This is a genomic window from Spongiibacter taiwanensis (genome assembly GCF_023702635.1).
Lineage (GTDB): Bacteria > Pseudomonadota > Gammaproteobacteria > Pseudomonadales > Spongiibacteraceae > Spongiibacter > Spongiibacter taiwanensis.
In genome coordinates this window covers 2,986,912-3,102,254 of sequence record NZ_CP098455.1, presented here as the reverse complement: position 1 = coordinate 3,102,254, position 115,343 = coordinate 2,986,912, and the positions used below count along the sequence as shown (strand labels likewise).

Sequence of the window (115,343 nt, the reverse complement as noted above, 5' to 3'; positions counted from 1 at the left end):
AGCCATAAACCGGCGGCGCATTGAGTATTTGGTTACGACCAAGGTCCGCCACAAACACCGCTTCGTTGTAGACCACATCGGTGATGTTTTCGCCGAAGGCGGTAATCTGCAGGTCCCAGGGGTAGTAGAAGTAGCTCACCCGGGCGTTGACCAAGGTGTAAGACTCACGGGCATAGAGGTCAGAGTTTTGGGGCAGAAAGAAAAAGCCGTCGTTATAGTAAGCATCGGCACCAACCTCAACACCGTGATCGGCGCCCAAATCGATCGTCTGGTTCACACCGATGGTGTAGGTCAGTTCCGGCGTTCGCACTATGCGATTGCCGGAGAAATCTCTGGGCGGCAACAGGTTGGTGGACCCGTCACCAAAGGCCAGCCCGGTGTCGTCATCGAAGCCACGGCCATCAGGATAGTCTGTGTACTCGGTGTCGAGGTAGGTCACGGCACCGGTGACTACCAGGCCCGGATTCCACTTCGGCATTGGCACCGCCAGAAAGTCCATCTCCCAGCCGGATATTTCCGCCTCACCCGCATTGTCGTAGCTCACGATACCACCCGAGGTCACCGCCACAATCCCGGTCAGCAAGTCCTCCTGCTTGGTGTGGAAAACCGCGGTATTCAGGGTCAGTCCGCCATCAAACAGGGTGGTCTTTAAACCCAGTTCCGCAGAGGTCACCGTTTCCTCTTGCACGGGTGACGGTGTTTCGGTCAGGTTTACCGTGTTATAGGTGGGGCTCTTGTAGGCCCGGGCGATGGAGGTGTAGATCTGGGTATCACCGCCGCCAGGGAACCAGCTCAGGGCGATACGCGGCGACCATTGATAGGCCGTCAGATCCGGCACATCGTCTTCCCGCAGAATAAACTCGCTGCCGTCAGCCGCTTCAATTCCCATCCGGGATTTTCTCAGTACCCGGGTCTCCTCCTGGTAGCGTAAGCCCAGGGTCAAATCCAGGTTTGTCGCAAGGGCATAGGTGCCCTGAAAGTAAGTTGAGAAGGATTGGCTATCGAGCAGGCCGCCAGTGAGGATACGAATGTTGGCGGGATTCGCCGGTAGGCCGATGACCTCACCCACGTCGGCCAACAAGTCGCCAATGGGAATCAGCGCATCATCGCCCGACAGCAGCCCGGCTGCGACATCCAATCCCAGTGGATCAAAGCCACCGAAACCCTCGATGTAATACAAACCTGCCACCCACTCCAGCTTGTCGCTCCATGGAGTGCCGTCGTTAGACAAAATTTGCAGCTCCGCAGTCTGCTGTTCCGCTACCTGACTGACAGAGAAGAAATTCACCAATGGCAATGCCGATGCATCAAAGTCGGCCTGGATAAACGGCGCAGTCAGGGTTTGATCAGACACAATCAGCTTGTAGTCGACCCAATCGGTATTCCAGGTCAGCGTCGCAGAATACAGCTCGTGTTCGTTTTGCGCCCCAGACAAGGCGTCGTTTTGAATCGTCCGGTCGGCCTTGGGATCTGCTGGTGTTAAGGCGACACCGCCAACACGAGGTGCGGGTAAGGTATTTTCGAAAGCGATGGCCGCGTTGTTGCTGGTCTCCGCATTTGACGCAGACAGCATAATGGCAAGTCGGTCGGTAATGTCCCAGCGCAGTTTCGCCCGCCAGCCCTTGGAGTAAATATCAATGACTGGGCCAGCGGTGTTTTTGATGTAGTTGTCCCGCTGGGTATCGTAGGCCGCCACCGACATGGCAACTCCGTCGACGATTGGCACATTGATATAGGCGGTGACATTCTGCTCGTCGTATTCGGCCAGCTCAACTTTTATATCACCGGTGAATTCATCTGAGGGGTTGGGGGTAATAATGTTGACTGCACCACCAGTTGCATTGCGGCCAAATAGCGTCCCCTGGGGGCCTTTCAACACCTCGACCCGCTCCACTCTACCCAGCGTATCCTGGCTGCCTTGAGAACCAATCAGCGCAACCCCATCAATATAAAAGGGCACCGAGGAATCGGCACCGGGAAGGAAGGCATCGGTACCAACACCGCGCAGGTACGCCAGGCTGTAGCCCGCTGAATTGGTAATGGTGAGCCCGGGAGTAATCCGCTCCAGATCCTGAATATCGTCAATGCCAAAGGCATCCAGTTTCGCCGGACTAAAGGCACTGATCGAGATGGGGACTTCCTGGAGGTTTTCCTCTCGCTTCTGGGCCGTTACCACCACCTCTTCAAGCATTCGGTTGGCGCGCTTTTCATTCTGGGGCGCCGCGCCGCCTTCCTGCGCCACACCCACTTGGCTGACCAAGATAAGGGATAACCCCGCCATCACACATTTCGAATTGTGAGCCACGATACCACACTCCAAGATTGTTATTATTGTGCCCCGCCCGAAGGCGGGAGCCCTGATCCAGATTTATATTTGAGATTCCGGCAGTTGAATAACTACCTCACCCATGGCCTCGCTGACCACTAATTGACAACTCAAGCGGCTGCGCGGCTGAGGGTTCAGCACGCATTCCAGCATTTCGCGTTCAATGCCATCTGCCTCGGGAAAAATGCCCGGGTCGACATAGCAATGACAGGTAGCGCAACTGCAGCCACCACCGCAATCCGCCAGAATGCCATCCACTCCGGCTGCCAACGCGGTTTCCATTACGCTATTGCCTGCCGTGGCCTCTACCCGCGTCTGCTCACCAGAAGCATTTTCAAAAATCAATACTGTCATTATGTTTCCACCACCTTTGCTGCAAGGCCACACCGTTCAATTTATTTTCCAGAATTCGCTTACCACGACAGCGGCAATGCGTGAATCCCGATGTTCTGGCCGGTCATTGTTACCACTTTCTCAGCGGCCTTGATTTCAAACTCCGGAATGCGGCGGAGCCACTCTTCCAGCAATGCGTTCAACTCGGTACGCGCCAGATTCATGCCCACGCACTTGTGAGGCCCTTCACCAAAGCTCGGTACTTTTTTCGGGCAACGGCCAAAATCAACCTTCATTGGGTCTTCCCAGGCTCGTTCGTCGAGCGCATGCATACACATTTCAACGATGATTTTCTCACCTGCCCGCAGGGTCACACCGTCCAGCTCGACGTCTTTGAGCACTTTGCGCGCCGTTGACACAATAGAGAAACGCCGCAGCATTTCGTCGACCGCCACAGGAATCTTGCTGGGATCGGCAACCAGTTCACGGCGGTGCTCGGGGTTCTCGGCCAAAAACTTCATCATAAAGCCCATGGTGTGGGACACCGAGTCCAGACCACCCAGCAACAAGATGGTTACCGAGGCGGTGACTTCCATATGACTTACCGGACGGTCGCCCACGGTGATCCGGTGAAAGCGGCTAATCAGGTCTTCGCCGGGCTCCTGTTCACGGCGAGTGACCCATTCGTCGCAGTAGGCAAACACACCCATTGCCGCTTCGCCCCGGGCCTGGGGATTGTCGCCGTGGGTCACCGCATCCACCAGCGGAATCAGGCGCTCCCGGTCTTCAAAGGGCAGGCCAAGTAATTTCATCACCACCACGATGGGAACATGCAGCGCCACATCGGCCATAAATTCGCACTCCCCCTGGGCAATAACCGTATCAATACAGCGGTTAATCGCGTCACGGGCGAGATCACCCAGCTCGGGCACTTTGCTTGGCGACAGCGCAATATTGTAGGGATGGCGAAAGGCGCGGTGCTCCGGCGGATCCGTCATCAAGGGCGGAAAATCCGGCGTGCCTGGCGGCATATCGGGTACCAGCACCGCCTGACGGGAAGTAAAAGTCTCGGTATCGGTGAGAATACGATGCACCAGTTCGGCACTGTTAGCCACCCAGTAGCCACCGTAGTGGGGGGTATAAAACATGTCCGGGGATGCGTCCTTAATGCTTTTCCATGCGGCGAAGGGGTCTACCTCACCGCCGGGAATATTGTATATATCCACGTCCCGTACGCGATCCTGAGGGACATGTGCTGGAATGCTCTGCTCCATAAAAATACCAATCTATTGTTGCGTTTATTTTTCTAGTTAATAGCGCTTGGCAAAGGTTTTCGAGCGGAAGCCGCTCAATTATTTAACCGTTGGCCGACAGCACTCTACACAAATAGCGGGTTCATCACACTCAATTCCCGATCGAGAACAAAATCGCCATAGGCTTCATAGCTTATGCATTGATTAAAAATCACATGGCGCGAACCAACATTGAAATCCAGCCAGTAGCGCTGACACAGATTCGACTCGCTGAAGGCGGACGACCCGGCTAAGTCCATCAACATGGAGGAGGCATCGCTCAACAGCTTGATCGCCAGCGCCACTTCGGCGCGAATATGATGACTTTCTTCAACGGTGAAATAGCGTGCTTCAAGCGCAGCGTCGTCCACCATTTTGTTGGTTGAATCCATAATACAACGCGCTGAGCGTATCTTGGTTGCCGCTTCACCGATGGATGCCCGATACGCGCCAGAATCCTGCCGTTGTGGATAATTGGTGTACAGAACCGGCTTTTCCTTGCCCGCCACCACCGCATCCAGCTGACCCTCTACGGCGCCAACCAATACACCCAGGGCCTTGGCTCGCAGCAGCGGGAAGGCAACCCAGTAATCGCTGGACTCCATGGTAAAGGTATGGGGTTCGCCACTGGAAACACCCGCCATCTTGGTGGTGTGGTCTGTGCGAACAAACACATTTTCAGCTACCAGGGTATCGGAGCCCGAGCCGCGCATACCCACCACATCCCAGGTATCGAGCCGCCGGACTTCGTCGATTCCTACCAGACACATAATCGGCTGCTCACCCAACATGCCTTGCAGCAGCGCGTATTTGGCGTGGTGGCAGTTGGAGCCATAGGCCCAGCGACCATTAAGCAAGTAGCCGCCCTCAACCTCCGACAAAGTCCCCGCGCCATTCTGGGGACTGGTCATCATCGGAATGCCTTTACTGAACACGGCCTTTTGCAGCGAGTCCTTCATTTGCGAAGCCATCCACGCCACAGAATTGGTGATGGACACACTCCATGCCGTTGACGGACAGCCCCGCGCCACCTCTGCCGATACCCGCGCCAAACCCACCGACGAAAGATTGCCGCCGCCCCAGCGCTTTGGCACCGATAGTCCGTGCAATTTGGCCTCGGTGACTGCCGCAACGACCTCGGCCACCATTTCACCGATTTTATGGTGGGTCTGGGTGTGTTTACGCAACAAGGGACGCATCGCCTTGGCCGCCGCCATCGCGGCTGCTTCGGCGTCCTGATCAAAACTCAGAGGTAAGTCTTGTTGCAAATTTGGGGAAGCAACCGCCATAGGTGTAACTCCGTTATCGAGGCGCGCACAGCGGCGCGCATTCTTATTTCTTTCGGCTCACTTGCCAGCTACCAAAGTACGAAATCGCTCTGCACTTAGAAACCAGCAACACGCTATAAGCCCTATTGGTTTTTTTTGATCGGACCTTTTTACTTGGACTCATCTACCTGGGGGTTCGACTTTTCCAGCAGGCATTGGGGGTCACAGCCGCCATAGCCGGTCACCCAGGGCATTTCACGCGGGGTCATGTCGTAATCCAGCACCCAGGTCGCCGGGTTGAGATCCACGGGATCAGCAGCGAAAGACAAGTGGGTGTGCAAAATTTTCCACTGGCCATCAATTTTTTCGACCACATCGGTCTGACGCATGACCCAGTAAATGGGCGTGTTGTTCGGTCCGGGAATCTTGTAGATCTGATTCATGTACACAAAGCCCGTGGTGCCTTTGGCGTAGACATGCATGTTTTTCAAATACAGGTCACCGACAAATTTTGGACCAATGAAGTTAAACCAATTGCGCACGTCTTCGCCGTGGTACTGGCCCGGCGCAAGAATGTCGATAAAGCTGATATCCTCGCTGTCGGCGTAGTAGCGCAGCGGGTTATCCGGGTCTTTAATGAATTCTTCGTTGTAGTTCTTCTCAACAGCCTTCTCCATGGCGACAATCTCCGCCATGACTTTAGGGTCGGTGCCAAACAGCGCTTTGGGCGCTTCCCACTTGCGCTCGGTCATCACATCTCCCGCCGATACACAGGCTGAGGTCAACGCGCAGCTCAGAGCCAGACAGACGGCGGGAATCAAGGATTGCAATTTCTTCATAAGAACCTCTGTTATTGTCGTTAGGCAGTAATTTTTAAGGCGATATGTGACCGGCGACCCGCGCCAGCACCCCGGCACAATCGTTAGGCATCGCGGTGCCGCTCCAGGCAATGTGGTGATCTGGGCGAACCAATATGAAGTCGTAGCCGAGGCGGCGCAGTGAGGGTTCATCACCCAGGGCCAGCAGATCCACCGGAATGCCCTGCTCTTCGGCGGCGGCTAACAGCGCACTGCCATCGGCGGTGCCAAGGGTAATCAGGGTGAACTCCCGACCAAGACGGTCATACAAGGCGCTACCATCGCCCAGATAGAAATGGGGCAGACGACAACCGGGATACGCCGAGGGCTGAACCCTAAGACGATCAAAGACCGGCGCCAGGGTGTCGGGCTGATCATAGGAAATCACCGGCGAGTCGATATAGCGGTAACCGTGCTCAATGCCGTAGCTCTCGTTTTCAGCATTGCCGATACGCTGGATTTCAGCGCTGATAGCATCTCGCACAGACTGGTTGTCAGCAGCTTCCAAGTCGAATTGCTCACGCTGCTGCTGAATAAACCCTTCAATGGCAAAGCGCTCGCCCATATTGCTGGCGGCAGCATCGCGGTTTTGCAGCGCAATTTTGCGCCGTTCCTCGACGCTCTCAAGCAGGGCTTCACCGCCCCAGCCGTTGATCACCGCAGATAGCTTCCAACCCAGGTCGGCGGCATCCCACACTCCGGTATTCATGCCGTAACCGCCAGTGGGGATAAACTGATGGGCGGCGTCCCCGGCCAAGAACACGCGCCCTTCCCGGTAGCGATCGGCAACCACCTGATGGGGCGTCCAGTGATTGGCCACCAGAATTTCGAAGTCGAAATCCTGTCCGGCAAAGCGGCGCAGCAGGTCGGCTTCATCGACGTTGTCCAGGTCGCTGCCCGGCGGCAGCACCGCGTGTAAGGTCCAGATATCCCGGCCGTTCTGGCTGATCAGGGTGCCCACCCCCGTCTGCAGGTGATAGGCAGCACCAAATTTTGCCAGCACATCCAATGCCTCGGAGCGGAAATGGACCATGTAGATCGGCACAATGCCAAAGTCCCCTTCCAGGCCAATACCCGCGATCTTGCGCACCCGACTGCCACCACCGTCGCAGCCCGCCAGATACTGGCTGCGCAGTGTCCGGCGCTCGCCGCTGTTCTGATTCACAATATCCGAGCTGACCCCGTCGGCATCCTGGCTGAAGCTGTCAAAGGCCCAGCCAAACATCACATCGATCAAGGGCTCGGCATCAATGGCCGCTTTCAGCACCGGCTCCAGCATCACCTGGGACACCCGCATTGGCGGTTCCAGGGTCATGGTGCCGTCGTTCAGCTCCCGACTGCGGGTGCGAAACTCTGCTGGCGGGCCGTAGTTGAAGCGATGCAACAGATAGCCAGTCGCACTGGTGGCGTAGGTAATATCGAGATCCTGATCCTCCGGCACTCCTGCCGCCCGGGCCGCATCGACAATGCCGAGACGGCGAAACAACTCCATGCTGCGGCCATTGGTCAAATCCATTTTGGGATGACGGGTGGTGGTGCTATTGCGCTCAACAAGGGTGCTTGCCACACCATGGCGGGCAAGTTCCAGCGCCAGGGTCATGCCGACCGGGCCACCACCAGCGATCAAAACGGGACCGATTTTTTCTGAGTTCGTCATGCTGTCTTTCACTTATTTTTTTAATGAAGGGAGTGTTCCACCTCACTCAGCCGCCCACAAGCCAGCTGAGCCTATGGCGGCTATTGCTATTTTTTAGGCGACGATCAACGCCAGGCCCGGCTCTTCCAGGCACTGGCGCAAAAACCCCAGAAAGCGCGCCGCATCGGCGCCGTTAATCACCCGATGGTCAAAGCCCAGGGTCACCGGCATGATCAGCCGATTGCTCACCGCCCCGTCATCCATCACACAGCGGCTGCGGCTCGATGCCACACCCAAAATGGCCACTTCTGGCCAGTTGACTACTGGAAACAAGCCCGACACACCCAAGCCGCCGAGATTGGAGATGGTGAAACCATTACCTTCTAATTCCGCTGCGGTGAGCTTTCCAGCCACTGCCCGCTCGCTGATTTGTTTCAACTCAATGGCAATGCTCAGAGCCGATTTTTTCTCGGCATCGCGAATCCCTGGCACCACCAAACCCCGAGGTGTATCCACCGCCACCCCGATATTGACGTACTTGCGCTGTAAGACCTGCTGGGCCTGCGCATCCAACACACTGTTGAAGTCGGGGAAGCGGGTCAGGGCCAGCGCTACAATCTTGCACAACAGCGCGGTAACGGTCAGCGGCGGATTATCTTTGCTTTCGTTCTTAAAGCGCTTGCGCAGAGCTTCCAGCTCGGTGATATCAATCTCTTCCTGAACCCAGGCATGGGGAATCTGTTGCCAGGCAATGGTCATATTGCGCGCCGTTGCCTTGCCAATACCGCTCAGGGAGCGTGACGCTACTTCACCAAAACGCGAGATATCCGGCAGCGCTGGCGCGGCGGAGACCCCCTGCGCCTCGGGCTGGCGCAAACGCTGGCGGGTATGCCGGATGACATCCTCTTTGGTGATTCGCCCCCGGGCGCCGGTGCCCGTGATATCGCCAAGGTCCACACCCAGCGTGCGCGCCAACTGGCGAGCGGCGGGGCCGGCGGGATAGACATTCAGTTCACCAGCGGGCTCACTCTCTTGCATACCGGCAACAGCGGCTTGCTCAGCCGCTGGAGCTGTACTCTCCATGGCTGGCGGATTCGCCGAGGCAGGTGTCTGTGGGGCCGGAGCCTCTTCGTCATTCTCGATACGCTCCGCAAACTCAGCCGTGTCGGCGGCGGGAGTCTCCTCATTCGCGGCATCCCCCTCACTGCGCAAATAGCCCACTACATCGCCGCCGCAAACCTGCTGGCCAAGGCTGACCGATAGACTGTCGATCACACCGCTGCTGGGCGCCGGAATCTCCACCACCACCTTGTCGGTTTCGACTTCCATAAAGATGTCGCCAGCGCTGAGGGCTTCCCCTACGGCTGCCAGACGGACAATCTCTCCAGTAATACGGTCGCTGTCGCCCAGCGCCGGCAAAATAATCTCGGTTGCATTACTCATCACCAGGCCCTCACCGCGATACCGGATTGAATTTATCTGTGTCGATATCCAGCGCCGTTCGCTGAGCCTCAAGGGTGACCAGATCGATATCACCCTGGCGATACAGGGCGCTGAGGGCGGCAAAGCTGATGTCTGCGCTGGCCACTTCAAAGTAACGGCGCAGCTCAGGCCGCGCTTCGCTCACGCCATAGCCATCGGTGCCCAGGGTGGTGTAGGGGCCGGGAATCCACTTGGCGATCATATTGGGCAGGGACTTCATATAATCAGTCGCGCTGACGAACACCCCTTCCTCGTTCGCGAGCAGCTGCTCCAGCCAGGAGCGCCGCAGCTCTGCCTCCGGGTGCAGTCGGTTCCAGCGGTCGCAATCCTCTGCCTCCCGGCTCAACTCGATAAAGCTGGTCACGCTGTAGATCGCCACGGCATAGCCCAAGCCCTCCAGGTGCTCTGCCGCCGCCAGGGCCTGCTGCATAATCGCGCCACTGCTCAGCAGGTTAATCCGGGCGCCGTCGCCACTGCCACGGCGGTAGCAATAGGCGCCGCGCAGAATGCCCTCTTCGATATTTTCAGCATCGGGCATGGCCGGCATCGGATAATTCTCGTTATACACCGTCAGGTAGTAGAGCAGGTTCTGACCCTGACGATACATGCGGTCAATGCCGTCACGAATAATCACTGCCAACTCAAAACCAAAGGCAGGATCGTAGGCCTTCATGTTGGGTACGGTGGCTGCCAACAAGGGCGAGTGGCCATCCTGATGTTGCAGGCCCTCACCGTTGAGGGTGGTGCGACCGGCGGTGCCGCCGAGCAGAAAGCCCCGGCACATCATGTCGCCGCAGGCCCAGATCATGTCGCCAACCCGCTGAAAGCCAAACATGGAGTAGAAAATATAAAAGGGAATCATCGGCACACCGTGCACGGCGTAGGCGGTACCGGCGGCCATAAACGAGGCGATGGCACCGGTCTCGCAGATCCCTTCCTGCAGAATCTGGCCATCTTTTGCCTCCCGATAGACCATCAGGCTGTCGCTATCTACCGGGGTGTAATTTTGCCCTTGGGGCGAATAGATACCGGCCTGGCCGAACAGGCCGTCCATGCCAAAGGTACGGGCCTCATCCGGCACAATGGGCACAATGAACTTACCCAGGGATTTGCTCTTGAGCAGCCGCGACAGAATGCGCACCACCACCATGGTGGTAGACACCTCACGCCCCTTGCTACCCGCATCAAACTCGGCAAACTCCTCTCGGCTCGGCGCCTCGATGGCAGGGCAATCCACTACCCGGGCAGGCAGATGGCCACCCAACTCCTGCCGTCGGCGCATCAGGTACTCCCGCTCGGGGCTGTCCTCTGGCGGCAGATAAAACGCCGCCTTCCTAGCGTCCTCTTCAGGAAGCGGGATACCGTAATTTCGAGCGCACTCCAGTCGTTCGCTCTCGTCGAGGTTCTTCTTCTGGTGCGCGGTATTGCGGCCCTGGGCCGCCTTGCCCATGCCGTCACCTTTCACGGTTTTGACCAGAATCACCGTGGGTTTGCCTGAGGATTTACCCGCGCGGTCAAAGGCGGCATAGACTTTCTTCGGGTCTTGACCACCTCGCTTGATATCGCGAATCTCGTCGTCAGTCAGGGTATTCATCATTGCCTTGAGCTCGGGGTTGTTCTCTACCCAATGCTCGCGCTGAACATTGCCGGGCAAAATGGAAAAGTACTGGTAATCACCGTCTACGCACTCTTCCATTCGGCGGCGCAATACGCCCTTGCGGTCACTGGCCAGTAAGCCGTCCCAGCCGCTCCCCCAGATCACTTTGATTACCTGCCAATCGGCACCGCGGAAGCTGCGCTCCAGTTCCTGAATGATCTTGCCATTGCCGCGAACGGGGCCGTCGAGGCGCTGCAGATTACAGTTGACCACCAGCACTAAGTTATCCAGATTTTCTCGGGCGGCGATATTGATGGTGCCCATCACCTCGGGCTCATCGGCCTCACCATCGCCAATAAAACACCAGATTTTGCCGCCGTTAGCCGGCTTCAGGCCCCGGGCCTCAAGGTACTTGGCAAAGCGCGCCTGATAGATGGCCGACGGAGTGGACAAGCCCATTGAGGCATTGGGCATCTGCCAGAATTCCGGCATCGAACGCGGATGGGGATACGAGCACAAGCCGCCCCCGGGCTGCAGCTCCCGGCGAAAATTGGCCAGCTGTTGTTCGCTCAGGCGCCCCTCCAGAAAGGCCCGGGCATAAACACCGGGCGCCGCATGGGGCTGGACCAGCACCAGATCGCCGCCGTATTCCTCTGAGCGACAGCGAAAGAAATGATTAAAGCCCACCTCCAGCATGGTCGCTGCCGAGGTATAGGTGGCGATATGCCCGCCCACTCCGGACTGCTGATCCTGAGCCTGCAACACCATCGCCATGGCATTCCAGCGAATGATATTTTCAATTCGCTTCTCCAGTTCGATGTCCCCGGGATACATGGGCTGCCGAGCCAGGGGAATAGAGTTGATGTAGGGTGTATTTAGGGTCGCCTCGTTGAGGGGAACCCCGAGGGACAAGACGTGATTCTGCACACTGCGCAGCACCTCCCGAACCCCCTCTTCGCCGTAGGCGTCGAGAATATAGTGAATGGATTCAAGCCAGTCCTGCCTGACGTCCTGAAGGGTTTCTGCAATATCGAGTGCGGCTTGGTTCATCGTGATCAGCTGCCAAGTAAATTATTATTGGAGCGATATCTTGCACAACTGCTGTTCACTGCACGACAAATCTGACCGATAGCCGTTATAGAAACTCTTGCCAATCAACCCATTCTTGAACCTCAGCAGCCCCCCAGCCTCAGCCGGTCGCCAGTTCAAAAAAAGGCATGGCGCCGATCACAATATTTTATTGCTCCCGCTCAGCCCGCTGGCAATACTCCTCGAATACCAATAATGAATCGCGGCCGCCGCCAGGGTGCGCTGCCCTGTCTGGAGCAATGATATGGCTGACAGCACTGCCGATACGCGAGCGGCCTGTGAGGCGCTAATCTTTAATTTCGCCTACCACATTGATCACCACGAATTCGACTTGGCCATCGATCAATTCGCGAATGACGCCGTGTTTGAGCGCCCCGATGGCGCGCTCTCTGGCCACGGAGAAATGCGATCCTTCTGGTCGGGGCGTTCCCCCAATCATGTCACCCGCCACCTATGCCATCGACCCCATTTTCTGGAGACCTCTACCGGCACGGCCCGCGCCGTTACCCAGGTAACCCTTTACCAAGCCGAAAAAGCGGAGGGCGCGCCCATCGCCCAGGTGGCTGGCCCAATGGGGATTGTTGAATTTCATGACACCTTCGTACGGGGCGCCAGCGGCTGGAAAATTGCCCACCGCAAAGCAGTCCCGGTTCTGATTTACACCAAATAACACCCGACATTTGACGAGGCTTTTATGAGCACACCTGCCCAATACATTCGGCCTGCCTACATGGCCCACCTGGTCATCCAAACCCGTCGCTACCAGGAGATGATCAACTGGTACGCCACGGTATTCCAAACCGAGCCCGTCTTTGAAAGCGACAAGTTGACCTTTGTCACCTACGACGATGAACACCACCGCTTTGCCTTTTTGAACCTGCCTCCGCAATGCCCGGAAGACAAGAACCCAATGGCACCCGGCATTGCCCACACTGCCTATTCATATGCCTCAATGAACGACCTGGTACAAACCTACGCCCGACTAAAAGGTGAGGGTATTCTGCCGCGCTGGTGTATCAACCACGGCATTACCACCTCCTTTTACTACGCCGATCCCGACGGTAATGAACTGGAGTTTCAATACGACAACTTTCGCACTCCCGAGGCATGCAAGGCGTATTTCTCTTCCGAAGCCTACTTCAGTAACCCCATTGGCAAACCCTTCGAACCCAACGTGCTGCTGTCCTGCTTTGAAGAAGGCATGAGCGAAGCCGACATGCTCGCCGCCGCAGAAGAAGCGGCTGACCCCAACGCCCTGCCCGTTGTGTAACCCCTCATAAATAAGGCTGAACGTTATGTATGATATCGAGCGATTAAAAAAGCAGGCCCATTTCAAAGAGGGCAAATTCTGGGGCTCGCCGCTGAACTTCCTGCCCGAGAACAATCAGGGCATGGCAGGGCGCAAGGTCAACATTCACGACGTGACACTGCGCGACGGGGAACAAACCTCCAATCTCGCCTTTAGCCTGTCTGACCGGCTGCGCATCGCCGAAGCCCTCAATGAGCTGGGGGTTGCCCGCATCGAAGCGGGCATGCCGATCATCTCCGAAGAGGTTCGCCAGGGCATCCGCAAAATGGTGGATATGCAGCTGGACTCGGAAGTTGTCGGCTTTTGCCGTACTCACCGCCTCGATGTGGATCTGGCCGAGCAGTGCGGTGTTAAGACCGTCATCGTCGAGCACATCGTTAACCCTTACATGATTCAGCAAGCCTATGGTCTGGAGAAACAACAGGTCATCGACAACTGCATCGACGTGATCAGCTACGCCCAGGAAAAGGGCCTGAAGACTTCCTTCATGGGCTGGGACATGACCCGCTGTGACGACCCGGATTTTCTCGAGGACGTTTACAAGCAGATTTTCGAAAGCTGCGAGCCCGCCTCAATCATCCTGGTAGACACCCTCGGTTGCGCCCTGCCCCGGTCGGCTGGCTACCTGGTAAAGCAGTTCAAGGAGTGGCTCCCCACAGCGTCCATTGAATATCACAACCACAATGAATTTGGCCTGGCCATTGGCGGGGTGGTGGAAGCCGTCGCCGCCGGCGCCGACACCGTCCATACCTCAATCAATGGGCTCGGTGAGCGCACCGGCAACGCCGCCACCGAAGAGGTCGCCATGATGCTGGAGGTACTGGCGGGTGTAGACACCGGCCTCAACCTCAATAAATTGATGGAAACCTCGATCCTGCTGGCTAACCTGACCAATCAGACGATCCCCCGCAACAAGCCCATTGTCGGTCGCGGACTGTTCGATATGGAGTCCGGTATTGGTGTGGACATTATGCGCAAGTTCAATGCCATTGGCTTTACCGTACCCGAAGTCACGGCGCCCTATGCCGCGAAAATGGTCGGTCAGTCTGAGGGCACCCCGGTACTCGGTAAAAACAGTGGCCGCTCAACCATCTGCTATTTCCTTGAAAAACTCGGCTTGAGCGCCAATGATGACCAGATCGCCGAGCTCACCGAACGGGTCAAGGAAGAGGGCCGTATCCAGCGCCGCCTGCTATCTGAATCCCAGTTCCGCGGGCTTTGCGAGAAAATCCTCTAAACCGGCGAATGCGCAAGCAGGCACCGCCAACCGACAACAGTGAGAGCGCCCCATGTTCGACAAAGCCACAGAATTGAACGCCGACATTCACGAGCTCATTGCCAAGCGGTGGAGCGGTGTTGCCTTTGATCGAGAGCGGCAGGTCGATCCAGCCGCCCTCGAACGGCTTGTTGAAGCCGCCCGCTGGGCGCCCTCTTGTTTTAATGAACAGCCCGCCAGGCTACTGGTGGGCAACCGGCACACGCACCCGGCCTGCTGGCAGGGCATTTTTGACAGTCTGGTGGAGAAAAATCAGCAATGGTGCGAAGCCGTGCCGGTGCTCATGGCGGTGATCGGCAAGCGGGTCTTTACCCATAACAACGCAGCAAACCCCTGGTTTGAGTACGATTGCGGCGCCGCTGCCCTCAGTGCCTGCTTGCAAGCCCGGCACGACGGTCTGATGACCCATCAGATGGCCGGTTTCAACCCGGAGCAACTGCGCCAGACCTTTGCCATTCCCGAGGACTACAAAGCCGTCGCCATTATGGCCATCGGCTACCAGCTTGCCGAAGCAGAAATCCCCGAATCATTGGCCAGCCGCGAGCTTGCCCCGCGCCAACGCAAGCCCAGCCGGGAGCTGGCCAGCTTCGGCTCGACCGAAGGTTTGTGGTGACTCAAAACAAGCGGGCTGATCGCGGTTAAACGCGAAGCGCGCCCGCCCTTATAAGACCTTCTCAAACACCAGTTGCTGTAATTGCTGCTCGGCGTAGTGCATTCCGAAACGCCCCTCAGCCAGTTCCCCATAGAATTGCCGCAAACCCGGCTCGGCTTCGGGAAAAGCCATATCGGCCCAGGGTGCCTCTTGCGCGGTGAACCACCCCGCCGCCTGGGCCTCGCTGCCCGGCGCAATGGTCGCTTGCTCCGCCTCGGCCCGAAAAATCACGTGCACCTCATCAATGGCTTCGATACTACCCACCAGCCAGGGCTGCAGTGAGCCAGGCGCAATCCTTACACCGGTTTCCTCAAAGGTTTCTCTCACAGCGGCTTGTTTCATCGTCTCTCCCAGCTCCATAAAACCACCGGGAATTTCCCAGAAGCCCGCCCGGGGCGCCATGGCCCGCCGCATCCACAACAGGCGATCGCCATCGCTGACCAACACCGCAACCTGGACTTTGGGGTTGCAGTAATGAATGTACCCGCACTGGCTGCACAGCTCTCGCGGGACAACATCCCCTAACGGGGTCGCCAGGGTCATTGATGCGCCGCAGACATAACAAAAGCCGGTCATCGTTGAGTCTCGCCATCTTATTGTTTTCAGTATTGCGATAAAACGCGCCGCTGTCGCGACGGACGCGCTTTGGAACCTATATTGAAATATGACCGGGAAGCCGCCTGAAAACCAGAAAGTTTGCCAATAGCCTGTATCACAGCGGCCAATATGCCGACTGACCCTGGCGCTTATTTATCTATAACAGCTATAGCCTGAACAACGTGTCTGACGGGCCGCCGGTCATTACACTTGTCGCAAATAAAAAATGATGAGAGCGACACCACGATGGAAGCTGATACCCGCACCATTCGCGATATTCTTGGCCAGTTCGCCACTGGGGTCTGCGTTATTACCACCCGAACAGCCGACGGCAGCGGCCTTGGCATGACAGCAAACTCCTTTTCGTCGGTGTCCCTCGATCCTGCACTGGTGCTGTGGAGCATCCAGAATAACTCCGAGTGCTTCACTCACTTCACCGAGTGCGAGCATTACGCTATCAATTTTCTGAGCTGCGAGCAGAGCGAACTCTCCAGCCTCTACGCCCAAAAAGGCGACCACCTTCTCAGGCCGGACCATGTCGTTCAAAGCGCTGCCGGAACGCCCTTGATTCGCGACGCCCTGGCCAGCATTGAATGCCGCCTCTGGCAACCGTATCCCGGCGGCGATCACACCATTCTGGTTGGCGAGATCAAGGGGATTTACCCCGGTGCGCAGGAAGAGCCGCTGATTTTCTCCCGCGGTAAGTATCGCTCGCTGGCAACCGCATAGCGGTCAGCAATTATCGGGATTTGCCACTACTGCCGATGAACTCGTCGCATTCGACGAGGTATCTTCTGCGGCCCAGAGAGAAGATGCCAATCACCATAATCTGGCTACCCTCTATAAGAACAAGCTAGGGAAGGCACCATGAATTCTGGACCCAATCGCCGACGCCACATACCACAGCCGCAGTTCAGGACGGCATGTGTCGCATTCAGCTTTTACGCTTTTCTCCTTGCATCGCCCGGAGCCCTTTCCCAGACCAAGGCGACGCCTGAGCCCGCAGAAAAAGCTCGCGGTAACCGCATGGTAGAAGAGGTGGTGGTGACCGCCAGAAAGCGCGAAGAAAATGCTCAGGACGTACCCATTGCAATCGCTGCTTTTTCGGCTGAAAAGCTGGATGCCGCAGGTGTGGAATCGGCCCAGGGTCTGACCAAAATCACACCGGGACTGGTGTTCGCCAATACCTTTGGCTACTACATTGCCTTCCTGCGCGGCATCGGCTCCGAGGCCTTTTTACCCTCGGCAGATCCCAGCGTGCCAATCTATGTTGACGACATCAATCAACTCGCCGCGCAAGGCTCCATCGACTCGCTGGTGGCCATTGAGCGGGTGGAGGTCTTGAAAGGTCCACAGGGCACGCTGTTCGGTCGTAATGCCCTCGGCGGCGCAATTCGCATTATTACCCCCGAGCCCGACGAATCCGGCTTTTTTGGCGAGCTGAAGCTGGACCGGGGACAATTCAATCTAGTCGACGCCGAGGCAATCTCCACCAGTCTGTTCCTCAACCTGCCCATTGTGGAAGGTCTGGCGGCGACCGTCTCTGGCACCTACCGCAATCAAGAGCCGATCTACACCAATGACCTGGGCGGAGAGGTCTATGATGAGGAACTGACCGCCGGGCGCATAAAACTCAAGTGGTGGGCGAACGAGGATCTCGCCATCAGCTTCGCGGCGGCGAAAGAGTCGGGGCAATCTTCCGGGGGACTCACCTCGGAAGGAGCCAACCCCTACCTGCTCTGCGCTGTATGCAGCCCTGATCCAGAATTCGACTATCACGTGGCCCACAACACCGATTCCGGCTTCGAATCCGAGCGAACCCTCGTTTCCGCCAGAATGGACTGGACCCTGCCGGCCTTCAATTTCATTGCCCTGGCATCAGACCAGGAGTTGATCGTGCCCTACGGCATCGGTGATCTCGATTACACCAGCAGCCCCCTTTTCGTTGCCGAGGTACAGCGCCAGTTCGTAGAGCAAAAAACCCTGGAGATGCGGATAGAATCGAACGCGGACTCCCCCTGGGCCGATCATCTGGTCTGGGTGGCTGGCATGTATTATCTGGAGTCTGCGGGTGGTTATGACCCACTTTACCTGCGATTTGGCAGCAACCTCCTGGAGAATGGCCTGCCCTTGCCGATCACCTTGCCAACACCGCTAAACGAGTTGCTGGATCAGGATCTGGCGCTGTCCTCCAATGGCGTGCTGGAAACGGAGTCTCTGTCCGCCTTCGCCGAGGGCACAGTGATGCTTCCCTGGTCACTGGATTTTAGCCTCGGCCTGCGTTACGACACCGAAAGCCGCAATGTAGCAGGGTCACGCTTGAGCGCCGTATTGCCAGATGAAGGTGGGCTGCTCCCCATTATCAATTTCGAGGTGCCCGAGGCAACCACCGAGCGGGTCAGCCCCCGGGTTTCTCTCAAATGGAATTTTGATCAGGGGCAAATCTACACCTCTTATGCGGTTGGCTATTTGAGCCCGACCTACAATACGGTCAATTTCTTGGTTGCCCCGACCTTTGTTGACCAGGAAGAGGACCGGGCCTACGAACTGGGATTCAAAGGCAGTTGGCTTGACGATACCCTCAGTCTGGAAGGCGCCCTCTTCTACACCGAACGCAAAGACATCATCACCGCCATTACCTCACTGGCCTCGGGCGGTGCCGTCAATTTTTATAACGGCGGCGACGGCAAGATCAAAGGGGCCGAAATCAGCGCCCAGATTCAGCCCTTACCAGAGCTGAACCCCGGGCTGGCCTTGATCGCCGGGGCGACCTACCTGGACGCAAAATACGAAAACTACGCCGACGGCAGAGGCTTTGACGAAAGCACCGGTCTACCCTTTGGCCCCGATGCCATCAGCCTGCCCGCCCGGGATTTTTCCGGCAACGACATCGTCAACACTCCCGACTGGACAGCCTCGGCCACCGTCGTTCAGTACCTTCCCCTGCCCGATAATTGGGGCGCATTGGAATTGGCTGCCGATGTCTACTACAACGCCGGGTCCTTCTTCAGTGCCCAGAATACCTCGCTGGTAGAACAACCCTCCTTTCAGCTCATTGGCGCTCGGCTCGCCTATTTCTACGACCCATACGGTTTGCAAATCACGCTATACGGTGAAAACCTCACCGACGAGCGTTTTTATGCCAGTGCGGTCAATCTCGATTTCGGGCCCGGCCGAACGCTGGCGCCGCCGCGCAAATATGGGGTTAGAGCGAAGTGGAGCTTCTGATGCCCACCAGTGGCAGCAGAGAAAATAATGGCCACGGCAGTCCCGCTGAATCTCAATTTACAGCGTGGCGCAGCAATGAGAGATACAGGTCTCATTTCTACCCCTGCAAGCAAAAAATGGCCCCCTCATCGTCGAATCCGACGATGAGGGGGCGTACACTCAACGACAGAATAACGAAAACCCATAGCGGCAGTATCACATCTAAAAATAATCAAACGGCACCGCATAACGCGGGCAACGCCGGCTATTTCGGAGCGCACCATGATCTCAATGAAAAAATGTAGTATGGCCTTGGCATTCGGGCTTGGCGTGGCCGCCACCCCAATGAGCGAGGCACAAATTCCGGGCCTCGATGGCTTGCTCGGCGCCTCTGGCGGGCTTTCTCTTGGCCTTGATGCACTGAGTCTCGGCGCACTGCCCCTCGATACACTTGCCCTGGATGGACTGGCCTTGGATGCCCTCGACCTGGGTGGTTTAGGGCTCACCAGCTTCGGCAGCTTACCCAACCTTACCGGCAGCATCCCCGGTCTGGAGAGCGGCATTCCCGGCCTGGACGCACTGCCCGTCAGTGATCTGGTCGCCCTGGGTGGCCCTTTCATTGAAATTTTGTTGGGCACGCTACCCGCGGGAGATGGACTGGCAGCATTGAATCCCGTCGTGTCCATTGTGCCAAATTTGGCAGTATCCTTTGTGCAGTTTGATCTCCCCGACCTGTCAGCGGGTGGCTTTGCTTCGAGCTTTTCTGACGGCGGTTTTTCCGGTGGTGACGTTAACCCCACTGAGATTCTGTTAGCGCCGGTCGGGCCTATCCTCGGGCTGGGGGTTGACGCCATTCCGGTCGGCGACCTGTTGGCGCTCGGCGATGCCGGCCGCCCGCTGATCGATGGTTTACTCGGTGGTGCCTTGCTGTTTGACGCGCAAGTGGGGCAAATCCTCGGCTTATAAGCAACTTTCTGCCAATGCTGAAAATAAAAAAACCGACTTCTTAAGTCGGTTTTTTTTGGCCCGGCAACAGGATTGCCAACTTAGTCGGCATACATCAGGTAAGAGGGCATTGTCACCGTGTTATCGGCGAAAGCTGAAAACAGGTTGAAGCCAAAAAAGTAGATAAACGTGCACAAGAAGGCGAAGCCACAGGCGGCAAAAAAGCGCAGCGGCAGCTGCAGACCGCCCGCAAAGCGATCCACTCCTCGCTCGATCCAGGTCAGGCCCTGTGCGTCCCGGTAGTGCATCAGGGCGCTGTACATACAGGCATACACCCCAACAAGAAACGACTCATAGAGGGGAAACTGATAGATCTCCCCCTTCCAAAGGGTTAACGCGCCCACAGTCTCTGGCCAGGCGTATGCCCCCAGGCGAATGATGATGGATTCGGCAATCAGGTCAAACAAGAATACGATGGGAAAGGACAGCAGCATCGCAATCAGAAAACCACAGTTCGACAGGCGTCGAATCGCCCCCATTGCCGCCAACTGAATACTGGCCAGCGCCACCCCAAAGTAGATATACATCGGCGGCCCCCAGAACCAGGCCTCGGCATAGTTTGTTGGACCCACGTGTCCGGGAAAGAAACCGCCCCAGGTACCGAAATTAATCGCGTGTTTATTCCAAGCCATGTAGTAGCCAAAATAGTTAATGCTAGTATCGAGCACATAGCTAACTAGGGCGCCCAACAATAACAGGCCCTCCATGGTCATCTTCTGACCGCCCAACACCGGGCGCAGGCAGTACCAGTAAAGCGCCGCCAGCGCGACCAGGGTGCTGACGACTTCCACCGCGCGAATTTTCAAAAGAGCGGCATCAGAAATCGCGTCCTCCGGGCCAATTGGCACCGCAGCAAAGGCGGTGTCGGAAAGAAACCATTGCCCGAATACATAGGCAGAAAACGCGAAGCAAATCGCGCCCGCAGCGGCCCACCAAACAATGGGCGCCACGCCGGCCTGGGAAGACGCCGCGACCGGCGCGCTGTAGTGAGGTGTGGAAGTCTTCACGCTACTCTCCTCTATGATCTTGATAAAAGGCCTTTTAGGTCTTATTAGAAGGACACTTTGGCACGCAGGCCATACAAGCGGACGTTGTCATTCGCCATGACTGCGGAACCAAAATCGGTGACGAAGGCATTGTCGACGTAGAGCTTGTCTTCAATATTGTTCACGAAGGCAGTCAGCTCGAAATCCCACGGCTGGTAGAAGTAAGACATCCTCGCATTCGCCAGGTAAAGCTCCTCCCGTTTAGACAATTCTGACTCCTGGGCCAAGAAAAAGAAGCCACTGCTGTAAGACATATCGGCTCCGACCTCTACAGCATGATCAATATTGAAATCAATGCGCTGGCTCACCCCAAGGTTGTACTCAAATTTGGGCACTCGCGGGATACGATTTCCGCTCAAATCACGGGGCGGCAGATTGGCGCCACCATTACCAAACCCAAGGCCGGTGTCATCGTCATACCCACGGCCATTCTTAAAATCGGTAAAGAAGGCGTCAAGATAGGAGAACGCGCCCGTAACCACCAGGCCAGGATTGCTTTCTTGCAATGGCACCCAGAGAAAATCACCGTCAACACCGGTGATTCTTGCACCACCTGCGTTGGTAAAGTTAGCCACCCCGCCGGAGGGAATAGATACATTACTGACCAGTGGGTCTTTTTGTTCGGTATAAAAAATCGCACCATTGAGTGACAAGGCGTTATCAAACAACTTGGTTTTAATACCGAGTTCGGTGGTATCAACCCGTTCAGCTTCGAGAGCGACCATCGTTCCAAACAAATCACCCAGCAAGTTAACCGTATTGTAGGTCGGGTTTTTCCACCCCCTCGCCCAAGAGGTATAAATCTGGGTGTCATCATCAAAAGGTCGCCACTGCAGCGCAAAGCGAAGTGACACTTGTTCTGGTGTGAGCTGCTCCTGAGCGCCCTGGGGTAATGGCAGCTCCACCTCAGTACCATCGTCCAACAGATAACTGGTGCGAGAGCCTTCTAGTTCACGAACTTCATTTTGATAACGAACACCAGTGGTCAAATCCAGCGTATCGGTCAAGTGAAAGGTCGGCTGCGCGTAAACAGAAAATGATTCGCTATACATCAAGCCGTAGTTCGCCAGCTGCACGCCAGTTTCACCCAATATCGGTGGCAGATTGAGCGTCGCCAATATTTCATTTAGGGGATTGGTCACTGCCCCGCCGATTGAAGGCAAAAGTTCGTTCAAAATATTCGGCGCCACATTAAAAACAATCGGCCGAAACCCGCCCAGCGATTTAAGGTAGAAAAAACCAGCAGCCCAATCCACATACTGTGCATACGGCGAATTTTCGTTGGAGACAAACTGCAGCTCAGCGGTATCCTGCTCAATGTAATTGTCGCTACCAAATTCGCCTTGACGCCCCCCATGGGCATCCGCTATCGCCACACCGGTGCCGTCAAAAGGTCCATCTACCCGATGCGCGGTTACCTTCTGGCGCGAGGTAATCAATTTGCTGGTAAAGTACTCAGCGTCCCATTCCAGTGTACCGCCAAACATATAGTTCTCGTTCTCGCACCCGGCATCGCCATCCAGCGTCACCGTGCGATCAAATCGTTCATCCTTGTCGACCGCCGCATCCCCGCCAATAATGACTGCGGGCTTGAGATTTTGGAACGCCAATGCACAATTACTGGTTATAAACTGCTTAGAAGCATGTACCGTTAAGAACAGGGTATCAGTCAGATCAAAACGCACTTTTATGCGCTGACCTTTGGACTCCAGATAGGGCGGCAAACGACCGGTGCTGTTATTACTTAGGAATTGATCTCGACGACTGTGAAATGCCGACGCATTGAAGGCGATGCCGTCTGTTATCGGTACATTGATAAAGCCCGTACCGCCGTACATATCGTGGTTTCCACCTTCAAGCTTTAGGTCACCATAAAACTCTTGGTCTGGATCTGGCGTAACAATACTGATTGCCCCCCCGGTGGCATTACGGCCAAACAGCGTTCCCTGGGGCCCCTTTAGAACCTCAACTCGCTCCACACGGCCAAGTGCATCTGAAGTACCCTGGCCCGCTAGCAGAGGCACACTATCAAGGTAGAATGGCACGCTGGAATCGACCCCAGGCAAAAAGGCATCGGATCCAACGCCACGCAGGAAGGTGATATTAAAGCCAGCTGCATTGGTCACCGTGAATCCTGGAGTGGCAAGCTGAATGTCCTGTACCGTCTGAATACCCAGTGCTTCCATTTTTTCCCGGCTAAAGGCCTGAATAGCGATTGGCACATCTTGTAAGCGCTCCTCGCGCTTTTGAGCCGTCACTACGACCTCTTCCAAAAGACGATTTTTCTTCGGCGCTGCGCTGCCGCTTTGATTGGCCGAATTCAGCGGCACAGCCTTTTCAGCTTGCGCCAATACAGCGGCAGACCATCCCGCCGAGATAGCCGAAAGAAGCACCGCTACTGTTACTTCGCGTTTCATAATTTTCACCCCAAAAACATCGTACGTGCGTATTTTTTATCTTGCTGTCCAAATAAAACTCAGGGTCAGGAGCTGGCTATCTGGGGAGACTGACTCCGCCACATGGCTGAAGATGCTCCCTTTCACCTGCTTTACTCAAAGCTCCACTTAACCCGAGCACCATAAATCGCCGGCGAGTTGAGTACCTGGTTACGACCAAAGTCGTCAACAAACACCACCTCATTGTAAGTTTCATCCGCCACGTTCTCGCCAAACAAGGTCAACTGCAGCCGCCATGGCTCATAGAAGTAGCTCACCCGAGCATTGACCAAGCTGTAGGACTCACGTGCGTAAAGATCCGAATTCTGCGGCAGAAAGAAAAAGCCGTCGTTGTAATAAATGTCGGCGCCCACTTCGATTGCGGAGCCGCCGCCAATGTAAATGTTCTGGTTAAAGCCAAAGGTATAGGTGAGATCTGGCGTGCGAACAATCTTGTTGCCGCTGAAGTCCCGTGCCGGCAGTGGGAAGGTACCCCCGTTACCAAAGGCCAGGCCGGTATCCTCATCATAGCCACGACCCTCTTTGTATTCGGTGTACTCGGAATCGAGATAGGTAGCACCACCAAATAACACCAGCCCTGGGTTCCAATCCGGCATCGGTGCCCAGGTAAAATCGAATTCAGCCCCGCGAATTTCCGAGTTGCCGGCGTTGTCGTAGTTCACCACGCCACCGGAGGCCAGTGCCACAAAGCCGGTTAGCAAATTTTCCTGCTCAATCAGAAAGATGGCACCGTTGAGAGTAAGCCCGCCGTTAAACCACTGACTTTTAAAGCCCAGCTCGTAGGAATCCACTTGCTCCTCGTCGACCTTTTCCGGCGCATCTAACAGATTAACCGTGTTGTATGTCGGACTTTTAAAGGCTCGGGCCCAGGACGCGTAAATCTGGTTGTCACCACCTCCGGGGCGCCATTGCAAAGCAACTTTCGGCGATAACTGTTCGGCTTCAAGCTCTGGCGGATTGTCCTCTCGGATGAGGATATTATTGCCATTCTCGCCCTGTACTTCTGCCTTGGCATTTTCCAGATTACGGGTCTCTTCCTGATAGCGCAGCCCGACGGTCAGATCAACTTCCGGCGAGACGAAATAGGTCGCCTGGGCGTAGGCCGAATAGGCCTCGCTGGCCAGCACGCCGTAAGCCAATACCCGGGCACCGTCTGACAGGTCCTGAACACCCACCAGGTTAGTGATCGTATCGAGCAGGCCGCCGAGTTCGGCACCCAGCGGAATCGGCAGGGTCGTGAAGGCACCCGGCAAGACGTCGAAGGCAATGGGATCAAAACCACCCGAGGATTCAATGTAGTAAAGCCCGGCAACCCACTCCATGTGCTCGGCAAAAGGGGACTCGGCGTTGGATAAGATTTGCAGCTCGGCGGTTTCCTGCAGGGACTCTTGCACAATCGACTCAATATTGACGATGGGAAGGGCGCTCTTATCAAAGTCGGCACGCACAAAGGGTGCTGCCACCGTCTGGTCGGACAGAATCAGTTTCAAGTCGGCCAGACCGGTGACCCAATTCAGAGTAGCCGAGTAAAGTTCGCTTTCAAACTCGGAACCTGCCATGGAGTCCAGGCTCACCTTGCGGTCTGCCTTGGGGTCCTGGGGCAACACCGCCGAAAAGGCCGGCGACACCCGGGTATTTTCAAAGGACAGGCCGCCGTTGTTGGCGCCCTCCTGTTTCGAGCCCGCCAGGGTCAGCGTCAGGGTATCGCTGATGTCCCAGCGCAGCTTGGCCCGTCCGCCCCTGGAATACACATCAATCACCGGGCCGGCGTCATTGCTGTAGTAGTTGTCGCGGCGGGTATCAAAGTAGCTCAGGGTGGCCGCAAAGGTCTCGCCCAGCGGAACGTTAAAATAGACTTGGGCGTTCTTCTCGCCGTAATCCGCTTTCTCCAGCTTCACATCGACCAAGAATTCCTGATTGGGCTCAGGGGTGACGATATTAATGGCGCCGCCGGTAGCGTTGCGGCCAAACAGAGTACCTTGGGGTCCCTTCAGCACCTCCACCCGCTCTACTCGACCCAGGGTATCTGTCGTCCCCTGGGCCGCCAGCATGGCAACACCATCCAGATAAAACGGAACACTGGGGTCAGCACCGGGCAGGAAGGCATCGGTACCCACACCGCGCAAGTAAGCGATATTGAAGCCGGCAGCATTCGTAATAGTCAGTCCCGGCGTGATCTTTTCCAGCTGCTGAGCGCTTTCAATGCCCACCGCATCCAGCTTTTCAGCACTGAAGGCCTGAATCGCGATGGGCACTTCTTGGGCCTTTTCCTCCCGTTTCTGGGCCGTCACCACCACCTCTTCAAGCATCCGGTTGGCCCGGCGCTCACCCTCATCCGGTTGCTGGGCAACACCGGCCATTGGCACACTGCTAACAACTAGGCAGAGGTAGATTTTGTTGAGATTGGGCATTCCGCAAAGGCTCCTAGACTGACTTATTATATTGGGTAGCAGCCCTCCATCCCGAAAACCATCACAGCCATACCGGGCAGGACAAACGCTTTTTTTAGAAGTTACCCATTCTTGTCGACGGATGAATTTGGCTGCTCGTCGGTTCCGACGATTTTTCCCGCCACCCCTTAGCGCACCATAACTCTCGCGAAAATGAGGAGACCCGCCATTGACTTTGGCGCGGCATGCTAGCTACACTTTCGCCACTATAACGAACGCTATATAACCTATAACAGCGATCCCGCCCTCGCCCCGGGCGGGAACGACAGGCCAAATAGCGCAAAAAGCCATTGGGGTAGCTCCACGAGGACACGCAATGCAAGCCGATCAAACAGCCTCTCCGGCGATGAAAGATATTGATGTGATTGTCGCTGGCGCCGGCCACAACGGCCTGGTAGCCGCCTGCTACCTGGCCCGGGCGGGCCTGAAAACCCTGGTGGTTGAGGCCCACGAAACCGCCGGCGGCATGACCGCCACCAATCCTATGGCGCCGGAAGCCCCGGACCATATGATCAATGAAGCCTCCATCCACGCCTCTCTGTTCCGTCTGTCACCGATTGCCAAGGAGCTGGAGCTGGAGACCAAATACGGGCTGCGCCAGCGCCGCATCGACCCCTGCCACGTCCAGCTCAATTCCGAGGGTGACGAGTCCATCGGCATGTGGAACAACCCTCTGCAAACCGCAGAAGAGATTAAATACTTCTCCAAGAAAGACGCCCAGGCCTGGCTGGACCTGTCCAACACCATCGACCGGGCCATGCGCATTGGCTTGCCGCTGATGAACACCAACTGCTACCGCCCGGCTCCCTCGGCGGTGCTGCGCACCATGGGCGGCGCCATCCGCCACGCCCGGCATATTCCCGCCATCGTTCGCCTGATGACCAAGGGTCACGCGGAAGTGCTGGAAGAGATGTTTGAGTCCGACATTGTCCGGGCCTGCCTGCTTACCGGGCTGCCGTTCATGGAGTTTCGCTCAGACCTGAGCGCGTTCTGCATGATTTATCTGTCGGCCCTGCAGAGCACCGGCATCACCATGTTTGAGGGTGGCACCGGCGCCTTTCCCAAGGCCTTGATCCGCTGCCTGGAAGATGCCGGCGGCAGCGTGCGCACCAGCGCCAAAGTTGAGCAGATTATCGTTAAGGACGGCCGCGCCGCCGGAGTGCGTCTGATCGGTGGTGAGGAAATTTTCGCCAAGCACGGCGTGGTCACCGGCTTCAGCCCGAAAATGGTGCTCAACCATCTGCTACCCGAAGGCACGCTGGACGCGCCGATGGCCAACAAAGCCAAGCACATCCCCACCAGCAATCGGGGTATTGCCGACTACAAATTGAACATCGCCCTGAAGGGCCGCATCGAGCCGCGCCGTCACTCCGAGTGGCGCAAAAAGCGGGGCTGGGATGCCGACCTGCGCCTGCCGACCCTGCAGTGGGCCACCTACAAGCAGGGTATTCAGGCCTATCAGGACTGTGTGCGCGGCGAAATTCCGGAAATCATCGCCGGTCTCGGCCAGGTCACCACCGCCTTTGATCCCAAGATGGCCCCCGAGGGTCACGACACCTACTGGTTCTGGTCCGGCCTGGTGCCCTTCAACCCCCGCATCGGCTGGGAAAAGGCCCGGGAGCAGATCACCAATATGGTAGTGGCCGATTCCAACAAGTATTACGAGGGTATTGAAGAGCTGGAGATCGCCCGTCGCCCGCTGGCGCCGCCGGATATTGAAAAGCGCTTCCACGCTATTGATGGCAGCGTCTACCACGTTGACCCCTATGTCACCCGTTTTGGTCCCGGCCGTCCGGCCTATGGACTGGGCGGCTACAAGACCCCTGTGAAGGGGCTCTTCCTGAGCGGCTCGGGCACCCACCCCAGCGCCGGGATCTGCGGTATGCCGGGACGTAACGCCGCACTCACAGCAGTTAAAAATTTCCGATAACACCCAAATCGCCTAGCGAACAGCAATAAAGAGGAAAGTAACCATGTCATTTGTCGATAAAATGATGCAAACCGTGCCGGGAGAGATTCTCCCCGTGCCCGAGGACTACATGGCCAACGAACTGGTGGGCAACCTGTTCACCATCTGGGCCGGCGGCTTCGGTATCGCCGTGATTCCCTGGGCCCTGTACTGCTATTTCAAGAAGCAGAACGATATCCCGCTGCTGCTCATCATCGGCGGCTTCATCTGCTCCCTGCTTGAGCCCATGCTCGATCACCTCGGTCATCTGTGGTGGCCCACCAACCTGCCCGGACCGTCCTTTGTCGGTTATGACCTGAACATTCCCTACCTGATTCCGCCCTGCTATGTCTTCTTTATCGCCATGACTGGCTACTGGGCCTATACCCGGATGAAGGCCGGCCTGGACGTAAAAGGTCTGTTCATTACCTGGCTGCTGATCTCCATGACCGATGTCATTATGGAAATCCCCGGCACCGCCACCCAGGCTTACATCTACTACGGCGACGCCTCCTTCAAAATCTTTGGCTTCCCGCTGGCCTGGGGCTGGCTCAATGGCACCTCGATGCTGATGGTGGGTGTACTGGTCTACCTGATTGAGCCCTACCTGAAAGGCTGGAACCGGCTGTTCCTCATACCCTCGGTCATCGTGGCCATGGGCGCCTCCTACGGCATGACCGCCTGGCCCTACTTTATGTCCCTCAACTGGGATATGCCCTGGATCGCGACCCGCCTGCTGACCCTGCTGTCGCTGGTAATGTGCCTGATGGTGGTCCGCTTTGCGGCCGCGCTGGTTGCCTCTGCCCCGGCCAATGATCCGGTTGGCGCCCTGCGCAGCAAGTTGGCTCACGCCTAATAGGCGAGGCCTGAAGCGCCAATCATAATGAAACCCCGCCGACTGCGGCGGGGCTTTCATTATCCGGTTTTCAATTCTGACATCGGCCGCCTGCGAAGGTAGCCGATGTGATCACACAAGCGTCAGATATGAACAGCGCCAACGAAATTCCATTAGAACCCGTTACCAAGAAAACACGCCATCTTCCCGGCGATGAACTGGTGTGGATGTTTATCCTCGGTGACATGTGCTGCTTCTCGCTGTTCTTCGGCTTCTTTGCCTACTACCGAGTGAATGATGCCGCGGTATTTCAGCAAGCCCAGGCATTGCTGGATGTGCAGGCAGGCACCGCCAATACCATCCTGCTGTTGTGCAGCTCGTGGATGGTGGCACTGGCCCTGCGCGCCGCCAAGCGCGGTCTGCTCCGTCAGGGCTCCTGGCTGATGCTGCTGGCCACCCTCCTTGGCAGCGGCTTTCTGTGGCTGAAGGGAATGGAATACGTCGACAAAACCGAGCTCGGCATTACCTTCCTGACCAACGATTTCTGGATTTTCTATTATCTGGTCACCGGCATGCACTACTTCCATGTGCTGCTCGGTGTGCCGCTGTTGTTGTACTTTTTTTTCAGCCTGCGCCGGGCCAAAAAGCTGAACGAGCAGGACATCAGCAATCTCGAGTGCGGCGGCATTTACTGGCATATGGTCGACCTGCTGTGGCTGGTAATCTTTCCCCTCATCTACCTATTGCCCTGAGGAACCATGCGCGAACTTATTTTCTGCAAAGAGTCCGTGGTGTGGCTGGCGTTGATGCTGATCACACTGGCTTCCTGGGTACTGGGTACCCACCACGGGCTGGTGGCCGACAGTGCCTTTTTTGAAATGAGCACCATTATGCTGCTGGCCTTTTACAAAGCACGCCTGGTGATTATCCACTTTATGGAAGTGGCAGGTGCGCCAACCACCCTGCGACTGTCCTGTGAATGCTGGGTGTTGGGCAGCTGCGCCATAATTATCGTTTCAGGCAGCGGCTACTTTGCAACTTGAAGCAAACAGAAGCATTACATAACAAGATGAAAAAATATTGCATTGGTCTCTTCGCCGCGCTGACAGCGCCGCTCTGCCACGCCGCCAATGGAATTTATCTGACGGGCTATGGAGCCACTTCGACGGGTCTGGGCGGCGCAGATATCTCCCACGTGGCCGGGGGGAATGCGCTCATCGCCAACCCTGCCGGTCTCGGCAACATCAGCCGGCATCGCCAGGACTACACGCTGTCGGCCTTTTCAATTGATCGCATTACCCACAAAGACGAGTTCAATAAATCAACCCGACTTGCCAATGAAAATGGCGTTATTCTCGGTTGGGGCGGCGGCTGGCGCGTCGACAATGCGCTTGTTATTGGCGCGGCAGTCAATGTTGCCGGCGGGCTTGGGTTTGTCTACAACGGTTTGAATACGCCCTTTGGCAACCGGGATAACCTTGCCTCCCTGTTCTCCCTGTTTAAATTCTCCCTCGGCGGCAGTTGGAATGTCAGCGAACGCCTGCGGGTAGGCCTGGCGGTGGCAACCAACTACGCCAGCGCAGAGCAGGATTTCTACGCCAACACCTCGGTAGCAAATCAAGATCAAGCCTTTTTTGGTATCAAGGTGCGCAATCTCGATGGCTGGGGCGGCGATATTAAACTGGGGCTGCAATACCAGATCAACGACGATCTGCTTTTCGGCATCAATTACACCTCCGAGTCTCACATTGATCTCAATGGCGGCCATTTACAGGTCAACTATGAGGCCATCAACCTTGGCCGGGTAACCTACAACGACGCCAAAATGGGCGGACTGGAACTGCCGCAGGAGCTTGGTGCCGGCCTGGCCTGGACAGCGCGCCCCGACCTGCGCCTGCACCTGGAGGCCAACTGGTTTGACTGGCATCGCGCCACCGGGGGGCTGACCCTCACGGCAAGCAATCCCGACGGCCCTGTGCCAGCGGGCGCCGAGAACCTTCGCCAGCGCTCCACCCTGACCATGCGTAGCGAGGTGGTTTACAGCGTAGGAATAGGAAAGTCTCTGCCGGGGAACAAGGTGATCCGGGCCGGCTATTCCTATCACGATCTGGTGCTGGAGCGTAACAGCCTGTCACCCAGCTTTGCCCTGGTTCCCCAGCACGATCTGTCGATCGGTTTCGGCACGCCACTGCGACAAGGTCTTCGGTTTGATATCGCTTTTGCCTATCAACCCCGCACCAGCGAAAGTTATAACAACCCGGGCCTGCCCTTTGGGCGCTCTACCGCGGTAAACGAGTCCTTTTCCATTCACATCACCCTCAGCCAACACTGAGACAAGGGTGCATACAGGAGCACATCGCCATGCCTCTTCTCACAACGAGCGCACTCGACCTGACCCATACCCTGCCGCCTGAGGGTACGGTGATGCCAGCCACTGCCCAACTGGTCACCACCGTGGTATACGGCTTGGCGGGGCTGGTCTTTGTTGCCTACGCCATCGTACTGGCAAAACGGGAACGCAGCGCCCTGCCCTTGCTCCTCCTGTTCGGCTCAATGACTACCCTGTATCTCGAACCCATCGTCGATGTCCTGGGTAACGCCATGCACCCGGTGGAAGGCCAGTACAACGTGCTTACAACTAACGGCCACCCTGTACCGCTGGCGGTACTGGTAGGCTATATCTGGTATTTCGCCGCCCTGCCCCTGATGTGCTATTCGATGATGAAGCAGCGCACCCTGAATCAGGCCTTTGTCTGGAAGAGTTTTGCCGCAGTGGTGCTTTCGGCAGCGCTGGTGGAGCAGATTCCCCTGCATTTCGGCGTGTGGATTTATTACGGCGAGCAGCCCTTCAAAATCGGCTATATTCCCGCCTGGTGGTGCTTCGCGAACACGGCTGCAGTGCTGGTGCCCTTCCTGCTAATCTACGGGTTAATGCCAAAACTGACCGGCCTGCGATCCCTGCTGGTACCGGCGATCATGCCCTGCGGGGCGTTTATGGGCCATGCCGCATCGGGTTGGCCGATGTACAACGCCTTGGGCATCGACACTGTCAACGCCCCCGACGGCTTGCTGCCACTGGCCAGTGTGGCCAGCATCGCGTTTTCGATCATGATCGTGTGGGTTGTCATGGAAATGCAGGGCATTCCCCGGCGCAAGGAGACTGACGTCTAGGCCGGCTAAGACTTTGTGGCTTTCTCTTTCGCTGAGGGGAGAGAACACTTTAGTTGCCGCGCCAGCAGGGTTAACTCCTCACCGGTGTACACCGCAATTTTCTGCATCGACGGCAGACGATCCCGGCAGGCGGTAAAACCGATATTTACTTCATCAACATAGCTGGCCAGGGTGATATTCAGTGCCTGTCCATGAAACAGCACCGAAGGTCCATAGATATGCTCGACTTTGGCGCCATTGAAATAGAGCCATTTGTCGGGCCCCTGAATATTGGAGATCACCAGATTCGCCGCGGGACGAAAGTGGCCGCCCAAATTTAACACCGCTTCGGTGATATAAGGCGCCAACACAATGGCCGTATAGGCTTGCAGCGCGTCCCTGCCCATATGGCTTTGCAACACCTTAGAGGACGCAGTTGACCGTTCCACTGCGCGCAGACGCTCGACCGGGTCAGCAATGTCCGTTCCCAACGGCGCGTAGGCAAAACTCAGGGCGTTACCCAAGCCATCGTCGTCGGCGGGACGGATGTTGACCGGTATTTGGCCCACCAACGACAGCCTCGGCAGCAGGGCAAACTCCAGTAGATAGCGACGCAGTGCACCGCCGATCACGGCCAGAAAAACATCGTTGACTTTGGCATCCCCTGCTTTGGCCACCGCCTTCAGATCCGCCAGCGCAAAACGCTGGGTCGCATAGCGGCGGTGCAGCGAAATTCGGGCGTTCAATACCGATTTTGGCCCCTGATACGGCGCGTACAGATCGTGCTTGCGCTTGAGATAGGCTTGCAGCGATAACGTCCGCAGCGCAGTCGACACCTGATTGACCTGACGCGCCCCCGAGCCCAGCAACTCGGTTAACTTAGGTCGCGGTTTGTCACGCGGATTCGGTTTGACCGATTCGGTTCTCGCCCCGCGCGGGCCGACACTCCAGGGCGGCGCCATATTGCGTGCAGCGGGGTCGGTGGTAAAGCACCGCGCCATCAGTTTCGCCGCACCCATGCCATCGATCTGGGCGTGGTGCAATTTGAGATAAATGGCAAAGCGATTACCGGCGAGCCCCTCAATCAGATAACACTGCCACAGGGGTCGGCTGCGGTCGAGGGGCTGGGAATGCAGGCGGGACACCAAAATCCCCAGCTCCTGCTCACCGCCGGGTGCGGGTAATGCGCTGTGACGAAAGTGGTACTCCATATCCAGCTCGCTGTCGGCGAGCACCTGCCAACGCGGCACCAGACTATCGGCGAGGCAGTAATTAAATGGCGGGGCAAACTGACGATGGCGCCGCCAATGGGTCGACAGCGTCTGTACAAAGTCCGGCTCGCCCTCGGGGCAACGCATAAACAGCAGCGGACCAAAATGGGCGGGTGCGGCCTTTTTTTCCACATAGAGCCAGGCCGCATCCATAGCGGGTATGGGCACTGTTGTCATCAAATCTTCCCCGTTTCCAACGCGCTTTGGGGCGCGATTCTGTTTGACATTATCTTCGCGGCGTCTGAAACCGATCGGCTCGTCGCAAAGGACGAATTCAACCGGTTTACCCGATCGATTTCACCAGCAATACCAAACAAATTCAGTTAAAATCAGTCGCGTGTCGAAATAAAAACAGGACTGTCGATTTGCGCGCCAGAAAACCCGCTGCTGGCCAAAATGCCCGCCAAACCATTCTCGATGTTGCCACCCAGCTATTCGCCAACCAGGGCTTTGATGCGGTCACCATGCGACAGATTTCCCAGTCCAGTGGCTTTTCCATGCCCTCTATCTATCACCACTTCGGCAACAAAGAAGACCTGTTCAAGGCTGTCGAACTGGAGATGTACAGCGCCCACGCCCAAAAGCTCCTCGACCAAATCCAGGCCGACGCCACTCCCGAGCATCGGCTGATCAAATTTATTAACGCCATGTTTGAGCGCTTGGACAACAACCCCGACTACCGTAAATTGCTGCAGCGCAATCTGGTCGACGGCTGGGAGGAAAACCAGATTTTTCTGGTAGAAACGTCTCTGCAAGTGGTCGTGGATGAGCTGCGCCAACTGTTAAATCTTTACCATCCGGGCAAGGGTGACGGTATTACCCCATTGGCCATCTTCGCGATGATCCTGGGTTTCGTCACCATGACGCCCGTCATCGGTCACATCAAGGGTGATCTGACCATCGGCAACTCCAGCGACCGGAGGCCATTTATCGATGCGGTGATGGATTTTATTCGCTCAAGCACCCACTGAATGCCGGAATGAGATGCGCCATTGACCCCCGCTGGTGATTCTGAAAAACTCTGGCAAACGATAACAACCCCGAGGCAAATTCAATTGCATTCGGCCGAATCATAAACGCCTTTCAGCGGAAGCCAAGCCCTTGTCCAGTCCCACCCGAATCGCCAAAGCCAAAGTGGTGAGACCGCGTAAAGCCGCGAATACACTGTGTCGACAGACCATCACCAGCCGCGAAAGCGAACTGGATAGCGCACGCCTGGTCATTGTCGAGGCGCCCGCCGGTTTCGGCAAAACCACGGCAATGATGCAACTGGCCGAGGCTGATCAGCGGATGGGCAACGCCGTAGTGTGGATCACCCTCGACCCTGACGACAACGACGTGTCGCGTTTTTTACGGGTATTCAGTTTGGCATTGAGCCAGGCCCAGATACACACCGCACCGCCTACCGAGGAGGGTTCACGCAACGCCGATCTGGCTGACTGGATCATTGGCGCCATTGAATCCTCCGAGCACTGCACCAGCGTTTACTTTGACAATTTCGAGGCCCTGCGCAACCCGGTGGTCATCGACCTGATCATGAGTGGCACTCATTCGCTGCCGCCAGGATCGCGGGCGGTCATTGGCACCCGTCGCCAGGCCGATCTCAATCTGGCACGCCTGAGAGCCCGCGGCGAACTCATCGAGTTTGGCGCCAACGACCTCCGCTTCAGCCTGACCGAAACCCAGGATTATCTCCTCGGGCAGCGAAAGCTGACATTGAACGAAATCCAGATCCAGCGACTGCACGACTCCACCGATGGCTGGGCGGCAGCACTGTGGTTAGCCTCTGTTGCTCTGCAAAATAATGCCGACCCCGATGCCACCATCAGTCAGTTTTCTGGCTCGAATGCGGCAGTCGCGTCCTACCTGGCCGAAGATGTGCTAGCCAAGCTCCCGGAGCGGCTGCGGCAATTCCTGCTGGATATCAGCATCCTCAATGAGATATACCCCGAGCTGTGTGAGGCCGTCACCCAATGCGAAGATGGCCCGGCCTTGCTGCAAGAACTCTACCGTCACAACCTGTTTGTTCAGGTCGTTGACGAGCATTCCCAACAATACAGCTTTCACGCCCTGTTTCAGGATTTCCTCGCCAAACAACTCGAGGACCAGGACCCAGATCACCGCAGGCGGCTGCACGCCAGAGCCGCCGACGCCTATGTCAGCCAAGGGCGGGCGGTACCGGCGATTGGTCACCGCATTAAGGCAGGGCAAAGCGCGGCCGCCATCGACTTGTTGCTTGAGAATCTGCGCACCCTGTTAAACGACGGCCGATTGCGACTGCTGCTGCGGTTTATTGATGAGCTACCTCAGGAGGAAGTACTGCAGCGACAAAGTCTGCAATTGATTCGGGTGTGGTGTGTAGCCTTTACCCGCAGCCCACGCGAAGCGCTCACCCTGATCGACAGCCTGGACCCGGATAAGGGTTCCGCGGAGGAGCAAGCCAATCTTCTGGTGCTACGCCCCATGCTGCTGGGCATGGTCGATGAGATTGACACGGCCCACGAGCTGGGGCTCAAGGCCTTTGAGCAACTCAAGGAGGGACATTATTTCGCCAACGCGATGCTGGCCCAGGCACTGACCCAGACCAGTATTATTACCGGCGACCACGACGCCGCTCGACGCTTCGTGGATAACGCCCGAGGCCGGTTTTCCCAGGGCGCAGGCACCTTTGGCGCGGTGCTGGCAGAGTCTGCCGAAGGCCTGATGGACTTGATGAAGGGCCACCTGCAGTTGGCCACCGGTCGCCTGCGCCATGCGATGGCGGCCTTTGCTGCCTCCCGCAAACAAGATCGCCGGGGCATCACCCTGGCCGCCATATATCTTGCCGAGGCCCTCTATGAGGCCGGCGAGCTCGACGAAGCAGCAAAATTGCTGGTGACCTACACGCCCCTGGTGAGAGACATCGGCCCGGCTGATGCATTAATCAGCGCCCACACCGTGCACGCCCGCATTATGTGGGGGGCAGATCAGAATACGGCGCTGGATTTGCTGCGCGAGCTTGAAGACCGGGGCCACGCTCTCCAGTTACCGAGAGTGGTGGCATCAGCCCGTTTGCAGCGGGCCAAGTTTCGCCTGGATAGCGGCGATATCGACGCCGCCGAAGAAGACATTCGCAGCGCCGAAAATTCCTATCAGTGGCCCGACATGAACCACCGCTGGTATGTCGGCAACGACACCCTGACACCCGAAATAAGCCGCCTTCGTTTGGCCCTGCGCAGCGGCCGCGGCAGCCAGGTAATCCCTCAGTTACGCGATGCGCTTAAAGAGGCCGAGCGCACCCAGCACGTGCGCCGCGCCCTCAAGCTACGGCTGCTACTGGCCGAAGCATTGCAGGATGATAAGCAGCGCAATCTGGCGCGCCGAACCTTGGGCCGGGCGTTGCAAGTTGTCGATCAAGAAGGTTTTGTCTCCACCCTGCGTGAAGAGGGGCCCAAGCTACAGGGGCTGATCCGCGAACTGCAACCGGAGCACGCCCAAGCTGCGACTCAGTCCACTCCCGCGCCAGCCCAGCCCCCCGGCAAGGCCGGGTTTGCAATTGCAGGAGAAATCCCCACCGCCAATATGCCCAACGACCCCCTCACCCCGAAGGAGCTGCAGGTACTGAGCCTGCTTGCCGAGGGCCTGTCAAATATTGCGATTTCCGAGCGATTGTTTGTTTCCGAGTCCACCGTGCGCACCCACTTGCGCAGCATCAACCTGAAGTTGGAGGCCGGTAATCGCACCGAAGCCGTGGTGATTGCCCGACGACTGGGGCTGATTATTTGATGCCCTGGGCAGTTGAATTCCACACCCGAAGAAATTAATCCCCTAACCCAAGCGCCTCAGACTGCCCCCATCTCCTGGGTGACAGCGGCCTCGGTGACAGCGGCCTGATCCTGGTAAAGCACCGGGCCCCACCACTGCATCATTGCCCCAGCCAGTTGACTCGACCCCAAACCGGCACAGTGAACCGCAGCACGGAGGCTGCTGACATCATAGCGGGCTCTCACGCTGGCCGGCAGCGCCAGTAAGCCGCGGAAGGTCCCTTCGTCAAACACACCGTGGCTCACCCGATAACGATTGATGGTGGCAAGGATGGTTTCTGGCGCATCTTGCGTCATCATCACCACCGTGCCGCCGAGAGCAGAGACCCCCTGACACCACTTCACCGTCTCATAGCGGTGATGGGGGAGCAGCGACAGGTAAACCGTCTCATCACTGAGATCAGCGGCCGACGCTGGCAGGCTAAATGGCGGCAAGGTTGAACCAAGGGGCAAAGGCCGTTGATCACCCCTGAGAGCTCTTGGCCCGTCACCCGCTGCCATCTGGCAAGCCATGGCCATCCCTTCCAGTGCATTGCCCAGCGGCGCGGTGTCGAAGGCAAGGATTTCGTCTTCCAGCAACGGCAGGCCAGCAACCAGGTCGAGGGAATAGACCCTGGGGGAATTCGCCATGCTGCGCAGTGCGGTGATCACCTCAGCCGGCGTCTGCCCATCAACAACCACCGCATTGGCGGCGCAATCACTGAGCAGGGTACGAAGGCGATCAACCGCCAGATTGGGATCGATAAAGGTATAGCGCAGCCCCGCGTAGTGGGCACCCCACTGCAACCAGAGACATTCCAGGCGGGTACGGCATAAATACACTACCTGCTGGCCAGCCTTTAGGCCCCGCCATTGAAACAGCCGCCCCAGCCGATTGGCGAAGGCATCCAACTGTCGGTAGGTTAGTTGATGACGGCTATCCGCCATAATCACAGCGGGCTTGTCAGCTTTCTCAGGCAGCAGCGCACCGGGATATAGAACCCCCACCTTGAGTTTTTTTTGCGCAAGGTTCATGCCGCCCTCCGTCTGCTGCGCATGACGGAAATGTGCCCTGCGCCTAAGCCACGCCAACACCACCGGCGGCCAATGACATAGGCCTGCATGAACTTAAAGCACACATTTCACGGCGGTTTAGCTGATAGTCGAATTATTGAAAGACCACGCAAAAAGGGAATCGTCGGAAGCGACGATAACATCGAAATAGGGGTTTTCTAGACTTTAACTCAACAATCCCACGCTGGACATTTTCAATGATTGACAACTATCGCCCCCACTGGATGGACGACGAACTCGACGCCGTGCGGGACATGGCCAAACGCTTCGTTGCCGAAGAAATCATGCCTCGCCAGGAACGCTGGTTTGAGCAGGGCTACACCGACCGGGAGGTCTGGCTGCAAGCCGGGGAACTGGGCATGCTCGCCCCAGACATCAAGGCCGAATACGGCGGTGTCGGCGGTCACTTTGGCCACGAGGCCATTATCGGCCACGAACTCTGTGTCGCCGGCGACAGCAGCTGGCGCACCTGCAAGCAGATCCACGTGATCGCCGCCCACTACATTGAGCGCTACGGCACCGAAGCCCAAAAGCACCGTTGGTTGCCCGGCATCTGCAGTGGTGAACTGATCGCCGGCATGGGCATGACCGAGCCCAGCGGCGGTACCGACCTGCAAAACATGCGCACCAAAGCCATTCGCGATGGCGACAACTACGTGATCAATGGCGCCAAGACCTTTATCACCAACGGCTCTACCGCCGACATACTGATTTTGGCCGCCAAAACCGACCCCAGCCAAAGAGCCAAAGGGGTCTCGCTGTTTATCTTTGAAACCAAAACCCCAGGCTTTGCGGTCAGCAAGCGCCTCAAAAAAATCGGCCTCCACGGCTCGGATACCGCCGAGCTGTTCTTTGACGACTGCGTTGTCCCTGCCGACCGTTTGCTGGGCGAGGTAGAGGGCCAAGGCTTTTATCAGATGATGAAAGACCTGACCTATGAGCGCGTGCTGTCCGGTGTCAATTGCGCCGCCGTTATGGAACATGCACTTAAAGTCACCAGCGACTACGCCAAGGACCGCAGCATGTTCGGCGGCAAACTGATCGACCTGCAAAACACCCGACTGGAACTGGCCGAAGTCAAAACCCACGCCACCATCGCCCGGGTGTTTGTCGATTTCACCATCGAGCAGATGATCAGCGGCAATATCACCAGCGACCTGGCGTCGATGAGCAAGTGGTGGATGAGCGACACCCATGCCGATGTGATTAACCGCTGCTTACAGCTCTTTGGCGGCCACGGTTATATTCTTGAATACCCGATCGCCCGCATGTATGTAGATGCACGAATTGAGGCAATTTACGCTGGCGCCAACGAAGTACTTAAGGACCTGATCGGGCGCAACATTTAAGCTGCTCTGGAAGCGAATAATCCGCCATCGTGAACAAACTTCGCTTCCAACCGTGGGCGCCGTCCTTGACGAAGTCAAAGCACCACGCCTCCAAATTCAAAGGGGCTGCTCAATCTAAATTAGTCGCTTGCGACGAAAGTGTTCTGTCGCAAGCGGTTTAGCATCGTCACTTCAACTTCACCTAACATTCAAATCCAGCTATGGTTAATACCTCAAAAAGAGTCATGTTCATCACTGGAGCCGGCAGCGGCCTGGGATTGCTTAGCACCAAAAAGGCGCTGGCAGAAGGGTGGCGCGTTGCCGCCGTCGATATTAACCTCGAAGGGCTGGGCCAACTTGGCGATTCCCCGGATTTACTGGCACTGCCCTGTGACATAACCGATGAAGAAGCCGTCACTGCGGCGGTCTCACGCTGCGAAGCAGAACTTGGCCCCATTTTTCGGCTGGTCAATGCCGCTGCCATCATGCCACTGGCCGAAATTCTGGATCAGGGGCCCCACCTCATCAATAAAATTATGGCCATCAATTATGGTGGCCTGGTCAACGTCAGTCAGGCAGCCTTGCCACTGATGCTAGAGCGTGGCCAAGGTGAGTTCGTCAGCTACGCCTCCATGGCCGGACACTGGCCTATTATTTATATGGGCGCCTACAATGCCTCCAAACACGCGGTAGCGGCCTACACCGAAGTGCTCTTCCATGAAACCCGTAACAGTGGGGTGCGAATAGTCTGTGTCTGTCCGCCGATAGTGGCAACGCCATTACTGGATCAGGCCCGCAGCTGCTGGCCGAAACTCTTTGACGTATTTCCGCCACTAAAACCCGAAGTTGTCCTCAAAGCCATTGAACGTAAGCTCAAAGGCAAAGGGTTATGGGTTTTTCCTGGTCCACTGACCCCAATGACCTACCGCCTGAGGCGCTGGTTCCCCCAAACCCTCTGGGGCGCCGTTCATATCTTGGAAAAGCGCTAGCGGTCCATGAGGGAAGTTCAGTGATCATAGCGCAGGCAAGTTCACCCTCCACAAACCGGCTGGTTACATAACGTCCTCGCCGCAAAATACTACGACCCTTTAGGCGCCTTGCCGTCGGCAAGCCAGGTCATTATGAGCTGCTGATATACTTCAGCAAAACAATGACCAGACCAGGTTCTCCCCGAGTAGGAACAGATGGTGACACAATGGAAGTCCGAACGCTGGAAGCAATGCGTTAACGGGCCAAGATGGCGCAGAAAATCTTACGGGAGTGGGGGCGTGGCCAGACATCATCAGGGTCCGGCACGCCTTTTCGGCTCCAGTAGAAAGCAAAACTTGGTAGCCCAAAGCGCCGACTTTAAGCCAACCAGCGTTGACCTGGCGGCGGCTCAGGCAGGTCGAATTACCGCCCCAGGCTGTAGCTCAAAGATGCTAAAATTAATACTAACGAAATCTCGAAGCCAGCTTCCAGATTTCGCTATTGTTGAGCCGCTTTTCGATATTCATCCACCAACAATCGCTTCAACAGTTTGCCATTGGGCTCTCGCGGCAAGGCTTCACGGAAGTCTATGCGACGGGGGCATTTAATCGACGACAACTGGGCCCGACAAAAACGGCTGAGCTCATCAGCCAGCTCGTCGGAAGGTTCAATCCCCTGCTCCAACTGAACCACGGCACAGACCGCTTCGCCCAGATCCTCGTTGGGAATGCCAATCACAGCCACATCAAAGACCTTGGGATGGGTGACCAACAGGTTTTCCGTTTCCTGGGGATACACATTGACCCCCCCAGAAATAATCATATTGCTCTTGCGGTCGGTCAAATACAGAAAGCCCTCGGCGTCCAGGTGACCAACATCACCCACTGTTGCCCAACCCTTGGAATTGTGAGCTTCCGCCGTTTTGCCAGGGTCGTTGTGGTAGGTAAATGGAACGCCATCGGAGAAGTAGACCAAACCGTCCTGCCCCGCCGGCAGTTCGTTGCCTTCTTCATCCAGAATATGGGGCACCCCCAACAAGGGTCGCCCTACCGTACCCGGGTGTGACAGCCAGGCCTGGCTGTCAGTAAAGGTCATGCCAATGGCCTCGGTACAGGAGTAGTATTCAAAAATTATCGGTCCCCACCAATCGATCATCGCCTGCTTAGTGGCGATCGGACAGGGCGCCGCAGCATGCACTGCCACCTTTTGTGACGAGGTATCGTACTTGGCCTTGACCTCGTCCGGCAGCGCCAGCAGGCGGTGAAACATGGTCGGCACCCACTGACTGTGGGTCACTTTATACTTCTCAATGTAGGCCAGCACCGCCTCCGCATCAAAGCGCTCGGTCATAACCACCGTGCCGCCGAGCACGGTAATTGCCAATGACCACTTCAGCGGCGCAGCATGGTAATAAGGCGCGGGCGACAGGTATACCGAGTTCTCATTTGCCGCAAAGCCTCTCTGCAGCAGACCCGCAATGGGCGATGTCGAACCCAGCGGCAAACCGGTCAGGACAGGCTTAACACCCTTGGGTTTGCCGGTTGTGCCAGAAGAATACAGCATATCGCTACCCTCCAGCGTCCCCTCAACCGGAGTTGGGTCAAAACCCTTGATCGCTTCACCTAACAGCGGCAATCCAGCCACCGGATCGAGACAGAAAATCTGCGGCGGGTTTTCCATATTGTTCAGGCTTTCCAACACCACGGGCGCCGTTTTTGCCGTTACCACGACAATCTTGGCGTCGCAGTCGCCAACAATATAGGCCGCTTCACCACCAGTCAGCCGGGTGCTGATAAAGGTGTAATAGAGGCCGGCGTAGTGCGCGCCCCACTGTATGGGCATGCACTCGAGCCGGTTCTCAGTGATATAAGCCACGTGCTCACCAGCCTCCAATCCAGCATGCAGATAAAAACGGCACAACTGATTGGCTTGGGCATCAAGCTCGCCATAGCTGAGGCTGGCGCCCGTTTCCGCGATGATTACCGCAGGCTTGTCGGCAAATTCCGGCAGCCAGGCCGTGGGATAAAGTTTGCGTTGTTGTTCCACAGTCACCTCTCAAAAGATAATAGCTTGGCAAAAACAGTCGCTTGGCTAGGTAACCTAGCTCAGCTTTATAGCAAAGTTTAGCCATATTATTGGCGTGATAATTATTCATTAAGGCTCTGGCTGCCGACCTTGAGCGTGCCGCTCACGGATTGCCACTTTCAATATTTTTCCCGCTGGCGACAGCGGCAGCGCAGCAACTACGCTAACAGAGCGAGGAACCTTATAGGCGCTCATCTGGCCTCGGCAAAAATCCTCAAAATCCGCCTGACTGAAGCTTACACCCGGCTGCAATACCAGCTCAGCGTGAACCCGTTCTCCCCAGTGTTCATCGGCCAGCCCTACGACGGCACACTGGGCGACACCAGGATAACGACTGATCACGCTTTCCACTTCGGAGGAATACACATTCTCTCCACCAGAGATGATCATGTCCTTCAGGCGATCCACTACATACAGAAAACCATCATTATCCTGATAGCCCAGATCCTCGGTGCACATCCAACCACCCCGAATTACCTCGCGGGTCTTTTCTGGGTTGCGCCAGTAACCTTGCATTAGTGCCGGACTGCAAATCTGGATTTCGCCAACCTGGCCTGCTGGCAAAGGCTGATCACACTTATCAGCGATACGTATCTCCATCATTGGCAGCTCGAGGCCCGCTGAGCGTAAGCGCGCTGCCGCCCGCCCCTCTGCTCCAGAGACGTGGCAGGAAGCTGGCAGCATGGTGGCCAGGCAGGTTTCGGTCATGCCATAGCCCTGCACAAACTCACAGCCGGGCAGCAGCGCCAGCGCCCGATCCAGCAACGCAGCTGACATTGGCGCGGCGCCATAGAAGATCCGCTTCAGGCCTGCCAACTTGCTGGCATCAAAATCAGGATGGGCCAGCACTGCGTGGAGCATCGCCGGCACCAGTAGAATATCGCTCACTGCCAGTTCTGCCACCAGGGCTTGCAACTCAGGCGGATTAAAACTGGCAACAAAAACATGGGTACCCATCGCCAAAAGCTGGGTAGCCATCAGCTGTAAATCCGCCATGTGAAACAAGGGCGCAACATGAGCATACACACTGCCTGAGCAGCCGCAGCCCGCCGCTGTCTGGTTCAAGGCCGCCGTCAGCAAAGCGCTATGGCTCAGCATCACGCCTTTCGCCCGGCCGGTAGTACCACCGGTAAACAGGATGAACGCGAGCGCATCACCGCCACAGCGTTGATCAGAAATTGGCTCGGTGACCGCCATCAGATCCTCAAGATCGCAATCATCCTGTAAGCGAAACATCATGACTTGGGGTTTGGCCACAAGCCTCGCGAAGCCCTCCCCTGTAGCGACATCGGCAAAATGCTCCCTAAGCAACAACAACGTCGGCTCGGCGTCTGCCAGCGCAGCGACAAACTCACTTTGCCCCCAACGGGTATTGAGGGGAACCGCCACCCCACCCAGCCACAGTGTGGCCAGAATAATTTCAAACAGCCGGTCACTATTTGGGGAAATAACGGCCACCCGATCCCCCGGCGCCACGCCCTTGGCCGCAAATACCGCCGCCAGTCGCGCCACCCTGTCCTGCAGCTGCGCGAAACTTCGCTGGCGACCAGCGAAGACCGTTGCGATTCGGTCAGGGAAATTTTTCGCCCCTTTGTGCAGCGCGGTCGTCAGGTTCATCGTTTCCCGCGTGTCTCCACCGCCATCAATGAGTCAGGCTAAAACCAGCACCTAACTCACCATCATTGATTTTATATCTGCAATACTGGCCGGCAGGGCAAAACGACTACCGTACTTACTGGCCAGCTCGGCCGCTCGCTGGCTAAAAGCCTGCTCACCACCAAACCACTCAATAAAGTGAAAGGCGCCGCCGGTATGGGTGGGGAAGCCCCAGCCAAATAGCGACCCAATATTGGCATCGCGGGCGGAACGGACCACACCCCGATGAATACAGTCGAGTGCTTCCACCACCTGGCGAAACATTAACCGGTCGCGAATATCCTCCAGCGGCATCTCTGTTTCGCCGCCAAATTTATCTTTTAAGCCAGGCCACAACACCTTGGAACCGTCTGCGAAATAATCATAGTAGCCCTTGCCACAGCCGCGACCCGTGCGCCCCATACGACACATCTCGCCAGAGAGGTCTTGAAGTTTGCTATGCACACTGTGAAAATCATCACCCAGACGTTCGTCCAGGGCCTTGTTGGTTTCACCAACTTTACGCATCAGCTCGATTTCGACTTCATCCATAATCGCCAGCGGGCCAACTGGCATGCCGGCAAACTTGCCCATATTCTCGATCAGAATGGGCTTCACGCCTTCAGTGAGCAGGTGCAGGGCTTCATCGCCGTAGCAGCCAAACACCCGGGAGGTATAGAAGCCCCGGGCATCATTAACCACAATGGGCGACTTGCGAATCTGGCGGGTGTAATCGTAGACCAGCGCCAGGGTGTCATCACTGCTGTGCTCGGCACGGATAATTTCCACCAGCGGCATTTTGTCTACCGGCGAGAAAAAGTGCACACCGATAAATCGCGAGGGGTCGCTGAATGCTTCGGCCAGCAGGCCGATGGGCAGGGTTGAGGTATTGCTGCCCCAAACGCAGGTCGGTTTCAGGAAGGGCTCAATCTCCCGAGTCAGCTTGTGCTTCAACTCGATATCTTCAAACACCGCCTCGATAATCAAATCGCAATCAGACAAATCCTGGTTATCTGCCGTGGTTTGAATCAGGGCAAGAATCTGATCCGCCTGTTCCTGGCTCTTGCGCCCCTTTTCCACCTGTTTTGCCAGCAGTTTGCGGCTGTAGTCCTTACCCTTCTCGGCGTTCTCAATAGAAACATCCTTGAGCACGACGGCCGTCCCGGACAGGGCAGTGGAGTAGGCGATACCCCGCCCCATCATGCCAGCACCGAGTACACCCACCTTGGCAATCTGCTTGTGGGCAATCGCAGTCGGACGGCTGGCACCTGCAGCAATTTCGTTCATCTGGAAGTACAGGGTGCTGATCAACGCGGTGGACTCGGGGCTGCGCAGCAGCTCGGCGAAATAGCGCCCCTCTATCTTCATCGCCGCTTCATAGCCAACGTTACTGCTTTCTGCCATCACCTTGAGGATGGTTTCCGGCGCGGGCAGCAGGCCCCGGGTCTTACTTTGAATCATGGCAGGAGCACCGGCCAGCATCATACCGTTAGCGCCGTGGTACATATCGCCGCCGGGAATCCGGTAGCCCTTGGCCAGCCAGGGTTGGCAGGCCTCAGGGTTAGCCAGAATATAAGCCTTGGCCTTGGCCAACATATCCTCAGGAGAGCTGGCGGTTTCATGGATCAGGCCCGCCTCCAGCGCCGCTGAGGCAGAATATTTTTTGGCTTCGATCAACACTGGAAAGGCCTTCTGAATGCCGAGCAGACGCACAGTGCGCACCACCCCGCCCGCCCCCGGCAACAGCCCCAGATTCACTTCAGGCAATTGAATGGCCACCGCCTTGCTGTCCAGGGCAATGCGGTGGTGGCATGCCAGACAGATTTCGAAACCGCCACCCATGGCCGCGCCATTAATCGCCGCCACCACCGGAATACCCAAGGTTTCCAGCTCGGCCAACTGGGCCTTGATCCGCAGGTTCATCGCAAAGGCGGCATCCCAATCCTGATCGCGTTTGCTCTGCATAATGGTCTTGATATCACCACCGGCAAAGAAAGTGCTTTTTGCCGAAGCCAGCACCACGCCCTTCAGGCGGCCGAGGTCCGCACGAATGGCTGCCAGGGTCTGGTCCATGTAATGCAGGTAATCGCTGTTCATAATATTCACCGCCTGGCCGGGCATATCCATGGTGACCAGGGCAATGCCATCGCTGTCGACCTGATAGGTAAATCCTGTATTTGCTGTCATCACTGTCTTCCCAAAAGCTATACGCGCTCGATGATGGTGGCGATGCCCATGCCGGCACCAATGCAGAGGGTGCATAGGCCGTAACGACCACCTCTCCGCTCCAGTTCATCCAACACGGTGCCGACCAACATGCCGCCAGTGGCACCCAGGGGGTGACCCATGGCGATAGCGCCGCCATTGACATTAACCTTTTCTGCCGGTGCGCCGGTGTCGCGCATAAAGCGCATCACCACCGAGGCAAAGGCCTCATTCACTTCAAACAGATCGATGTCATCAATACTCAGGCCCGCTTTTTTCAGCACTTTCATGGTGGCCGGGGCAGGCCCTGTAAGCATGATGGTGGGTTCGGTAGACACGTTGGCCATGGCGACTATACGGCCCCGGGGCGTTAAGCCCAGATCTTTGCCAATCTGCTCGCTGCCGATCAGTACCGCGCTGGCGCCATCGACGATGCCGGAAGAATTACCCGGGGTGTGCACGTGATCAATCTTCTCCACCTCGGGATAGCGCTTCTGGGCAATCTGATCCATACCCATCGCACCCATCTGGGCGAAGGACGGTTTCAGCGAGCCCAGAATCGCCATAGTGCTATCGGGTTTGATGAAATCGTCTTCCGCAAGAATCACCCGACCGTGCATGTCGGTTACTGGCACCACACTTTTGAAGTAGCCCTCGGCCCGGGCTTTAGCGGCTCTCTGCTGGGACTGCAAAGCAAAGGCATCCACATCTTCTCGGCTGTAGCCATCCAACGTGGCGATCAGGTCCGCACCGATGCCCTGGGGCAAGTAGCCGGTTTTGATATTGATCGCCGGGTCGGAAACCCAGGCGCTGCCGCCGCTGGCAATGGGCACCTGGGACATGGACTCTACCCCGCCGCTGACTACCATATCCTCAACCCCGGCAATGACTTTCATCGCGCCGATATTGACCGCCTCCAGACCGGAACCGCAGTAGCGATCCAGCTGTAGCCCCGACACGGTCTCGGCCCATCCCGCCTGCATCGCCACCGTCTTGCCGATGGCGCCGCCCTGAGCTTTGAGCGGGTCAGCACAGCCCAGGATCACATCCCCCACCAGACTAGTATCGAGATCAAAACGGCGCTGCAGATGAATCAACAGACCGGCGGCCAGATCAACGGGTTTGACTTCGTTCAAGCCGCCATCGGGCTTGCCCTTGGAGCGCGGGGTTCTCACCGCGTCATAAATAAATGCTTGAGTCACAGTGAGGTCACCATGTTTATTGCAAAAAAGCTCACGGCCTAGCGGCCCGGCAAATTATTCAGAACTGAACCTTAGCACTGGCTGCAAATGCCCCCCTCGTCTGTTGCGACGAAATGGGCATTCACCTTGGGATATTGAGGTGACCAGCTCAGGGCACGCAGCCCCGGGGACATGGCTCTGCTAGAGATAGCGAATGCGGACAGGCAAGTGCTTAAAGCCATTGACGAAGTAGGAGTTGCTCATGGTCACCTCGCCACAAAGCGCCACCGAGGCGAGCCGGGGAATCAGGCGATCGAACAACGCCTTGATCTCCAGTCTCGCCAGGTGCTGCCCCAAACACATGTGAATGCCCTTGCCAAAGGCCAGATGGCGGGCATTGCCCCGGGCCAAATCAAAGCGTTCGCCCTCTTCATAAATAGCCGGGTCACGGTTGGCAGCGGCATAGCACAGCATGAGCCAGTCCCCGGTGCGAAACTGCCGACCACCAAACACCATGTCTTCGCTAACCGAACGCATAAAAGTCTTTACCGGTGAGCCCCAGCGTATGGCCTCCTCTATCAAGGCGGGCACTAGGGACATATCGCCCTGGACCCGGGCCAGCAGGCCCGGCTGGGTAGCCAGGGCGTACATTACCGCAGCTGTGGTTGACGAGGTGGTATCGTGCCCCGCAGTGGCAATAATGATGAAGTAGCCCGCCAGCTCCTCGTCGCTTAACGGCCGTCCCTCAATACTGGCCGTGGCCAACAGAGTGGCAATATCGTCCTGCGGGTGCCGGCGCCGCGCCTCCACCAAGGTCCGAAAATAACGGCTGATTTTTTCAGCGGAGGACTGCAGCGCCGCAGCAAAAAAGGCGGGGTCGTTACAGTCCACACCTTCGGGGACGCTGTCGGGATCAGCGGGCGCAAAAATTTCCTGGGTAAGCTTGAGCATCAACGGATAATCCGCCTCTGGGACACCGAGAATTTCCATGATGATGCGCAGTGGGTAGTGCAGGGCCACCTCCTCGACAAAATCGATGACGGGCCCCTTGGTCATCATGGCGGCCAAGGCTTCATCGGCAATAGCCTGAATCCTTGGCCCTAGTGCCTGCAGGTTTCTGGGCATAAACCAGGACTGGGTAATCTGCCTCAGTAGGCAGTGATCCGGTTCGTCTACCGTCACCAAAGTGCGCACCGCATAGGGCTTGCCGGTGGTGGCCCGCATCAACGCCTCAGAAGCCGCATCAAACAGCACCGAGGGCCGGTCACCATAGGGGAAACGCAGGTGATCCATGCTGACCCGTTCAATATCCTCAAACCGGGTCAACACCCAAAAGGGGGAGTAGCCCGGCGGTGCCGCCCAGGCCACAGGATTGTCCTGCTGCAGACGACGATACAAACGCAGGACCCGGCCATCGGCATAGGCCGTCGGATCCACCAATATCGCGGCATCATCCGTCGCCAGTGCAAATTCTCCCACGTCCCGCTTGCTAACGCTGCTCATGTGCTCCTCCTTATTATTGTTCCTGCCCCACTGGCAGAATCGTTCAAGGCCTCCCGGACGCAGCAGACCTCCGCCACGGCTACCGGTTTTCTCTGATCTTGCTGATAACATTGGACGGTATAGAAACTCGCGCTCCCCCCCAGGCGCACCGGCCGACACTGAGCCTGCAATGGCAGATCAGCGCGACTGGGTCGCAGATAGGAAATCGACAGGGACACGATGCGCATGTCGGCAGCCAGCACAGCTTCCGCGCTGGCCACCAACAAACTGCCCACCGCGCCTCCGTGGAAAGTATTGCCGGGCTCCCAACCCACCGCCCCCAGATGACCACCAGCCAACTGCCAGCATCCATTCAGTGCGCTCAGACCAATACCCTGGGCATAACAGTGAATTTCCGGCCCCGGCTGATAATCGCTCAGGCGGGCCTCTTCCAGCCCCACCTTACCGGGAAAGGTCCGCTGGGTAAAAAAGGACGTGCCCAGGGCCACCGGCAACCCAGCCCCGGTGGAGACCTCCGCCACCAGCAGGGCGCCCCCTGAATGACGCTGGCGAACCCGGCAAACGGCTTCCAGCCCACCCTCGATGGACTCAAATGATTCAAAATCCACTCGCAAATTCAGGGTTGCACCGGGCATTAGCCCGGCACCAGAGGCCTGAAGCGTATACCCCATGGCATGGTCTATCAGCCCCACGATGCAGCGCCTATCCAGCTCGCCACTGCCCGCCCCGCGGTTTGAGGCTGAGGGCACCAACTGCACACACCCCTTGGAGCCGACCACTGGCCGGTAGCGGAGGTTGAGGGTACGGGAATACGGCGACAGGGTACTGAGTGTTGCAGGGTCCCATTGCGACATTGTGGTTTGTCTCCCGGTTATTGCTCCGCTCGCCGCCGCCCTTCGACGGCAAGCCCTCGGTCAGCGCTTAAGCACGCCTTGTGTTGCGCGCCAAACCTACTCCCGATGTGCGGCGAGCACGTCGTCCGAACGGACAGATGCGCAATGACGACCTGGTCATGTCGCAACCAGCGACAATCCTCAGCGAGCAAGACGCCGGGCCACCGCCGCATCAAAGTCCGGGCTGGCAATGCAGCGAGCCTGGAACTCCCCTTCTATACCGATGGCCTGCTCCAGCGATGCCTCTAATGTACGCACCATCAGCTGCTTGGCACTGGCCAAGAAGACCTCCGGCTGCGCGACCAAGCGCGCGGCCCAGTCGGTCAACGCCGACCACAGCGCCTCCGGTGGCACCACCTGATTGACTAACCCCAGCTCTAAACAGCGTTGCGCTGAAAGCTCCCCGCCCTCAAAGGCCAGGGCGCAAGCCTGGCGGTAACCCAAACCATGGAGCAAATGCCAGGAAACCCCGCTGTCAGGCACTAGGCCGATCTGGGCAAAGGGCAACACCAACCGAGCATCCGCGGCCATTACCACTAGGTCTGCGGCCAGGGCAACGCCGATACTCATCCCTGCACAAACACCATTAATGGCGCACAATACCGGCTTACCGCAGCCCCGCAATCTGGCAACAAAGGGGCGTATTTCCAGCTCCACCGCCTCCCGCACGTCTTCCTTGATCCGGGCCATTTCGGCCAAATCCGCGCCGACGCCAAAATGGCTGCCGTCGGCACCGAGACAGATCACTTTTACCTGGGGGTCGGCAATAGCCCGGCTCGCCGCCCTCATCAAGGCAGCCCGCAGCCGGTAGCTCAATGCATTACCCCGTTCCGGCCGGGCAAGACGCACCAGGGCCAGCCCCGACTCGACCCGGTAACTAACACCCTCGTCTTTCCAATCGACGTTTGCCGCCCCACTCATGACTACTATCCATACTGTTACCAAGACCGCCAGCATGGCGAAATACGGCGGCAGCCACTTCGTCCAAAGAGACAAGGAATCCCCCATTCGCCCCCATTTCCCCACTCTGGGCACTTCACGATTCGTCGCTAAGGACGAAACCCCTGCACCAACGGCCTCATTACCATTCGAGGCGTAAACCCTAGCACCGGAACAAATCATGATTGACAACTACACCCCCTCTTGGATGACCGATGAACTGGCCGAACTGCAACGCATGGTGCGGCGCTTTGTGGAGGAAGAAGTAAGCCCAAAACAGGAACAGTGGTGGGAGGCCGGCGCAACGGATCGTGAGGTGTGGCGCAAGGCTGGCGAGCTGGGCATTTTGTGCCCCGACATTGCGGCAGAATACGGCGGTTCCGGCGGCACTTTTGCCTACGAGGCGATCGTTGCCCAGGAGCTGTGCCTGGCCGGCGATACCAGTTGGCGCGCCGGCAAGCAGATTCACGTTGTCGCCGCCCACTACATCGCCAACTACGGCACAGAAGCACAAAAGCAGAAGTACCTGCCCGGCATGTGCAGTGGTGAAATTATTGCCGCCATGGGCATGAGCGAACCCAATGGTGGTACCGACCTGCAAAACACCCGCACCAAAGCCATTCGCGATGGCGATGAGTACGTCATCAACGGCGCCAAAACCTTCATCACCAATGGCTCCATTGCTGACATCATCGTCCTGGTCACCAAGACTGATCCCAGTCAGCGGGCCAAGGGCGTATCGCTCTTCATTTTTGAGACCAACACACCGGGCTTCGAAGTAAGCAAACGCCTGAAAAAAATCGGCCTGCACGGCTCCGATACCTGCGAATTGTTCTTCGGAGATTGCCGCGTGCCCGCCGATGCCCTACTCGGCGGAGTGGAGGGCCGGGGCTTTTACCAGATGATGCAAGACCTCACCTACGAACGCGCCCTGGGCGGCGTGAACTGCGCAGCGGTGATGGAGCACGCCTACCGGGTCACCGTGGACTACACCAAGGACCGGGATATCTTCGGCAAAAAACTGATCGACCTGCAAAGCACCCGCATGGAACTGGCCGAAATCAAAACCATTGCCACCATCGGCCGGGTGTTCTCGGACTATGTGGTCTCTCGCAGAATTGATGGCACCCTAGATTCCGATCTCGCCTCCATGAACAAGTGGTGGAACAGCGACCGCCAGTGCGAAATCGTCAGTCGCTGCCTGCAATTGTTCGGTGGCCACGGCTACATCATGGAATACCCCATCGCCCGCATGTACGCCGATGCCCGCATCGAACCTATTTACGCCGGTGCCAATGAGGCCCTGAAGGACATGATCGGCCGCAATCTATAAGCGACCCATTTCACCGAGCCACTTTCGGTAACGGCAAGCCACTTTACACGGAGACCAAGCCATGCCCTTCACACTGGCCAAAACCCAACAAGACCTGAATACGGCCTGGTTCAAGGATCTGCTGAAGCATATTGGTAACGGCGATGCCGCCGCCCAGCTGGAGCAGGCTGATGTCCACCCCATCGGCACCGGCCAAATGGGCTTTGTAGTCCGGGCCGTCCTGACTTTCAGCGGCGACGGCCACGGCGGGCCGGGCTCCCTGATTATCAAACTGGCTTCTCCCGACGCCACCGCCCGGCAAACCGGACTGGCACTGGGGATATTCCAGGCAGAGGTAAACTTCTACAATGAGATTGCGCCCCTGACCGAGATGACCCTACCGCCCTGTTTGTTTTCAGCGGTAGACGACGAGGGCTGGCTGACCATTGTGTTGGCCGATCTGAGCGGAGAATCCGCCCAGGGTGATGTGCTCAAGGGTGGCACCCCGGACCAGGCCCGGCATGCCTTGGGCGAACTGGCCAAGCTGCAGGCACCCTTCTGGAACCGTCCTGACTGGCAGAGCAAACCCTGGCTAAGTCCCGCCTCGGCGGCTCCGCTATACGATGTTCCCCCCTTGGCCCTGGACGCTTTCATCGAGCGCTTTGGTCATGCACTCGCCCCCGGGCAGCGGGCCATATTTGAAACGGTCTTTGCCCGATCAACCCTCTGGTTCCAGGCCTGGTCTGCGCCGCTAACCCTCACCCACGGTGATTTCCGACTGGACAATATCCTGCTGCCCATCACCGATGGGGCGCCCCCCATGGTCACCATCGACTGGCAAACGGTAAAAATGGGACCGCCCTTGATCGACGTGGCTTACTACCTTGGCGCCTGCCTCACTACCGAAGCGCGACGCTCTAACGAGGAAGATCTACTGCGCCACTACCAGCGTTACCTGGCAGAACTCGGCGTGGATTACCCCTGGGAGGCACTGTGGCGAGACTACCGCTTTGCTGCCTGTTACGGCGTATTGCTCTGCGCCTTTGCCGTAAAAGTCCCACAAACCGAACGGGGTGACCAGATGTTTATCCAGACCGCCCTGCGCTACGCCGATATGGCAGCCGACCTCAATAGCCTCGCCCTCATCGACGAATAATAAGGAACTGCCCATGTTCAAACACATTACCCTGGCCCGGGAAAACCTGTATATCGACCCGGTGCACGACAACCGCCACCCTTTGCCGGATCTGGACACCGCCCGGGAATCCATTCCTTACACCTTCCACATTCCTGCACTGCAAATTGCTGGCCTGACCTACACCTGGGTTAACAGCAAAAACGAAGCGGGCGCGGCAATGGCGCTTTCCGGCCCGGGCATTGGCGACAAACCGATTGAGCAGCTGCTGCCCGATCGCAAACTGCCGGACACCATGGATTACACAAATTGGCAGATTGACGGCTTCCAGATGCGCCAGGACCTGAAATTTGATACCGCCGCGGTGCGCTGGGAAAGCCCCGATGTGCTGCTGGAATTTGATTTCGAGGCAATTCACCCCCCCTATGCCTACTCAAGCCACGCCGAGGGCTGCCCACCCTATGCCGCCTTTGATCGCATCGAACAAGCTGGCCGCTGCCGCGGCCGGATCGTAATGCCAGGCCGGGAAGAAATTACCTTCGATACCTTCGCCCACCGAGATCACAGCTGGGGCACCCGTGACTGGCGCTACTTTCAACACTACAACTGGTTCCACGGCCAATCCCTGGACGGCAACACTGCCATTCACTACTGGCGCTGCCTGGCATTGGGGCGGGAGATTATCCGGGGCTACCTGTGTAAAGACGGCACCATGGCAGAAATCGTCGGGGTGGAGAGTGACATGCGCTACGACGACACCCTGTATCAACAACAACTGAGCAGCACAATTACAGATGAGCTGGGGCGCAGCGTCGACATCAGCGCCGACTTTTACACCCACTACACCCTGCGCCCCTCCCCTCTTTGGCATCTGCGGGAAGGCGCCGCCACCGCCACCATCGCCGGTCAGGCGGCCATGGCCTGGGTGGAATGTGGCTGGCCGCCCGGCTACCTGGAGAATATTGAACAGGCACAAGCTTAGTTAGCCGCACGCTGACCGGCGGATAGGCAATCAAGTCCTGCGTCCGCCGACATCCTTATGCCTCTGCTAAAGCGACACCTGAATATGAATCACACCATTTCCAACAAGACCACCATCCCCGGCGAACAAGGCGTATTCATTTTTGTGCTGGTGGACATCATGGTGTTCTTCTGGCTGTTTGTTTCCTACCTGTTTGAACGCCTGAAAGACCCGGCTCTATACAACGCCTCCCAGACATTGCTGTCCTTTGAGGTGGGCACCGCCAATACCCTGATACTGCTCACCAGTTCTTGGCTAGTGGTACTGTCCATCAAGGCCCTGGCCCGAGGAAAGCGCCCCACCGCCCTGTTTTTTCTCGCAGCCACCATCACCCTCGGCTGCCTGTTCGGGGCGGCCAAACTGGTCGAATACCACGATAAGCTCAGCGTCGGCATCACCATGAAGACCAATGACTTCTTCATGTTTTATTACATGATGACCGGCCTGCATTTTGTCCACACGGTCATTGGCATCATCGTGCTCTGCACCCTGTTTTTCCGCATCCGCACTGGCCGCTCAGGCCTATTCGGGCTGGAGAGTGCCGCCACGTATTGGCACATGGTTGATCTGTTGTGGATCTTTATTTTTCCGCTGCTGTACGTATTGAGGTAGGCCATGAGCACCTTCATATTTTCCCGGGACACCCTGATCTGGCTGCTATTGGTTGGCGCCACCTTGTCTACCTGGCTGATGGGGGGCGACACCCGACATATTGACCATATTAGTTTCGCCAGCCGCGCTGCCATCGTTGCCATCGCCGCCATCAAAGTTCGGTTGGTGATTTATGAGTTCATGCATGTACGCAGCATGCCCAGCCCCTGGCAGTGGGCCTTCAATGGCTGGATCGCACTGGTCAGCCTCGCCTTGCTAATTGGCCTCAACCTGGCCAGCAGCTAAAACCAGACATACAACCACACCTACACCGCGACAAGGAGACACCATGTACCACGTACCCACCCAACCCCACTTCGCCAGCTGGCGCTGGGGCAACTACGCCGGTTACGGCTATTGCATCACCATCGTGCTGGCCTGGGGCGTTATTGCCGGCTTCCTGCCGCCACCCCAGCAATACCTCAATACCGAGGAGGTTCATCAATACTATATCGACAACAGCTTCCGCATTCGTCTGGGCATGCTTCTCACCCTTCTGGTGACCCCGTTGTACTATGTCTGGGGTGCGGCGGTATCACGGGCAATGCAATATGTCGAAGGCCCGAAGGGCACCCTGTCGATGATTCAGCTGATGGGCGCCTTCGGCACCGTGGTGGTGACCTGGGGCTCCTGTGTCGCCTGGGAAGCTTCCGCTTATTTGCCGGAATTGAAAACCGCCCAGGACATCAAAACCCTGTCAGATCATGCGTGGATGTGGTTTGACACGACCGTCATGGTGTCCGTCACCCAGTTTGTCGCCTTCGGTCTGGTGTGCCTGATCGACAAAAACCAACAGCCCCTCTTCCCCCGCTGGCTCGGTTGGTTCTCCCTGGCCATGGGCCTTTCCCTGCTACTTGCCTGTCTGATCCCCTTCTTTGAAACTGGTCCTTTCTCCTGGCATGGCTTTCTCTGCTATTACCTCGGCCTGTTCGACTTTTTTATCTGGATTGTGCTGGTGACCTATTACGTGGGCAAAGCCATTAACCGCATCGACCATGAAAAAATTAGTCAGCCAGGCCATAGCGCTTGAAAGGCGTTTACCGATAAAAACGATTCTGGAAGCAGGTTTACATGGCGAAAATTCTGGTGATTGGCGCTGGTCCGGCTGGCTGCACCGCTGCCTATCGACTGCAACAGCGGGGGCACATTGTGCAGGTGTTGGAAGCAGCGACGGTGCCCGGCGGCCGCACCTATACCCTGGAAAAAGACGGTTTCCTGATCGACACCGCGGCCATTTTTACCATGAGCACCTACCATCGAACCTGGGCGCTGCTCAGGGAGCTGGCGCTTGAATCCCGCCTGCAACCCTGGCACGCCCATACCCAATTAGTTGAGGGTGACCGCCGCTTCTCGCTACGTTACGACCAGCCATTGAGTAATTTATTACTGCCCTGTGTGTCCTTGGCTGACAAATTTAAAATTATCAAAGCAGGTATTGCTGCACTGCTCGAACCGTCGCTGAACGCCTTTAATGGCGACGACTTGGCCAGCATCGATAACGGCGAAAATCTGGAAGACTGGGCGCGTTGCACCCTTGGCAACACGGCCTATGAATACGTGGTTAAACCCAATCACGACATGCTCTATGCCCTGCCCCCCTGTTTGCTATCGCCAGCGTTTCAGCGCGCGACCATGCAAGCAGCCTGGGGCTTTTCTCTGGCCGTACCCAGCAGTGGCATGGGGACACTCTGCCGCGCTTTGTCCGAACAGTTAGATCTGTACGTGAATCACCCCGTTACACAGATTGAATATCGGAGGCATCAGGGAGTAAGCGTACACTGCGCAGGGCAAAATGCAGATTTCCAGGGCGATGCGCTCATCGTAGCAACCGACGCCCATAGCGCCGCCACGCTATTACAGGGTCAGGTCGACGATAGTCTGATCGACACTCTGAGCCAAACGCCCTATATCGAATACGCCCAAACCACCATGACCTATACCCAGGACCCCTGGCCCGACGAAACAAATAGCATGCTGGTTCCTGTCGGCAAGAACTTTCACCCCGTCAATGCCTTGGTATTGCATAGCAAACGCAACCCGGCATCGGTGCCCAAAGGCGCTCAAAGCCTGGGCTTCTACTACAACAGTCAGGCCCTGACCGGCAGCAGCGACGCTGAGCTGATCGACTTGGCCCGCCGTTACCGCGACCGCTTGCTGGGCGCGGTGGCAGTAGCGCCGGATTTTGAACAGGTCTTCCGCTATAAACGGGGCTTGACGGTACCCGCCCCAGGCCACTATCGAAATATGACCACCGTAAGCAGCCGCCTGCCGCCCCGGCTGGCTCTCGCCGGGGATTACTTTGCCCATGCGGGGATCGAGGCAGCCGTCATCGCGGGTGAACGGGCAGCAAATGAAGTAGCGAAGTGCTTTTAGAGACCAACGGTTGATCCAACGACAATCGGGCCGCAGCTGTCCAATTTCACACCCCATCCTTGCGCTGCGCTTCGCCATTCCTCTCAAGCACAGCAGCTATTCCATAAAACTTTATTCAGTGCCCAATCTATTGGACGTGACGATACGATTTATAGCTTTTACGGTGTAAACGCTTGCCACCCCTGTCCAGAGAAAATACATTCCATAGACCAGATATAAACTAATCAAACCGTGATAAGCAAACGGGCCGCTATACAAAAAGGGAATGAGAGACACCGGCCACATCGCGAATGCCGTGGCAAATGAGTACCAAGCGAACCATCCTGGATAGATTTTTGATTTCCGTTTGTCAAAAATCACAGCGATTCCGACAAAAACATACTGCAGGAGGGTGGCCAAAAACATAGTCTCAATCCACATCCACCCCATGTCATTAGCCAATAAGATATCGTGATCTAGCCGTGTTTCCGCTTTAAATGCAGCCGAAAGCCAAAAAAACAAACCTGCAATGGTTATGAGAAAATTGGTATATCCGCAATAAAGCTCCAATTTACTGAGGAGTCCACCCTCCCCTTCAATATAGTCAATAACTTTTGCAATACCGATAGAAAAGAAAACATAAAAGAGCTGAAAATTTAACGCTATTACAAGACCAACTTTAATCGCAGTGTTATTTTCCCGATAGAAACTCGCCATTTCTGCAGCACCCCATTCCGACCTCGGCGGTGGTATAAAGCCTGCGATAATTGCCCAACCGATTAGCGATCCTACTAAATAAATTACGCCAGACCATGCACAAAACTTCCATGTCATTGCTTTTTTGTCCTGGTAATTATTCATATCCACCCCATAGCCATTAAATTATTGCTCGCTCTTTATCTCGGTTTTCAACCTCCAGTTTTCAAACGCATCACTAGGATGAAAGGCCAGTGCTGCGTGCCGGTTCAGGTCGGTTAGGTAGCGCGCATAACTCTCCAGAGTGTCATCCAGGCACTGTTCTTGAGTATAACGAGCTGCGTAGGATACAAATGGCGGCAGCACCTCCAGCCCCGAGTAGTGGAAAACGCCCGCGTGGAGGTGCCAGAGAATAACGTCGAGACTGCCGAGAATCCCATCTTCAGCCACCATCTCCTCGAAACAGCCGGTGGTCATGGCCAGACTGGCTCGCTTGCCCTTTAAACCGCCGTTTTCCCAGCGCAAGCCAGCCCCATAAACCTTGCCGTTAACAAAGACCCGGTCTATCCACCCTTTCATGATTGCGGGAACGGAGAACCACCACAGCGGAAACTGGAGCACCAAATGGTCACACCAGAAAAGCTTCTCCAGTTCAGTTTCTATATCTTTACTGAACTGGCCCTGCGTGGCGGCGTACTTTTGCTCCCGATCATACTGCAAGCGCTCCGGGAAACGCCGTTGCAGAAAGTCCTCATTACTGGCAATGGGGTTAAAGCCCATCTGATAAAGGTCAGAAACCACAACCTCATGGCCAGCCGCCTCGAGCGCCGCTACACCCCGGGCTAACATGGCGGCGCCAAAGGACTGAGCCTCGGGGTGTGCAAATACAACAAATACCTTCACAGCGTTAAACGCCTTGCTCGGCAAGATAGGCCTGGGCTAAGGCGGCGACGCTTTTTGCGCTCACGGCACACGCCTGGGTTCCACCATCACCGTAGTCTTTGACCGCATCGCCTACGTTCCACAAGTTGGCAATCGGCGTGGTCTGAGGCATATCGTATCCGGAACAGGACCGCTGCGCAGGCCAATTGTCCCGCATCACCCGGATGGAGAGCATCTTGGCATCCCGAAAGCCGGGGAACTGCTCACGAAGATCCTCCAGGGCCAGTTCGATTTCCTGCTCTTCATCAAAATCCCCAATGGCCGGCCGGGGTACCGCGTAGGCCACATACTGGTGCCATCCTGCCGGTGCTAGTTCAGGACAGGTGTAGGTGAGCTCGCCCATATTGCAAATACGCCGGGTTTTACCAAAGGTAATCAGCCCCGGCAAATCAATCAGCCGCTCCCGGGTGGCGAAATTAATCACGATATTTGCCGCGGGCTTTAACGTGCTGCGCATTTGGTCGACATAGGCCGCCCCAAAATGGGTCTCGCCAACCAGCTCAACTGTATGGGCAGGGCCGGCGTTGCTAATCACCAAACGGCTGGCAATAAACACTTCCTTCCCCGCCGACTCCACAGTCAGGCCAGTCACTCGCCCTTCCTCAACGTGAATTTTTTTAACGGCAGTATTAAGGCGCACTTCACCACCTTTATTTTCAATGCCCTTGGCCATATCCTGCCAAACGCCAAGGGTGCCCCGGGGACAGAAACCAAAACGCTTGAATGCCCCTTTAGTGGCAAAGTAAATCAGAAATGCACGGGCGGGTAACTCATCGGCATTGGCGGCAAAAATAGCCGCGCACAAGTTGCGGAACAGAGCGTGGACAGTTTCATTTTTGGTATACCCCTCCAACCACTCCTTGGTGGAGATATGTTCCTCAGGCAGTTCACCTTTGCGGGCATCAGCAAATTTTGTGGCAATTTTGGCGGCAGACTTGGTAATCCCCCCGAGCAACAGACCCCAGCCGCCCTTTTGGGGATTTATCACCTTGCCGTCGATATAAAAGACCGTCGCTGGTGATGGCTCCCGGACATCTACCGGCATCTCCACCAGGCTCATGGTCTCTTCAAAAATGCTTCCCAATTCTATGGCGATGGCGCCGATGTTCACGGTGAAGCCATCGATGACCTCGCTGCTGGCGCGTCCTCCCACTCTGTCCCGGGCTTCCACAACCATTACTTTCCTGCCCGCTGCCACCATTCTGGCGGCCGCGGCCAATCCACCTGCGCCCGCACCAACTACCACTGCATCGTACATATTTTATCCTCGCTAACGATGGCGGAATCTGACTTCCTCGCCGCGTCCGCCCTTGTATTACATACCGTCAACCCCAGCCGTACCGGGGTTACATTTTTTTCGCCAGTTCCAGGCACATAACCTCGGTCGCCCCGCCACCGATGGCGAGGATACGGGCATCCCGGGACATTCTCTCCACCGGCGTTTCCCGCATATACCCCATGCCACCGTGAAACTGCACACAGCGATACATGACCTTGTTGAGGAGTTCGGGAAAGTGCGCCTTGACCATACAAGCCCCGGCACTGGCGTCACATCCTTGGGCATCCAGGTGGGCGGTGTAGTAGGCCAGTTGCTTAGCCGCCTGCACCTCTGCCACCAGGGCTGCCATATCCAGTTTGATATTCTGCATATCCCAGAGGGTACTACCGAAGGCCCGGCGTCCCTTTAGCCATTCCAGCGTCAGTTCGATGGCCTTTTCAGCCTGGCCAATGCAGTGGCCGCCAATGCAAATCCGCTCTAGCTGAAAGCCTTCCATAATGTAATAAAAGCCCTTGTTTTCCTCTCCGATCAGGTTTCCTGCGGGGACAACCACATCATCGAGGAATAGCTGGGCAGTGTCTGAGGACAACCAGCCGGTTTTTTTTAGGGGTTTGCTGACACTGAAACCAGCCGCGCCTTTTTCAACTACAAACAGGGAGATACCTCGGCTGCCCTTGGCCGCCGGATCGGTTCTGGCAGCCAGCATATAAAGGTCGCCATGCACGCCATTGGTGATAAACATTTTGGCGCCGTTGAGCCGGTAACTATCGCCTTCTCGCACGGCTGTGGTTTTTATCCCTGCCACATCGGAACCCGCGTCCGGTTCGGTCACTGCCACCGCGCAGATCTTGCGCCCGGTTACCACCTCGGGCAAATACTTAGCTTTGAGGGTGTCACTGCCATGCCGGGCGATGTGCAAGCCAGACATATCGGTGTGCACGCCAACGCCGGACATCACCCCGCCAAAGGTAGAACGTCCCAGTTCCTCGGCTAGCACTAGGGAGGCGAGCGGCCCCAAGCTGGTACCGCCGTAGGCCTCGGGATAGGACATGCCCAGTAGCCCTAGGTCACCCATTTTGTGCCAATAGGCCCGGGGCATGGTGCCCAACTCTTCCCAGGCCTCGCCATTGGGAACAATCTCCTCCTCGACAAAACGCCGGATCAGGCGCCGCATCGACTTCAGCTCATCGCTCAAATAGAGATCGTCAAGATCGAGAAAAACAGACATGCACAGCTCCAAAGCACCTTGTCAGTGACAATTACTTGGGGGAGCTTATCGAAGAGCTTGGCGGGCCGGTTTCGTCCGTTGCGACGAAACCGGCCCGCGCAGATGAAGGGGACGGGCTAACTGACGATTCCCAATTCCCGCGCCATCACCAGGGCCTGGGTGCGGTTTTTGGCTTTGAGCTTGACGTTAATGCTGCGCAAATGGCTGCGCACTGTTGATTCTGACACAAACATGGCTGCGGCCATCTGGGCGTTGGACAAGCCCTTTGCCAAATGTTGCAGCACTGCCAGCTCCTTTGGCGTAAACTTTTCGCCCATGTGGTTGATATAGGGGGAAGCCGGACCAGCCGGAAGCTCATCCACTTCGACGCTGCCAAGCTCCTCTTCCAGACTTTTCTGAGCCTCGCTATACAGCGAATTGGCAATCGCCCCCTCCTCTTGAAAGGTGCTGATAAACCCTTCCCGTATGGCAAAGCGAACCGCCCGCAACATTGTGCGCAGGGCAGCGCGCTTTTCGCCGGTGAGAAACTGAGCCTCGGCCAAGAGAATCCGCAATTTGAGTACCCGCCGTTCCCGCCCCGAGCGCTCTGCCCCTTTCAACTCCTCCTTCAGATCGGCAATGGCCACCGCCGCCCGGCCCCGTCGTAATAACAGGCGGGCATTAATCAGTGCGGGGTACAAAGTATCATTGGCCACCCACCACTGACGCTCGCTGTCGCTCCAGTCGTAAACCTGCTGCGCTTCCTCAAGCTTGGCGGCGGCACCGGGGTAATCCTCCAGCTGAATTCGCAGATTAGCTAGCTCCAGCTTGGCACTGGCGATAACCCGAGGTAGTTTTAAACGAAAGCCGTCGGCTTCCAGTTGCGTCAGAATTTCCAGCGCGGTATCAAACTCCCCCGCCCGGTGAGCCAGGCGACTCATCAGTGTGTGGGCGGTTATTAGGGCATCCGGCGGGCCAATATCCCGCATCATGGAAATATTGCGCTCCAACAGAGCCCGCGCCTCAGCAAGCTTCCCCGATTCGTATAGCGCTTCGGCGTGAAAGACCGATGAAATGGCAATGCCGTGGCCGGGATGCATACGGCTCTTTCTAAACCCTTCTTCGGCAATCTGAACACGAGTGGCCGCTTGAAGCAGACGACCGCTCATCATGTCCAGCATCACCTCGGCTGACTCTGCCAGCACAATGCCGAAGGCGCCACTGCCGTTTACCGCCGCATCACGGGCCAAATTGACAGCTTTCCGGGCCGCGTCATGATGACCCAGGATAATATTGGTTTGGCAATTCACTTGATACAGCATGGCACTGGCATAGGGGTAGCGCCCGGTTATTTGGTCCAATGCGGCCCTGGAAGCAGCCTCCGCCTCCGCGACCTGGTCCTGCATAGCCAGAATCATGGGGCGCAGTGCCAAGAGAGAATCCCGGGCCTCTTCCCCCATGCCCCGATCGTCCAGCGACGAAATCATGTCATAGGCGACACTAGGCCCCTGAGTAAAATTCACGCACCACGCGTGGAGCACCACATGCAGTGAATCGTTCAACTCTCCCGCCGCCGCCAGCTGTTCGAATACCTCCGCCAAAAAACGCATCCGCCCCCTGGCCAGCAGGGGGTAAAGCTGTTCCCTCAGCAATACGGTGGCGGTATCGTAACGCCCCGCGCTAATTGCCTGGCGAATTGCCGGCGCATAGCGGCCTCTGCGGATAAAATAGTCGCAGGCCCGGGAATGAGCCTCCGCCACCACCTCAGCCGACGCCGTCTGCCTGAAACGGGTATACAGCGAATCCCGTAGCAGGGAGTTGAGCCGGAATACCTGCTCACCGCCATCGTAGTAACGCAACATCAGATTAAGTCGCTCACTCTCGGCCAGACAGGAGGTTACATCAGCGCCGGGGCTCAGCTCCCGAGCAATATCCCGGTCAATATCATCCACGGGGCTGGTCTGGAGAAGAAAGGTCCGCACCTCTGCACTGGCCATCGCCAGCACCTCATCGGCGATAAAACGTTCCAGGGTGGGGCCGCCCCCAGAAATATCCTTCAGCACTTCGTTCACGTCGCGGCCATCGCTAATGGCCAGCCAAGCAAACCACAGTGCAGTGGGCCACCCTTCCGTCTGCAGATGGAGGGCATCGAGGTGCTCCGTGCCCCACTGGGTACCAAGCTTGTCGTGGAGAAGCTGGGATACTTCTTCCCGGGAAAAGCGCAGCGCGTTAACGCCAATCTCGGTGAGCTGGGCATTGGCCCGAAATCCTGACATCCCCCACTCAGGTTCGACCCTGGTCCCTATCACCACTACAGATCCTTTGGGCACCGATTCAATACCCCGCACAACCAGATCCCGTACGGTGTTGTTTTCCAGACTGTCAAACCCGTCCATAAATACGGCAATAGGACGGGTCAGGGCATCGAAAAACGCCATAATGCCGTCGGCAATGGACGCATTACTATCGTGCTCTATCACGGGTCCGCCGTCGCCGGGCAGCTCCCTGATGGCGGCAAGAAAGGTCTGCAAAAAACGGGAGATGTCGTTGTCAGCGCTATCCAGGCTTAACCAGAGTACCGCCAATCCCTCATCCCGACAGCACTGGGCAAGCTGGGCCATAGCCAGGGTTTTACCAAAACCCGCGGGGGCACTGAGCTTGACCAGCCGCCCCCGTCGGGGCGACTGGAAACGGGCGACGATTCGGGCTCGGGACACAAAAAAGGACGGGAGTTCTGGAGGCGATACCTTACTGCGCGTGATATAGCCCCGGCTTCTTTTTTCTGCTGCCACGTACTCTCCCCTCTCCCCGACGCTGATTATTATTTGGCTCGAATTATCATGACAAAGAGGAAAGCTTTGCAAGGGCCCGCCCGGTTTGAGCAAGGAGGGACAATCCAAAATGTCGCATACGACGAAGTGGGCAGGCCGTATCTCTGCCACCCTTAGCCCATCAGAAAAATATGGATCTGGGGCTATGACAACCAGCACACACTTCGATGTCATTGTTATTGGCGCTGGCGCCGGAGGACTTTTCAGCGCTGCCCTGCTCGCCCACAAAGGCTACCGGACACTGCTTGTCGAAGCCAGCGACATTGTCGGCGGTCGCGCCTCGACACGGATTAAGGATGGCTTCGCAATCAATACCGGCGCCCTGGGTATCGAACTAGGCACCGAATTTGAAGCGGCCTTTCGCCGGATCGGCGCCGACCTCAATGTGCGCCAACCTGGCATTGGCATTGTCATTCGACTTGGCCGGCGGGATCTGAATATCGCCAGCGGCTTCAACGGCGCATTAGTAAGAGGGGCTACCCATCTCGGTCGCTGGGGGACAAGGCTGTTCCCCGGAATGGCTCCCAGACCCGGAGAGTCCACTCTGGCTTGGGTGCAGCGCTTTAGCACCCACCCTACCCTCCTGGGGACAGTTCACAACTTCTGCGGCTCTATTTTTGCCGCTGCCCCCGCCGACATCCCCGCAGACTTGTTTTTTAATTACGTAACCACCAAGGGTGCCTTTAAAAAATTTGGCTTCCCCCCCGGGGGCACCCTAGCCGTTTGGCACCCCCTGATTGAGCGCTTTCAGCAAATGGGCGGCACCTTATGGCTGAACACTACCGCCACGGACATCAGCTTTGATGACTGCGGCTGTGCTTCGACCGTGCAGCTGCGGCGCGATGGCGAAACCCATACACTAACGACCAGGGCAGTGGTCAGTGATATCGGCCCCAAGGGCACCTTAACGCTGTGCGAGGGAGCTGACTGGCCGCAGCAATATCGCGACCGCGTCCATCAGCAGTGCCAGTCGAGCGCCATTCTGACGGCCTACTTTGCCAGCAAAACGCCGCTGGCGGCCTTTCCTGGCTTTGCCTGTTTCAGCAAAACCCAGCGCCTTTGCTACGCCGCGAATTTCACAGAGGTATGCCCCGAAAACGCCCCACCAGGTTGGCACCTTTACTGTGGCGCGAGTGTGCCCCAGCCTGCCACCGGTGACTTCGATGATGCCGAGGAAACCCGCCTTCTGCTGGAGGACCTGGGCAAGGCCTTTCCGGGCTTTGCCCAAGCCCACCTTCTGGAGGTGGTCATCACCCGGGGAGACTGGCCAGCTCAACGGGCCGTAGCGGGGCGGGATATGGCGCCCCACACCCCCACCGCCAACCTGTGGAATGTGGGGGATGCCATCAAGCCCTGGGGCAATGCGGCCACCAGCGCCTGCGCGGAGACCGCCATGCAGGTGGCCGATGAGGTCGACCGATACCTGGCAAATGGCGCCCCTATCGCTGCCCACCAAGCGGCCTGAGCGCAAAATGTCCAAATAGACGATTTCAGACCGGGGCGCAAGGGCCAAACTAACACTGCCTGAAAACCTGGCAATTTAACGCTCGCAATCGCTGACCGTTGGTCAGCGTATTAATAATTTTAAGAGACGCTAGATGGCTAAAAAACCCACTACATCGCCGCTCATAGCAAGGGTGGCAGCGAAATCCACGCAACGTCCCCACGAGGCTATGGCCGCGGAGAGGGAACAATGAATATGGCCTTGGGCTCTGCGAGCCCCGCCCGCACCAAAAGGCTGGCAGGTGCCCCTGGGGTGTGGCTGTTTGTTGCACTGGACAGCACCATCTTCGCCATTTTATTTCTCAGTTTTACCCTGGATAAAATGAAAGCCAAGGGGGAGTTCACCCTGGGCATCGCCAGCCTCGACACTCATCTCGGCACCCTCAACACCCTCATTCTATTGACCAGCTCTTGCTTGGCAGCCCTCGCCGCCGCAGAAGCAAAACATCCCACCGCCAGAATCGGCCAAATAAAGGCCTGCCTGCTGGGGGCCGTCGCGCTCGGTGTTGTCTTTGTTGGCCTTAAAATTACCGAATACCGCCACGTGGTTGCCGGAGGACATGGTCTTAACAGCAGCACCTTCCACATGTATTACTTTGTAACCACTGGCCTGCACCTGCTCCACGTATTGATCGGCATTGCCGCCTTGTCGCTGGTCGCCACCCAAGCCCTCAAACCCTCGGTGCCGGCGGCCCCTATTATCGTGGAATCCGCCGCCACCTATTGGCATATGGTCGATTTTCTTTGGGTGATGATTTTTCCGCTTTTCTATCTGGCGGTGCCCTCATGAAGATTGCCGGTCCCAAACACAAAATCCTGCTGGCCTGGCTGGCGCTCATGGCGGCCACCCTGCTCAGTACCAATATGGCCGGCGCCAACACGCTAGCCTGGGTAATATTGCTGACCGCCGCAGCTAAGATTTTCCTGATTTTTTTCTACTTTATGGAGCTCAACCACGCTCCCCGCCGCTACCTATTGGCCGCTGGGGCCTGGCTGACCGTTCTCAGTGGCATCGTCATTATTCCCCTTTTTTGAACCCAAGGAACAGCCTATGCAACACGTAACCTTTAGCAAAACCGACTACGCCATATTGCGCCATGGCAATATCTGGTCGATGGTCATTTTTTGCCTCCTCGGGTTATTGGGCTTCGCCATACTCGCCGGCTTTTGGCCACCGCCTCCCGAATACTTAAGCGCTCCGGAAATCGGTGCCTATTTTCGGGAGCACAGTGTCGGGATCCGCCTCGGTATGCTGCTGGTCATCACCGCCGTGCCATTTTATTTGGTATGGGGGGTACTGCTCTCAAAAATCATGGAACGCCTAGGGGACGGCGGCCACCTGCTCGGGCGCATTGAACTGGCCGGGGCAGCCACTGCCTCCATTATTCTTGCTCTGCCCTGCGTCATCTGGTTAGTCGCTGCCTTTCGCCCCGAGATAAGAAGTGATGCGGAAATTCAACTGCTCTACGACCTGGCCTGGCTGATGTTCGATCTGCCGCTGCTGTTTTTCGGCGCCCAGTATATTTCCGCAGGCATTGCCATTCTGCTGGACAAGCGCACCAAGCCTCTGTTCCCCGCCTGGCTGGCGTGGCTTGGCTTTTTTGACACCTTCACCTTTTTTGCAGTGTTACTAGCGCCCTTTGTCTACGACGGTCCCTTCGCTTGGCATGGGCTAATCAGCTTCTGGGTGGTTTTCGTGACCTTTTTTGTTTATCTGCTGGCGTTCATGCTGCTGATTCCCGGCGCATTGAAGCGCCTCGCGGCAGAAGATCAGCAAGCCGGGACTACCTGATAACCCCCGGCATACTACAGGCTTAACAACAAACTTACGTTCAGGGTGAATACAATGAAATGCAACGCTGTACTCCTGCCACTGGCAGCTGCAATTTCCATGGCCGCGGTGGCCCAGGACGATCCAAGTCCAAAAAAGCGCAGCAGTCGATTACTGGAAGAGGTAATGGTAACTGCTCAAAAACGTTCCGAAGATCCCCAAGAGGTTCCCATATCCCTTCAGGCATTCAGCGCAGAAAAACTCGATGCGCGGGGTGTTCTTAACCAGAACGACCTTCAGTTTATTACCCCCTCCCTGGAAATTGGCCAACAGGTTTCCTACACCACCATTTTTCTGCGGGGCGTCGGCACCGATGCCTTTCTTACCGCCGACCCCAGTGTCGCCACCTACATTGATGGTATTTACTTTCCCTTTGCCCAGGGTCTGGCCCAGGACTTTGGTGCCGTCGAGCGAGTCGAGGTGCTAAAGGGCCCCCAAGGCACGCTGTTTGGTCGCAACGCCACCGGTGGCGCCCTGTCGATTGTGTCCAAGAAACCTGAATTTAATGAATTCTATGGCGATGTGCAGGCCACTTGGTCGGAGTACCCTGATGAGCATTATCGGGTGCATGTTAACGTTCCGGTGACCGACAGCATTGCCTTTAGCGCCAGTGGTGTCCGCTCTTCCACCGATTTTTATATCACCGGCACGGCCAATGGCAAAACGCTGCCCAAGGATGAAGATGACGGTTTCCGTGTGAAAGCCCGCTGGGCGCCCTCCGAAAACATCGACCTGACCCTGTCCTACTTCAAGCTCAACCGCAACGGCGCCGGGTCCAACTTTACCCTGAACCGCAACCCCACGGAGCTGGGCGACTCCCTGCAAATGCAGGCCAATGACGACTTCGAGGGCAAGGTTGATGGTCAAACCTACAACTGGCTCGACAACGAAGTCACCTACGGAGAGCTCAGTTTCTACACATCAATGTTCGACATAAAGCTGCTGGGTAGCGACCAGTTGATCAACACCTCAGGGCGACTGGATTTTGATGGCACTGATACACCGACCATCAGCTTTTCACCCAAAAAGAATTTTGCCGACATTCAAACCGCGGAAATGCAACTGTTGTCCAATGACGAATCCTGGGGAGCGGGCTGGATGAAATGGATTGTCGGCGCCTATTATTTTCAAGGCTTGTCCGGCTTTGACCCTATGCACGGTGAAGTGGATGCCGCCGACGATATCTACGCCGGACTGGGCATCGTAGGGGATCTGCTGTCTGCGGCAGGACTCGGCGCCGACCCTGTTACCCTGCTCATTCGCGGCACGGTAGAAACCCAATCTGAGGCGGCTTTTGTCCAGACCACCTTTAACATCACAGATTGGTTTGACCTGACGCTGGGGCTGCGCCACCAAAAGGAAACCCGCACCATTGAGAAGGCAAAGACCACCCTGTTTATCTACGAGGGAGAGGAGATTCCCTACCTAGAATATGACTACGCCATTGCTCAGGACGGCACCCGGGTACCCGGGGAAGTAGTAACCGAAAGCACCAGCCCCAAAATCTCCCTGGAATTTCACCCCTGGGAGGATGGCCTCATTTACGCCAGTTATCAGGAAGCCACAAAAAGCGCCACCTATAACGTGACTGTGGTTACCGGCCCCCCCACCTTCGCCAAACCAGAGGAAATGGAGGCCTTCGAAATCGGTATCAAGACCGGCCTGTTCGACAACGCAATGACCCTGTCAGCAGCGGCCTTTGCCTACGACATCACCAACCTCCAGGTACAGTTCATCGCCCTGTCAAATGGCGGTGTCGCGAGTTTCGAAAACGCCGAATTGGCGGAAATCCGCGGTGTTGACTTTGATTTTACCTGGCTGCTTTTCCCCGACTGGATCGACGATCTCGTCTGGACCGGTGGTGGCGCCTTCCTCGACGCCAAATACGCCGCCTACCCCGATGGCGCTGGCTATGTCGGCAACTCCGGAGTCTTTACCCGGGGCAATGATTTTTCCGGCAATGATATCGTCCGCTCCCCCGAGCTGACTGCCACCACGACGCTGGCCAAAACCTTCCAGTTTGAGAACAGTAATATAGAAGTAGCCATCGACTACTACTACAACAGCGGCTTCTACTACGAGTCGGCAAACCTGGCCCGTAGCGAACAGGAAGCCTACGACAAGTGGGGCGCCCGACTGAGTTATTTCTATGAACCGGAATCCCTGCGAGTGACCCTGTTCGGCAAGAACCTCACCGACACAGTCTACAGCCAGGGGGCCTTCCCCAACGACTTTGGCGACAACTTCAACTACGCCGCGCCGAGAGTACTGGGTGTTCGTGTGAACTATGAATTTTAATAATTATATTCAATATCAGGAGGTGACAATGAAGTGTCTCAAGAAAACAATATTGGTAACGGCACTGTTAAGCGCGGGGTACGCTCACGCCCAGGTTCCCAGCCTGGGTGGAGATTTTCTCAACACCGCCCCTATTCAGTTACTTGGTTTAGCCGCACCGATACTAGAGCTGGCTGAGGTTGGCGGGGATACCATCACATCAATCGCGCCTCAGTTGGGTGATGCGCCTCTGGTTGGAACGCTGCTCGAGTTACCCAGCAGCGGTGCCGGTCTGCTGGGTGTCCTTGTGCCACTGGGCAGCGGCGTATTGATCAATGGTGGCCCTGAGGGCTTGTTGGGGTTAGCTGCTGGACTCCCCATTACCGGTGACTTATTAGGTGCGCAGCTCCTACCCGGTCTAGGTGACTTTGGCGGCGGTCTCGGTTCAGATGCCGCCCTTCCCCTTGATGTGTTACTAGGCGCATCACTTATACCGATGCTTTAGCGGCAGGCCCAGTTAATTGTTTCGCCCATCCAACTCACACTCCGCGTCGATTGGATGGGCAACTACCGCTTTGCCGACGGTGCTGCAAGATGACTTGCGAGATAATCCTCCAAAGCATTGGCATGAGAGTCGCTAGCAATTGTTCTCGTCAGAGCAGCAAGCATCACGCTAAATGCGGCCTCTATATTTAAGCCTACCACGGCATTTGCGGTGGCTTTACTGTCCAAAATGGCGTCGCGAGGATTGCTGGCAATTTTCTGCGCTAAGGCCAGGGTGCCCGCCATCAGCTGAGGGGCAGCAAAGAGATGATTGACCAAGCCAATGCGATAGGCCTCGTCAGCGGAGATTGTACTACCGGTTAGGGCCAGCTCTTTCGCCCGCCCCATACCCACCAGGCTGTAGAGCGGATAAATAAACTGGGATACACCAATGCGGATTTCTGGCTGCCCAAAGACCGCTTCCGGAACACTGGTCCTCAAATCGCAAAATGCCGCCAGATCAAATCCGCCGGCGACCGCTGGGCCATTGACGGCAGCAATGGTCACTTGACGTACTGAATGCAACCTGCGGAACAGGTCGAAGGCCGAATGCATATAGCTCACACGGCCGTCTTGGTCCAGTGTGGCAAGATGCTTGATATCCAGCCCCGCACAGAAGGACTGGCTCCTGCCAGTAACAATGATCACTGAAATATCATCACGCCGAGACAGTTGCTCCAGCGCCCCATCCATCGCCAATATCATGTCGGGCTCAAGTGGGTTTCGCTTCTCGGGTCGACACAGCTCAATCGTCGCCACCGCGCCATCTTCCGTGATCTGGATTATCGCCGAAGTGGTCATTTTTTACCCCAATGTTGTTGAATGACTGAACTGCCATACTATGGCGAATTTAAGATGCCCGATTCATACAAAACGACAGTTTCATTTCAGACAATACTAACGATGATAGGCATGTTGGCTATCGCTATCGATCGGCTGCAAATTAAGACCGGAGAACTCCATGCCCGACCAACACAGCTTGGCAAATCAACTCGATGAGCAAAAGCGGAAATGCCTCGATGAGGCAAGGCCCGAAGCAGTTGAATACCAACACCAACGAGGCAAGTTGACGGCCCGGGAACGCGTTGCGCTGTTGCTCGACGACGACAGCTTCAACGAGTTTGGTGCACTGGTGATTCCCGACTGCGAGGGCCGCATAGAACCGGAGCATGTTGCCGACGGCTTGATTACCGGATGGGGGACCATCAATCAGCGCGCCGTACTTCTCTGTAGCGCTGACTACACGGTCAACGGTGGGAGCAACGGCAGTCTCGGGCTGAAGAAAATGCAGCGCTGTTTTGAACTGGCCTTGGCCCACGGTGTGCCTTCTGTTCAGCTGCTCGAAGGCGTAGGGCACCGCATTTCCGAGGGTTTGGACAGCCGCCTGTTTGCCGAAGGCGTAGCAAGCATTGCCGTGCAGGCCGGACTTTCGGGCTGGGTTCCTACCGTGGCTGCTGTGCTGGGGCCTAGCTTCGCCGCGATGACGATTGTGGCTTCCCTGTGTGATTTTGTGGTCATGGTCAGAGGCACCTCTGCACTTGGTATCGCGCCTCCCCCCCTGGTCAAAGCGGCCATTGGCGAAACCATTGACACCCAGGCACTGGGTGGCGCTGACGTACAGGCTAACCGCAATGGCGTAGCCGACTATCTTGTCGACACAGAAGCCGACGCCATGGCGATCATCCGCCAATACCTTTCCTATTTCCCCCAAAATGCCGACGAGAAAGCACCTGTCGTCGACGCAAAGCCGCCAGACCCGGACTTTGCCAGAAGCCTGGCCACCTTGATCCCCGAGGATAAGCGCACCCCTTATAATGTGAAACACGCCATTTACGGCATTGTCGATCAAGGCAGTGTGCTGGAAGTCAAAGCCGGGTACGCCCGCAACATAGTTTGCTGCCTGGCCCGTATCGGTGGTCAATCCATCGGCATCATTGCCAATCAGACCAACTATCTGGCCGGAGCGCTGGACTCCCCCGCCTGCGAAAAGGCATCCCACTTTCTCTGCCTTTGCGATGCCTTCGGCATCCCTATTTTGTCGCTGATGGACCTGCCAGGATTTATGGTCGGCAAAGACGCGGAAAGCAGTAAATTGGCCCGCCGCAGTGCCCGGCTGTTTTATGAGTTTGCAAGGATAAGTGTACCGAGCTACACCGTGGTGCTGCGCAAGGCCTTCGGTGCGGCCTATATGGCGATGAACGGCGGCCGTAGCTACAAGGCTGACCTGAGTCTGGCCTGGCCGACGGCAGAATTTGCTGCCATGAATGTGGAGACGGCCATCAATGTCGCCTATAAGCGTCAAATAGCCTCTGCTGCCGAACCAGACAAGGCCCGCGCTGACATCACCGCAAAAGTGCGCAAAAATCTCGGCCCATTACGGGCTGCAAGCGGCTTTGGTATCGACGACGTTATTTCGCCCGAGCAGACCCGCGACTATCTGTTGCAAGCGATGAACCGCTCCGGCAAACGCAAGGCAGGCCGCAGCGGCGTGCCTCGGCACCGCCACATCCCACCGATTTAACGTCCGATCAAGGCCAGCACTTCCTGCTGGTGCTGGCCTGGCTCTGGACGCAGACCGGCACTACCCGGCGTCGCTGAAAATTTTGGCGCCGGCGCTGGCTGCACCATATCTTCAAGTTCAACAAAGGCCTCGCGAGCAACGTTATGGGGATGCTGGTGGGCTTCCCAGAAGGGAATCACCGGCGCGACACAGGCGTCGGTACCATCAAAGATGGCCCGCCATTGCTCCTGTGTCTGTTGCTTGAACCGGGCGCCAATGACCTCGCGTAACTCCGGCCACCTCACCGGACTGCCATGCTCCTGAAGCAGGGTTTCGGGCAGCTCCGCCAATTGAAGAAAAAGCTTCATGAACTTCGGCTCTATCGCGCCCAGGGACATGTATTTGCCATCGGCGGTTTCATACACCCGATAATAATGGGCACCACCATCGAGGAAATTTGCCTCGCGCTGCTGGCCCCAGATGCCGGTGTCTTTGGCTGAATAAAACAGACCCATCATGGCATTTACGCTGTCGGTCATGGCCGTATCCACGACCTGACCGCGCCCTGTTTGCCTGGCACTGAGTACCGCAGAGACAATACCAAAGGCCATAAACATGGCACCGGCATAATCCCCCAGCAAATTGAGCGGCGGGGTCGGCGGGCGATCAGCATGACCCATCGCGTGCAAGGCGCCAACAATGGAAATGTAATTGATGTCGTGACCGGCACTCGTTGCCAGCGGACCAGTCTGGCCCCAACCAGTCATGCGGCCATAAACCAGTGCGGGATTGCGTGCCAGACAATCCTCCGGACCAATGCCGAGCTTTTCGGCCACACCGGGCCGATAACCCTCAAAAATAACGTCCGACACTTCACACAGTTGCAGCAGCGTCTCTCTATCCTCGCCGGACTTGAGGTCGAGCAAAATCGACTTCTTGCCCCGGCGGTGAATATCCCGCTTTAACTGCGGCGCCTCGCCGTTGCCCTGGCGATCCACCACAATGACTTCGGCCCCCATATCGGCCAGCATCATGCCGACAAAGGGTCCAGGACCCAGACCCACTAATTCGATTACCCGGAGATTTGCCAGTGGCCCCATTGTTATCCCTATTTTGGTTGATTGTGCTCACTGCCAGGGTCGCTACAGCAGAGGTATGCTCCCCCCCGCAGTGAGCTAGCAAAACTAAGCCGGTTGCTGCTTATTCACCACCAACAGGTGGCCTAATAAGTTAACCGTAGCAGCAATACCCAACACCACGCTTAGGGCGGCGATCTGCACCAGCCACATGGGCGGGTTATCCATGCCATGACGAACACTGAGATACAAAATACCATTGCCGAATAAGCCCATAGCAAAGCAGCTCGGTACCAGCGGGATCAGATTCAGTGCCCGCCACCCCCTCAATAGAGGCGCCAGGCGATAAGCGATAATGCCACCTATCAGCGCACTCATTGCATTGGTAAAGCCGAGAAAAATTGGGTAACCCAATACTACAAAAGGCTGGCTGTCCTGATAGGAATACACCTTAAGCCAGCTCACATAGATCATCTCGGCAATAATCGACATGGCGACAATACCCGCATACAAACGCCAGATTGTTGCCATCTTGGGCGAACGGGACAGCACTCTGGCCACCACAATAGAGGCGCCACCGTAAAAAGCCATATAGGCAGCGGGTACCCATACCGGCTGAGCACTGCCAAAGGTGGTATAGAGATTCCACTGCCCCTGTTCAAAAAACCACAAGCCGTATAAATGATCGAACAAAGGCTCCATCAGACAGCAAAGGGTACCGCTAATCAGCAAGAATACCGGCCAGACAATCCCCTCCCGTCGGTACAGCTGAATCACATAAATCAGCGCCAGCGCCGCCAAGCCGAAGGTCAGAACAGTGGAAATCAGCTGGCCCATGGCATCAACGGGCTGATCAGCACCGAGTGTTACCACGGGTGCCATGTTTTCACCCTGATAGCCCGCCACTGTTTGCAAATTCATCACTCCCTCACTTGCGCCTAGTTGTTTAGGCAACGCCGACCACGCCCTTGTCCACCAAACGCCCCAGCGCGGCGCCATCCAAGCCAAGTACTTCGCTTAATACTTCCTCACTGTGCTGGCCAAGTTCAGGAGCAGTCTGAGCGGGCAAGCGACCGCTAGCAAAATTCAGCGGCACACTGGGCGACAGAATTTGGCCAACACCCGGCTGGTTTACTTTGTTGAACATGGGGTTATCCAGCGAGCAGGCCGGATCGCTATCCACCAGTTGCTTCACGCTCTGGTAGCGACCCCAGCACACGCCGCACTCATCAAAACGAGCGGCCACTTCCGCAAAAGGTCTGGCTTGAATCCAGGGGCCAAGCAGCTCAGCCAATTGCTCCCTCGCTTTAAAGCGTTCCCCTTCCTTACGCAAATCGACATTTAGCCGACTTGCCAGATTAGCCACTTCATCGGCAATATCGGCCGCTTTCACAATGGCCTGCCACTGCTTGAGCGACAGGCCAACCACCATCACCCGCTCGCCGTCGGCGCTAACAAAGTCCCGACCAAAGGCCCCGAACAGGTCATTACCACAGCCCTGCCGTTCAATACCGAGTTGCGCCTCGGCAATAAAACCGAGGTGGGCCATCACAGACAGGGCCACGTCTTCCAATGGGAGTTTGACATGCTGGCCTTGGCCACTGCGCAGGCGATGGCGCTCGGCGGCCAGTAGCCCGACCGCAGCCATCTGCCCGGTGACCAGATCCCAGGCAGGCAGCACATGATTGACCACCTGATCCCGGCCCTCGCGAACCGGCCCCGTTAAATAAGGCAGCCCGAGGCGCGGATTCAGGGTGTAGTCCACCGCCGAGCCGCCGTGACGATCTCCCTGAATGGTTAACTGAATCAGGTCAGAGCGCTGCTTGGCCAGGGCCTCATAGTCCAGCCAGCCCCGGGCGGGAAAGTTGGTCAGCAACATGCCGGCGTCTTCGCCGGGGGCGCAAATCAGGGCCTGGGCCAGCTCCTGCCCTTCCGGTGTGGCAATATCAATGGCGACTGAGCGCTTGTGTTTGTTCAGGCCAGCCCAGAATAAGCTGGTGTCATCCTCGGTCACCGGCCAGCGCCGGTAATCCAGGCCGCCCTGGGGGCGATCAATACGAATCACCTCGGCGCCCATCTGGGCCAGGGTCATGCCGCCCAGGGGTGCCGCCACAAAGGCGGACAATTCCACCAGGCGCATGCCCTTGAGAATGGCGGGCTGCTCACTCACGCGGCGTCCTCCTGCAGAGCCCCTTCCAGCAAACTGCGGGCGATCACCTTCAGAGCCAGGGTTTCTTCGGCACCTTCAAAAATGGATAACACCCGGGCATCGACAAAATATCGGCTTACCGGCATTTCTTCGGCGTAGCCCATACCGCCGTGAATCTGCAAAGCTTCGCGGGTAATGATTTCTGCGCTGCGGCAGGCAAACAGTTTCACCAGACTAGCCTCCATGCGCCCGCCGCCGGCATCGAGTATTCGCGCCACGGCATAGGCCAGATAGCGACTCGCCGCGTAGCGGGCCCCCATCCGCGCCAGTTTGGACGCAGTAAGGGAATACTCCAGCAGCGGCTGACCAAAGACCTTGCGCTCCTGGGCATAACGCAAGGCCGCCAGCAAGGCCGCCCGCATGACGCCGCTGGCCCGGGCTGCCGTTTGCATCCGCCCGCCCATCATCCCGGCCATGGTGTAGTAAAAGCCCTTGCCTAAGCCGCCCTCTTCACCAATCACATTGGCGTCAGGCACAAAGTAATTTTCAAAGGACACATCAAAGGAGTGCATGCCGCGATAACCGATGGTGGGAATCGCCCGGCCAACAATACGACCGCCGCCCTCCTGGGTGTGATCAAAATCGTGCCCGTCGAAAGAGGGCTTCTCCGCCAGCAGCAAACTCAGGCCCCGATAGCCCTTGCTGGTGTCGGGGTCAGTGCGGGTCACCACCATCATCACCCCGGCCTTGCCGGCAAAGGTGCACCAGGTTTTGGCGCCATTGAGCAGCCAGCCCCCTTCGGTTTTGGTGCCTTTGAGTTTCAGGCTGGCCACATCACTGCCGTAGTCCGGCTCGGTGATGGCAATACCGCACAGGGGCTGGCCCTGGGCGATGCGGGGCAGCCAGGCCTGCTTCTGCGCCTCGGTGCCGCCGCTTAGCAAGGCTCTGGACAGAATTTCCGGGCGGGTTATCAAGCTGCCCGCTGCCGCCAGAGAGGCTTCCGATAAAGCCTCCGTCACCACCACCATGGTCATATTGTCGTCGCGATCATTGGGGGCGCTGCCGCCGTACTGCTCGGGGATCGACAGGCCGAACACGCCCATCTCCCGCAGCGGCTTAAGGAGTTTGTCCTCGGGCACAATCAGGTCCTGACGGTGGATCTCTTCGGCCAGGGGCGCCACCTCATCAGCGGCAAAGCGGCGGAACATATCCTGGACCATGCCCAGGTCTTCATTGAGGCTGACCTTGGCAATGCGCTCGGGGTGCTGGGCCATCAGCTCAGCGGTGTCTTGCAGAAACTGATCCCCCAATACCAGTTTGCGCAGCGCCCGGGGGGCAGCGCCGTTAAAAATAGCGCCCAGGGCATCGACGGCCGTGTCGTCCACATCCAGTTCTATGGCTTCCAGCCTATCCCGCAGCAAGGTCATTGCCTCGGCAATAAAGATGGCCGACAGCCGCATTTCAAGCTCATCACTGCTGCCCGCCCACACGGTCAGCGCCTGTTCGGCAGCCAGCAATTCGGCATTGGCCCAGGCCAATTCAAAGCTGGCCACCTGGCGACCATCCAGCCGCGCGCTATCGAGTTTGCCCTTACTGGCGCATTGCTGCGCCAAGGCGCCCGTAACGCTTGCCAGGTGTTCGCGCAGCTGGGCCAGACTGGCCTGAATGGCTGCGGTTTGGGGAAGGGAAGCTAAAGTCATCGTATTCGCTCTATCAATTCTTCAGTGCAGCGCAATCAGCGGACCAGACTGGCCGCTCTGCGCAGGGTTTCACGGGCCCGGGCAATCACCGGTGGATCAATCATTTTGCCCTTGTAGGCAAAGGCGCCCCGGCCCTCCGCCTCGGCCTGGGCCAAGGCCGCCAGCAGGTCCTCGGCATCGGCAATCTCCTCCGGGCTGGGGCTAAAGCCCGCATTCAACATTGCCGCCTGGGCGGGATGGATACAAAAGGCGCCAACAAAGCCCATCTCCACCGCCTTTTTTACGCTGGCGGTAAAAGCCACTTCATCACTGTACTCGGCAATCGACGAGGGAAAGCCAAAGGGCAAAATATTGGCCCGGCGGCAGGCAAACACCACCATCTGATTGGGCTGGTACAGGGCCTCGGGTGTTGGCTGCATGCCCACCGAGGCGGAGAAGTCTTCCGAGCCCAGGCTCATCCCTAACAGGCGTTTAGTGGCGCAGGAAATCTCATCCAGATGCGGCAGCCCCCGTACATCCTCAATCTGCGCCACCAAGTTAATACAGCCCTGAGCCAAACCTTGGTTGGCCTCGGCCTGACTGACCAGCGCGTCCACCCGCTGCAGCACCGCGCCATCATTCACCTTGGGAATCACCAGGGCACTGACACCGGGGCGCACCGCCGCGGCAATATCCGCCGCCAGCAGCGGCGCCTGGGGATTGGCCTCGGCATCGTTATTGATCCGCACCAGCACACCGACGTTATGGCCGCTGATCTGGCTGGCCCCGGCCGCTATGGCGCGGCGTGCCAGTGCTTTCTGGTCTTGGGGCACGCTGTCTTCCAGATCCAGAATGCAGGCATCAGCGCCCCGGGTGTGGGCCTTGGCAACAAATTTTTCCACGTGGGCAGGCAGGAACAGCATCGAGCGCCAGGCGGGTTTTGCTTGCATCTTAGTGCCCTCCCTCGGCAAGGCTTGCCGTCGCCTTCATGCCAATAAAGCCCTCTTCATCCACCGTCCAAAGCTCCACGGTGTTGCCCTGACGCTGGCCACACAGAGTCAAGGCCCGGTCGGCAAAGCTGGGGCGCTGGGCGCGAAAATCAAAGCTGGCGATCTGCTCGCCCGGGTAGTGGCGAGTCAGCGCCTCGGATAACAAGCTGGCCAGCAGCGGACCGTGCACCACCAGGCCCGGATAGAATTCGGTGTTAACCGCGTAGTCCCGGTCATAGTGAATTCGGTGGCCGTTGTAGGTCAGGGCGGAGTAGCGAAACAGCAGCACCGGGTCGGGCTGCAGGGTGTCGCGCCAGTCCGCCTCAGCAGGCGCGGGCACACCAGCAGGCAGCGGCGCCGGACCAGCGGGCATCTCCCGGTAAACCAGATTCTGTTGCTCGGTGATGCAGGTTGTACCCGCCTGGGAAATCTGGTGCTCCACCGTGACAAACAGCAGAGTGCCGCTTTTGCCGTCTTTTAGATCCACCGACAGAATGGTGGATTTTTTCTCTGCAGATTGCCCCAGCAGTAGTGGCGAATGGTGCAGTACCTTGCCCGCCGCCCACATCCGCCGAGGCAGTGGTGAGGGCGGCAAAAACTCGCCGGTAGCCGGGTGACCGTCGGCCCCGGTATTGGCGCTGCTGGGGGTGTCGAGAAAATACAGCCATTGCCAGCCGTTGGGCAGGGCATCGCCCGCTGCAACAGGTGTATTGCGATCAAACACCGCTGCCAAGGCCTGGGCCTTAAAGGGACTCATATCGTCCACGGACTGCATGGAACGGCCTTCCCAGCCCTCGAGGTAATCGATATTGATCGTACTCATCGGCGATTCGCCTCCTCAGTCAGAAGACTCACGCCGAGCCTTACCCGGCGACTCAACCACAAGCTGGGACGGTAGCGCATATCGCCGGTTTGAACCTGCATGGCTTCCAGAATCGCCAGGATTTTTTCAGCACCGATTTCTTCACCTATCGTCAGAGGGCCTTTGGGATAGCCCAGACCCAGCCGCACGGCATCTTCCAGATCTTCGACACTGGCAATACCGCGCTGGACAATATTGCAGGCGATATTGACGATGGTGGCGAGAATGCGCTGGCAGACAAAACCGGGGCTGTCATTGATAAGGGTGACGGCGGCGTCCTGGGCCAGCAGCGCGTGGGCCGCATCCCGGGCCTGCACGGTGGTGATGGGACTGATCATCAATGTGCAGCGTTTCTCCAAACCCGGCAGCGGATCAATGGCCACGCAGCGGCTGGCATCCAGTTCTCGCTCCGCGCAGTAGGTGCTGACATCCCAGCCCCAGGGCTGGATCAACAGAAGATCGGCGGTATCAGCTTGCGCAGAAAGGGTCGCGCCGCCCTGCTCTACCAGGGCTTTCAGGCCAGCCGCATCGTCTGCTGCCGGGTCTACCCACACGCCGATGGCACCGGGCAGCACCGGCACCGGCAAGGTCGGCGTATCCTGGCGCTGGTTGTTGTCATAGCGATACCAACCCTCGCCGGATTTGCGTCCAAACAGCCCCGCCGCAATACGCGGGGCAACCAGGGGTGAGGGCCGAAAGCGGGCTTCGTGCTGAAACTGGCTGTAGATGGATTCCATCACCTTGCCGGACACATCCAGCCCAGTCAGGTCCAGTAGCTCAAAGGGGCCCATCTTGAATCCGGCGGCCTCACGCATCAGGGTATCCACGTCCTGCACTGACGCGCACTGATCTTCGATAATGCGCAAACCTTCGGTGTACAGCCCGCGTCCAGCATGGTTCACCAAAAAGCCGGGCTGATCGGCGGCGACCACACCCCGGTGGCCGCAGGACTCAATCAATGTTTTGAGGGCCTCGATATTCTCCGGCGCACTGCGCACCGCCGCGATAATTTCCGCCACCTTCATCAGCGGCACCGGATTAAAGAAATGCAGCCCGGCGACCCGCTCCGGATGCTGGCAGGCCGCCGCGATTTCCGCCACGGTCAAGGAAGAGGTATTACTGGCCAGAATGCAGGAAGGCGAAACCACGCTCTCCAGCTCCTTAAAGGCCGCCTGCTTGGCCTCGATGGTTTCAATAATGGCCTCGACCACCAGATCGCAGTCGGCCAATTGACTGAGGCTGTCACAAGCGTGAATCCGGGACATTGTGGCATCGGCTTCGTCCCGCGTGCTGCGGCCTTTTTCCACCGCCCGATCCAACAGACCGGCAACAAAATCCACGGCCTTGGGCACCGCGCCGGCAAAACTGTCAAAGCAAAATACCTCGTAACCGGATTGGGCAAACAACTGGATAATGCCGCGGCCCATAGTGCCCGCGCCCAAAACCCCAATGCGTTTAATTTCTCTCACGGTGATGGTCCTTTGCTTCGTGTCGTTATGCGTGTTTATTTAGTTCGGTGGTGCTGTTTGAGTGCAAAGCGCTGGACGGGAGACGGAAGACGCTAACACCAGGGCAGCTTCGCTGCATACGCAGCTTTGTGCGGCGACGCCGCACTCGCTTTTGCGTCTTCCGTCTCCCGTCCAGCGTTCAGCGTCCTTTAAACTCCGCCTTGCGCTTTTCCAAAAACGCGGTCATCCCCTCGGTCTTGTCTTCGGTATCAAACAGCAGCAAAAACTCGCGGTTTTCCATGGTCAGTGCCGCGTCCAGGGGCAGGTCCGCGCCCTGCTTCAATACGCGCTTAATCGCCGCGATGGCCTTGGGTGGCATTTTGCTGGCGGCCTTGGCCAACTGCTGGGCCCGGGACAAAGTCTGCCCCGGCTCGGCCAACTCACTGATCAGCCCCAGCTGATAAGCCCGCTCGCCGGTAATGGCCTCGCCGCTCATCAGCATCATGCTGGCCACGGCCTTGCCTACCGCCCGAATCAAACGTTGGCTGCCACCGGCGCCGGGCATAATGCCCACCCGCGCCTCGGGCTGACCAAAGCGGGCGCTGTCGTCGGCGACGATAATGTCGCACATCATTACCAGCTCGCAGCCTGCGCCCAGGGCAAAGCCGCTCACCGCCGCCACCACGGGCTTGCTGCAATTGGCTACCGGGGCCCAGTACTGGCCCAGATCAATGTCCGCCACCTGCTGGGAGCCCTTATCCACCAGCAAATTCAGGTCGGCACCGGCCGCAAAAACCTCGTCACCGCCGGTAATGACAATGGCCAGAACCGCGGGGTCTTTTTCCAGTTCCCGAAAGGCATCGGCAATCGCGCCGCGCAGAGCCAAATCCAGGGCATTGCGTTTTTCCGGCCGGTTGAGGGTAATGGTGGCAACAGCGCCCTCTCGCGCTATCTTGACCAGGGCCTCAGTCATGTTTGCCTCCCTCTTGTCTTGCCTGCATGGCCGCCACAAAATCCGGGTCGCGCTTTTCGTTAAAGGCGGCAAAGCCCTCTTCAAAGTCGGGGCCGGTCAACAGCTGAGCCTGGTCGTTTTCCTCCCGCTGCCATTCCTGTTCAAGGCTGGCCGAGGGGTGCATCAAGCTCTGTTTGAGCAGGTAAAAGGCATCGCCGGGCAGAACCGCCATAGTCTCGGCCTGGGCCACCGCCGCCGCCATAATGTCGCCCTCGCCGGCATTGCTGTCGGCCAGGCCAATCTGCAGGGCCTCGTCAGCCAGGATCATCTGGCCGTTGGTCATAATCCGTTTGGCGACGGCCACCCCAACCCGGGCTGGCAGGGTGCGGAGGGTGCCCCAGTCCGGCACCAGCCCCAGGCGCATAAAGGGGAACAGAATCTTGGTGCTTTTACCCACCACAATATGATCACCCAGCAGGGCCAACCCCACCGCAGCGCCCGCGCAAAAGCCTTCCACCGCCGACACCACCGGCACCTTGCTGTCGGCCACCAGACGACACAGCGCATGGATATGTTGCATCCGCGCCCGGGCACCGGCTTCATCCAGACCGCCCATGCTGGGCACATCACCACCGGCGGAGAACACGCCTTCCACACCGCCCAGCACAATGGCCCGCACACTGGCGTCTTCCCGCAATTGCAGCAGGGCCTCGGTCATCTGCTGGCGCACATCAAAATCAATGGCGTTGCGCTTGGCGGGCCGATTGATCAAGACCCGCCGAACATGGGCGGAGGGACTGTCGACCAGAATCACACTCATCGGCACTACTCTCCCAGGCGACCCACAATGGAGACGCTACAAATATTCTGGTTGGGCTGGCCGCCCAGATTGTGGATCAGCCCGGTGCGTACATCGGCAAGCTGACGCTGGTCCGCCCGACCCTGTAGTTGCAGATACATTTCGTAGAGCATGCGAATACCGCTGGCCCCCACCGGGTGGCCAAAGCATTTCAGGCCACCGTCGATCTGACAGGGAATGGCGCCATCCGCGTTGAACTTGCCATCCAGCACGTCCCGCCATGACTTGCCCTCATCGGACAATTGCAGGTCTTCCATGGTGACCATTTCAGTGACCGAGAAGCAGTCGTGGACCTCGGTCATGCTGATTTCTTCCCGGGGCTTGCTGATACCCGCTTCTTCGTAGGCTTTTTTCGAGGCGATGCGGGCGGTATGAAAGTAGCTGCCATCCCACTCACTGCTCGACATTTCCCAGCCGTTAGACACCGCTACTTGTAAGGCTTTAAAGCTCACCAGATCGGTTTTACCCAGTTCCCGGGCGATCTCCGGCCGGGTCACAATCACCGCCGCCGCGCCGTCGGACACCCCACAGCAATCGAACAGCCCCAGGGGCTCGGCGATTTTGGGTGCCCGCAAACACTGATCCACCGTGATCTCTTTGCGCAGGTGGGCCTTGGGGTTTTTAGCGCCGTTGGCGTGGCTCTTTACCGACACCTGGGAGATCGCTTCTTTCAGGGTAGCTTTATCAATCCCATGCTTGGCCCGGTAGGCCGCCGCCAGTTGGGCGAAGTTAGCCGGGGCCACGGCCGCCGGATACCACTGGGGAATATAAGTGCCCACGGTGGCCACCGGCAGTCCGCCGTAGCCGGTGTCTTTGAGTTTCTCTACACCCAGGGCCAGAGCGATATCGCAGGCGCCGGAGGCCACCGCGTAGACCGCCGCCCGCACTGCTTCTGAACCGCCAGCGCAGAAATTCTCCACTCGAGTCACGCCAATATTAGGCAGGCGCAGGGCGATACTCATGGGGATACCGCCGCGACCGGTGCCCACGTCTTCCATATGGGTGGAGAACCAGGTGGCATCGAGCTGCTCCGGGGTGATGCCGGCGTCCTGCATGGCTTCGTTGTAGGCTTCCACCATCAGGTCTTCGGGGCTGGCGTCCCAGCGCTCACCGAACTTGGAGCAACCCATGCCGAGGATGGCGACCTTGTCTTTAATTCCTTGGGGCATTTTCTAACCTCTCTTAAACCTGCTCGCCGTTACTGTTCTCAGACGCGGGATACGACGTGGGCGTGGCCTTCCAGAAATAGCGCTTGTAGCCCCGCAGTTCGTCCACATCCTTGACCCGGAACACCATCTCAACTTCGCCGCCACTGTCGATATCGCCGGGGCTGACATCGGTAAACTCCATCAGCAGCCGTCCGCCGCCCTCAAAGTCCACCTGGCCGTATTGATGGGGCGGCGCCATGTAGGACGACAGATACTCTGCCGACCAACTCAAAATGCGGCCTTTCTTATCCGCTAGGGGATAGGGTTCCTGAGTATCCTGGGACGGCGCACCGGGGGTATAGCTGATCCGTGAAGGCGGAAAGTGAACATCGCCACTGACCGTGCAGCGACCACCCACAAAGCCCAGCAGGGCGTCGTGATGGCGCCAGGACGTGCTGAGGGCGGTCTTTTTATCCTGCTCGCCGCGCATGCCCCGCTCCAGTTTTAATTGGCCTTTGTAGGCCAGGTAACGGGTGTAACTGTTTTCTTCCTTGCCGGCGGCGATCTGCTCCGCCAGGCTCTTGACGGGCTTGAAGTCGGCAATGGCCTCGGTCACTTTCAGCAAGGCGCAGGAAATACCGCTGCCAAACTGGCACAGCAAAATGGTCTGGCCGGGCGAGGCCTGCTCCAACACACTACAGAGCATCAGCAGGGCGTGGGCGCTGCCGGTATCGCCGACGGTGGCCGCAAGATTGTCCGCCACGGCCTCGGCGGCAATGCCGCATTTTTTCGCCAGCTGGGCATCGGCGCCGCGAAACACGGTGGGGAAAATAAAATGATCAATGGCATCCGGGCTCACACAGGCATCATTCAACGCCTGGGATACGGCCTTGGGACCCATCACGCCGATGCCTTCATCCCGCACCCAGCGCTCTTCCCAGTAGTAGTCGATGTCCTCGCCCTGCAGGCGGAAGCGGTCGACAAAGTCGGCGGTCAGGGCGCTGGTGGCTAGGACTTCTGCCAGCACCTTGTCACTGCCGAAACTCAGGGCAGCGGCGCCGTCACCGTAATCGAGTTCAGCGGGACTGGCGGCCCGGGTACGGCGATTACTGGCCGCCACCAGCAGACCTGCCTCACCGGCCTTTGCGGCATTCACTAACTGGCTTACCGCAGACACTGCCGCGCTTTGGGCGCCGCACAGATCGTTGGCGTAAATCGCCTCGGGCAGGCGCAGGACCGCAGCGACAACACCAGCATTAAGTCGCTCAGCAAAGGGCAGGCTGTCAGAGGCCAGCACCAGGCGGGCAAACTGATCCCGGGCCACGGATGCCGGCAAGGCATTACGGGCCGCCGCCACCGCCAGGGTGATGGCATCTTCATCCCAGTTGGTCATACTGCGCTGGCCTTTGCCCTTTCCCTTCAGGCCTGGGGCAAACCAGGCATTAGCCTCGGTGACGGCGCTGCGATTTAAACGCAAGCGAGGCACGTAAGCCCCGAATCCGGTAATTCCAATTGTCACGCTTTATCCTCTCATTCTGTTTGTACCGCGCAGCGATTGGTCGCGCAGCTATAGATCGCGCAGAAAGACAACCCTATTGAGCCGCCCCCGGCCCCCACTGGGCCTGCAAAAATTCGCCGATCTGGGCAATGGCCTGACGGGCCTCTGGCAAGTCGTCGGCAAACTGTTGAAACACGTGAATCATGTCCGACCAGACACTCAATTCCGCCTGCCCGCCGCTGGCCTGAAGCTTCTCGGCAAAGGCCACTGAGTCGTCCCGACCAACTTCCCCTTCTGCGACCTGCAGCAGCACTGGCGGCAGATTTTGCAGGTCGCCGAACAGGGGCGACACGCCGGGCTGGGCGGGGTCTACACCCTCGCCGAGGTACTGGCCGGCAATGGCCTGCAGCATAAATTTCTGATGAATCGGATCGCTTTTAGCGCATGACGCATAGCTGTCGCCGCTCAGGCTCATGTCCAGCCAGGCCGACAACAACACCGCCCCGCAGGGTTGCGGCAGGGTCTGATCTCGAATCGAAAGCAACAGTGAGGCGGCAATCCCGCCGCCAGCAGAATCCCCGGCCAGGGCCAGGTTTTGCCCTGCGTGACCCGCCGCCAGTAAAGCCCGATACACCGCCATGCCATCCTCCAGCGGCGCCGGAAAACGGTGTTCCGGGTTAAGACGGTAATTGACGCCAACAACCTGGCAGTCGGCGGCGGCGGAGATCCTAACCATCAAATCGTGGTGGGAAACCACCGAACCCATCTTGTAGCCGCCGCCGTGAAAATAAAGGCAGGCGCGCTGGGTATTTACCCCCGGCGCCGCAATCACGCGTACCGGCACGCTGCCAAGCTCCGTGTCTTCAAAATCACAGGGCTGACTGTCATTCCAGAACAGCTCATCCCAATCCGCCCGCATTTGCTCAGCGGAGGTATTCCGGCGCCATTTGCCATAGACCTGGCGCACCCGCTCGACCACCGCGTCGACCCGAGCCTGGGGTTCCGGCGTGGCAACCATCAGCAACCCATCCCGCCGGAAACACCGAGGGTTTCGCCGGTGATAAAGCCCGCATCATCGGCGGCCAGGTAGGCCACCGCTGAGGCGACCTCCTCCGGGCGACCCAGCCGGCCCAGTAGGGTAGTTCCCTCCATAGCCTTAAGCAGTTTGTCGCCGCCCTGCTCCACCGCCGAACGCAGCAGCGGTGTATCCACCGGGCCCGGTGCAATCACATTAGCGGTAATACCAAAGCGACCATTTTCCCTTGCCAGGGACTTGGTGAAGGCGATCACCCCTCCCTTGGCCGCCGCGTACACCGAACCACCGCGAGAACCCTGACGACCAGCTTCTGAGCCGATATTGATAATCCGGCCAAAGCCCTTTTCCTGCATGGCCGGTAGCGCCGCGTGGCAGGTGGCCAATACCGCCTTCAGATTCACATTGAGCAGGTAGTCCCACTCTTCCAAGGTGGTTTTGGTAAAGAAGGCGTGCTGGTCAATACCGGCGTTGTTCACCAGAATGTCGAAGGGGCCGTGGTCGCCAATGACCTTCATACAGGCCTGGGTGTCGGACACGTCCAGTGCCACCGCAGTGGCGCCAGTGCGGGCCACCACATCGGCCACAGGGCCGCTGTCACGGGCAGAAAACACCACTTCGCACCCTTCAGCGGCCAGGCGCTCCACAATCGCCAGGCCGATGCCCTTGGCTCCCCCGGTAACAAAGGCCCGACGGCCTGTCAGCGACAACTGGGCCATGCTTATTTCCCCTTGAATTCCGGCTTGCGCCGCTCGATCACCGCGCTCAGGCCTTCCATCACGTCCTCGCTCTTACACAGTTCGGCAACGGTCCTGGCTTCCTCTGGCATAGCGGCATCAATGCCCAGGCCGCTGGCGGTCCACAGCAGCCGCTTGGTGGCCGCCAGCGCCAGGGGCGCGTTCTTGGCCATCTTGCCGGCATAAGCCTTAGCCTCTTCGAGCAGGGCATCATCGGCCACAATGCGATTCACCAACCCAAGGTCCAGTGCCTCCTGGGCATTGAGGGCGGTATTCATCAACAGCAGTTCGGCGGCTTTGCGGGCGCCGATCAAACGCGGTAGGGTCACCGACAGACCGGCATCGGGGGCCATCGCCACCCGGGTGGCACCGACCATGTAGTTACTGGACTCGGCGGCAATCACCAGGTCTGCCGCGCACACCAGACCCATGCCACCACCACCTGCCGCGTAGCCCTGCACCGCTGCAATCACTGGCGCATCCAGATGGACCATGGCGTTGATTGCCACCTGCAGGTGCAGGGTGGCCTGACGAATATATTCCGACAGCCCGTCGCCCTTGGATTTAAAGGTTTTAACATCGCCCCCGGCGCAGAAATTGGCGCCCTTGCCAGTGAGCAGGACCACCCGCACCCGGCGATCACCGTGACATTTCATCAGCGCGGCATAAAGCGCTTCCAAGGTGGGAATATCCAAGCCATTGGCAGACTCGGGACGATTCAGCTCCAGATGGGCAACGCCGTCCTGCAAGGACAGTAAGGCAGCGCCTTCGCCAATCAAAATTTCAGCCGAGCTCATTGCGGGCTCCTTATTCCCTGTCCGATCTCAAACGAGGAAAGACAGGGTGTAAATGGGTTTATCGTTATTGACCAGCACCACTTTCTTGCGCGCCATGCGCAGACCGTCGTCACTGCGGCGCAACACAAATTCGTTGCGGGTGGCCCACACGGTTTCGCCGCGCAGATTGGACTCATAGATCAGGGCATTGCTGGCAACTTTTATCTCGTGGCCGTCATCGGACAGAATTTCGATGTTAGACACTACCCGGCCAAGGGCCGACTGGGGCATCTGAGTGTGACGCTGACCGGTGTGAAACTGCTTGATGCGTAGACCAATCCGGGAGCGGTTGTCGTAGATAATCGACATCTGCTCTTCGGGATCAATGTCAGCGCCATTGGCGGGAATCCAGTAAATGGCGTCGTCGGTCCACAGTGCCTCCCACTCATCGTAGGCGTGACTATCCTGCAGGCGGGCCTCGCGATACAAAAACTGCTGCACTTCAGCCAGCACGTTCAGATCGATTTGCATGCTCATTCGGCCTCCATCAATTCGCGGTAGTGACGCCAGATGCCGCGAGTCGTCACTTCATCTGTGTTGTCGGCAACCAAATAACCTTCCTCGTCCTCGCGCTCCCGGTGAATACCGCGACCGAGGTAGTTCCATTCGGGGTTCTTTGCGGCCACGCCGCGCTGGGTGCGCTCATACATTTCCGAGTCGTCGGCCAGCAGGAAGCCCGCCGGCCCGACCGAGCCCATGGTCTGCTGGCGCAGGCGGCGATTCAGGTCGGGCGCCCCCTTGAACTGCAGCGCGGTGACATGCTGAATCGTCTCATCAACAGCCACTGCCTGAATCACAAAAATCTGGATCTCGGCAATAAACAGATTGGGGAAAATCATCACATGGGGCGTGCCGTCGATCATGATTTCCCGGGCTTTTTCCTCACCGTAGGCCGCCTTCATTTTTTCCACATACTCGGGCAAGCGCTCTTCAGTGGTACCAAACCAGTTCATCAACTTGCCGATGCGGCGAAACTCAGGGCGCAGGTCGTTTTCGGTGTGACCGTCACCCAGGTCCCGGGCCACTGCGGTGGAGGCACCGCCGTACAGATCACCGATACCGCTTTTGGCGACGCTGAAAATGGAGTCGTGAACAAATTGCGGGTGGTAACCGTCGGTCTCGTTCTCCACCAAAAACTTCCAGTTGGCCTTGGCCTTGTGTTGGAGGAAACCGGCAGTGATCTGTACTTCACCTTCGGGTGAGGTCATCACCAGCCGGTCAATGGCGTCGCGACCGCCGCGGCCCAGGTGCTCTTCCAGGCTCGGCCCCTCGGCGGCAAAGCTGCCAAACACAAAGCCTTTGTACTCGGCTACCCGGGTCACTTTGCCCAGCCCCAACTCGTCGCGATTGACCGTTTCGTAGCCATCGGGATAAGGATAGCCACGCAACTTTCCAGTGTTAGAGAAAGCCCAGCGGTGGTAGGGACAGGTAAACACGCCCTTGTTGCCCTTGGCCTCGGCGCAGAGCTGATTGCCACGGTGGGGACAGCGATTCTGGAGCAGGTGAATCTGGCCATCACGGTCCCGGGTCATGATAATTTCCTGGGGGCCAATCGACTTCATCACAAAATCATTGGCATTGGGCACCTCAGTGGCGTGGCCGACATAGACCCAGGTTTTGTACCAGATTTTTTCCAGCTCGAGCTGAAATATCTGCTCGTCGGTATACAGCGAGCCATGAATGCGATCACGCTGCACCAGCTGGCCGAAGTCCGGCGTTGACCGGGCAATGATTGATTGGGATTCCATTTCGTTTCTCTCGTCAAAAACGTCATTGAACGCGGAGTAGGCGGGGCGCAGGCTGTAAACAGCAGTCTGCGCCCACTGGGAATAGCAACCCTTGCAGGATAGCAATGTGGCGCAAAAACCAGATCGTCGCTTCCGACGATCAGGCGCTATCCACCGGGCTTCAGCCCTCGATCAGGTCGTAATCATCCTTGGTGGCACCGCACTCGGGGCAGCACCAGGAATCGGGAATGTCCTCAAACCGAGTACCCGGAGGGACACCATTGTCGGGATCACCCTCCCGCTCATCGTAGATGTGGGAACAAAAACGGCATTGGTAGCGGCGCATGGCAATTCTCCTATTATTTTTCTAAGGCAAATCAGGCTTTGCCGGGGTAAATAGTGGGCCGGATGGCAAAGTCGTGCTGAATGGCCAGGTCGTGGCGGCGCAGCTCCGGCTCCAGCAGCTTGAACACCCGCTCATTGTTGTAAAAGGGCGTCATCGGAAACAGGTGATGAATCAGATGGTAGTTCTGGTACTGCAACACCGGATTCATAAACCACTCAAAGCCTTTTCGCACCGTGGTGGCACGAGTGTAATTCTCTTCCTGGGGGGTATCGTGGGGCACGTGAGGCAACCAGAAAAAACTGAAACCCAGCATCAGCAGAATCAGCCGCGAAGGCACAAACCAGAGCATAAAGACTTCAAAACCGTAGCCAAAGTAAGTCGCCACCGCGACCACCGCGACCACTAGCGCCAGGCGACGCAGGCAAGCGCGGAAATAGGGCTTGCAGACCTTGTCTTCGGTGTTGAGGGCGTGGACAAAGTAGCAGGCATCGATGGCCATCCAGCGAAACGGCAGGGTCCACCAGGCACCGTTGAACATCCGATCAGGGTCTTTTTCACCACTGGCGAACCGGTGATGCAGAATGTGCGCCCAGCGGAACATGCGCAGATCGACATAGGGCAACACCCAATCCAGACCAATCTGGCCAACCCGGTCATTGAGCTTGGTGTTGGTGGAGATGGCACGATGGATCGAATCGTGAATCACGCTGAAAGACACGTAACCCACAATGGCATTGAGCAAAGTCCCTACCCACAGCGGCACCAGACCCAACCAGCCGCAGACGATATAGCTGAACAGGTAGGTTATCGACAGGGCGACCGTCATAACGATAGTCGGCGTGGACAGCTTCGGCGCGGAGGTCAGTCGCTTGAACTCCCGCTTCTGCGCGTCGCTAAAGGACTCCATGGATATATTGGCCCGGCTCATTGCTTCCTCCTGTGCAGACTGGCTGCGCGTTATTATTTCGAATTAGTGGCTGAGTCACATCGTCGCAAGCGACGACTCAATTTTTTGTTCGCGCACTGCCGAGCAAGCGCTCCAGCAATGGCTTGATGATTTCTTCCAGGCGCATGCCGTGTACCAGCTGATCAGCCGTATGCAGACTCAACAGCCCGTGTAGGGCCACCCAGACGTGGTGGGAAAATTCCCGCGCATCCACCGCCAACAGACCGGCATCAACGCAGCGCTGCACTCCCTCCACAACGTGATCAAACACCCGCCGCCTGGCAGCCAGGACTTGGGGATACTGCTCCGGCGCCGGCTGCTGGCTGGCAAAAATCAGCATGTAGTCCTCAGCGTGCTCCCGGGCAAAGGCCAGATAACCCATGGCAATGGAATACACCTTTTCCAGCGGCTCATGCGCCCGGGTCTCGTAGTCCCGGACGTAACTCTCGAAGCGGCCCAGCGCATCGGCCCGCATCCGCGCGACCAACGCTTCCTTATTATCGAAATAGCGGTACGGCAAGGTATGGCTGATCCCCAGCACCTCGGCAATGCGACGAAAGCTCAAGGACAACAGACCGTCGCTGCGATACAACACCAGGGCCGCCTCGGACAGACGCGCCCGCATGCTCTCGACTTCCTGCTCACTTTGCTGAGCCCTGGGCATAACACTCTCCAAGCAATTGATTAACGGTTTGTTTAACACTGTTTATTTAACGATGTTAATTTATAGCTCCAAAAAAACCGCTGCGCAAGTTTTTTCCAACTGCAACAGCGGAATCCGCTAAACCCAACCTAGCGCGGCCGCTCGTCGACGCCGATTACACCCGGTACAACGTCACCACCGCAGCACCGCCCAGACCAATATTGTGTTGCAGGGCCACGCGAGCGCCCTCCACCTGGCGCTCGCCCGCCTGGCCGCGCAGGTGCCAGCACAGCTCGGCACACTGGGCCACTCCAGTCGCCCCAATCGGATGACCCTTGGACATCAGCCCGCCCGAAGGATTAACCACATAGCGGCCGCCGTAGGTGTTGTCGCCATCGGCAATGAGCTTACTGGCCTCGCCTTCGCCGCACAGACCCAGGCCTTCATAGCTGATCACCTCGTTGGGGGTGAAGCAGTCGTGCAGCTCTACTACCTGCACATCCTCAGGCCCCAAACCGGCTTGTTCATAGGCGGTTGCCGCCGCCCGCCGGGTCATCTGAGCACCCACCAGATTAATGGCGCTGTCCCAGCTGTCACTGGCATCGGTGGCCAGACCCTGGCCGGCGATTTCCACCAGCTGGCCAATGCCGTGTTTTTTGGCAAAGGCCGCGCTGCACACAATCGCCGCCGCCGCGCCGCAGGTGGGCGGGCACGCCATGTAGCGAGTCAAATGGGGCTCGTAAATCACCGGCGAAGTCATCACCTCTTCCAGGGTCATGGGCGCGGTAAACAGGGCAAAGGGATTGCGCCCGGCGTGACTGCGGGTTTTTACCGCCACCTTGCCGAAAATCGCCGGGTCGGCGTCATAGCGCTTGAGGTACTCCATGCCGCCCGCGCCAAATACGCAGGGCGCCGGTCCGGCCTTGGTGATGGGATAGCCGAGGCGATCCATCCGCGCACCAAAATCCTCAAAGGGGCTGGGACGATCATTCCAGTTACTGCCCAGGGCGCCGGGCTGCATCTGCTCAAACCCCACCACCAGCGCGCAGTCCACCATCCCCCCGGCCACTGCCTGACGGGCCAAAAACAGGGCGGTAGAGCCGCTGGAGCAATTGTTGTTCACGTTGATAATGGGGATGCCGGTTTCCCCCACCCGATACAGACCTTTCTGTCCGCAGGTGCTGTCACCATAGATATAACTGGCATAGGCCTGCTGCACATCGCCATAGCCAACGCCCGCATCTTCCAGCGCCAAACGCACCGCTTTTTCGGTCATTTCATCGTAATTTTCGCTGGCACCGGGCTTGGCAAACTTGACCATACCGACGCCGGCCACAAAGGCTTTTTCGCTCATACACTCATTCACTCGCTCACTCACAGGGGCGCCACCTGCGAGGCAACAGCAGATGACGAAATTGATGGGTGACATGATCGGCCAGCCAGGGCCGACAGCGGTCGTCGGATGCGACGATTTTCAGCCCAACTCGCTACAGGCCCCCCGAGGGGCACTAAAGTTCGTCGGATTCGACGAGAAACCAGCGCAGCCCGCCCACTACACTGCGCTCTAAATAAATCAAAACAATAGCAAGCCGAGGCTGCATGACCTACCAAACCCGTTCCCAATTGATCGCCATCGACTGTGCACTGCTCGCTACCGCACTAATGATGGCCGCCATGCTGTTTGTCGGCAAATGGTTTCCCCCTATTGCGCCCGGCCTGGACGCAGAAGCGCTTGCCCAACTCTACCGAGAAAATACCCTCAACTATCGCTTTGGCAGCCTACTGATGATGTTCGCGGCAGTTTTCTTCTGGCCCTTCGGGGCCGCCATCTCTGAGCAGATGAAGCGGGTCGAAGGCTACCGCCACCACCCCATGGCCAGCATTCAACTGCTATCCCTCAACGGCCTGATCTGGGCCATTTTGTTCCCCAGCTTTCTGTGGATGCTCGCCGCCTTCCGGCCCGAGCGGGCTCCCGAAATCACCCAGGTCGTTAATGACCTCGGCTGGCTGGTCTTTATCGGCACGGTAACGCCGGGGATGATCCAGTTGCTGGCCATCGGCTATTGCGCCGTCAATCAGGACCCGGACAAACCGGTATTTGCCCCCTGGTTTGGCTTTTTTAATATTTGGTGCGCCACCGGTTTTATCGCCGGTTCACTGGTTGCGTTTGTCAAAGACGGCGCCTTCGCCTGGGACGGCCTGATCTCCTTCTGGATGGCGGCCACCTTCTTTTTTGCCTGGATTCTGGTCACCTGGTACGCCGTGCGCCGCGCCATTCTCGAGCAAGCCGCCGAACTTACCGCCGCTGCCGGGGAGGACGCACAATGAGTCATGCAACTCACTCACGCTACAGCGGCGACCCGGCAATGTGGGTGCTGCTGCTGGGCGATACCGTGATGTACTCCCTCTTCCTGGTGTTTTTCGGCTATGAGTATCGCCAGCAACCCGAGGTATTCAGCCAGGCCCAAAGCACCCTTCACGCCGGCTTTGGCTTCTTCAACACCCTGGTGCTGCTGACCGGCTCCCTGCTGGTGATTCAGGCCATTCGCCAGGCCCGCCAGAACTTGTATTCACCGGCCCAGCGTTCCCTGCTCTTGGCTGCGCTCTGTGGTGCAATCTTTGGGACCTGCAAAATTATTGAGTACAGCCTGGCGGTGTCGGCGGGCATTAGCATCACCAGCAATGCGTTTTATCTTTACTACTTTGCGCTGACCGGCTTCCACTTTTTGCACGTTGCCATTGGTACTGCGGTACTACTGTGGATGCGTCGGCACTTATCGCTCTCACAGCAGCAAGGCTCGCAAACAGCGAATATCACCCTGCTTGAGTCCGGCGCCAACTTCTGGCACCTGGTGGACCTGCTGTGGATTCTGTTGTTTCCCATTATTTATCTGGTGTAGCCGATGACTAATCTTTTCACCGACCCGGTCGGCAAAATCTGGTTGCTGTTGATGGTACTGACCGCAACCAGCTGGGGGCTGAGCCTGACCGGCAGCAACGGTGCCGGCGGCATCGCCAGCGCCACTATTATCGCCATCGCCGTAACCAAGGCCGTGCTGATTTTGCGTTATTTCATGGATGCCCGGGACGGGCCAGCCTGGCTGAACCGCAGCATTTATCTGGGCGGCGCCACCTTATTTGTGGTGCTGGCCCTGCAACACATCTAAAGAATCCACACTGAGCAACGCTATGAATACAGACCGTTTCAATGGCCAATTTCTGCGCCTCGAGGACATCGGCAACGACCGACTGGAGTTGGTGCTCGACAACCAAAAGGAAGGGGTGAACACCCTCAGCGAAGCCTTTATCGACGAGCTGCAACGCGCCGTCACAGCGCTGCAGTCACAACCACCGGCGGGCCTGCTGATAAGCAGTGCCAAACCCGGTTTCCTCGCCGGTGCCAACATTGATGCGCTGGCCGCCCTGCTCCGATCTACTGACGAGGTGCAGGTCAAATTTTGCCAGAGCGCGGCCAGGACACTTTGTGCACTGGAAGACCTGCCCTGCCCCAGCGTTACCCTGATCAATGGTTTTGCCCTGGGCGGCGGACTGGAATTTGCCTTGAGCAGCGATTACCGGGTGGCAGAGAGCAAGGCCACATTGGGCTTTCCCGAGGTCGGTCTGGGAGTCTTGCCCGGTGTCGGTGGCACCGTCAAATCGGCTCGTTTGGTGGGCTTTGCCACCGCACTGGAATGGCTGAGCACTGGCCGCTCCTATCCGGCGGGCAAACTGGGCGATTGCCCCATGGTCGATCAGGTCTGCGAGGCGGAGGCCTTGCGGGAGCAGGGCCTGGCCCTGCTGGATCAGGCGATGGTCGGCGAACTGGACTGGCAGGCCCGCCGGCAACAGCGCCGGGGACCAGTACAAGTTGACGAGACGGCCCTTGCGGCAGCAAAAGCCCAGGCCATGCCCCGGGCGCAACACTACCCCGCTGCTCTGGAGATTATTGAACTGGTTCAGCGCTGCGCTGAACTGGACCGGGATGCCGCTTTAGTTGAAGAAGCTCAGTCCTTCGCCCGGCTTGCCAGCTCCAGCACCGCCCGGGCATTGGTGGCGGTATTTCAGGCGCAGCAGTCCCTGAAGAAGAAAAACAAAGGTGTCGCCCGGGCCGAGAACATTACCCGGGCTGGCGTCCTTGGCGCGGGCATTATGGGGGGCGGCATTGCCTTTACCACCGCCCAGCGCGGCACCCCAGTCATTATGAAGGACATTGCCGATGCCGCCATTGAGCTGGGCATGAGTGAAGCCCGCAAGCTGCTGAAGAAGCCGGTTGCCACCGGCAAAATCAGCGCCGAGCAGGCCGACGCCATTCTCGGCTCGATCCAGGGCCAGACCGATTATCGCGAATTTGACAGCCTCGATATTGTTGCCGAAGCGGTGGTGGAAAAGCTGGCGGTAAAACAGGCTGTACTGGCCGAGGTCGAGCAGCAAACCCGAGCCGACACTGTGCTCGCCTCCAATACCTCATCGCTGTGTATCGCCGATATTGCCAAAGGACTGGCTCGTCCGGAAAACCTTACCGGCATGCACTTTTTCAACCCGGTGCACATGATGCCCCTCGTCGAAGTGGTGAAGGGGCCCCAAAGCTCAGATAGCGCCGTGGCAAGAACGATTGCCTACGCCCTGCAGATGGGCAAGACGCCGCTGCTGGTGAAAGACTGCCCCGGCTTTTTGATCAACCGCATCCTCGGGGCTTATTTCAGCGCCTTTAACCTGCTAGTACGCGATGGTGTCGCCTTTGCCCGCATCGACAAGATCATGACCGCCTGGGGCTGGCCCATGGGCCCCGCCTACCTGCTGGATGTGGCAGGCCTGGATACTCTGGACAAGGCAATGATGGTGCTGGGTGAAGCCTACCCCGACGTGATGACCTGCCCCGGAGAGAGCGCCATCTCGCGCCTGGCCCGGGAGGGCCGCTACGGTCAAAAGAGCGGCGCCGGATTTTACCAGTACCAGAAGGACGACAAAGGTCGCCCCCAGCGCAGGGATGACCCCGACAGCATTGCCCTGCTGACCGACATTCAAGTGCCGGTTGCGAGGGAGATCAGCGATCAGGAAATAGAGCAGCGCATGCTGCTGGCGATGGTATTGGAAGCCAGCCGCTGCCTGAGTGAAGGTATTTGTGACAGCGCCAGCGATATCGATACCGGTATGCGCCTCGGCACTGGCTTTCCAGCACATTTTTGCGGCCCACTCTGGTACGCTGATTTTCTGAGCGGCCAACAACTGCTCTCATTATGCGAGCAATACACCAACTTGGGTGGGCTCTATCGCGCCGATGACAACCTCGTCGCGATGGCCACCAGGCAGGAACACTTTTACAGCGCCTCAGAAACCAGCGCAGGGCGGGTAAGTGTTTAGGCAAACCCGATACGAACTGACAGCCGCGCCGGGCGGCGAGAGCGAAGCCAATGCAAGCCACAACAGCAAACCACACCGACCAGCCCCAGGCCGCCGCCGATCCGCATCCGCGCATTGCCAGGGTCTTTCAAGCCCAGGGACAGACTGCGCTGGCCCTGCGGGAATCGACCGTTGCCCAACGCCTGGAAAAGCTGGAGGCGCTGCGCCAATCCCTGCTGCACCACCAGCAGGCCATTATCGATGCGGCGGCAGCGGATTTTGGCCGCAGTGCCATGGAGGCTGAATTTACCGAGCTGATGCCGGTGCTAATGGAAATTGGCGATCACCGCAAGCACCTGAAGAAGTGGCTAAAGCCCAAAAAGGTTGGCGCACCGCTGATGATGTTTGGCACCCGCTCCCAGGTCCGCTATGAACCTCGCGGGCGCTGCCTGATTATCAGCCCTTGGAATTATCCGGTGAATCTGACCCTGGGCCCGCTGGTGCCTGCCATTGCCAGCGGCAATGCGGTGATGATCAAGACCTCTGAAATGTCGCCCCACTTCTCCAAGGTGATCAAAGGCATTGTGGAGGACTGCTTTGACGAGAGTGAAGTGGCAATTTTTGAGGGCGACGTCAGCGTGGCCTCTGCCCTGCTCGACCTGCCCTTCGATCACATGTTTTTCACCGGCGCCCCCAGCATCGGCAAGGTGGTGATGGCCGCTGCTGCCAAACACCTCAGCAGCGTCACCCTGGAGCTCGGCGGCAAATCACCGATCATTATCGATGCGTCTGCCGACTTGGAACGGGCCGCCAGCACCATCGCCTGGGGAAAATTTGTTAATAACGGCCAGACCTGTATCGCCCCCGACCATATTTATGTGCACAGCAGCGTCAAGGCGCGCTTCGTTGAAATCTTGAGCCGAACCTTGAGCCAGTGGCACGGTGAGGGCAGCGCCGCCCAAGCCAGCCCGCACCTGGCGCGCATTATCAATCCGCGCCATACCGCCCGCGTTAATGGCCTGCTGCAAGACGCGCTGGATCAGGGAGCGACATTGCTCTACGGCGGTGCTACCGATCTGGACGACCGCTTTATCTCCCCCACCCTGCTGGGCGATATTCCGCCCCAGGCGCGAATCATGGGGGAGGAAATCTTCGGCCCGCTGCTACCCATTATTGACTTCAGTGAACTCGATCAGGTCATCGCCGCCATCAATGCCCAGCCCAAGCCCCTGGCCCTGTATATCTGGAGCCGCAATCGCGCCAACACTGAGCGCATCATCGCCAAAACCAGCGCCGGTGGCACCTGTATCAATCATGTGATGGCCCACTTCCTCCACCAGAACCTGCCCTTTGGCGGGGTCAACAATTCCGGCATTGGCAACTATCACGGCGAATGGGGCATTAAGGCTTTTTCCCATGAACGGGCGATTCTGGAAGCCAAACTGCATACCTCACACTACTTCTTCCCCCCGGTGGCGGAAAAATTGCGGGGCGTACTGCAGTGGCTGATGAAGCGGATGTGAATTAAGGCCGGTACGTACTACGCCAGCATCTTCAGGATCGCATCCTGCAGAGATGCCAATCGCGCCGCCTCGGAGGGCGCTGACGCAGGTTGGGACTCCCTTACCAAATAATCAAACTGGCAGTACCCCAACAGCATGCCATTCACCAGATGTACCGTTTGTGGATCGGGTTGACGCCCCTGATAGCGGCCCACAAGATCACCGATAAAGGTCAAAAAGTACAGGTGCTGGGGCTGGCACAGCAAGCCCTGCCCCGGCAGAGCCGACTCGACGATATCCCGTTGCACTAATAACAGCAGATTCCGGTCTCGGGTAAACAACAAGAAAAAGGCGCCGATCATTTGCCGAAGTTGCTGGGCCGGTGAGGCGGTGTCATCAATCTCACCGCGAATCTGGTCAATGCTTTCGTCAAGCTTATTGACGAAAGCCTCATGATAGAGCGTCGCCTTGTTGCCAAAGTGGTAGTACAGGGAGGACAGAGGGCAACCAACCGCCTTGGCTATTTCCCGAGTGCTGACACCATTGAAGCCACGCTCGGCAAATAGCGCGGTCGCGCTGCTCAGCACGGCATCGATATCAATCGCTGAGCCACGGGCCTCTCGCTCACCCTCCCCTGGTCGTTCTCCCACCACCATGACAATGCCCTTTATTTTGCAGGAAAAAAGCCGTTATCGGCCGCAGCAGCAAAAAACCGGCGCGGCTCGCGCTTGCCCGCCTGAATATTGCCCGAACTTTCGAAATCGCAAAATCCAACCCGGTCCCCCCAGCGCGCCTCACACAAGGTATCTACGCAGCATATATCGTGGTGGTAAGACACGAAGGACTGGGGGGCCACTTTGCGACATTCAATCTCAAAGGTCTCCCCCGAGTTCAACTCCAGGGTCACATGGCCTCCCCGGTTGGATACCGAGTCAATTTCAGTATAAGTGACGATATCAACGCGCTTTGCATAGTAAACCGTGTCGTTTCTAACGATCCACCCAAACGCTGCAAGGGTATCGTCAGCGCCGTAGTATGACAGCGCCAAAAAGCCAATATCCTCCCCCAGCGTACCCGCCACCCAGCGATGGGAAAGCAGATAATCCCATTCTCTAACACCCCAGCCTCGGTCGCGAAACCCTAAGCCCTTCAGCGTGTAGTGTGCACCACCCATATTCATTTCGCCTTCGATCCCACCCGGAATGTCGGTATGAATATTGGCAAACTCCTCGGTGAGGGAGCTGTCTTTGGGATAGCACTCAACGTGGGCATGAAAATCCCGCAGACGGATAACGCCGTTGACCTCGCCATCGGCGATGGTCCACACGTGCAAGCCATCATGAAATTCGTAGCGGCAGGTGTCTCCGGCCGCAAAGCCGCCATTATCCAGCCGGTCCTCATCCCGCAGTGGCAACACCTCTACCCGTTTGTAGGTACCCTGAGGGCTCGCCAAGTGGCTCCATAGCGCAATTTTCGGCCCGTCCGGGTGATTGGGCTCAAAGCCAATGCGGTGAAAGCCGCCCACCTCATTGCCACTGTCCCACCAGGTTAATACAACACTGTCCTGCCAGTTTGGCACGGCCACCGGTGCCTGCCAGTAATTGACCTCATCACCTAGAATTTTCAGGGCGGTCCCGTTTTCCAGTTTCATTATCGGCTCCTTTTATTGTTTCTGCCGTGTGGTTCAGGCATTTGCCAGCGCGAGATTCATAAACGAGGGAGTGAAGCCGAGCTCCACCATGGCGTAGCGCAGATCGCGATTTCGACCGGACTGAAGATTGAGGGTGCCTTTATTACCGGCAAGGTAGGTGCGCAGCGCGGCGTACACCATGCCGTAGGCCATCAGTTCCTCCCGGGGAGGACGTCCTCCGGCAGCGAGATAGCAATCCAGAAATTGCTGCCAGTCAATGTGTTGGGCGATATGGGGCCGGATATAGGCCAGGTCCTGCTCCGCTGCGCCAAAGCCAGCGCATTCCCAATCCAGTACGGCGCTGATGCGTCCCTGATCAACCAGTACGTTATGGATATTGAAATCACCGTGGACCAGTACTGGTGGTCGCTCGTCTGCAGGAATGTGCCGCGCCAACCAGTGCATCAGCCACACCAGAAAGGGAGAATCCAGGTGCTGCTCCCCTGCCACGTACCCCTGCCATCCCTCCAGGTTTTTGACATAGGCCTGACGGGTATCACCATCGAGAATGCCGGGTTGATCGTAGGCGGCAGCGTACTCACGAAAGGTTGATAGTGGAAGGCTGTGCAGCTCCCCCAGATACCGCGCCAAATCCAGAAAGACCTGCTCGTCCACCTCACCGCTTAAGCCACCCAAAAAGGCGCCTGGAACGGCTCCTGGGCTACGAGCAACGATATAAAAGTCGGCATCAACCTGCTGCCAGTTTTCGGCGTATGCCAAGGGCTTGGGCGCCGGATACGAATCGGGGAGCGCGCGCAGCAATGCATATTCATTGTCCAGGCGGCAAGCGCCGTGAGCCATGATGGGCGCCGGGTCTAGCTTGCGGACCACCAGCTCAACCCGGTCGCCGACTTCATCAATAAAACTGCAAAGGTAGGTCTGCTTGCCAAAGCCGCCGGGAAGCGCGCGAAAATCCTCCACCTCAACCGCCTGGCCTTTCCAACGGGTTTGGCTATTGATGAAATCCTGCAGCGCCGGCCTTTCCAAGGGCCGCTTGGCGGCGTCTTGCTGGCTTGTCCGAGTGGTGTCGCCGACGGTGATAGCGGCCTGACCGTTATAGTAGGCACGCTCCCATTCTGCCGCCCTGCGGAGCAAGCTCTCCGCAGCAGGATCGTTACTCTCAGCCAGTTGCGAACACACTTCGGTCATCGCCGTGGTCAGGTCATCGTGAGCACTGACCAAGGTGTCAAAGCTGACCTGCTGGGCCAACGCGGACTTCTCCAACGCTGCCAAATTCAGATGTCGCCGGATGTCGCCAAGCAGATCGTAGCCATCGTCTATGGCGCTATGCAGGTTGGCCGCGCCCGCACCCTCGCGCTTGCGCAGCTCCGTGAGAGTGGTCTTCAGGATTTCAAGCGTCGATTGAGCCGCCGTGGAAGTCAATTCCGGCGCAATGTGCTCGTCGAGTGCCGCCAGCGCCAGCGACAGATAGTGGTCATTTCGATTAATGCGCATTCCGGTTCGTCCTCTGCCCAATTTTGAGTATTGGGCTGTTGTTATTTTTCGTACCAATCGCCCAGGTAAAAACGGGGCAATCCGCTATTTTGGCAAAGACTAACCCATGTACGACGGAGCAGCTGAACACTTGTTCAGCGCCCTCACCACACCCAATACTTAAGGAACGTTTGCATAACCTGGCAATGCCTCAGCGGCGTTCTTCGGGCGTGACGGCAAGTGATGGCGCACAATAACTGACCTTAATTGTGGTCATGGATGAGCAGGCAATCGGGAAAACTAGCAGTAAGCGCCAATCAAAAAACGACCATCCAATTTCTGCAGGCGGTGCAACATCACTATTTCATGCCTTTATACCCGGACCCAGCGAAAGCAAATTGCGCCGGTCAACACTGGAGCAGCACTTGACCAAGAATTAAGCCGTCGAATGTTAGTCAGCAACCCTAAAAAGAGCGATGTTTTATCAGCAGAGCCTATAAAGGGCCGTCATTTTGTACCGCATTTCGGCGGTGAAAATGCGAAGCTCAACAACTAGAATAGTAGCGCTCAGGCAGGGAATGGACTGCACTTGCCTGGTGACATATTGTTTGGATAACTCGCTGAGATCTGAGAAAACTATGAAAATGCGTGAATTGGAAGAGCGGACAGGTGTCGGCCGAAAAATGATTCAATACTACCTCCGCAATAACATGTTGCCTCAACCCGAGCGTCCCAAGCCCAATGTTGCTATCTATGGAGAGCAACATGTGAATGCCATCAACTCCATTCGACGCCTTCAAACTGAAGACAGAATGCGCATAGATGAGATAAAACAGTTGCTCAACGGCGACAGAGGAAACATTGCAGCCAGGGCCGAAACAATAGTAAACCTTGAAAAGCTGTTTGCCGCTCATGCAGGTATAAGCTCTGAATTGGTAAATATTGAATCACTGGTGAGTCGAAACGAAAAGGCCCTGAGTGACGCCAAAATTTTGGCTGAAGTCGGTGCGATCACCTTGATTTCGAGGAAAGGAAAAACGCTTCTTTCTCACATTGATGCAGAGATTGTTGCGTCTTGGGGAGACATACGAAAATGTGGTCTGACAGAGGAAGAAGGTTTTGACCCTTCGATTGCTGCGCTACATGTCGAAATCGCCAAAACGCTTGCCACGGCAGAAGTACAAGCATTTCTGGAGCGGGTCTCACCCGACTACTCCACCGAACGAAAGGCTAAGATGGCAGAAGCGGGAAGTAAAACCACATTGGGATTGTTCACTTTGCTAAGGGTAAAGGCAACAGCTGAGGCTTTTCGCTTAATTGAAAACGCTGATTAAATCGAGAAAATCACGAACGGTACACGCAAGCCAACCAGCACATTGCAATAAATGTATTTCTGTGACGACGAAGAAACACATAAAAACCTTGGGTCCCTAGGGTGATTCCGTTCTCGCCCCACTAAAATTGCTTGTTGCATACAAAGGCCAACCCACACAACATCGCTAAGATAGGTAGCGCTGAATATAACTATTGGATGTTGCACCGGCGGTAAATAAAGTCACACTCCGAGCACCTGTGTGGGTGCGAAACAAGGCGGGTTTCGCCGTTAATGGCCCAGTCCGTAGCAAAGAACACAACACGGAGTTGCGCCCGCACAGACGCTCCCGAAGGGCCGCAGCACAGGGGGGGGGGACTGCGTTGCAGCCCTTGCAATGGCCAGGCAAGAACCTGCCCCATGAGCGCAGCGAGTGCTTTGGGTATTCCCTGCGGACTGCGCCTTACCAAAATCCCTTGTGCTGTAGCTGAGCGTAACCTTATTTACCGCATGGACCACTAGCGCGACGCCCAAAAGAGCCGAAGTCGTTATGCTGCCCCGATGCAATGAGAACGAAAAACACGCCGAAGACCAGCAAACCTCCAGAGACAAAAACCCAAATACCCGCTTCGCCGGCAACAGATTTTGACAAAGAAGCACTATCTACAGTGCTCTCCCTTATTTCTCGATCAGGCAAACTCATTAATGTAAATTAGTTTCATTAATGCCTGTTAACACTAATTGAATTGCACCGGTTGAAGGGCATTTTTTCCACCAGCTGGCACACCGCCCGGCCCCTCGGGTTGTGGCTAAAAATCCACCTCTCGTCGTCATTCGGACCTACCGCACTTGCAATGCTGGCTTTCGTTCATTTGGAATAACCAAACTTCTCTTCTCATTTCCGCGCGGCGGCGGCCAGATTGGCGCATTTTTGGTGACAACAGGCGTCATCCAATTAGTGTTAGGGCCCTCTAGTTAAGGGCCAAATTCTGCTTTTCCGGTTTGGACAACTTCAGCATTTCCACAGACATGACCAGAATCCAAATAAAGAAAGCTACGAATGGAATCCAAAGGGCGACGATGCCATGCCAAGAGAATGGGCCATCCTTAAAGAACAACACCATTTGGCCGGGCGCAAACAACAAAACCGCCCAGAGATTAAAGAAGGCAATCCAGCGGGGAAAAGGTTCTTTCCCCTCCGGCGCGAAGAGTATTGGCAGGGCGATGGTTACACACCAGCCACCAAATACCGGCACGGAAAATACAGCAAGGAAATAAGCGGCATCGGCGAGAAATTGCACAATCGTTGGGTCGTACTCGTCCGGGCGAAACGCCATCAATGCCCACGCGAATGCCACTAACAACGCAACCATGGTACCGCAGGCGGTGAACATCAGTTGAATATATGAGAACACCGGGCGAATCTCGCCTCGGCGTGTCTGAGCCGCGATACCCGCGCCATAAGAACCAAATAGTGCGAAGGAGATCATCAGGAAGACTGAACCAACCCGAATACCAATCAAATGTTCAGATACTTTACTGGCAAATACCGCCGCGGGATCATTTGCTTGGAGTAAAGGAGGTAGCATACCACCTAAGAACATGCCGCCAATTATGAAAAAAACGATGGCCAGGAACCCTGACCAAGCGCAGCACAGCATAGATTTTTGAAAAAGCAGATCGTCTTGCACATTACTCATTACTTGCCCCTCGAAACAAGGAATATAAAGATGCTATCTAATCGATTTTGTAGCTTGATGATAGCGCTAAAGTGCTGGCGCCCAAGTTGCTGCCGGAGCAACATTATTAGGTATTGCCAGCACGGCCTAAATGCCGAACATGAAAATTCGCGTGCCGTTTTATCTAACGGCTAGACTGCTTTTTCACCCCGTCTGTAAGCAACTTGGGGGGGATATCGCGATGAAAACCTTCGAAGGCGGTAGCATTGTTATGCTGTTGCGGTGGATTCCAACAGAGGCGAGCGTTAGGCGCCCCGCCATCAACGCGAATGCAAGAACCTGTAATAAACGCAGCTGCAGGCGACAATAGGTATACAACCGCTCCGGAAATTTCAGCGACATTGCCATACCGCTGCATTGGTATAGCCTTGGGAAATTTCAAGATTTCCTTTTGAGCCGCAGGCTCATAGGTATCAAAACCACTGCTAGCTATCCCACCAGGTGCCACACTATTTACCCTGACACCTGAAGGTGCCCACTCGGAGGCTGCGCTTTCGGTTAGCGTCAACATCCCGCCTCGAGAGGCGCCAGAGTGCGCATAATTCGGCCAGCCGTTCCAAATATCGGCGATAATGTTAACGATATTGCCGCCATGCTCTGCCATCCAACGGTTATACACTTCGCGCATCACCATAAAGCCGCCAAATAGATTTAAACGGACAACAGCCTCAAAACCTTTACTGCTTATCTCACTCAAAGCCTGCCGATACTGGCCGCCGGCATTGTTGACTAAGCCATTGATCTTGCCATGCTCTGCGATCACCGCATCGATCATGGAAATAACCTGCCTTTCATCACGAATATCACAGGCGTAAGTTGAGCATTTACCACCATCTTCGACAATTTCGCTTTTCACGCTGTCGAGCTTCTCTAAATTACGACCAACAATAGCGACTGTTGCACCCAGCGACGCCAGTTCATGCGCAGTGCAACGACCAATGCCACTACCACCTCCAGTAATGATGATGACCTGATCGGCAAAGAGGCCGGGACGAAAAACAGATTGAAAACCCATAGGATGACTCCCTAACGACTAAATTGCTCAACTCGCCCCTTTCTCGCAACGGAGCTCACAAATTTTGGCGGAGTATGGCTGCGCCGCTTTTGCAACGGCATCCGCTTATTTCTGCACTGCTTTGACTATCTAAAGAGGGGTAAGGGCCAAAATATTGACCGGAATCACGTCCAGGCCAGGCAGTGCGCTTCCGCCGCCCAGCAAGTCACCCAATACCGGAATCCCCCCATCGAGCAGACCATCAAGGGCAAAGTCACCATCCAGGGCCAACAGACCATCCAAGCCCAAGGGGCCATCCAGTCCTGGAATGGCATCCAGGGCAAGCGGACCATTGATACCCAGCAGGGCGCCTACAACCGGAATGCCGCCGTCAAGGGCGAGTAGACCATCGAGGGCCAGAAGGCCATCAACACCCAGCAGCCCGTCTAGTTCCAACAGACCGCCGAGGGTGTCAACACCGGGCAGGCCAGAGGCTCCACTGGCAGGATTGTTAAGCCCCTCGAGCACATCATTCGCCAAAATGGCGCCTGAGCCGACAACAGACAGGACATCATTGGCTGGCAACGCCGAGCTGATAAAGCTCACGTCAATCACGCTCAGGCCATCAATGGGCAGCTGAGAGGTCAGCGAAGTGCCCGTTGCCGCCAGACCAGAAATGCCGCCCAACGGGTCGGCCAAGGAGGTAATCCCGCTTACGCCGCCCAGAGGCGCCGCCAAGGAAAATACCGTCCCCAGGCCCGGCACGACCGCAAAGCTGTTGCTGGCCAGCGAGGCAAACAGCAGCGTTCCACAAAGTTGTTTTTTCATTATCAATCCACCCTTATTTATCAATGTGTCAGGAAAGTGATGATAGCGCCGCAACGCCCGAAAAAAGCGACCGACAACACAACCGGGTTATGTTGCCGACCGCAACTGGGTGTTCAGGGCTTAATTCAGGAAGACATCAAAATCCCACTTGAGCTTCAGGCCGTACAAGCGAGGCGGCGCCAAAGTCACCGAGCGACCAAAGTCCTGCTGCAGAATCGAGGAGAAGTATTCCTTGTCCTTGACGTTATCCACAAAGGCAGTCAGCTGCAGACCCCAGGGGTCAAAGAAGTAGCTGCCCCGCAGTGACCACAGTTCGTATTGGTCCTGCACGAAGAAGGGCGAGTTCTGGGGGGTGGTGAAGTATTCACTCTTGTAGGAGTAATCCACCGCCACTTCGAAGGCACCGATATCCCCCGCATCAATGAACTGGTTCACCGATACCGCAGAGGTCAGCTCGGGTGCCCGGGGCACCTTGTTGCCCGTGAAGTCACGGGGACCGTTGGCAAAGTCCGCCAGGGAGATGGGCAGTTCCAGACCGAGCAGGTCGGTCGCAATGTCTTCCAGACCACCGGGACCGAAATACAGGCCGGTGTCATCATCAAAGCCTTCGCCGTTCTTGTAGTCGGTAAACTCGGAGTTCACGTAGGTGGCACCACCGGTGATCGCCAGGCCGGGGTTCATGTCCGGCATTGGCTGCCACTGGAAGTCAAACTCCACGCCCTTGGCTTCGGCGCTGCCGGCGTTGGCGTAGCGCACGATCGCACCGGAGGTAAAGGACACAATCCCGGTCAGCAGCTTGTCGGTCTTGGAGGCAAACAGGGCACCGTTCAACTGCAGGGCGCCGTCCAGCCACTCGGACTTGAAGCCCAGCTCCGCGGCAACCGCTTCTTCACCTTCGACCGGATCGGGGCTGCCGAAGAAGTTAACAATGTTGTAGGTCGGGCTCTTGTAGCCTTTCTGAATAGACGCGTAGATCTGAGCCGTTTCGGTGGGGAACCACTGCACGTTGATCTTGGGCGAGAAGGTGGTCTCTTCCAGCGGTGGTCCACCAAAGTCGAGCAGGCGGGAGTTACAGGACTTGTCGCTGCCCTGATAGTAGCTCACGTCGGTGCCGTAGCTGCCGTCACCGCCAGCACACCCGGTGTCCACCAGGTCCAGCGCGGTATTGCCGATTTCCCGGGTCTCTTCCTGGTAACGGGCGCCCAGGGTCATGGCCCACTCTTCGTTAAAGCGCCAGGTGCCCTGGAAGTACAGCGCGTCAGACTCGGTGGTCAGCAGACCGCCGGATTCAAGCACCGCACGGCTGCCAGAGTCACCCAACAGGCCGGTAATGCTGCCAGGCAGCAGGCCGGTGGCCAACCCGTTGTTGAGGAAGAAGAACAGGCGGCCGAAACCGCCTTCGGCTTCCAGGCGGTAGTAACCGGCCACCCACTCCAGGTTCTCAGACAGGGGGGTGTCGGCGTTGGACAGGATCTGCAGCTCGTAGGTCTGCTGATCGTTGTACTGGTCGTAGGTGAAGAAGCCGGAGCGGTCTTCATCGGTGGAGTCGTAGTCGTACTGACCCCAGTCCACGTCAGCCAGCTGGTCGGAGTAGATGAACTTCACGTCCACCGGGCCGGGGCGCCATTCAAAGATGGTGCCGTACATGGTGTTGATGGTGGCGTTACCGCCTTCGTAGTTGGTGTCGGTATCCCGGTCGGCGGTATCGGTTTCACAGCCGGCACACAGAATGGGTGAGGGCCGGGTGTTTTCCTGCACCAGGGAGTTGCCGTTGAACTGGTTCACGTAGGAGCCAATCAGGGTCAGGCTGAAGTCTTCCAGGAAGTCCCACTTGAATTTGACCCGGCCCCCTTCGGAGAAGTCTTCCCGCCAGGGACGGGGCTCGCCGTTGCTGAAGTTGGTGCCGTAGTTCTCGTGGGTGTCACTGAAGGCGGCCAGGGTGATGCCGGCGCCATCAAACAGGGGCAGACCGAGGTAGGCCTGGTATTCCTGGCTGTCGTAGTTGCCGCGAGTGGCTTTGATGTTACCGACGATTTCATCGATCGGCGGATCTTCGGTGACGATGCTGATGGCACCGGCGGTGGCGTTACGGCCAAACAGGGTGCCCTGGGGGCCCTTGAGGACCTCAACCCGCTTAACGGGGCCGAGGGCGTCTTGCTTGCCTTGGCTGGCGGGGATGTTGATACCGTCGATATAGGTGGCCACCGAGGGGTCGGCGTTGGGCAGGAAGGCGTCACTGCCCACTCCCCGCAGGTAGATCAGGGTGTAGCCGTAGGTGTAAGTGAAGGTCAGTCCGGGGGTAATCTTTTGCAGGTCGGCGGTGTCTTCAATATTGAATGCATCCAGTTTCTCGCCAGAGAAGGCCTGGATCGCAATCGGCACGTCTTGGGAGTCTTCCTCCCGCTTCTGGGCCGTTACCGTGACTTCCTCGAGGAGTCGGTTACTCCGTCTCTCTTGCTCTTCCTGAGCAAGGCCACCCATAGAATACGCGGACAGCGACGCGATCGCTGCGACGAGTAATTTCTTTTTCATCTAATTGCTCCATTCTTATGATTTAGGTGAAAAAAGACTCCCGAACGCCAAATGAAACGAGAATCGGGCAAGCTGATTTATCTTTTGGATCTGTAGGGGCCCCAGCATCCAGCCACTTTGCATTCTTAGTTATTCTGGGATTATGGATAATTCATTTATCCATAATTATATTATCCATATTATCCCATCCCGTGTAAAGATGGAGATTTTTTCTTTAAATATCATAAGGTTGAAAACACTCAAGACAAAAGACCGCACCGTCACCCAGAACAAAAGCGCATTCTCTGAGCTTTTTCCACGAGCTTTATAGCTAACAATGGTTTAGAGGCAGCAGGAGCCACCGAGGCAACAATCAGGCATCATGACAGCGCGGTTGCGGAAAGCTTTTTCCAATCACTAGAGTGAAAGCAGATAAAGCGCAAAATATACGCGACCCGAGGTAGAGCAAAGAAGATACACTCATGCCATCAAGATGCCTCCCAACACAAAACGACAGCATGCCCCCCCAACACTATGGACTGCCGCCTGTGGATGATGATCGCAAGTATTTTAAAAAGACCAAAAAACGTCTAGTGAACTAATGGCGACTCAAACAATACTGCCGAAATTGTGTGATAACATGCTCTCGTTGCAAGCTTACAGAATCTAACGACAAAGAAATCGCAATCTAATATCAAAAACTACTCATATTGGACTATTTTTCCTCGTCGAAAATTTTAGCAATTTGTCATTACGCAAGGAATGATGACTGTGCGCCCAGTGAACAAAACCACCGAAGATTTACTCTCACCATCAATACCAACAAACTACTCTCGCTTAATTGCGAGATCACTTGGTTTAAATGAAAAAAACCTCGCCGAAATCTTGGTCGGAACTGGCATATCAACAAAAGAATTTTTGCGCGATGACACCCGTCTGACAGGGCTTCAGCAAATACAACTTTTCAGCAATGCGCAACGACTATCGAAGGTTCCACATCTCGGCTTACAGTTCGGCCAAAGAGTAACGCCATCTACCCATGGCGCCATAGGGTTTTTAGTAAATTCCAGCCCCACCCTGCTGGACGCACTCAACGCCTTTCGCGATTTCCTCCCATTACGCATGCATCTAACGCAGTTCACCATTGGAACCGATGCTAATTGGTTAAGCTGCAATCTTCACGTTCACCCCGAAGTTCCTCAACACCTTCACAGATTATTTTTAGAAGTATTGTGCCTTGCAATTTACGCCATAACCGAATCAACGCTAGGACAACCCCCAGCAGGAGCGGAGCTATATCTAACCTACCCAGAACCAGAGTACGGAGCACGCTACCGGGAAATAATGGCTTGTAACATTCACTTCGGTGCTGCAGAAAACTGCCTAAAAATTCCAAAGAACCTAGCCAGCGTCACCAACATCTCTGCAGACCAACACAGCTATGAAATAGCCCAGCGTCAATGCAAAGAGCTTTCACAGCACTTTTACAAAGACTTGCATACAACCAAATCTCAAGTGCGCCGCCTACTTCTATCGATCCCCAACCACCAAATATCTAGCCAAGAAGTCGCCTCTGCCATGTTTATTAGTGGCAGCACTTTATCTCGTCGGTTGGCCGACGAAGGAACCAGCTTCCGGGAGATTAGAGATGAAGTGCTATCCTCGCTAGCAGCAGGCTATCTTAAAAACAGCCAGCTATCGATCGAAGCTATTTCAAGCTTACTTAACTACCACGACAGTTCAAATTTTAGACGCGCATTTAAACGCTGGTTTCAGATAACACCCGATCAATATCGCAAAAATTATTCGAACCAAAAGTCCGACGAAAAAATTTAAATTTTCATCGGACTGAAAAAAAGCGGCGCATCCTATTCTGCTCGTGATAGCCCGTGACTAGCATCAAGGAACTTGTCAGCATGAATATTGTTCTCAAGTATACCCAGCTCTGAAACCGTTTCGCTTACCGCATCTATCATAGGCGGCGGCCCGCAAAGGTACACCTGAGTATCAGAGGAAATATACTGCCCCGCTTCGGAAGCAATGGCCGTATTCACAAATCCTCGCAACCCATTCCAGTCACTGTCTGCCGGCTCATCAGACAGCACAGGAATAAACTGAAATGCGCCATCCCACGCCTTACTAATGGCCTCAATTCGTTCCAGGCAGTACAGATCAGCCTGAGAACGCGCCCCAAAAAACATCACACAAGGGCGACCCAGGGGCTTTTTCACCGCCTGTTCCAATAAACTTATGATTGGTGCCAAACCGCTGCCACCACCAACACAAATGATGGGCCCACGCCCCTCTCGCAGCCAGAAATTGCCAGAAGGGCCGTGCACCTTCACAGCACTGCCGGCAAGCTTTTGATCAAATAGTGCGGACGTGAACTCACCACCGGGCACTTTGCGAATGAATAGCTCTATGTTGCGCACCCCATCTTCTGCCGGCGGCAGAGCAAACGAATACGAACGCCCGCCATAAACCTCATCTGAATAAATTTGCACATACTGCCCGGCATCAAACCAAATGGGACGATCCAACTCAATGACGACCTTCTTGGTGTCGTGAGTTAGGTCTTCTGTAGCAACTATTTTTCCCTCGAAATCTTCCGGTGGGTGCAACTGCTTGAGTTCAAAATTGGGAATATGAAAAACCGCATCCGACTTGAGAGCTGTTTGGCATGTCAAAACCATGTTGCTTTGTAGTTCATCGGCTTCCAGAACGTAAGCAAAATTTGTAAGCTCTCTAATTTTGCCCTCATCCACTCGGCATTTACAGCTACCACAAGTTCCCACCGTACAACTGTGGGGCATCGCGTAACCGTGTGAGAGGCCAGCTTCTAGTACCGATTGCCCAGGTTTTACTTCAAACGAAATCCCCGCCGGCATAATCGTCGCTTTTTTTGCTGTCGGTTTTAAAAATGAAAAAAGTGACACAGACTTACCTCAACTAGCCATCTATTACCGAGTGAAAATTCTTGCTTTTCCACCGCGCTCAAAATAGCCAACAAACTATTCCCAAGCGGCGCAAAGAAACAGGTCATTTTTTACCATCAAGGGGTCATTTCTAATCACTTAGCCACGACCAGTTATAAGTGCCAAGAAAAATTTAACTTCACATCTCGAGCAGACAACACTACACAGCCGCACTTCGAACGCCACCCGCAGTGCCTGGCATGTGTTGACTAAGCTACATCGGCGTGAGGATTTCGCTGACCTGGATGGTTGGCTGGGCGTCGGTGTACATCGGAATGTCGGCTAGAAGCTCGGCACTGGTCTGGGCAAATATGGCTTCCCAGTTGGCTTGATTCTCAAACACCATAAAGGCGATGGCCTGGTAGGTCGGCGGGATGATGCCCTCCGCGCCCTTCATGACGAACCACTTTAGCGGTTTCATTTTTTCTTGGACCATACCCATGTGAACGGGAATGTAATATTCCCAGTCAAACTTCTCGCTTTGCGGATACATTACCTGAACAGCAATTTTATTCATTTTTATAACTCCTTAAGTCAACCGTGCATGCGGTGCCTGATCTTTAGTAAAGCCACCAAAACAAAGTACTTTGGGGCGTGTGAGAGGATCAATCAACATTCAGAACGACTTTGCCAACGTGCTGGCCGGAAAGCAGGTGCTCAAATGCATCTACAATGCCAGTGAGCGGGAAGGTGCGATCGACCACCGGTTGAATCCGGTGCTGCTGGAGAAAATCCACCATTCTATCTTGCATTGCATGGTTACCCACGGCAATCGGAAAAAGTCGCTGCTGCTTGAGGAGTAACTGTGCGAGATTAAGCTGGCACTCAAGCCCACCGAGAATCCCTATCAGCACAAGGTTGGCACCCATTTTCCCAGCATCAATTGACTGGCTCAGGGTTAGGCCGCCACCGACGTCAAGCACATGGTCTACGCCGCCCTGCGCCAACTCAAATACAGCCATTCCCCAATCGGGGTTCTCCCGATAGTTCAGGGTGTAGTCGGCGCCGAGGTCCTGCAAGCGCTGCATTTTTTCCTTGCTGGAAGACGTAGCATAAACAATGGCGCCGGCGGCCTTTGCCAGCTGTAAACCAAAAATGGAGACACCGCCGGTCCCCTGGATCAATACTTTGTCGCCGGGTTGAATGTTGCCAATTTCGAACAGAGCCCGCCACGCCGTCAATGCGGCGCATGGGAGGGTGGCCGCCTCCTGGTAGGAGTAGCCGTCAGGCATGCGGGTCAGCACATTCGCAGGCAATACGCTGCACTGGGTAGCGTAACCATCACAGCTGTCGCCGCTGAGCTCGGCTGTGCCGACGGGTTCCGGGGCACCCTCCTGCCAACCTGGGAAGAAGGTGCTCATTACCTTGTCACCCACCTGCCACTTCGTCACACCCTCCCCTACTTCCATCACTTCGCCCGCCGCATCTGAACAGGGAATGCGACCGTCCTCGGTGGGGAGCATGCCGGATGCAACGGCGTAATCGTGAAAGTTCAGGGACACCGCCCGCCAGCGGACTTTGACGGTGCCTGGGACGGTAGAGGGCTCCTCAACCTCGGCTATTTGCAGAGAGGAAATCTGCGCGGGCAAGCGGATTTTTACGGAATTCAATTTACGTGTCTCCATTACTTACTTTCGTTGCTAAAGGCTCGGCGAATAACAATAAATATCGCGATTAATGAAATCAACGCGAAAACCAGCGCAGGCGCGAGACCGCGGAATGCCGCCAGATTGGTGTCACTCAGGCGGTTGTCGCCAAGGGTCAGGGCCCGGTTGGGTGCTAGCAGTACGGCGAAGTAGAACAGGGTATGGGCATAGCCGGTGCCAATCAATATTCTGCGAAGCGTTCTCACAACTCTGTTGGTAATGCAGAGTGTGTGAATCAGCAAAGCTGACAATAATGATGCGCAAGCCTTTGGGCATGCCGCCAATGTGGGTTCCGACCCAGCCATCTTCATCACCCGGAATAGAAAATTCAAGAATTCTGCCAGGATAATCTCCAAACCGGAGATCAGATTGGAAAGAAGCCCCCCCTGCAAGTACGCCCAGAAATAAAATAATTGCGCCGTGACCAATCATATGACGTAGTTCTGCGCATATCGTTTCTCATTTTGATTAGGCTATTTTTTTGCTCTTCAGGAACTATTCATCCATATCGCAAAAGCAGTTTTGCCGTTGATTTCGCTAGCTCGGTGCGCGGCAGATTATAGAAAACTCGCTGCCCCCCCCGCCCGCATCCGCTATTTTCCGCGGAAGACTACAGGCTGCTTGCCAATGACGGCGCGAACCGCGTCCCAGGAATCTTGGGTTTTCGCGCAACGGGCGATAGCCTGGGCCTCCAGCTCCATTTGGGTTTCGATGGACGTGTCCCAGGTACTCATTAGCAAGCGTTTCATTTCGCCGAAGGTCAGAGTAGGGCCGGCAGCCAAGGTTGCGGCCAGGCTGCGGGCCTCCTTCAGCAAATCTTCATCAGCGACTACCCGATTAACCAGGCCGTTAGCCATGGCGGTCTGGGCGTCCCAGGTTTCATTGAGCATAAAAAACTCGGCGGCTTTGCGACTGCCAACTCGACGAGGGAGGTAGTAACTGCCGGAACCGTCACTGACATAGCCAATTTTGTTGTAGGCGGCATAAAATTTGGCTGACGCGCTGGCAAGAGCGAAATCGGCCATTGCGGTGAGCGCTGTGGAACCGCCAGCAGCGAGGGCGTGCACGGCGATGACAACCGGTGCATCAGCTCTGGCGAAGCGAGCTATCGCCATGTGCAAATCTGCAGTGGCGCCCTTTAACCGTCGCGCCATGTCATTACTCTCTCCTCCACCAAGCCATTTCAGATCGGCGCCAACACTAAAAAATCGCCCCTCTGCCCGTAGCAGAATTGATCTTACCGCGCCGTTTTCACTGCATTCATTAGCGGCATAACAGAGCTCCGAACAGAACACGTCATCGAAGGGATTCCCTCTGTCAGGTTGGCTGAGCACAACCTCGGCAATATTGTCTTGAATGGTGACGGTGACTGACTGTGTCATAGTTTGACTCCCATATTATATTTTTCCTCACCCTGAGAGGTACCCAACACTTACAAGCAGCAAATCGCCCTAAATTAAATCATCCTGCTTGCTTGGCAATAGTTTGCGAAGCCAGATAGCGCTCGTCCAAATCGGCATTTTCTTTAATTATCGGCTGCATATTCTCCCGCTCTTCTCGGAGCAATGCGCGGTACAGGAAGGTATTGGTGACGACTAAATACGCCCCCCAAACCAGAACAGGCACGTAGAAGGCAATCAGGCCGTGATATGCAAAAGGCCCTGATTTGAAAAAAGCAGGGCCGATTG

Annotated in this window: 98 protein-coding genes and 1 pseudogene (2 of these 99 only partly in view); 38 read left to right on the top strand and 61 right to left on the bottom strand. The window is 56.9% G+C overall.

The genetic code is table 11. The features are described from left to right. From NCG89_RS14085 to aceE, 8 genes are all read right to left on the bottom strand, one after another. Positions 1-2,305, bottom strand: the 5' portion of a protein-coding gene (locus NCG89_RS14085; protein ID WP_251087195.1) for a TonB-dependent receptor. The gene continues 23 nt to the left of window position 1, outside the view; the window shows 2,305 of its 2,328 coding nt (coding positions 1-2,305); its start codon is at positions 2,303-2,305; the stop codon falls past the left edge of the window. A 63-nt stretch (positions 2,306-2,368) separates the two neighbouring features. Next, the gene (locus tag NCG89_RS14080; protein ID WP_251087194.1) at positions 2,369-2,680 is read right to left on the bottom strand and encodes a 2Fe-2S iron-sulfur cluster-binding protein; all 312 of its coding nucleotides are present in this window, start codon (positions 2,678-2,680) and stop codon (positions 2,369-2,371) included. Between the two features lie 59 nt (positions 2,681-2,739). Beyond that, positions 2,740-3,885 carry a cytochrome P450 gene (locus tag NCG89_RS14075; protein WP_251087193.1) on the bottom strand — a complete coding sequence of 382 codons (1,146 nt, stop codon included), beginning with the start codon at positions 3,883-3,885 and terminating at the stop codon, positions 2,740-2,742. A gap of 152 nt (positions 3,886-4,037) precedes the next feature. After that, positions 4,038-5,240 (bottom strand): acyl-CoA dehydrogenase family protein, encoded by a 1,203-nt coding sequence (locus NCG89_RS14070; protein ID WP_251087192.1) that lies wholly within the window; start codon positions 5,238-5,240, stop codon positions 4,038-4,040. A gap of 149 nt (positions 5,241-5,389) precedes the next feature. Further along, positions 5,390-6,058 (bottom strand): YybH family protein, encoded by a 669-nt coding sequence (locus tag NCG89_RS14065; RefSeq protein WP_251087191.1) that lies wholly within the window; start codon positions 6,056-6,058, stop codon positions 5,390-5,392. A 34-nt stretch (positions 6,059-6,092) separates the two neighbouring features. Continuing rightward, positions 6,093-7,733, bottom strand: a complete 1,641-nt coding sequence (locus NCG89_RS14060; RefSeq protein WP_251087190.1) for an FAD-dependent monooxygenase — start codon at positions 7,731-7,733, stop codon at positions 6,093-6,095. A 93-nt stretch (positions 7,734-7,826) separates the two neighbouring features. Then, positions 7,827-9,155, bottom strand: a complete 1,329-nt coding sequence (locus NCG89_RS14055) for a dihydrolipoamide acetyltransferase family protein (RefSeq protein ID WP_251087189.1) — start codon at positions 9,153-9,155, stop codon at positions 7,827-7,829. Between the two features lie 10 nt (positions 9,156-9,165). After that, positions 9,166-11,841, bottom strand: a complete 2,676-nt coding sequence (aceE, locus tag NCG89_RS14050; RefSeq protein ID WP_251087188.1) for a pyruvate dehydrogenase (acetyl-transferring), homodimeric type — start codon at positions 11,839-11,841, stop codon at positions 9,166-9,168. 283 nt (positions 11,842-12,124) lie between these two features. Here aceE and NCG89_RS14045 point away from each other — a divergent pair, with 283 nt between their 5' ends. From NCG89_RS14045 to NCG89_RS14030, 4 genes are read left to right on the top strand one after another with little or no spacing between them, the layout of a single operon-like run. Continuing rightward, entirely contained in the window at positions 12,125-12,550 is a 426-nt protein-coding gene (locus NCG89_RS14045) for a nuclear transport factor 2 family protein (RefSeq protein ID WP_251087187.1), read from the top strand. A gap of 24 nt (positions 12,551-12,574) precedes the next feature. Next, positions 12,575-13,150 (top strand): VOC family protein, encoded by a 576-nt coding sequence (locus tag NCG89_RS14040; protein WP_251087186.1) that lies wholly within the window; start codon positions 12,575-12,577, stop codon positions 13,148-13,150. 25 nt (positions 13,151-13,175) lie between these two features. Next, positions 13,176-14,426: a LeuA family protein gene (locus NCG89_RS14035; protein ID WP_251087185.1), complete on the top strand. Its 1,251-nt coding sequence runs from the start codon at positions 13,176-13,178 to the stop codon at positions 14,424-14,426. A gap of 52 nt (positions 14,427-14,478) precedes the next feature. Further along, entirely contained in the window at positions 14,479-15,078 is a 600-nt protein-coding gene (locus NCG89_RS14030; protein ID WP_251087184.1) for a nitroreductase family protein, read from the top strand. A gap of 48 nt (positions 15,079-15,126) precedes the next feature. Here the strand turns inward: NCG89_RS14030 and NCG89_RS14025 are convergent, their stop codons facing one another. Further along, positions 15,127-15,693 carry an NUDIX hydrolase gene (locus NCG89_RS14025; protein WP_251087183.1) on the bottom strand — a complete coding sequence of 189 codons (567 nt, stop codon included), beginning with the start codon at positions 15,691-15,693 and terminating at the stop codon, positions 15,127-15,129. 267 nt (positions 15,694-15,960) lie between these two features. Here NCG89_RS14025 and NCG89_RS14020 point away from each other — a divergent pair, with 267 nt between their 5' ends. From NCG89_RS14020 to NCG89_RS14010, 3 genes are all read left to right on the top strand, one after another. Then, on the top strand, positions 15,961-16,443 hold the full coding sequence (locus NCG89_RS14020) for a flavin reductase family protein (protein ID WP_251087182.1): 483 nt from the start codon (positions 15,961-15,963) through the stop codon (positions 16,441-16,443). A gap of 297 nt (positions 16,444-16,740) precedes the next feature. Then, positions 16,741-18,942: a TonB-dependent receptor gene (locus NCG89_RS14015; protein WP_251087181.1), complete on the top strand. Its 2,202-nt coding sequence runs from the start codon at positions 16,741-16,743 to the stop codon at positions 18,940-18,942. A gap of 270 nt (positions 18,943-19,212) precedes the next feature. Further along, entirely contained in the window at positions 19,213-19,887 is a 675-nt protein-coding gene (locus tag NCG89_RS14010) for a hypothetical protein (RefSeq protein WP_251087180.1), read from the top strand. 80 nt (positions 19,888-19,967) lie between these two features. Here NCG89_RS14010 and NCG89_RS14005 read toward each other — a convergent pair whose 3' ends face one another. The 3 genes from NCG89_RS14005 to NCG89_RS13995 all read right to left on the bottom strand — a co-directional run bounded on the left by NCG89_RS14005 (position 19,968) and on the right by NCG89_RS13995 (position 25,839). Then, on the bottom strand, positions 19,968-20,933 hold the full coding sequence (locus NCG89_RS14005) for a spirocyclase AveC family protein (RefSeq protein ID WP_251087179.1): 966 nt from the start codon (positions 20,931-20,933) through the stop codon (positions 19,968-19,970). Positions 20,934-20,977: 44 nt separating this feature from the next. Continuing rightward, on the bottom strand, positions 20,978-23,389 hold the full coding sequence (locus NCG89_RS14000; protein WP_251087178.1) for a TonB-dependent receptor: 2,412 nt from the start codon (positions 23,387-23,389) through the stop codon (positions 20,978-20,980). 131 nt (positions 23,390-23,520) lie between these two features. Continuing rightward, positions 23,521-25,839, bottom strand: coding sequence for a TonB-dependent receptor (locus NCG89_RS13995; protein ID WP_251087177.1), 2,319 nt, complete (start codon positions 25,837-25,839; stop codon positions 23,521-23,523). 355 nt (positions 25,840-26,194) lie between these two features. Here NCG89_RS13995 and NCG89_RS13990 point away from each other — a divergent pair, with 355 nt between their 5' ends. From NCG89_RS13990 to NCG89_RS13965, 6 genes are all read left to right on the top strand, one after another. Next, positions 26,195-27,808: a phytoene desaturase family protein gene (locus tag NCG89_RS13990; protein ID WP_251087176.1), complete on the top strand. Its 1,614-nt coding sequence runs from the start codon at positions 26,195-26,197 to the stop codon at positions 27,806-27,808. Between the two features lie 43 nt (positions 27,809-27,851). Beyond that, positions 27,852-28,682 carry a hypothetical protein gene (locus NCG89_RS13985; protein ID WP_251087175.1) on the top strand — a complete coding sequence of 277 codons (831 nt, stop codon included), beginning with the start codon at positions 27,852-27,854 and terminating at the stop codon, positions 28,680-28,682. 128 nt (positions 28,683-28,810) lie between these two features. Next, positions 28,811-29,413: a cytochrome c oxidase subunit 3 gene (locus NCG89_RS13980; RefSeq protein ID WP_251087174.1), complete on the top strand. Its 603-nt coding sequence runs from the start codon at positions 28,811-28,813 to the stop codon at positions 29,411-29,413. Between the two features lie 6 nt (positions 29,414-29,419). Then, entirely contained in the window at positions 29,420-29,704 is a 285-nt protein-coding gene (locus NCG89_RS13975) for a cytochrome C oxidase subunit IV family protein (RefSeq protein WP_251087173.1), read from the top strand. A 26-nt stretch (positions 29,705-29,730) separates the two neighbouring features. Beyond that, entirely contained in the window at positions 29,731-30,993 is a 1,263-nt protein-coding gene (locus NCG89_RS13970; RefSeq protein ID WP_251087172.1) for an OmpP1/FadL family transporter, read from the top strand. 29 nt (positions 30,994-31,022) lie between these two features. Beyond that, positions 31,023-31,832: a hypothetical protein gene (locus NCG89_RS13965; protein ID WP_251087171.1), complete on the top strand. Its 810-nt coding sequence runs from the start codon at positions 31,023-31,025 to the stop codon at positions 31,830-31,832. Between the two features lie 5 nt (positions 31,833-31,837). Here NCG89_RS13965 and NCG89_RS13960 read toward each other — a convergent pair whose 3' ends face one another. Beyond that, positions 31,838-33,259: a WS/DGAT/MGAT family O-acyltransferase gene (locus NCG89_RS13960; RefSeq protein ID WP_251087170.1), complete on the bottom strand. Its 1,422-nt coding sequence runs from the start codon at positions 33,257-33,259 to the stop codon at positions 31,838-31,840. A 188-nt stretch (positions 33,260-33,447) separates the two neighbouring features. Here NCG89_RS13960 and NCG89_RS13955 point away from each other — a divergent pair, with 188 nt between their 5' ends. Further along, positions 33,448-34,053, top strand: a complete 606-nt coding sequence (locus NCG89_RS13955; RefSeq protein WP_251087169.1) for a TetR/AcrR family transcriptional regulator — start codon at positions 33,448-33,450, stop codon at positions 34,051-34,053. A 130-nt stretch (positions 34,054-34,183) separates the two neighbouring features. Beyond that, entirely contained in the window at positions 34,184-36,847 is a 2,664-nt protein-coding gene (locus NCG89_RS13950) for a winged helix-turn-helix domain-containing protein (RefSeq protein ID WP_251087168.1), read from the top strand. 56 nt (positions 36,848-36,903) lie between these two features. Here the strand turns inward: NCG89_RS13950 and NCG89_RS13945 are convergent, their stop codons facing one another. Continuing rightward, positions 36,904-37,899 carry an AMP-binding protein gene (locus NCG89_RS13945; RefSeq protein ID WP_251087167.1) on the bottom strand — a complete coding sequence of 332 codons (996 nt, stop codon included), beginning with the start codon at positions 37,897-37,899 and terminating at the stop codon, positions 36,904-36,906. A gap of 236 nt (positions 37,900-38,135) precedes the next feature. Between NCG89_RS13945 and NCG89_RS13940 the strand changes: the two genes are divergently transcribed. Then, positions 38,136-39,287: an acyl-CoA dehydrogenase family protein gene (locus NCG89_RS13940; RefSeq protein ID WP_251087166.1), complete on the top strand. Its 1,152-nt coding sequence runs from the start codon at positions 38,136-38,138 to the stop codon at positions 39,285-39,287. Positions 39,288-39,511: 224 nt separating this feature from the next. Next, positions 39,512-40,255, top strand: coding sequence for an SDR family NAD(P)-dependent oxidoreductase (locus tag NCG89_RS13935; protein ID WP_251087165.1), 744 nt, complete (start codon positions 39,512-39,514; stop codon positions 40,253-40,255). 478 nt (positions 40,256-40,733) lie between these two features. On the opposite strand, the gene NCG89_RS13930 is transcribed toward NCG89_RS13935, so the two are convergent. The 7 genes from NCG89_RS13930 to NCG89_RS13900 all read right to left on the bottom strand — a co-directional run bounded on the left by NCG89_RS13930 (position 40,734) and on the right by NCG89_RS13900 (position 50,658). Continuing rightward, a complete protein-coding gene (locus NCG89_RS13930; RefSeq protein ID WP_251087164.1) occupies positions 40,734-42,281 on the bottom strand; it encodes an acyl-CoA synthetase in 1,548 nt (515 codons plus the stop codon). Positions 42,282-42,389: 108 nt separating this feature from the next. Next, entirely contained in the window at positions 42,390-43,937 is a 1,548-nt protein-coding gene (locus NCG89_RS13925; protein WP_251087163.1) for an AMP-binding protein, read from the bottom strand. Positions 43,938-43,988: 51 nt separating this feature from the next. Beyond that, positions 43,989-46,142, bottom strand: coding sequence for a 3-hydroxyacyl-CoA dehydrogenase NAD-binding domain-containing protein (locus tag NCG89_RS13920; RefSeq protein WP_251087162.1), 2,154 nt, complete (start codon positions 46,140-46,142; stop codon positions 43,989-43,991). 17 nt (positions 46,143-46,159) lie between these two features. Then, positions 46,160-47,362 (bottom strand): acetyl-CoA C-acetyltransferase, encoded by a 1,203-nt coding sequence (locus NCG89_RS13915; protein ID WP_251087161.1) that lies wholly within the window; start codon positions 47,360-47,362, stop codon positions 46,160-46,162. A gap of 180 nt (positions 47,363-47,542) precedes the next feature. Continuing rightward, on the bottom strand, positions 47,543-48,844 hold the full coding sequence (locus NCG89_RS13910; protein WP_251087160.1) for a cytochrome P450: 1,302 nt from the start codon (positions 48,842-48,844) through the stop codon (positions 47,543-47,545). Beyond that, positions 48,841-49,698: an acyl-CoA thioesterase domain-containing protein gene (locus NCG89_RS13905; RefSeq protein WP_251087159.1), complete on the bottom strand. Its 858-nt coding sequence runs from the start codon at positions 49,696-49,698 to the stop codon at positions 48,841-48,843. Before NCG89_RS13905 ends, NCG89_RS13910 begins: the two co-directional genes overlap by 4 nt. A 180-nt stretch (positions 49,699-49,878) precedes the next feature. Continuing rightward, positions 49,879-50,658, bottom strand: a complete 780-nt coding sequence (locus NCG89_RS13900) for an enoyl-CoA hydratase/isomerase family protein (RefSeq protein WP_251087158.1) — start codon at positions 50,656-50,658, stop codon at positions 49,879-49,881. Positions 50,659-50,857: 199 nt separating this feature from the next. Here NCG89_RS13900 and NCG89_RS13895 point away from each other — a divergent pair, with 199 nt between their 5' ends. From NCG89_RS13895 to NCG89_RS13865, 7 genes are all read left to right on the top strand, one after another. After that, complete coding sequence (locus NCG89_RS13895) at positions 50,858-52,009, top strand: acyl-CoA dehydrogenase family protein (RefSeq protein WP_251087157.1); 1,152 nt, start codon at positions 50,858-50,860, stop codon at positions 52,007-52,009. 61 nt (positions 52,010-52,070) lie between these two features. After that, on the top strand, positions 52,071-53,144 hold the full coding sequence (locus NCG89_RS13890; RefSeq protein WP_251087156.1) for an ecdysteroid 22-kinase family protein: 1,074 nt from the start codon (positions 52,071-52,073) through the stop codon (positions 53,142-53,144). 13 nt (positions 53,145-53,157) lie between these two features. Beyond that, positions 53,158-54,105, top strand: a complete 948-nt coding sequence (locus NCG89_RS13885; RefSeq protein ID WP_251087155.1) for a DUF7064 domain-containing protein — start codon at positions 53,158-53,160, stop codon at positions 54,103-54,105. An 84-nt stretch (positions 54,106-54,189) separates the two neighbouring features. Then, positions 54,190-54,756 carry a cytochrome c oxidase subunit 3 gene (locus NCG89_RS13880; RefSeq protein ID WP_251087154.1) on the top strand — a complete coding sequence of 189 codons (567 nt, stop codon included), beginning with the start codon at positions 54,190-54,192 and terminating at the stop codon, positions 54,754-54,756. Between the two features lie 3 nt (positions 54,757-54,759). Next, positions 54,760-55,041 carry a cytochrome C oxidase subunit IV family protein gene (locus tag NCG89_RS13875; RefSeq protein WP_251087153.1) on the top strand — a complete coding sequence of 94 codons (282 nt, stop codon included), beginning with the start codon at positions 54,760-54,762 and terminating at the stop codon, positions 55,039-55,041. A 43-nt stretch (positions 55,042-55,084) separates the two neighbouring features. Next, a complete protein-coding gene (locus NCG89_RS13870; protein ID WP_251087152.1) occupies positions 55,085-55,825 on the top strand; it encodes a hypothetical protein in 741 nt (246 codons plus the stop codon). Between the two features lie 41 nt (positions 55,826-55,866). Beyond that, entirely contained in the window at positions 55,867-57,168 is a 1,302-nt protein-coding gene (locus NCG89_RS13865) for a protoporphyrinogen/coproporphyrinogen oxidase (RefSeq protein WP_251087151.1), read from the top strand. A 111-nt stretch (positions 57,169-57,279) separates the two neighbouring features. Here NCG89_RS13865 and NCG89_RS13860 read toward each other — a convergent pair whose 3' ends face one another. From NCG89_RS13860 to NCG89_RS13840, 5 genes are all read right to left on the bottom strand, one after another. Then, positions 57,280-58,008 (bottom strand): hypothetical protein, encoded by a 729-nt coding sequence (locus tag NCG89_RS13860; protein ID WP_251087150.1) that lies wholly within the window; start codon positions 58,006-58,008, stop codon positions 57,280-57,282. A gap of 21 nt (positions 58,009-58,029) precedes the next feature. After that, entirely contained in the window at positions 58,030-58,746 is a 717-nt protein-coding gene (locus tag NCG89_RS13855) for an NAD(P)H-dependent oxidoreductase (RefSeq protein WP_251087149.1), read from the bottom strand. A gap of 4 nt (positions 58,747-58,750) precedes the next feature. Beyond that, a complete protein-coding gene (locus NCG89_RS13850) occupies positions 58,751-60,043 on the bottom strand; it encodes a phytoene desaturase family protein (protein WP_251087148.1) in 1,293 nt (430 codons plus the stop codon). A gap of 88 nt (positions 60,044-60,131) precedes the next feature. Next, complete coding sequence (locus tag NCG89_RS13845) at positions 60,132-61,292, bottom strand: acyl-CoA dehydrogenase family protein (protein WP_251087147.1); 1,161 nt, start codon at positions 61,290-61,292, stop codon at positions 60,132-60,134. 116 nt (positions 61,293-61,408) lie between these two features. Next, positions 61,409-64,063, bottom strand: a complete 2,655-nt coding sequence (locus NCG89_RS13840) for a LuxR C-terminal-related transcriptional regulator (RefSeq protein WP_251087146.1) — start codon at positions 64,061-64,063, stop codon at positions 61,409-61,411. Positions 64,064-64,247: 184 nt separating this feature from the next. On the opposite strand from NCG89_RS13840, the gene NCG89_RS13835 reads away from it, so the two are divergent. The 6 genes from NCG89_RS13835 to NCG89_RS13810 all read left to right on the top strand — a co-directional run bounded on the left by NCG89_RS13835 (position 64,248) and on the right by NCG89_RS13810 (position 70,218). After that, positions 64,248-65,567, top strand: coding sequence for a phytoene desaturase family protein (locus tag NCG89_RS13835; protein ID WP_251087145.1), 1,320 nt, complete (start codon positions 64,248-64,250; stop codon positions 65,565-65,567). A gap of 228 nt (positions 65,568-65,795) precedes the next feature. Continuing rightward, complete coding sequence (locus NCG89_RS13830; RefSeq protein ID WP_251087144.1) at positions 65,796-66,395, top strand: cytochrome c oxidase subunit 3; 600 nt, start codon at positions 65,796-65,798, stop codon at positions 66,393-66,395. Continuing rightward, a complete protein-coding gene (locus NCG89_RS13825) occupies positions 66,392-66,640 on the top strand; it encodes a cytochrome C oxidase subunit IV family protein (protein WP_251087143.1) in 249 nt (82 codons plus the stop codon). The genes NCG89_RS13830 and NCG89_RS13825 overlap by 4 nt, the downstream gene beginning before the upstream one ends. A 16-nt stretch (positions 66,641-66,656) precedes the next feature. Beyond that, a complete protein-coding gene (locus tag NCG89_RS13820) occupies positions 66,657-67,397 on the top strand; it encodes a hypothetical protein (protein ID WP_251087142.1) in 741 nt (246 codons plus the stop codon). Positions 67,398-67,451: 54 nt separating this feature from the next. Next, positions 67,452-69,734 (top strand): TonB-dependent receptor, encoded by a 2,283-nt coding sequence (locus tag NCG89_RS13815; RefSeq protein ID WP_251087141.1) that lies wholly within the window; start codon positions 67,452-67,454, stop codon positions 69,732-69,734. Positions 69,735-69,762: 28 nt separating this feature from the next. Further along, positions 69,763-70,218: a hypothetical protein gene (locus NCG89_RS13810; protein WP_251087140.1), complete on the top strand. Its 456-nt coding sequence runs from the start codon at positions 69,763-69,765 to the stop codon at positions 70,216-70,218. Between the two features lie 62 nt (positions 70,219-70,280). Here the strand turns inward: NCG89_RS13810 and NCG89_RS13805 are convergent, their stop codons facing one another. Beyond that, positions 70,281-71,057, bottom strand: a complete 777-nt coding sequence (locus NCG89_RS13805; protein ID WP_251087139.1) for an enoyl-CoA hydratase/isomerase family protein — start codon at positions 71,055-71,057, stop codon at positions 70,281-70,283. Between the two features lie 160 nt (positions 71,058-71,217). Between NCG89_RS13805 and NCG89_RS13800 the strand changes: the two genes are divergently transcribed. Beyond that, positions 71,218-72,777, top strand: a complete 1,560-nt coding sequence (locus NCG89_RS13800) for an acyl-CoA carboxylase subunit beta (RefSeq protein ID WP_251087138.1) — start codon at positions 71,218-71,220, stop codon at positions 72,775-72,777. Here the strand turns inward: NCG89_RS13800 and NCG89_RS13795 are convergent. The 20 genes from NCG89_RS13795 to NCG89_RS13700 all read right to left on the bottom strand — a co-directional run bounded on the left by NCG89_RS13795 (position 72,774) and on the right by NCG89_RS13700 (position 93,062). Further along, complete coding sequence (locus NCG89_RS13795) at positions 72,774-73,856, bottom strand: CaiB/BaiF CoA transferase family protein (protein ID WP_251087137.1); 1,083 nt, start codon at positions 73,854-73,856, stop codon at positions 72,774-72,776. The two genes, NCG89_RS13800 and NCG89_RS13795, sit on opposite strands and share 4 nt — an antisense overlap. A gap of 84 nt (positions 73,857-73,940) precedes the next feature. After that, on the bottom strand, positions 73,941-74,753 hold the full coding sequence (locus NCG89_RS13790; RefSeq protein ID WP_251087136.1) for a hypothetical protein: 813 nt from the start codon (positions 74,751-74,753) through the stop codon (positions 73,941-73,943). 25 nt (positions 74,754-74,778) lie between these two features. Beyond that, positions 74,779-76,002, bottom strand: a complete 1,224-nt coding sequence (locus tag NCG89_RS13785) for a CoA transferase (RefSeq protein ID WP_251087135.1) — start codon at positions 76,000-76,002, stop codon at positions 74,779-74,781. Beyond that, positions 75,999-77,681, bottom strand: coding sequence for an acyl-CoA dehydrogenase family protein (locus NCG89_RS13780; protein WP_251087134.1), 1,683 nt, complete (start codon positions 77,679-77,681; stop codon positions 75,999-76,001). The genes NCG89_RS13785 and NCG89_RS13780 overlap by 4 nt, the downstream gene beginning before the upstream one ends. 35 nt (positions 77,682-77,716) lie before the next feature. Further along, entirely contained in the window at positions 77,717-78,610 is an 894-nt protein-coding gene (locus NCG89_RS13775) for an HpcH/HpaI aldolase/citrate lyase family protein (RefSeq protein WP_251087133.1), read from the bottom strand. A gap of 1 nt (position 78,611) precedes the next feature. Next, positions 78,612-79,472, bottom strand: coding sequence for an HTD2 family dehydratase (locus tag NCG89_RS13770; protein ID WP_251087132.1), 861 nt, complete (start codon positions 79,470-79,472; stop codon positions 78,612-78,614). After that, positions 79,469-80,980 carry a 3-hydroxyacyl-CoA dehydrogenase gene (locus tag NCG89_RS13765; RefSeq protein ID WP_251087131.1) on the bottom strand — a complete coding sequence of 504 codons (1,512 nt, stop codon included), beginning with the start codon at positions 80,978-80,980 and terminating at the stop codon, positions 79,469-79,471. The genes NCG89_RS13770 and NCG89_RS13765 overlap by 4 nt, the downstream gene beginning before the upstream one ends. Positions 80,981-81,158: 178 nt before the next feature. Further along, complete coding sequence (locus tag NCG89_RS13760) at positions 81,159-81,932, bottom strand: enoyl-CoA hydratase-related protein (protein ID WP_251087130.1); 774 nt, start codon at positions 81,930-81,932, stop codon at positions 81,159-81,161. Further along, positions 81,925-82,731, bottom strand: coding sequence for an enoyl-CoA hydratase/isomerase family protein (locus NCG89_RS13755; protein ID WP_251087129.1), 807 nt, complete (start codon positions 82,729-82,731; stop codon positions 81,925-81,927). The genes NCG89_RS13760 and NCG89_RS13755 overlap by 8 nt, the downstream gene beginning before the upstream one ends. 5 nt (positions 82,732-82,736) lie before the next feature. Continuing rightward, entirely contained in the window at positions 82,737-83,939 is a 1,203-nt protein-coding gene (locus tag NCG89_RS13750) for an acetyl-CoA acetyltransferase (RefSeq protein ID WP_251087128.1), read from the bottom strand. Between the two features lie 13 nt (positions 83,940-83,952). Beyond that, positions 83,953-85,437 carry a 3-oxoacyl-[acyl-carrier-protein] synthase III C-terminal domain-containing protein gene (locus tag NCG89_RS13745; protein ID WP_251087127.1) on the bottom strand — a complete coding sequence of 495 codons (1,485 nt, stop codon included), beginning with the start codon at positions 85,435-85,437 and terminating at the stop codon, positions 83,953-83,955. Between the two features lie 73 nt (positions 85,438-85,510). After that, the gene (locus NCG89_RS13740) at positions 85,511-86,434 is read right to left on the bottom strand and encodes an alpha/beta hydrolase (RefSeq protein ID WP_251087126.1); all 924 of its coding nucleotides are present in this window, start codon (positions 86,432-86,434) and stop codon (positions 85,511-85,513) included. Beyond that, positions 86,434-87,168: an SDR family NAD(P)-dependent oxidoreductase gene (locus tag NCG89_RS13735; RefSeq protein ID WP_251087125.1), complete on the bottom strand. Its 735-nt coding sequence runs from the start codon at positions 87,166-87,168 to the stop codon at positions 86,434-86,436. Before NCG89_RS13735 ends, NCG89_RS13740 begins: the two co-directional genes overlap by 1 nt. Positions 87,169-87,170: 2 nt before the next feature. Next, positions 87,171-87,983, bottom strand: coding sequence for an enoyl-CoA hydratase/isomerase family protein (locus NCG89_RS13730; RefSeq protein ID WP_251087124.1), 813 nt, complete (start codon positions 87,981-87,983; stop codon positions 87,171-87,173). 27 nt (positions 87,984-88,010) lie between these two features. Continuing rightward, complete coding sequence (locus tag NCG89_RS13725) at positions 88,011-88,499, bottom strand: aromatic-ring-hydroxylating dioxygenase subunit beta (RefSeq protein ID WP_251087123.1); 489 nt, start codon at positions 88,497-88,499, stop codon at positions 88,011-88,013. Continuing rightward, positions 88,496-89,770, bottom strand: a complete 1,275-nt coding sequence (locus NCG89_RS13720; RefSeq protein ID WP_251087122.1) for an aromatic ring-hydroxylating oxygenase subunit alpha — start codon at positions 89,768-89,770, stop codon at positions 88,496-88,498. Before NCG89_RS13720 ends, NCG89_RS13725 begins: the two co-directional genes overlap by 4 nt. Positions 89,771-89,930: 160 nt before the next feature. After that, entirely contained in the window at positions 89,931-90,095 is a 165-nt protein-coding gene (locus tag NCG89_RS13715; protein ID WP_251087121.1) for a rubredoxin, read from the bottom strand. A 31-nt stretch (positions 90,096-90,126) separates the two neighbouring features. Continuing rightward, positions 90,127-91,023, bottom strand: coding sequence for a fatty acid desaturase (locus NCG89_RS13710; protein ID WP_251087120.1), 897 nt, complete (start codon positions 91,021-91,023; stop codon positions 90,127-90,129). Between the two features lie 76 nt (positions 91,024-91,099). Next, positions 91,100-91,705, bottom strand: coding sequence for a TetR/AcrR family transcriptional regulator (locus tag NCG89_RS13705; protein WP_251087119.1), 606 nt, complete (start codon positions 91,703-91,705; stop codon positions 91,100-91,102). A gap of 154 nt (positions 91,706-91,859) precedes the next feature. After that, positions 91,860-93,062, bottom strand: a complete 1,203-nt coding sequence (locus NCG89_RS13700; protein WP_251087118.1) for a lipid-transfer protein — start codon at positions 93,060-93,062, stop codon at positions 91,860-91,862. Positions 93,063-93,283: 221 nt separating this feature from the next. On the opposite strand from NCG89_RS13700, the gene NCG89_RS13695 reads away from it, so the two are divergent. Genes NCG89_RS13695 through NCG89_RS13675 form a run of 5 tightly spaced genes read left to right on the top strand, consistent with a single transcriptional unit; the run spans position 93,284 to position 98,547 of the window. After that, positions 93,284-94,012, top strand: a complete 729-nt coding sequence (locus NCG89_RS13695; protein WP_251087117.1) for a hypothetical protein — start codon at positions 93,284-93,286, stop codon at positions 94,010-94,012. Continuing rightward, positions 94,009-94,584, top strand: coding sequence for a cytochrome c oxidase subunit 3 (locus NCG89_RS13690; protein WP_251087116.1), 576 nt, complete (start codon positions 94,009-94,011; stop codon positions 94,582-94,584). Before NCG89_RS13695 ends, NCG89_RS13690 begins: the two co-directional genes overlap by 4 nt. Positions 94,585-94,587: 3 nt before the next feature. Continuing rightward, positions 94,588-94,851, top strand: a complete 264-nt coding sequence (locus NCG89_RS13685) for a cytochrome C oxidase subunit IV family protein (RefSeq protein ID WP_251087115.1) — start codon at positions 94,588-94,590, stop codon at positions 94,849-94,851. Between the two features lie 22 nt (positions 94,852-94,873). Then, a complete protein-coding gene (locus NCG89_RS13680; protein WP_251087114.1) occupies positions 94,874-97,045 on the top strand; it encodes a 3-hydroxyacyl-CoA dehydrogenase NAD-binding domain-containing protein in 2,172 nt (723 codons plus the stop codon). 50 nt (positions 97,046-97,095) lie between these two features. Continuing rightward, positions 97,096-98,547 carry an aldehyde dehydrogenase family protein gene (locus NCG89_RS13675; protein ID WP_251087113.1) on the top strand — a complete coding sequence of 484 codons (1,452 nt, stop codon included), beginning with the start codon at positions 97,096-97,098 and terminating at the stop codon, positions 98,545-98,547. 17 nt (positions 98,548-98,564) lie between these two features. Here NCG89_RS13675 and NCG89_RS13670 read toward each other — a convergent pair whose 3' ends face one another. Genes NCG89_RS13670 through NCG89_RS13660 form a run of 3 tightly spaced genes read right to left on the bottom strand, consistent with a single transcriptional unit; the run spans position 98,565 to position 101,671 of the window. Next, positions 98,565-99,182 (bottom strand): TetR/AcrR family transcriptional regulator, encoded by a 618-nt coding sequence (locus NCG89_RS13670; RefSeq protein ID WP_251087112.1) that lies wholly within the window; start codon positions 99,180-99,182, stop codon positions 98,565-98,567. Positions 99,183-99,193: 11 nt separating this feature from the next. Then, a complete protein-coding gene (locus tag NCG89_RS13665) occupies positions 99,194-100,177 on the bottom strand; it encodes a DUF7064 domain-containing protein (RefSeq protein WP_251087111.1) in 984 nt (327 codons plus the stop codon). A 33-nt stretch (positions 100,178-100,210) separates the two neighbouring features. Then, complete coding sequence (locus tag NCG89_RS13660) at positions 100,211-101,671, bottom strand: phosphotransferase family protein (RefSeq protein WP_251087110.1); 1,461 nt, start codon at positions 101,669-101,671, stop codon at positions 100,211-100,213. 617 nt (positions 101,672-102,288) lie between these two features. Between NCG89_RS13660 and NCG89_RS13655 the strand changes: the two genes are divergently transcribed. Continuing rightward, entirely contained in the window at positions 102,289-102,984 is a 696-nt protein-coding gene (locus NCG89_RS13655) for a MerR family transcriptional regulator (RefSeq protein WP_251087109.1), read from the top strand. Between the two features lie 949 nt (positions 102,985-103,933). On the opposite strand, the gene NCG89_RS13650 is transcribed toward NCG89_RS13655, so the two are convergent. From NCG89_RS13650 to NCG89_RS13635, 4 genes are all read right to left on the bottom strand, one after another. After that, a complete protein-coding gene (locus NCG89_RS13650) occupies positions 103,934-104,662 on the bottom strand; it encodes a hypothetical protein (RefSeq protein ID WP_251087108.1) in 729 nt (242 codons plus the stop codon). A 163-nt stretch (positions 104,663-104,825) separates the two neighbouring features. Continuing rightward, the gene (locus NCG89_RS13645) at positions 104,826-105,716 is read right to left on the bottom strand and encodes an SDR family oxidoreductase (protein WP_251087107.1); all 891 of its coding nucleotides are present in this window, start codon (positions 105,714-105,716) and stop codon (positions 104,826-104,828) included. Positions 105,717-105,845: 129 nt separating this feature from the next. Next, positions 105,846-106,523: a hypothetical protein gene (locus tag NCG89_RS13640; protein WP_251087106.1), complete on the bottom strand. Its 678-nt coding sequence runs from the start codon at positions 106,521-106,523 to the stop codon at positions 105,846-105,848. A gap of 120 nt (positions 106,524-106,643) precedes the next feature. After that, on the bottom strand, positions 106,644-109,055 hold the full coding sequence (locus NCG89_RS13635; protein ID WP_251087105.1) for a TonB-dependent receptor: 2,412 nt from the start codon (positions 109,053-109,055) through the stop codon (positions 106,644-106,646). 750 nt (positions 109,056-109,805) lie between these two features. Between NCG89_RS13635 and NCG89_RS13630 the strand changes: the two genes are divergently transcribed. Beyond that, positions 109,806-110,870, top strand: a complete 1,065-nt coding sequence (locus NCG89_RS13630) for an AraC family transcriptional regulator (protein WP_251087104.1) — start codon at positions 109,806-109,808, stop codon at positions 110,868-110,870. 32 nt (positions 110,871-110,902) lie between these two features. Here the strand turns inward: NCG89_RS13630 and NCG89_RS13625 are convergent, their stop codons facing one another. From NCG89_RS13625 to NCG89_RS13600, 7 genes and pseudogenes are all read right to left on the bottom strand, one after another. Then, positions 110,903-111,970 (bottom strand): 2Fe-2S iron-sulfur cluster-binding protein, encoded by a 1,068-nt coding sequence (locus NCG89_RS13625; protein WP_251087103.1) that lies wholly within the window; start codon positions 111,968-111,970, stop codon positions 110,903-110,905. 253 nt (positions 111,971-112,223) lie between these two features. Continuing rightward, positions 112,224-112,526 carry an EthD family reductase gene (locus tag NCG89_RS13620; protein WP_251087102.1) on the bottom strand — a complete coding sequence of 101 codons (303 nt, stop codon included), beginning with the start codon at positions 112,524-112,526 and terminating at the stop codon, positions 112,224-112,226. A gap of 88 nt (positions 112,527-112,614) precedes the next feature. Further along, positions 112,615-113,619, bottom strand: coding sequence for a zinc-dependent alcohol dehydrogenase family protein (locus NCG89_RS13615; protein WP_251087101.1), 1,005 nt, complete (start codon positions 113,617-113,619; stop codon positions 112,615-112,617). A gap of 14 nt (positions 113,620-113,633) precedes the next feature. Then, positions 113,634-113,861 (bottom strand): styrene oxide isomerase, encoded by a 228-nt coding sequence (locus NCG89_RS13610; protein WP_251087100.1) that lies wholly within the window; start codon positions 113,859-113,861, stop codon positions 113,634-113,636. 109 nt (positions 113,862-113,970) lie between these two features. Then, positions 113,971-114,087: pseudogene (locus tag NCG89_RS16945) on the bottom strand (hypothetical protein); the annotation flags it as partial. Between the two features lie 161 nt (positions 114,088-114,248). Further along, a complete protein-coding gene (locus NCG89_RS13605; protein WP_251087099.1) occupies positions 114,249-115,037 on the bottom strand; it encodes an enoyl-CoA hydratase/isomerase family protein in 789 nt (262 codons plus the stop codon). 79 nt (positions 115,038-115,116) lie between these two features. Further along, positions 115,117-115,343 carry the 3' portion of a hypothetical protein gene (locus NCG89_RS13600; protein WP_251087098.1) on the bottom strand. It continues 559 nt past the right edge of the window, so 227 of the gene's 786 nt are visible here — the last part of the coding sequence; its start codon lies off the right edge, out of view; the stop codon is at positions 115,117-115,119.

Bases quoted from the DNA above. Each gene is read 5' to 3' on its own strand.
- NCG89_RS13870 (WP_251087152.1), top strand. From the start codon at position 55,085: ATGTACCACGTACCCACCCAACCCCACTTCGCCAGCTGGCGCTGGGGC.
- NCG89_RS13655 (WP_251087109.1), top strand. From the start codon at position 102,289: ATGAAAATGCGTGAATTGGAAGAGCGGACAGGTGTCGGCCGAAAAATG.
- NCG89_RS13910 (WP_251087160.1), bottom strand. From the start codon at position 48,844: ATGAGCAGCGTTAGCAAGCGGGACGTGGGAGAATTTGCACTGGCGACG.
- NCG89_RS13970 (WP_251087172.1), top strand. From the start codon at position 29,731: ATGAAAAAATATTGCATTGGTCTCTTCGCCGCGCTGACAGCGCCGCTC.
- NCG89_RS13830 (WP_251087144.1), top strand. From the start codon at position 65,796: ATGAATATGGCCTTGGGCTCTGCGAGCCCCGCCCGCACCAAAAGGCTG.
- NCG89_RS13835 (WP_251087145.1), top strand. From the start codon at position 64,248: ATGACAACCAGCACACACTTCGATGTCATTGTTATTGGCGCTGGCGCC.
- NCG89_RS13735 (WP_251087125.1), bottom strand. From the start codon at position 87,168: ATGGCCCAGTTGTCGCTGACAGGCCGTCGGGCCTTTGTTACCGGGGGA.
- NCG89_RS13945 (WP_251087167.1), bottom strand. From the start codon at position 37,899: ATGAACCTTGCGCAAAAAAAACTCAAGGTGGGGGTTCTATATCCCGGT.
- NCG89_RS13740 (WP_251087126.1), bottom strand. From the start codon at position 86,434: ATGGTTGCCACGCCGGAACCCCAGGCTCGGGTCGACGCGGTGGTCGAG.
- NCG89_RS13845 (WP_251087147.1), bottom strand. From the start codon at position 61,292: ATGTCTGTTTTTCTCGATCTTGACGATCTCTATTTGAGCGATGAGCTG.
- NCG89_RS13715 (WP_251087121.1), bottom strand. From the start codon at position 90,095: ATGCGCCGCTACCAATGCCGTTTTTGTTCCCACATCTACGATGAGCGG.
- NCG89_RS14010 (WP_251087180.1), top strand. From the start codon at position 19,213: ATGAAAAAATGTAGTATGGCCTTGGCATTCGGGCTTGGCGTGGCCGCC.
- NCG89_RS14020 (WP_251087182.1), top strand. From the start codon at position 15,961: ATGGAAGCTGATACCCGCACCATTCGCGATATTCTTGGCCAGTTCGCC.
- NCG89_RS13680 (WP_251087114.1), top strand. From the start codon at position 94,874: ATGAATACAGACCGTTTCAATGGCCAATTTCTGCGCCTCGAGGACATC.
- NCG89_RS14030 (WP_251087184.1), top strand. From the start codon at position 14,479: ATGTTCGACAAAGCCACAGAATTGAACGCCGACATTCACGAGCTCATT.
- NCG89_RS13730 (WP_251087124.1), bottom strand. From the start codon at position 87,983: ATGAGCTCGGCTGAAATTTTGATTGGCGAAGGCGCTGCCTTACTGTCC.
- NCG89_RS13635 (WP_251087105.1), bottom strand. From the start codon at position 109,055: ATGAAAAAGAAATTACTCGTCGCAGCGATCGCGTCGCTGTCCGCGTAT.
- NCG89_RS13775 (WP_251087133.1), bottom strand. From the start codon at position 78,610: ATGCAAGCAAAACCCGCCTGGCGCTCGATGCTGTTCCTGCCTGCCCAC.
- NCG89_RS13695 (WP_251087117.1), top strand. From the start codon at position 93,284: ATGACCTACCAAACCCGTTCCCAATTGATCGCCATCGACTGTGCACTG.
- NCG89_RS13800 (WP_251087138.1), top strand. From the start codon at position 71,218: ATGCCCGACCAACACAGCTTGGCAAATCAACTCGATGAGCAAAAGCGG.
- NCG89_RS14070 (WP_251087192.1), bottom strand. From the start codon at position 5,240: ATGGCGGTTGCTTCCCCAAATTTGCAACAAGACTTACCTCTGAGTTTT.
- NCG89_RS13940 (WP_251087166.1), top strand. From the start codon at position 38,136: ATGATTGACAACTATCGCCCCCACTGGATGGACGACGAACTCGACGCC.
- NCG89_RS13865 (WP_251087151.1), top strand. From the start codon at position 55,867: ATGGCGAAAATTCTGGTGATTGGCGCTGGTCCGGCTGGCTGCACCGCT.
- NCG89_RS13755 (WP_251087129.1), bottom strand. From the start codon at position 82,731: ATGAGTGTGATTCTGGTCGACAGTCCCTCCGCCCATGTTCGGCGGGTC.
- NCG89_RS13710 (WP_251087120.1), bottom strand. From the start codon at position 91,023: ATGAGCCGGGCCAATATATCCATGGAGTCCTTTAGCGACGCGCAGAAG.
- NCG89_RS14000 (WP_251087178.1), bottom strand. From the start codon at position 23,389: ATGAAACGCGAAGTAACAGTAGCGGTGCTTCTTTCGGCTATCTCGGCG.
- NCG89_RS13660 (WP_251087110.1), bottom strand. From the start codon at position 101,671: ATGCGCATTAATCGAAATGACCACTATCTGTCGCTGGCGCTGGCGGCA.
- NCG89_RS13925 (WP_251087163.1), bottom strand. From the start codon at position 43,937: ATGAACCTGACGACCGCGCTGCACAAAGGGGCGAAAAATTTCCCTGAC.
- NCG89_RS13725 (WP_251087123.1), bottom strand. From the start codon at position 88,499: ATGAGCATGCAAATCGATCTGAACGTGCTGGCTGAAGTGCAGCAGTTT.
- NCG89_RS13885 (WP_251087155.1), top strand. From the start codon at position 53,158: ATGTTCAAACACATTACCCTGGCCCGGGAAAACCTGTATATCGACCCG.
- NCG89_RS13880 (WP_251087154.1), top strand. From the start codon at position 54,190: ATGAATCACACCATTTCCAACAAGACCACCATCCCCGGCGAACAAGGC.
- NCG89_RS13920 (WP_251087162.1), bottom strand. From the start codon at position 46,142: ATGACAGCAAATACAGGATTTACCTATCAGGTCGACAGCGATGGCATT.
- NCG89_RS13960 (WP_251087170.1), bottom strand. From the start codon at position 33,259: ATGACAACAGTGCCCATACCCGCTATGGATGCGGCCTGGCTCTATGTG.
- NCG89_RS13790 (WP_251087136.1), bottom strand. From the start codon at position 74,753: ATGAATTTGCAAACAGTGGCGGGCTATCAGGGTGAAAACATGGCACCC.
- NCG89_RS13980 (WP_251087174.1), top strand. From the start codon at position 28,811: ATGAACAGCGCCAACGAAATTCCATTAGAACCCGTTACCAAGAAAACA.
- NCG89_RS13645 (WP_251087107.1), bottom strand. From the start codon at position 105,716: ATGGGTTTTCAATCTGTTTTTCGTCCCGGCCTCTTTGCCGATCAGGTC.
- NCG89_RS13860 (WP_251087150.1), bottom strand. From the start codon at position 58,008: ATGAATAATTACCAGGACAAAAAAGCAATGACATGGAAGTTTTGTGCA.
- NCG89_RS14045 (WP_251087187.1), top strand. From the start codon at position 12,125: ATGGCTGACAGCACTGCCGATACGCGAGCGGCCTGTGAGGCGCTAATC.
- NCG89_RS13905 (WP_251087159.1), bottom strand. From the start codon at position 49,698: ATGTCGCAATGGGACCCTGCAACACTCAGTACCCTGTCGCCGTATTCC.
- NCG89_RS13675 (WP_251087113.1), top strand. From the start codon at position 97,096: ATGCAAGCCACAACAGCAAACCACACCGACCAGCCCCAGGCCGCCGCC.
- NCG89_RS13975 (WP_251087173.1), top strand. From the start codon at position 29,420: ATGCGCGAACTTATTTTCTGCAAAGAGTCCGTGGTGTGGCTGGCGTTG.
- NCG89_RS13990 (WP_251087176.1), top strand. From the start codon at position 26,195: ATGCAAGCCGATCAAACAGCCTCTCCGGCGATGAAAGATATTGATGTG.
- NCG89_RS13875 (WP_251087153.1), top strand. From the start codon at position 54,760: ATGAGCACCTTCATATTTTCCCGGGACACCCTGATCTGGCTGCTATTG.
- NCG89_RS13685 (WP_251087115.1), top strand. From the start codon at position 94,588: ATGACTAATCTTTTCACCGACCCGGTCGGCAAAATCTGGTTGCTGTTG.
- NCG89_RS13770 (WP_251087132.1), bottom strand. From the start codon at position 79,472: ATGAGTACGATCAATATCGATTACCTCGAGGGCTGGGAAGGCCGTTCC.
- NCG89_RS14040 (WP_251087186.1), top strand. From the start codon at position 12,575: ATGAGCACACCTGCCCAATACATTCGGCCTGCCTACATGGCCCACCTG.
- NCG89_RS13805 (WP_251087139.1), bottom strand. From the start codon at position 71,057: ATGACCACTTCGGCGATAATCCAGATCACGGAAGATGGCGCGGTGGCG.
- NCG89_RS14025 (WP_251087183.1), bottom strand. From the start codon at position 15,693: ATGACCGGCTTTTGTTATGTCTGCGGCGCATCAATGACCCTGGCGACC.
- NCG89_RS13985 (WP_251087175.1), top strand. From the start codon at position 27,852: ATGTCATTTGTCGATAAAATGATGCAAACCGTGCCGGGAGAGATTCTC.
- NCG89_RS13720 (WP_251087122.1), bottom strand. From the start codon at position 89,770: ATGGAATCCCAATCAATCATTGCCCGGTCAACGCCGGACTTCGGCCAG.
- NCG89_RS13890 (WP_251087156.1), top strand. From the start codon at position 52,071: ATGCCCTTCACACTGGCCAAAACCCAACAAGACCTGAATACGGCCTGG.
- NCG89_RS13640 (WP_251087106.1), bottom strand. From the start codon at position 106,523: ATGAAAAAACAACTTTGTGGAACGCTGCTGTTTGCCTCGCTGGCCAGC.
- NCG89_RS14080 (WP_251087194.1), bottom strand. From the start codon at position 2,680: ATGACAGTATTGATTTTTGAAAATGCTTCTGGTGAGCAGACGCGGGTA.
- NCG89_RS13995 (WP_251087177.1), bottom strand. From the start codon at position 25,839: ATGCCCAATCTCAACAAAATCTACCTCTGCCTAGTTGTTAGCAGTGTG.
- NCG89_RS13795 (WP_251087137.1), bottom strand. From the start codon at position 73,856: ATGGGGCCACTGGCAAATCTCCGGGTAATCGAATTAGTGGGTCTGGGT.
- NCG89_RS14065 (WP_251087191.1), bottom strand. From the start codon at position 6,058: ATGAAGAAATTGCAATCCTTGATTCCCGCCGTCTGTCTGGCTCTGAGC.
- NCG89_RS13895 (WP_251087157.1), top strand. From the start codon at position 50,858: ATGATTGACAACTACACCCCCTCTTGGATGACCGATGAACTGGCCGAA.
- NCG89_RS13965 (WP_251087171.1), top strand. From the start codon at position 31,023: ATGCCTCTTCTCACAACGAGCGCACTCGACCTGACCCATACCCTGCCG.
- NCG89_RS13650 (WP_251087108.1), bottom strand. From the start codon at position 104,662: ATGAGTAATGTGCAAGACGATCTGCTTTTTCAAAAATCTATGCTGTGC.
- NCG89_RS13665 (WP_251087111.1), bottom strand. From the start codon at position 100,177: ATGAAACTGGAAAACGGGACCGCCCTGAAAATTCTAGGTGATGAGGTC.
- NCG89_RS14035 (WP_251087185.1), top strand. From the start codon at position 13,176: ATGTATGATATCGAGCGATTAAAAAAGCAGGCCCATTTCAAAGAGGGC.
- NCG89_RS13815 (WP_251087141.1), top strand. From the start codon at position 67,452: ATGAAATGCAACGCTGTACTCCTGCCACTGGCAGCTGCAATTTCCATG.
- NCG89_RS13935 (WP_251087165.1), top strand. From the start codon at position 39,512: ATGTTCATCACTGGAGCCGGCAGCGGCCTGGGATTGCTTAGCACCAAA.
- NCG89_RS14060 (WP_251087190.1), bottom strand. From the start codon at position 7,733: ATGACGAACTCAGAAAAAATCGGTCCCGTTTTGATCGCTGGTGGTGGC.
- NCG89_RS13810 (WP_251087140.1), top strand. From the start codon at position 69,763: ATGAAGTGTCTCAAGAAAACAATATTGGTAACGGCACTGTTAAGCGCG.
- NCG89_RS13820 (WP_251087142.1), top strand. From the start codon at position 66,657: ATGCAACACGTAACCTTTAGCAAAACCGACTACGCCATATTGCGCCAT.
- NCG89_RS13780 (WP_251087134.1), bottom strand. From the start codon at position 77,681: ATGACTTTAGCTTCCCTTCCCCAAACCGCAGCCATTCAGGCCAGTCTG.
- NCG89_RS13620 (WP_251087102.1), bottom strand. From the start codon at position 112,526: ATGAATAAAATTGCTGTTCAGGTAATGTATCCGCAAAGCGAGAAGTTT.
- NCG89_RS13750 (WP_251087128.1), bottom strand. From the start codon at position 83,939: ATGCCCCAAGGAATTAAAGACAAGGTCGCCATCCTCGGCATGGGTTGC.
- NCG89_RS13850 (WP_251087148.1), bottom strand. From the start codon at position 60,043: ATGTACGATGCAGTGGTAGTTGGTGCGGGCGCAGGTGGATTGGCCGCG.
- NCG89_RS13825 (WP_251087143.1), top strand. From the start codon at position 66,392: ATGAAGATTGCCGGTCCCAAACACAAAATCCTGCTGGCCTGGCTGGCG.
- NCG89_RS13900 (WP_251087158.1), bottom strand. From the start codon at position 50,658: ATGAGTGGGGCGGCAAACGTCGATTGGAAAGACGAGGGTGTTAGTTAC.
- NCG89_RS14015 (WP_251087181.1), top strand. From the start codon at position 16,741: ATGGTAGAAGAGGTGGTGGTGACCGCCAGAAAGCGCGAAGAAAATGCT.
- NCG89_RS13670 (WP_251087112.1), bottom strand. From the start codon at position 99,182: ATGGTGGTGGGAGAACGACCAGGGGAGGGTGAGCGAGAGGCCCGTGGC.
- NCG89_RS13605 (WP_251087099.1), bottom strand. From the start codon at position 115,037: ATGACACAGTCAGTCACCGTCACCATTCAAGACAATATTGCCGAGGTT.
- NCG89_RS13705 (WP_251087119.1), bottom strand. From the start codon at position 91,705: ATGCCCAGGGCTCAGCAAAGTGAGCAGGAAGTCGAGAGCATGCGGGCG.
- NCG89_RS13690 (WP_251087116.1), top strand. From the start codon at position 94,009: ATGAGTCATGCAACTCACTCACGCTACAGCGGCGACCCGGCAATGTGG.
- NCG89_RS14055 (WP_251087189.1), bottom strand. From the start codon at position 9,155: ATGAGTAATGCAACCGAGATTATTTTGCCGGCGCTGGGCGACAGCGAC.
- aceE (WP_251087188.1), bottom strand. From the start codon at position 11,841: ATGAACCAAGCCGCACTCGATATTGCAGAAACCCTTCAGGACGTCAGG.
- NCG89_RS13760 (WP_251087130.1), bottom strand. From the start codon at position 81,932: ATGACTGAGGCCCTGGTCAAGATAGCGCGAGAGGGCGCTGTTGCCACC.